Origin of the sequence: Pseudomonas sp. SBT1-2 (assembly GCF_028640875.1) — a bacterium.
Taxonomy (GTDB): Bacteria; Pseudomonadota; Gammaproteobacteria; order Pseudomonadales; family Pseudomonadaceae; genus Aquipseudomonas; species Aquipseudomonas chlororaphis_I.
Genome location: NZ_JAQZAA010000063.1, coordinates 111283 through 210257, shown reverse-complemented (window position 1 = coordinate 210257; position 98975 = coordinate 111283). Strand labels below are relative to the sequence as shown.

The following is a 98975-nucleotide window of genomic DNA, read 5'->3' as shown; positions in this document are numbered from 1 at the left end:
GCGTGCGGTTTTCTGTAGGAGCGAGGCTTGCCCGCGATGAGATCAACCCCGAATCAGTGGTTGACCGTATAGGCCAACATCATCGAGATCTGGCACAGCGGCCGGCCACTTTCGGCGTGCCACTGGTTGAAGGCGCCCTGCACAGTGGCCAGGTCCTTGAGGCTGCTGGGTACCTTGTCGATGATCTGCTGCGCATTCAGCGCCGCCACCACGTCATAGGTCGGCACGAAGGTGTCCTTGCCGACCATCCGCAGAAAGCGCGGGGCCGACAGGCCGCCCAACTGGTGACCGTGCTTGGCCAGGTACTTCCACAGGCCGACGATGTCGGTCACCGGCCAGTCGGCGATCAAGGCGCCGAAGCTGCCCTTCTCCTTTTCCACGTCGAGCACCATCTGCGCGTTGCGCGGCACGCTCTTGAGCTTGCCCAGGTGGCGAATGATCCGCGTGTCCTGCATCAGCCGCTCGAGGTGCTCGGCGCCCATCAGCACCACTTTCTCCGGGTCGAAACCAAAGAACACTTCTTCGAAAGCCGGCCACTTGGCGTCCACCAGGCTGTGCTTCAAGCCGGCGCGAAACACCCGCAGGGCCAGGGTCGAGAGATAACGGTCATCGCTGATCTTGCGCAATTGCGCCGGGGTTTTCGGCACCGGCAGATGGGCTTCCAGCTCGGCCGCCGAACCGAAACGGTTCAGACAGTATTCGTGCAGCCACTTGTAATCGCGCATGCCCTCTCCTAATGACGATAAAGAAACGGCGCTCAGAGGAGCGCCGTGATTCCACGATACAGAGCCGCGAAACGACTCAGAGGTTCACCACATTGACGAAACGCGAGGCCGCGGTTTCATCGATCTTCAGGCTGGTGAAGTCGAACAGGTTACGGTCCGCCAGCTGCGACGGCACCACGTTCTGCAGGCCGCGGAAAATGCTTTCGGTACGGCCCGGGGTCTTGCGTTCCCATTCCTGGAGCATTTCCTTGACCACCTGGCGCTGCAGGTTTTCCTGGGAGCCGCAGAGGTTGCACGGGATGATCGGGAACTGCTTGAGGTCGGAATAGGCCTGGATGTCCTTCTCGCTGCAATAGGCCAGCGGGCGGATTACCACGTTGCGCCCGTCGTCGGCCCGCAGCTTGGGCGGCATGGCCTTGAGCGAGCCGTTGTAGAACATGTTGAGGAAGAAGGTCTCGACGATGTCGTCGCGATGGTGACCCAGGGCCATCTTGGTCGCGCCGATCTCATCGGCGAAGGTGTACAGGGTGCCGCGACGCAGGCGCGAGCACAGCGAGCAGGTGGTCTTGCCTTCCGGGATCAGTTCCTTGACCACCGAGTAGGTGTCCTTCTCGACGATGTGGTACTCCACACCCAGTGTCTCGAGGTAGGCCGGCAGCACGTGCTCGGGGAACCCGGGCTGCTTCTGGTCCATGTTCACGGCGACGATCTCGAACTTGATCGGTGCAACCTTCTGCAGGTGCATCAGCACGTCGAGCATGGTGTAGCTGTCCTTGCCGCCGGACAGGCAGACCATGACCTTGTCGCCGTCTTCGATCATGTTGAAGTCGGCGACCGCTTCCCCGGCCTGGCGGCGCAAGCGTTTCTGCAGTTTGTTCTGGTTGACCGTAAGAGTGCCCATGGCGCTTGAAATCCGCGGTGTGTGACGAAAAGCCGGTCATTTTACGCAAAAACCGCGCGCGGGCGAAGCGCCGGGCGCCAGTCGACCGATCAAATCACCGAATGCGATTACCAGCTGCGTCGACAGCGCGATTTGCTCTAACGCCTGCGCCTTTTGCAAGGCAGTCCTTTCTATACTGCGACATAAGGTCGCACACATATTCAGACCTTTACTTACTTGGCCACTGGCCCGTAGGCGCTCCGTTGGGGGGCGATGGCAATAACAAAGGAGTGACTGACTATGATTCATCATGTCGTGGGACTCTTCACCCACCCTGATCAGGAATGGCGAGAAATACGTGGCGACGAAGAGGAAAGCATCAGCCACATGTACCTCACCCACACGCTGATTCTCGCGGCGATTCCAGCGATTTCGGCCTTTATCGGCACCACCCAGGTCGGTTGGGTCATTGGTAATCGAGCGCCGGTCATGCTGACCATGGAAAGCGCGCTGTGGATGACCATCATGTCGTACCTGGCGATGCTCGGCGGGGTCGCGGTCATGGGCGCCTTCGTCCACTGGATGGCCCGCACCTACGACGCCAGCCCGAGCCTTGCACGCTGCATCGCATTTGCCACCTACACGGCGACGCCGCTGTTCATCGGCGGCCTGGCGGCGCTGTATCCGCACATGTGGCTCGGCATGATCGTCGGCACGGCCGCCATCAGTTACACCGTTTACCTGCTGTATGTCGGGTTGCCGACCTTCATGAACATTCCATCGGACGAAGGTTTCCTGTTCTCAAGCTCCGTACTGGCCGTTGGGCTGGTGGTGCTGGTCGCGATCATGGCGTTCACCGTGATCGTCTGGGGTCTTGGCGTCGGCCCCGTTTACACCAACTGACGCTGCTCAAAAAACAAACACAATCTGCCAACACAGGCCGCCGCAAGGCGGCCTTCTAATCTGCGCAACGACCATTCGGCGCCTGGACGATTCGGAATGCATCAGCTTTGCGGCATACTCACCCGCTCTGGAGAGCCGTTAAGCATGCCCGAGCAACTCAATACCCGCGTCGAAGACTGTTTCCAACTCGCTGAATCCTTTTTCAAACGACCTTTCAAACGCCCGGTGGTCAGCCTCAAATTGCGCGGCCAGAAAGCCGGTGTCGCCCACCTGCACGAGAACCTGCTGCGCTTCAACCCGCAGCTGTACCGGGAAAACACCGAAGACTTCCTCAAGCAGACCGTGGCCCATGAAGTCGCGCACCTGATCGCCCACCAACTGTTCGGCGAGCGCATCCAGCCCCACGGCGAAGAATGGCAACTGATCATGCGCGGGGTGTACGAACTGCCGCCCAATCGCTGCCACACCTACGAGATCCAGCGTCGCAGCGTGACGCGCTACATCTATCGCTGCCCCTGCGACAACGATTTCCCGTTTTCCGCCCAGCGCCACCGCCTGGTCGCCCAGGGCCGGCGTTATCTGTGCCGGCGTTGCCGGCACACCCTGGTGTTCAGCGGCGAGATGCGGGTGGAGTGAACCCGGCCCTACAGGATGACCCGGCCCTGGCGTAGCTCAGCGATGCGCTGCGTGCTGTAACCCAGCTCGGTCAGCACCTGGTCGCTATGCGCCCCCAGCACCGCCCCGATATGCCGCGGCTCCGGCAGCCCCTGGGAAAACTTCAACGGACAGGCCATCTGCGCCTGGTAACTGCCATCGCCACGCGGCACCTGGCTGACCAGCTGTCGCGCCTGCAACTGCGGATGCGCCACCGCCTCCGCCAGGCCCAGCACCGGTTCGACACAGGCATCGACCGCGGCAAACAATTCGCAGAGCTCGGCAAAATCGTGTTTCTCGAACTCGACCTGCAAGGCCTGCTTGAGCGCCTGTTGTTGCTCCGGCTGCGGTGACAGCCCCTGGGCCGCCAGTTCCGGACGCCCCAAGGCCCTGCACAATGCCTGCATGAACGGCGGCTCCAGGCTGCCCACCGACAGCCAGCGACCATCCCGACTGCGGTAATAGTCATAGAAACTGCCGCCGTTGAGCACCTGCTGCTCCGCCGCGGGCTCGATCCCGCATGCCAGGTAGCCGGCCCCGGCCATGGCATTCAGGCTGAACACACAATCGGTCATGCTCACGTCCAGGTGCTGCCCCAGGCCGCTGTGCTGGCGGGCAATCACTGCCGCCAGCAGGCCGATGACCCCATGCAGCGAACCTCCGGCGATGTCCGCCGCCTGGATGCCCAGGGGCAGCGGTCCACTGTCCTTGCGCCCGGTGTAGCTGGCCAGGCCCGCCAGGGCCAGGTAATTGATGTCGTGGCCGGCGCGCTCCCGATACGGGCCAGTCTGGCCGTAACCGGTGATCGAGACATAGATCAGCTTCGGGTTGAGCGCCTTCAACGCCTCGTAGCCCAGCCCCAGGCGCTCCATCACCCCGGGGCGGAACTGCTCCAGCACGATGTCGTACTCCAGCACCAGTTGGCGGATCACCTCCAGCGCCTCGGGCTGCTTGAGGTCCAGCGCCAGGCTGCGTTTATTGCGATTGAGGTAGGCATGGCTGGCGGAGACGCCCTGATCGTGGGGCGGCAGCACCCGCAGCAGGTCCATGCGGGTCGGCGATTCGATGCGCAGCACCTCGGCGCCCATGTCCGCCAGCAGCAAGGAGGCGAACGGCCCCGGCAGCAGCGTGGAGAAATCCAGTACCTTGAGTGACGCCAGTGGCCCTTGCATGAACACTCTCCCTTGCCGATTGATTGCCCACAGAGTAGGCAGCGCCTCAAGGCCCGGCAATCACCGCAAGCGCCACCCGGGCTGACCGTTGCGCTCAAACGCCGGGCATGAAAAAACCCGCCGGAGCGGGTTTTTCATCAACGCGGTGAAGTTACTTCACGGTCGTCGGGGTCGGGCCTTCGGCAACGCCCAGGTCGTCTTCTTCGCGGGTGTCGCTGATAGCACGGCCACCGGAAGCCAGCTCGGCCTGCAGCTGATCTTCGTCCAGCTCCTTGACCCACTTGGCGACCACTACGGTGGCTACCGCGTTACCCACCAGGTTGGTCAGCGCACGGGCTTCGGACATGAAGCGGTCGATACCCAGGATCAGCGCCAGGCCGGCCACCGGCAGGTGACCCACGGCCGACAGGGTTGCCGCCAGCACGATGAAGCCGCTACCGGTCACGCCCGCAGCACCTTTGGAGGACAGCAGCAGCACCAGCAGCAGGGTGATCTGGTGAGTGATGTCCATGTGGGTGTCGGTCGCCTGGGCGATGAACACGGCCGCCATGGTCAGGTAGATCGAGGTACCGTCGAGGTTGAAGGAGTAACCGGTCGGGATCACCAGACCCACTACCGATTTCTTCGCGCCCAGGCGTTCCATCTTGATCAACATGCGTGGCAGGGCCGATTCCGACGAGGAAGTACCCAGTACGATCAGCAGCTCTTCACGGATGTAGCGGATCAGCTTCAGCACGCTGAAACCGTGGGCGCGGCAGATGGCGCCCAGCACCACCAGCACGAACAGCACGCAGGTGATGTAGAAGCAGATCATCAGCTGGCCCAGCTGCACCAGCGAACCCACGCCGTAGGCGCCGATGGTGAAGGCCATGGCACCCAGCGCACCAATCGGCGCGAGCTTCATGATCATGTTGATGATGTTGAACATCACGTGGGCGAAGCGATCGATGAAGTCCAGCACCGGCTTGCCGTAGGCACCCAGGCGGTGCAGGGCGAAACCGAAGATCACCGAGAACATCAGCACTTGCAGGATATCGCCGTTGGCGAAGGCGCCGACGATGGTGTTCGGAATGACGTTGAGGATGAAGCCGACGATGCTCTGGTCCTTGCCGGCGGTGACGTAGGCCGCCACTTTCGAGGCATCCAGGGTGGACACATCGATGTGCATGCCGTTGCCCGGCTGCACGACGTTGACCACGACCAGGCCGATCAGCAGGGCGATGGTCGAAACGATTTCGAAGTACAGCAGCGCGTAGCCACCGGTCTTGCCCACCGATTTCATGTTCTGCATGCCAGCGATACCACTGACGACGGTACAGAAGATGATGGGCGCGATGACCATCTTGATCAGTTTGATGAACCCGTCACCCAGGGGCTTGAGGGCCACACCGGTCTGCGGGTAGAAGTGACCGAGCAGGATGCCGATGGCGATGGCAACGATCACCTGGAAATACAGGGATTTGTACAGTGGCTGACGAGTCGTCATTGCAAAGTTCCTCAAGAGCACCGTTGCACACCATCCATCGATGCACACGACGCCTAAAGTGCGAACCCTCCTGCACTGGAGGGATTTGTTGTGTAGAGCTGCGGGGAACACCTTTCGCTGCTCCCTTCTCCTCGCTCGCTATCGCAAAGCCCGTGCCAGCTTGCCCAAAAAACCTGAAGGCCTTTGGACATCAGGGTTTGCTCTCGCCCTTCGCGCTCCTCGCCCCACACGAAGTGGCGGATTTCCGCCCATCATCCGGCCCTCGTCCTACAATTTGGCGGATATCCGCCTTGTCCGGTCGCTGGCGGCTGTTAACATCCGCCACTTAATGGACGGATCAACCTTCATGCGCGAACGCACTATCGCCAGTCATTTCGCCCGCGCCGCCCTGGGCGGGGCCCGCCGACGGGGCTACGACTATTCGGAGTTGCTGCAGACCCTGGGCATCAGCCTCGAATTGCTGAACGAACCCAAGGCCCGTATCGCCCCCGAGCAGTTCGCCAGCCTGCTGCAACAGCTCTGGCAAGTCCTCGATGACGAGTACCTGGGGTTCGGCGACGGCCCGAGCAAGCGCGGCACCTTCGCCATGATGTGCCACGCCCTGATCCACTGCAGCAACCTGGAGAAGGCCCTGCAGCGCGGCCTGCTGTTTTATAGCCTGTTCCCCCAGGCGCCGCGGCTGAGCCTGACGCGCGAAGGGGAAATGACCCGCCTGAGCCTGGACGACGCTGGGCTGTGGGACCCGGACCACTTTCTCAGCGAGAGCCTGCTGGTGATCTGGCATCGCCTCGGCAGTTGGCTGATCGGCCAGCGCATCCGCCTCGAACAGGCCTGTTTCAGCTACCCGAAACCCGAGCATGGCAACGAGTACGACCTGCTGTTCCCCTGCCCCCTGGTGTTTTCCCGCGACTGCAGCAGCCTGTTGTTCCACAGCCGCTACCTGAGCATGCCGCTGCTGCAGGACGAACGAACCCTCAAGCACTTTCTCGAGCGCTCCCCCGCCGACCTGCTGGCCCGCCCGGATGACGGCGACAGCCTGAGCAGCCAGCTGCGCCGCCTGCTCAGCCGCGACAGCAACCATTGGCCAGACCTGGAAAGCATCGCCCAGCACCTGCACATCAGCCCGCAGACTCTGCGCCGGCATTTGCGCGAAGAAGGCACGAGCTTTCAGGAATTGAAGGATCAGTTGCGGCGCGATATCGCCATCTACCATCTGCGTCGGGCCGACCTGTCATTGCAACAGATCGCCGAGCAGACCGGCTTTTCCGAGCCCTCGGCCTTTCACCGCGCGTTCAAGAAGTGGACCGGGCTGACGCCGGGCGCCTACCGCGCCCAGGAAACCTGAGCGCGCCGCTCAGATCGCCGGGAAGTGAATGCGGAACGCCGCCCCGCCCAGGGCGGAATCGCCAAGGGTCAGCTGCGCGCCGTAGCTGTCGATGATGTCCTTGACCACCGCCAGGCCGATCCCCTGCCCCGGATGCTGGCGATCCAGCCGTTCACCACGCTGGAGAATCCGCGCCCGCTGGTCCGGCGGCACACCGGGCCCGTCGTCCTCGACACACAACTGCGCGCCGTGGAGGTCTTGGCGGACACTGATGCGCACTTCGCTCAGGCACAGGCGGTAGGCGTTCTCCAGCAGGTTGCCCAGCAGCTCGAGCAAGGCCCCATGCTCGATCGGCACATAGCAACGCTCCGGCAGATCAAACGATACCCGCACCTGTTTGTCGCGATAGACCTTGTCCAGGGTGTCGCACAGGCTTTTCAGCACCGGACGCAGACGCACCTGATGACGCACCAGGCCGCTCTTGCGCAGGCTGGCCCGCTGCAACTGGTAGCTGATCTGCTGGCTCATGCGTTCGATCTGAGTCTGCAGCACCCAGGCCTGTTCGCGATCCTGGGGGCGCAGGGCCATGTCCTCGCTGACCCCTTGCAACACCGTCAGCGGGGTTTTCAGGCTGTGGGCCAGGTCGTCCAGGGAATCGCGATAACGGCTGCGCTGCTCGCGCTCGCTGTGCAACAGGCGGTTCAACGAGCCGGTCAGGCGCAACAGCTCGCGCGGATGTTCTTCGCTGAGGCTTTCCCGGGTGCCGCTTTCGATTTCGTCCAGTTCCTGGCTCAGCCGGCGCAAGGCCTGCAGGCCCCAGGTCAGGCCAAGCCAGAGCAGCGCCAGGAGCACCAGCAACGCGGCGCCGAAACCGAGGTAGAGGTTTTCCCGCACGCCCTCCAGGGTCAACTGGTACTCACGTACCGGCTGCAGGGCGACGATGCTGAACGCCGCGCTTTTACCACCGAGCAGCTTGACCTCGACGTCGTAGACGAAAAACTCCTGGCCGTTGACTTCGCGGATGCGCGCGAACTCATTACCGCGGCCGTCATAACGCGGCTTGTAGTTGATGTTCTCTTCCTGGGTCGCCTTGGAGCGCCAGACCAGCCGCCCCTCCCGGTCATAGATGTAGCCCAGGAGACGGCTGTCGGTCAGGTTGAAGCGCTCGTCCGGCAGTTGCGCCGGCATTTGCAGGTGATTGTTCTCGACCCGGGCCGCCGAGATCAGCGTGGTCACGTCGGAGGCCAGGCGCTGCTCGATGGAATCCTGCAGCGCCAGGCTGAACGCGCCTTGCATGGCCGGCAACAACGCCAGCATGAACAGCACCGCCAGCGTCGTGGCCGCCAGCATCAGGCGCAGGCGTAACGATCGAATCATCGGCAGCGCTCGTTGAACAGATAACCCAGGCCACGCACGGTATCGATGGGCTTGAAGCCCGAAGGGCCTTCCAGCTTGCGCCGCAGGCGGCCGACCAGCACCTCGATCACGTTCGGATCGCGCTCGTCATCGTCCGGGTACAGCTGCTCCATCAAGCGGTCCTTGGCCACCACCTGCTGATGGTGGCGCATGAGGTACTCGAGAATCCGGTATTCGTAGGCGGTCAGCGCCAGCGGCTGTTCGTCGAGCGAGGCCTGCTTGCGATTCAGGTCGAGCAGCAGCGGGCCGGCGATGATGGTCGACTGGGTGAACCCGCTGGAGCGGCGCAGCAGGGCATTCAGGCGCGCGTCCAGCTCCTCGAACTGGAAGGGCTTGACCACATAGTCGTCGGCACCGGCGGCCAGCCCTTCGACCTTGTCCTGCCAGTTGCCACGAGCCGTCAGGATCAGGATCGGAAATGCCTTGCCCCGCGAGCGCAGCTGGCGGATCAGGTCCAGCCCTCCCATGCCCGGCAGGCCCAGGTCGATCACCGCCAGATCATGGTTGAACTGCTCGGTCTGATACAGCGCCTCCTCGGCATTGGCCACGGACTCGACCACATGGCCGCTGTCCGTGAGGCGGGTTTGCAAGTGATGGCGCAGCAGCGCCTCATCTTCAACGACGAGCAGTTTCATGCAGCTCTCCCAGGCAAAATTCGACATCTCCAAGGGCGCTCAGGCGCCCTGATCGTATATATGGCAACGCCGGATCCTACCTTGGCAGATCCGGCGCGGTCAGAACCAGGACGGTATTTTAGAAAGCGTAGTTGGCCGACAGGTACGTCTGGGCGCTGCTGGTCAGGCTCAGCGAACCCTGCTTGCTGCCACTGCGCTCGCTCATCTCGGTGCTGGCATTGCTGCGCAGGTAACGGTAACCCAGTTCGACCGAAGTGTTCTGTGAAACCTGCTGCAGGACACCGGCCTGCACGCCGACGGCGTAACCGATATCGCTGTCGCGGCTGAAGCCTGGGGAATCCTGGGTCAGCTTGGTCAGGCCCGCGGTGCCGCCGCCGAACAGCTTGGTGCTGCTGGTCACTGGCAGGAACACATCGTAGCTGCCGAGCAGGTTTTCCTGGCGCAGTTTAATGCCATTGTGGGAACCGGAGACATTGTCGTAGGTGGCGTAGTAGCGGTGCTGGTCATTCTGCTGACCCAGGCGCACGCCCCAGGTGTTGTCCTTGCCGATCACACCGTCGGCGTTCGGGTTGTTCAGGTTGCTGTTGAGCAGGCTGGACTTCTTCACCTTGTCGCTGGTCTGGCCGTAGGTAAGGCTGGCGAAGTTGCTGTCGGCGGCCTGGACGACAGCGCTGGCGCCGAGAACAGTGAAGGCCAGGATCATCTTCTTGAAAGTAGTCATGGGGGTATTTCCTCATTCGCTATGTGTTTTTGGGTACGGGGCCAGACTACCGACCCCGCCCTGAACTCCCCCTGAACACACTCTGAACCTCGGCTGAATCAAATCGACTAGGCTGTCTGGCAGTCTTTTAAAGGAGAACGGACTATGCGCGCGCTTTTTGCTTGCTTGTTGTTGACCTTCTGCGCAATGAGCCAGGCGGCCATCAAGACCCAGGAAATCCCCTACCAGAGCCCCGACGGTACCCGGCTCATCGGCTACTACGCCTATGACGACGCGCTGAAAGGGCCACGCCCAGGGGTAGTGGTGGTGCATGAATGGTGGGGCCTGAACGACTACGCCAAACGCCGGGCCCGGGACCTTGCAGCCCTGGGCTACAGCGCCCTGTCCATCGATATGTACGGCGACGGCAAGCACACCGAGCACCCGAAAGACGCCATGGCCTTCATGCAGGCCGCCTCCAAAGACAGTGCCGCCGCCAGCGCACGCTTCAAGGCCGGGCTCGACCTGCTGAAGAAACAACCGCAGACCGACCCGGACAAGCTGGCCGCGATCGGCTACTGCTTCGGCGGCAAGGTGGTGCTGGACGCGGCGCGCCAGGGCCTGCCCCTGCTCGGGGTGGTGAGCTTCCATGGCGCCCTGGTCACCAACACCCCAGCCACCCCCGGCAGCGTCAAGGCGAAGATTCTCGTTGAACACGGCGCCCTCGACAGCATGGTCACCGCCGATAACGTCAGCGCCTTCAAGGCAGAAATGGACAAGGCCGGCGCCGACTACCAGTTCGTCAACCTCGAGGGCGCCAAGCACAGCTTCAGCAATCCGGATGCCGACCGCATGAGCCACGGCGAACATGGCGGGCTGGACATCGGCTACAACAAGGCCGCCGATGAACGCTCGTGGGCGGACATGCAGGCGCTCTTCAAGAAACTGTTCAACTGATCCCGCACCGACCGCCCCGGGGGCCTCAACTCCCGGGACAGCGGCCTCAAGGCCGACGGTTGCCAGGCTACCCTCCGGCCTTACAACCCGGCAAAATGCCTGGCATGAATCTCATCCCTACCCTCCCCGCCTGCTGCACCCCACTCGACGACCAGTGGCCGCTGCCCGACGCCCTGCCGGACACCGTCCTGCTCGGCACCCATTTCGATGCCTCGCGCCTGGCCAGCGACGACTTCCAGCTCAGCGCCATCGAGCCGCCCGCGAGCATTCAACGTTCGGTGGCGAAACGGCAGGCCGAGTTTCTCGCCGGTCGCTTCTGCGCCCGCGCCGCCCTGCAACGCCTGGACGGCCTGGACTGCATTCCGCCGATCGGCGAGGACCGGGCTCCGGTCTGGCCGGCGCACATCAGTGGCTCGATCACCCACAGCACCGGGCGTGCCGCGGCGATCGTCGCGCGCAAGGAGCATTGGCGCGGGCTGGGCATGGACCTGGAGAACCTGCTCAACATTGAACGGGCGGAACGCCTGGCGGGGGAAATCCTTATCCCGGCCGAAATGCAGCGCATGGCGGCCGCCCCGCGCGAGCAACTGGCGCTCTGGGTCACCCTGACCTTTTCGGTGAAGGAAAGCCTGTTCAAGGCGCTGTACCCGATCGTCCAGCAACGCTTCTATTTCGAACACGCCGAAGTGCTGGAGTGGACAGCCAGCGGCCAGATCCGTCTGCGCCTGCTGACCGACCTGTCCAGCGAATGGCGCAGTGGCAGTGAACTGGACGCGCAATTCGCCCTGCAGGACGGGCAACTGCTGAGCCTGGTCAGCATCCGGGCTTGATGCCCGGACGAACCTGAGCGCAGGCCCTCAACCTTTATCCTGGTGCCGTGGCCAGCTCAGGCTGAAGCAGGCGCCGCCGAGGGTCTTGCTCCTGCTGATCAACGCGCGGCCGTCATGCCAGTGAATGATCCGCCGCACGATCGACAAGCCCAGGCCGTGACCGCCCGAAGCGCGGGTGCGGCTGTCATCCAGGCGCAGGAACGGGGTGAATATCCGCTCCCAGGCGCTTTCCGGAACCCCCGGGCCATCGTCCTCGACGTCGACCCGACAGCGCATCTGCCCCACCTGGTAACTGACCAGCACCTGCGACTCGGCGTGACGCATGGCGTTGCTCACCAGGTTCTGCAACGCCCGATGCAGGTAGCGCGGCTCGGCCTCGACCCAGGCGCCATCGCAATCCGCCGCGGACAGGCATGAGCCGCGCTGCACCTTGACCTGCGCACGCAACGGCGCCAGCTCGCTGATCACCTGGTTGATCAGGGCATCCAGGTCGATGCGCTGGAAGTTCAGCGCCGGCGAACCCTGCTCCAGCCGCGCATAGGTGAGCATTTCGTCCACCAGCCGGTCGAGGTCCTGGATATCGTTGTCCATGCCCTCCATGTATTTGTCCCGGGCCTGGGGCGTCGTCGCCGAGCCGATCATTTCCAGGCCGAAGCGCAGGCGCGCCACCGGTGTGCGCAACTCGTGGGAGACCGCGCGCACCAGCTCGCGCTGGATCGCCAGCAAGCGCTGCAAGTGCTCGGCCATGCCGTTGAAGGCCGCCGCCAGCCGCCCCACCGAGTCGGCGCCACCGGCCGGCACCCGGGCCTCCAGGCTGCCCTTGGCAATGCGCGTGGCCGCCGATTCCAGGCCACGCAAACGTCGCTCCAGCTGGCGCACCAATAAATAGACGATCAGGCCGATCAGGCTCAGGCCCAGCACCGCGATCAACACCAGCCACTGCGGCGGGTAGGGATTCATCTGGTACAGCGGGCCGATTTCCAGGACCCAGGGCGTGCCTACCATGCCCGCGAACACGCGGATCGAATCGCCGCCCTTGCCCAGGGCCATCACCGTATCGCCCTCGGCAACCCGGCGACGCTGGTCCTCGTCCATGTCCGCGTCGTCCTGGGTGACCAGGTGCATGTCGAAGCCAAAGCCCTTGTCCTTTTTCAACGCCGCCAGGCGCTCCGGCTGCTCGGCCACCGGAAAGCGCACCAACTCGTCGGCCAGCAGATAGATAGTCGCCCGTGCCAGTTGCTCACTGATCTGCTGCACCTCACCGGTCAGCAGCAGTTGTTCCCGCTCGCTGACCAGGCGATAGACCCGCGCCGCGTAAGGCCCGGTCTGCTCCACCAGGGCCTGGCCGCGCAGCACGCGGTTGCGCTGCCCGAGGTCGAGGCCGGTCTGGGTGAAGGTTTGCAGGGTCAGCGGAATGCCCAACAAGCGCTCCCATACCGCCAGGGCGCGGCGGCGCTCGATTTCGCTCATCGGTTGCAGATTGTCGGCCATCAGCGAAAACGTGCCGTGGGCCAGGCGCTCGCGGTATTGCTCGCTGCGCACCTGATTGAGCAGATGCAGCGCCAGCACGCCCAACAGCGCCACCAGAATCAGCGCGGCGCACATGCCGCCGTAGATGCGCAGAAATATGGAGTTCACGACGACAGGTCGGCAGCGGCTTCGGGGACGAACAGATAACCCTTGCTGCGGATGGTCTTGATCAGCCGCGGGTGTTCCGGGTCGTCGCCGATTTTCGGGCGGATCCGGGAGATGCGCACATCGATGGAACGGTCCTGGCCGTCATAGCCGATGCCGCGCAGGGCGGTGAAGATTTCCTCGCGGGACAGAATGCGCCCGGCGTTGGCCACCAGCAGCCAGAGCAGGTCGAACTCGGCGCTGGTCAACTCGATACCGGCATCGTGCAACCAGGCTTCGCGCAAGGCGCTGTCCACCACCAGCGGGCCGAATTGCAGGCGCCGGGATTTCTCCGGCGCGGCGCCGTCCACGGGTTCGCTGCGCCGCAACAGGGCCTGGATCCTGGCCAGCAACAGACGCGGACGGACCGGCTTGCACACGTAATCGTCGGCGCCGGTGTCCAGCCCCAGCACCTGGTCCATGTCGTCGGTGCGCGCGGTCAGCATCAGGATCGGCCCGTCGTAACGATCGCGGACCTTGCGGCAGATGCTCAGGCCATCCTCGCCGGGCAGCATCAGGTCGAGGATCACCAGGTCGGGTTGTTCGGCAATGATCCGCGCCGCAGCCAGGGCGCCATTGCCCTCGATGGCGACGCGCAGTCCGTTGCTCTGCAGATATTCACAGGTCAACTCGGCCAGTCGCTGATCGTCCTCGACGATCAATATCTGCCACGCTTCTTGCTCCACGGTGACCTCTGCTTGCCAGGTACGGGCTCAGGAAGAATCCGCCCGTCTTTTTGTAATGTGAAATGGATAAAACGATGCATCGAAGGCCCGATTGTAGCAACGGCAAAGGCCGTGAACACAAGGCGCTGAATGCGCTCGGTAAAGGCGTTTTTTTGTGATAGGGTTCGCGCCCGCAAAAATCCGCCCCGGGCAGTTTTGCAGGGTAAAAAACAGTGACAAACGGTAGGATCCAGCCCTGCTGCGGCCTGCGTGAGGTTTACTCGCTTCATACACAATTTACGCACAACCTTATCCACAGGCTGTACGTTGCAATCACCCCCAAAAACGCATTATCTTGTAGCTCGGCCGCAAAAAAACCCTATATCTAGGGTTTCAGGCCAAAAACCAAACACAAATCAGACAAGAAACTCAAGCGCTTTTCTTGCACTTCTTTGGTTGAACCAATCGGATTTTCAGAAGCCAAACCGCGCGTGCGGATGGCTGCGGTTTTCCAGCCCACGGCAAGGAAAACGGTACGGGTGTTGCAGTACATGACTGTCACCCACCAGGAATACGGTCACGAGCCCCAGGCTCGCGACCTATGACTTCGGCATGGAAGCGGCGCCAACAGCCCCCCTTCCTGAACTGTCCCGAAGTCGTTATGCCCGGCGTGCGCCGGTTGTAGTGCTTCAGGACGGAACGGTGGGCACCCAAAGGGTGCCCAAACAAACATAGAGAACGTGGAGACACCCATGCAAACCGACACAACTCGCGAGAACCCGCAGGCCAAAGCGCCGCAGGCTGCCGATTCCAACCTGGATCTGTCTGCCACCGCGCCTGGCCAACTGCGAGTGATCAAGCGTAACGGCACTGTCGTTCCTTACACCGATGACAAAATCACCGTCGCCATCACCAAAGCGTTTCTCGCAGTTGAAGGCGGCACCGCTGCCGCTTCGTCGCGAATCCACGACACCGTCGCTCGCCTGACCGAGCAGGTCACCGCCACCTTCAAGCGTCGCATGCCTTCGGGCGGCACCATCCACATCGAAGAGATCCAGGACCAGGTCGAACTGGCCCTGATGCGTGCCGGCGAGCAGAAAGTTGCCCGCGACTACGTGATCTACCGTGACTCGCGCGCCAAGGAGCGCGCCACCCGCACGCCAAGCGAAGAGCCGGTGCAGGCTCACCCGTCGATCCGCATCACCCGCACCGACGGCAGCTTCGCGCCTCTGGACATGGGCCGCCTGAACACCATCGTCACCGAAGCCTGCGAAGGCCTGGAAGAAGTCGACGGCGACCTGATCCAGCGCGAAACCCTGAAGAACCTTTACGACGGCGTAGCGCTCAAGGACGTCAACACCGCCCTGGTGATGACCGCGCGCACCCTGGTAGAGCGCGAGCCGAACTACTCGTTCGTGACCGCCCGCCTGCTGATGGACACCCTGCGCGCCGAAGGCCTGAGCTTCCTGGAAGTGGCCGAGAGCGCCACTCACCACGAGATGGCCGACCTGTACGCCAAGGCACTGCCGGCCTACGTCGCCAAAGGTATCGAGTTCGAACTGCTGAACCCTGTGCTGGCCGACTTCGACCTGGAAAAACTCGGCAAGGCGATCAACCACGAGCGCGACCAGCAGTTCACCTACCTGGGCCTGCAGACCCTGTACGACCGCTACTTCATCCACAAGGACGGCGTGCGTTTCGAACTGCCGCAGATCTTCTTCATGCGCGTGGCCATGGGCCTGGCGATCGAAGAGAAGCAGAGAGAAGACCGTGCCATCGAGTTCTACAACCTGCTGTCGTCCTTCGACTACATGGCTTCGACTCCGACCCTGTTCAACGCCGGTACCCTGCGTCCACAGCTGTCGAGCTGCTACCTGACCACCGTGCCGGACGACCTGTCGGGCATCTACGGCGCCATCCACGACAACGCCATGCTGTCGAAATTCGCCGGCGGCCTGGGCAACGACTGGACTCCGGTGCGTGCGCTGGGCTCCTACATCAAGGGCACCAACGGTAAATCCCAGGGCGTCGTGCCGTTCCTGAAAGTGGTCAACGACACCGCCGTAGCCGTGAACCAGGGTGGTAAGCGCAAAGGCGCTGTATGTGCCTACCTGGAAACCTGGCACATGGACATCGAAGAGTTCATCGAGCTGCGCAAGAACACCGGTGACGATCGTCGTCGTACCCACGACATGAACACCGCCAACTGGATCCCTGACCTGTTCATGAAGCGCGTCTTCGATGACGGCAAGTGGACCCTGTTCTCGCCATCGGAAGTGCCGGACCTGCACGACCTGACCGGCAAGGCCTTCGAAGAGCGCTACGAGTACTACGAAGCCCTGTGCGAATACGGCAAGATCAAGCTGTTCAAGACCATCCAGGCCAAAGACCTGTGGCGCAAGATGCTGTCCATGCTGTTCGAAACCGGCCACCCTTGGCTGACCTTCAAGGACCCGTGCAACCTGCGCAGCCCGCAGCAGCACGTGGGCGTGGTCCACAGCTCGAACCTGTGCACCGAGATCACCTTGAACACCAACAAGGACGAGATCGCCGTTTGCAACCTGGGCTCGATCAACCTGCCGAACCACATCGTCGACGGCAAGCTGGACACCGCCAAGCTGCAACGCACCGTGAACACCGCCGTGCGCATGCTCGATAACGTGATCGACATCAACTACTACTCGGTACCGCAGGCGAAGAACTCCAACTTCAAGCACCGTCCGGTCGGACTGGGCATCATGGGCTTCCAGGACGCGCTGTACCTGCAGCACATCCCTTACGGTTCCGATGCTGCCGTCGACTTCGCCGACAAGTCCATGGAAGCGGTGAGCTTCTACGCGATCCAGGCTTCCTGCGACCTGGCCGACGAGCGTGGCGCCTACGAGACGTTCCAGGGTTCGCTGTGGTCCAAAGGCATCCTGCCGCTGGATTCGCAACAGATCCTGATCGAAGCCCGTGGCCAGAAGTACATCGATGTCGACCTGAACGAAACCCTGGACTGGGCACCAGTGCGCGCCCGTGTACAGAAAGGCATTCGTAACTCCAACATCATGGCCATCGCTCCGACCGCGACCATCGCCAACATCACCGGCGTGTCGCAGTCGATCGAACCGACCTACCAGAACCTGTATGTGAAATCGAACCTGTCGGGCGAATTCACCGTGATCAACCCGTACCTGGTTCGCGACCTCAAGGCTCGCGGCCTGTGGGACTCGGTCATGATCAACGACCTGAAGTACTACGACGGTTCCGTGCAGCAGATCGAGCGCATCCCGCAAGAACTCAAGGAGCTCTACGCGACTGCCTTCGAAGTGGAAACCAAGTGGATCGTCGACGCCGCCAGCCGTCGCCAGAAGTGGATCGACCAGGCTCAGTCGCTAAACCTCTACATCGCCGGCGCTTCGGGCAAAAAGCTCGACGTGACCTACCGCATGGCCTGGTACCGTGGCCTGAAAACCACTTACTACCTCCGTGCCCTGGCCGCGACCAGCACCGAGAAGTCGACCATCAACACCGGCAAGCTGAACGCTGTTTCCAGCGGCGGCAACCACGGTGACGACTCGGTCCTGGCCGCTCCAGCCGGTCCTGCTCCAGTGCCGAAGGCTTGCGCCATCGACGAGCCGGATTGCGAAGCTTGCCAATAAGCTGAGCCGATAGGCGCCTCCCCGGCGCTTATCCGAACCCCCGACAGGCCCTGCCTGCCGGGGGTTTTCTTTTGCCTGGGAAAGCCACAGCACCACCGAATCCAAAGGACGGCACTTCGAGGACCAAGCCCTCCCACAACCTGTTGCAGACGACTTGCCAGAAGCCCCCAACGTCAGCTTCGCGGGAATGAACCAGCCGAATACAGCCCTGTGAGCCAGGCAGCCGTGGCAGGACCGATCCACCTCCTCTGCCATATCCCTCATCGCGAGCAAGCTTCGCTCCTACGGAAGCCGGTCGTGGTCGATGAAGCTTGCGGGCACAAAAAAGCCCCTGCGATGAGGGGCTTTTTTTCAAGCGCTGTCAGCCAGCCATTATCAGGTCATCTGAATAATGGTCTGCATGATGGTGCTCTGGGTGGAGATGGTCTTGGCGTTCGCCTGGTAGTTGCTCTGGGCCTTGATCAGGTCCACCAGCTCGTTGGTCAGGTTGACGTTCGACTCTTCCAGGGAGTTGGACACGATCGAACCCAGGGTGCCGGTCTGAGGAGCATCGTAGCCCGGTACGCCCGAAGCGTAGGTTTCTCTCCAGCTGGTGCCGCCTACCGGCTGCAGGCCTTGTTCGTTGGTGAAGCTGGCCAGGGAGATCTGGCCGATGGCCTTGTTCTGGCTGTTGCTAAAGTTGGCGAACAGGGTACCGGTGCCGTCGATGGTCAGGTTAGTGATCTGGCCAGTGGCGTAGCCGTCCTGCACCGGCAGCGAACGCGCGGTATCGGCGTTGAACTGAGTGGTGCTGGTCATGGAGATGGTCACGCCACCGGGATTGGCGCTGGCACCGTTGGCCTTCCACGTACCGTTGGTCACAGTGCCAGGCACCCAGCCCGCCAGGGTCAGGTTGTTGCCCGGATTAGGCGTAGTGGCAGGCGGCGTGATGACCGAAACCAGTTTGCCGGCGGAGTCGAAATTCATGGTCGATGCGACTGGAGCGGTAGCACCGGTGGTGGTCGGAGCGGAGCCATCGAGGTTACGACCATCGACCAGGGTATAGGTCTTCCAGGTGTTGGCACCGGTTTTCACCATGTACTGGTCCAGCTTGTGCTCGTTGCCCTGGCTGTCATAGATCGGTGTGCTGAACTGCTTGGTGTAGGTTTCCACCTTGGTCGGATCAAAGGCAAAACCTGTCACGCTCTGGTCGATGACCGGCGCGGTGGAGTTCAGGTTGATGGTCGAGGACACCGAGCTGGTGGCCTTCGGCGACAGGTTCGAGGTGTCGATGCGCAGGTCGGTCAGCACGCCGTTGACGATCTTGCCATTGGCATCGACCGCATAACCTTGCAGGCGGGCAGTGCCATCGGTGTTGGTGATGTAGCCGTCCTTGTCGGTCTTGAAGGTACCGGCGCGGGTGTAGGTCAGCGAGCCGTTATCGCTCAGCACGAAGAAACCCGAACCCTGGATACCCATGTCCAGTACGTTGCCGGTGTTGTTCACGTCGCCCTGGCCGAACTGCTGGGAAACGTTGGCCAGGCGCACGCCATTGCCTATGGTCTTGCTGCCGGTGCCCAGCTTGGTGGCCGAGTAGACGTCGGCGAATTCGGCACGGGACGATTTGAAGCCGGTGGTCGCCACGTTGGCGATGTTGTTGCCGGTCACGTCCAGTTGCTTGTTGGCAGCATAGAGACCGCTAAGGCCAATATTAAAAGACATATTCCACTCCTTGTGCCGCGTTAGTCGGCTCTAGATACCAATGGTTTGAACTTTGGAGAGCGCCACGGGGCTGCTCAGTCCTGCGAGGTTCAACATCAGCTCACCGCCGGTCTGGCTGATGGTGACGCTGTTGACCGTCGCAGGCAGGTAAGTGACCAGGTCGGTCGCCTTGCCATCGATCTTTGTGCTGGCCTTGAAGGTGTAGTTGCCCGGATCGGCCTTGGTACCGTCGGTCTTGGTGCCGTCCCAGACGAAGCTGGTGCTGCCGGCCTTCTGACTCCCCAGGTCGATGGTCTTGACCGCCTTGCCATCCTTGTCGGTGATGGTCACGGTGACACCGCTGACGCCGGTAGGCACAGTCACCGAACCGGTCATGCTCTTGGTGGTGTCGACCTGGGTGGTACCGGTCTGGACGATCACCGAACGCCCCACCAGGGACGAAGCCTGCAGGGCCTGGGACGACTTGTAGTTGCCAGTGATGGAGTTCACCGAGGTATTGAGGGTGGTGATCCCTTCCAGGGTGGAGAACTGCGCCAACTGGGCAACGAACGCACTGTTGTCCTGAGGGTCCAGCGGGTTCTGGTTTTTCAGCTGGGTCACCAGCAGCTTCAGGAACGCGTCCTTGCCCAGCTCATTTTTGCCCTTGACGCTATTGGTGGCCGCCGCCAGGCCATCATTGCTGGTGGTCGGGGTCTTCTTCGCGGAGTTCGCAAGGATCTCCTTGAGCGTCAGGCCACTGGTGGTATCGGTAACACTCATCGGAGTCGCCCCTTATCACTGACCGAGGGTCAGGACCTTCTGCATCATGGTTTTGGCGGTGTTCATCATTTCTGCGTTGGTCTGGAACGAGCGGCTGGCGGAAATCATGTCGGCCATTTCTTCCACCACGTTGACGTTGGGGTAGTAGACATACCCCTTGGCGTCGGCGGCCGGATGGTTAGGCTCGTAACGCGCCTCGAGGTTGCTCTGGTCCTCGACCACACCCAGCACCTGAACGCCCTGACCGGCCGCGTCCTGGTTCTGGAACAGCGACTCGCTGCCACCGCTTTGCGCACCCTGGAACATGGTGGCGAACACCGGGTGGCGCGCACGGTAGGTCTGATCGATGCTCGAAGAGACCGTCTCGGCGTTGGCGATGTTACTGGCGACGGTGTTCAAGCGAGTGGTCTGGGCACTCATGCCGCTACCGGCAATATTGAAAACACTGGCGAGGGACATGGATTACTCTCCGCGCAGGGCTGACACCAGCCCTTTGAATTTGCTGTTGAGCAACGTGAAGCTGGCCTGGAAGTTCACCGAGTTCTCGGCGTAGTTCGACTGTTCCAATTGGGCATCCACGGTGTTCTGGTCGATCGACGGCTGCATCGGCGTGCGATACAGCAACGACTCGTTGCCGCTGCTCAGGCCTTCGGCTTCGATGTGCCGGCTGTTGGTCATGTTCAGGGCAAAGGTGCCGTTCTTGGCTTTCTCGTTCTGCTCGGCGAGCACGGCGGAGAAGTCCAGATCCCGAGCCTTGTAGTTCGGGGTGTCGGCGTTGGCGATGTTGTTGGCCAGCACCTCGGCACGCTTGGCGCGAAAGCCAAGAGCCTGTTCATGAATGCCGAGCGCTTTATCGAAGCTGATGCTCATGTCGGGAAACCTTCGACCAGATTTTTCGTAAGCTGGACATAGCAAGCCGCGTGCCAAGTGCTCGAACCCCGTAAATCAAGGCTTTGCGGGCAGCGGCAAAGCGGCAATGCCAGAAAAGCGGCAAGGCATTTCCGCGAAACGTCAGCAAAGCGGCAATGCAACGGTTGCCGCCCTGCGCCACAGAAGGAATCGCAGGCACAAAAAAAGAGGCCCGAAGGCCTCTCTTTTCAACAGCGACAATCCTACTTCGCCTGGTAAATGATCCCAGGGCTGCACTGGACCATCTGATAGTGGTCGGGCAATCCATTGAGCGCTTCGGACGCCCCGAGAAACAGGTAACCACCCGGTTTCAGGGTGCTGTGAATGCGCATCAGGATGTCCTTCTTCACCTCGGCGGAGAAGTAGATCAGCACATTGCGGCAGAACACGACGTCGAACTTGCCCAGGCTGGCATAGCTGTCCAGCAGGTTGAACGAGCGGAACTCGACCCGGCTCTTGATCGGCGCCTTGACCACCCAGCGCCCCGGCCCCTTGGGGTCGAAATAGCGCTGCAGGCGGTCGGCCGACAAACCGCGACCGATCGCCAGGCTGTCGTACTCGCCGGTCTTGCAGTTGTTCAACATGGTCCCGGACAGGTCAGTGGCAACGATCTGCACCCCCATCTTCAGTTGCCCCATGTTGGCCTTCTCGAACTCGTCGATCGACATGGACAACGAATAGGGCTCCTGGCCCGAGGAACAGGCCGCTGACCAGATGCGCAAGCGCTGGTTGGGACTGGCCTTGATCGCCTCCGGCAGGACCTTGTTCTTCAACACCTCGAATGGATAGGTATCGCGAAACCACAGGGTCTCGTTGGTGGTCATGGCGTCGACCACCATCTCTCGCAAACCGCTGCGCGGCTGGCTCTGGATGCGCTGAACCAGCTCCCCGAGGGATTTGATGCCTTGCTGTTCCATCAGCTTGTTGAGACGGCTCGACACCAGATATTGCTTGTTCTCGCCCAGCAAGATCCCACAGGCTTTTTCCAGGAACACCCGGAACTGTTCGAAATCCAAATTACCCGTAGACAATGATGCCGCCTCTTAAATCGTATGACCGCCGGGGATGGATATCCCTAGCTGTTATCTGCTGCTTTGATCCGGTCGACAACCCGGGATGCCAGGTCATCAGGACGAAACTTGGCAAGGAAGTCATCGGCACCGACCTTCTTTACCATCGCCTGATTGAATACACCTGACAACGAAGTATGCAGGATGATGTGCAGCTTTTGCATGCGTGGATCGTTGCGTATTTCGGCCGTGAGGGTGTAGCCGTCCATCTCCGGCATCTCGATGTCGGAGATCATCATCAGAAACTCTTCTTCAGGTTTCTTGCCCTCGTCGACCAGCTTGCGCAGGTAATCCAGCGCCTGTCGGCCGTCGTTCAGGGCCACCACTTCGACCCCCACGGTCTGCAGGCAACGCGTGACCTGCTTGCGCGCCACCGACGAGTCATCGACCGTCAGCACCCGCAGCGAAACCGCCTTGTGCTGAGTCTCGACATCCACCACGCCCACCGAAATGGTCTCGGGTGTCGGCGCGACCTCGGCCAGCACCTTCTCGACGTCGATGATTTCCACCAACTGATTGTCGACCCGCGTCACCGCCGTCAGGTAGTGATCGCGCCCCGTCCCCTTGGGTGGCGGATGGATCTCTTCCCAGTTCATGTTGACGATGCGCTCGACCGACCGCACCAGAAACCCCTGGGTCTTGGTGTTGTACTCAGTGATGATGACAAAGGGGTTGCTCAGATCCTGCAACCCGCCTGAACCGGTGGCCATCGCCAGGTCCAGGATCGGAATGGTCGCCCCTCGAATATTCGCGACACCGCACACCACAGGACTGGATTTGGGCATCAACGTCAGTTTGGGGCATTGCAGTACCTCCCGAACCTTGAACACGTTGATCCCATAGAGTTGCTGCCCATCGAGACGGAACAACAGCAGCTCAAGGCGATTCTGCCCTACCAGTTGTGTGCGCTGGTTCACCGAATCCATTACACCAGCCATGCCCAGACTCCCCAAAGCTTAAGTTCCGACGCGCGCTCATCGCTAAACGGCACGGCGCTTGCTTTTTAACTGTTATGAACGCCAAAACGACATTTTCCCGACGCCTGACATCAAACTACCGCAGATTGCTGTACGGGCTGTCGGCTTTGTTTTTTTTAAACCCTGGCCATCCTGCCGTTGCTGACTCGGTAACCCTGCCTGATCTACTTATCGGCGTCACTCAGGGGTTTCTTGAATTCACCGTAGAAGACTATTTAGCCACCAGTCAAACCCCGGGGCGCTACGAGATCCAGGTCAATCAGCTCGACCCGCGGCTGCGCATGCCGCACTGCGACAAGGAATTGACAGCGACCCTGGAAAGCCCGGCGCAACCGCTGGGACGCGTGACCGTTCGTGTGCGTTGCGACGGCGCCTCGCCCTGGACCGTATTCGTGCCCGCCCAGGTCAAGCTGTTCCGCGAAGTGGTGACCACCACCCGGCCACTCAAGCGCGCCGGCATCATCGGCCCCGAAGACGTGATGCTGCGCGAGCGCGATATCGGCCAGATCAATCAGGGTTATCTGACCTCGGTGGACCAGGCCATCGGGCAGAAGCTTGTCCGACCAATGGTCGCCGACCAGCTCGTCACCCTGGTTCACCTGGAACAGGCGGAAGTGGTGCGCAAGGGCGATCAGGTGGTGATCTCCGCCCGCAGCGGCACGCTGAACGTGAAAATGCCGGGTGAAGCCTTGTCCAATGGCGGCATGAGCGAGCAGATACGGGTCAAGAACCTCAATTCACAACGGGTCATCAAAGCGCGGATCACCGCGCCGGGACAGGTGGAAGTCGCGATGTAGACGACTGGCGCTGCGCACTCTTGCCCCCTAAACTGTGGCCCATGCAGGGCAATAGCGGCGCGTGCGGGCTTATCGATATTTGAAGCCTAAAGTTTTCCGGGGTATTGCCGAAAACAAGTCAAGCGTCCAAATACCCAGAGGTTTTTTACCATGGTCATCGATTTCAGCCGTTTAAACAGCTCTCCTTCACTCACCGGTAGCACGCGCACCAGCGCCAGCAAGGAAACCGGCGACGCCGACAAATCCGCGCCGCTGAACGCTCCGGCCGAACAGGCCAGCACCAGCGGGGAGTCGGTACACCTCAGCAATGAGGCTCAACAGTTGCAGAAGATCACTGACAAGCTGCGCGACCAGCCTGCCGTCGACAACGCCCGCGTGGCCGAGTTGAAGCAAGCGATTGCCGATGGCAGCTATAAAGTCGACAGCAACCGTGTAGCCAGCAAACTGCTCAATTTCGAAGCCCAGCGCTAGCCAATAAGGCCTGCGCCAGTTTTTTGGACGCTTAAAACCCAAGGCCATACATGCACGACACTAATTTGCTGCAACTGATCACTGACGACTTTGCTCCAGCTCAACAATTGCTGGAATTGCTGCGCACCGAATCCCTCGCCCTGCACGGTCGCGACATGCCGCTGCTGGAAGAGATTCTTGCGCAGAAGCAAGCCCTGATCATTTTGCTCGAGCAGCATGGCCGCAAACGCAGCGAAATCCTTGCCAGCCTGAATCTTCCCGCCAGCCGTGCCGGCCTGGAACAACTGGCCAGCCATTCTTCGGTTGGCGAGCAGTTGTTGACCCAGAGCGATGTGCTGACCCAGATGCTTGCCGATTGCCAGGCGGCGAACGAACTCAACGGTCGCTCGATCCAGGTTCAACAGGCCACCACCGCCAATCAATTGAAGATCCTCACCGGTGGCGAGCCTCCAGCCCTCTATGATGCCCGCGGCTCAACCGCCAAGCTGGCCAAGCCTCGCCCGCTTAGCCAGGCCTGACCCCAGAGATGAGCGCGCCCTATCAAGTCGTGGAGCATGCTGGCAAAATGCCGGCTCTTGCGTGTAGTCGTATTTTGTCTGGAGATTGATGAACCGTGTTCAATGCCGTAAACGCAGAAGATGCGCCGCAGCCACCCAAGGTGCTCACCACCCCTTTGGAAATCAACTCCACGCTGCGCTTGCTGCAAGACAGCCATGACCCGCTGATCATCACTTTCCACGAACGCAGCCAGCGCTTTCAAAGCTATCTGGTCGAGGTCGATCGTGACAGCAATATGATGGCCCTGGACGAAATGATCCCCCGCGATGGCGAACGCTTCATGCTCGCCGGCGAACCCTTTCGCGTCGAAGGCTTTCACGAAGGCGTGCGCATCGCCTGGGAAAGCAACGGCATCCCGACCATCGACGAATCCAATGGCGGACGCTGCTACCGCGGCACCCTGCCGGACGAGGTGGTCTATCACCAGCGCCGCAATGCCTTTCGCGCAGCCCTGAAGCTGGCGCAACTGGTCAACATCGAGCTGGGTGGCGAAAAACTCAAGGCGCCGATCGCCGGCAAACTGCTGGATATCTCCGCCACCGGCTGCAAGCTGCGCTTCGACGGTGACATCTCCAGCCGCCTGCAACTGGGCCAGGTCTACGAGCGTTTTATCGCCGCCCTGCCCTTCGGCAGCATGACCGCGCCGGTGGAACTGCGTTATCTGCACTACGAAGAGAAGATCGACACGACTTTCGCCGGCGTGCGCTTCCACAACATGAGCGGCCTGGTTCAACGCCAGGTCGAGCGCTTTGTCTATCAGTTGCAACGCGAAGCCCGGCGCTTCGACAAAGACGACCTCTGAGTTTCGCAGGTCGATAAAAAAACGGGCAGCCCCTTGCGGTGACTGCCCGTTTTTTTGTTTCTAGGGCCTGGCCCCACTGAACTGGTCCGGCCCCGGCTCTTCCGGTTTCACCACTGGATCCTCAACCTCATCCATGGCTTCTTCGCTCGCGACCGGGGGCTCGGCTTCCGGCGTGCTGCTCTGCTGCATCTGATCCTGCACCACCTGCTCGTCGACCCGCGGATCGAGCGCGGCCACCAATGGCGAACTGGACATACTGTCCGGCATCGCCACGTGATGCAGCGGCGCATCATCGACCTGATGCAGGTTGGTCACGGCTTTCGGCCGGATGCGCCAGACCAGTACCAGGGCAAAAAAACTGAAGAACGCATAAAGCATCTGACTGCCGAACAACTTCATCAGCACCCCTGCCACCAATGGCCCGACACTGGCCCCGACGCCATAGGTCACCAGCAACATCGCGGTCAACGAGACCCGCCGATCGCCTTCGACATGGTCGTTGGAAAACGCCACCGCCAACGGGTACAGGCAGAACTGCACCAGCGAACAGAGGAACCCCAGGGCGAACAGCACCTCCAGCGGCACCTGGGGCAGGATCGCCAACGGCAAGGCCACGACCGCCAGGAAGCAGGCAAAGCAGCGAATCAGCAGGGCCCGGTCATAACGGTCGGACAGCCACCCCAGCGGCCACTGCACCACCAGCCCGGCAAAAATGCAGCTGCCCATGAACAGGCCGACCTGCTCGGTACTCAAGCCCTGCTGGGAGGCATACAACGGCGCCAGACCATAGAACGAACCGACAATCAGCCCCGACCCGAGCACCGTGCTCAGCGACTGCGGAACGCGCTTGATAAAGAAGCGCGGTTCCATGGGCGCCGGATGCAAAGGCGCCGGGTGAATGCGTCGGGTCATGGCCACCGGCACCAGGCACAGGGCAAAACACAGGGCCACCAGCATCAGCAATTCAAGCCCGAGGGCCGGGTGCATGACCAGAATCAACTGCCCCAAAACCAACCCCAGATACGAGGCGATCATGTAGCCGCTGAACACCAGCCCGCGTTGCTTGGCGTCGGCCTGCTCGTTGAGCCAGCTTTCGATGACCATGTACTGGCACATCATGCCCAGGCCGACGATCATCCGCAGCACCAGCCAGGCCGGCAACCAGTCCACCAGGCCGTGCCCCAGCACCGCCGCGCCGACGATCCCGGCACAGGTGGCGTAGGCCCGGATATGGCCGACCCGGGCAATCAGGCGGTGGCCGATTTTGCCACCCAGCACCAGGCCGAAGTAGTTGGCCGCCATCAAGGCCCCCACCCATAACCCGTCGACATGATCGGCGGCCAGGCGCAACGCCAGGTAGGTACTGAGTAGGCCCGAGCCGATCAACATCATCAGCGAGGCGAAATAAAGCGCTCGAAAGGATTTCCAGATTTGGCGCATCGGCGTTCCGAGCGGCTCCTTGAATTGAGTGCCGGGCCATCCGAACGATGGCCCGACTGCGACGGTTCGGTTAAGCCTGGGCCGCCAAGACGCGCCGCTCCCAGGGAGTTATTTCATCAAAGAAACTGGTCAACTCCATGGTCTTCGAAGCGACATAACCTTCGACGAACTCATTGCCGAACAATTCCTTGGCCAACTGGCTACGTTTCAGACGCTCGAGAGCGGCATGCAAGGTACAAGGCAAAGATAAACTGTCCGGCACGGCAAACTCACCCTGAATCGCCGGCGTCGGCTCCAGCTCGTTTTCGATGCCGTGCAAACCGGCCGCCAGGCTCGCGGCGATCGCCAGATACGGATTGGCATCGGCGCCCGGCAAACGGTTCTCGACCCGCCGCGCCACCGGCGAGCTGGCCGGAATACGCAGACCCGCCGCCCGATTGTCATGGGACCAGCAGGCATTGTTCGGCGAGGCGTAAGGATGACACAGGCGCTGGTAGGAGTTGACGTTCGGTGCGAACAGCGCAGTGAAATCCGCCATGCCCGCCTGCAGCCCGCCAATGAAGTGGCGGAACATCGCGGTCGGCTCTCCGGCCTCGTCGCTGAACACGTTACGCCCGCTGGCCGACTCGACCAGGCTCTGGTGAATATGCATCGAACTGCCCGGCGTATGCGCCAGTGGCTTGGCCATGCACACCACGGTCAGGCCATGCTTGAGCGCCACTTCCTTGAGCAGGTGCTTGAACAGGAAGGTCTGGTCGGCCAGCAACAGCGGATCGCCGTGCAGCAGGTTGATCTCGAACTGGCTGACGCCCATTTCATGCATGAAGGTATCGCGCGGCAGGCCCAAGGCCGCCATGCAGGCGTAGACCTCACTGAAGAACGGCCGCAAGCCGTTGTTGGAGCTGACACTGAACGCCGAATGCCCGTCTTCGCGACGACCGTCCAGGCCAATAGGTGGCTGGAAAGGCTGGGTCGGATCGGTATTGGGCGCAAACACGAAGAATTCCAGCTCGGTCGCCACCACTGGCGCCAGGCCGCGAGCGGCGTACCGCGCGATGACCTCCTTGAGCTGGCCGCGGGTGGAAAGGCGCGAGCTTTCGCCGCTCAACTCGTCCGCGTCGCAAATCGCCAGCGCACGCGGCTGCGAGCTCCAGGGCAGGCGATGAATCTGTTGCGGGTCGGCATTGAGCGCCAGGTCGCCGTCGTCACTGCCGTAGAAACGCGCGGGTGGATACCCACCCATGATGCATTGCAGCAGCACCCCGCGGGCCATCTGCAAACGCCGCCCTTCGAGGAAACCCTCGGCAGTCATCACCTTGCCCCGTGGCACGCCGTTCAGATCCGGAGTGACACATTCAATCTCGTCAATGCCCGTCAATCGCTGTGCGAGTGAACTGCGGCCATCGGTTGTCATGACTCAATCCTTGTTGTTGTACGAGCCGAGAACGGCGACCCGTACAAAATAGGCTCCGGCTGTTCGGAATATCAAGCAGCCTCGAACAAAAAGCCCTCGGGATCGGACACACCACCGAAATGCGGCGAAGCCCCTACAAGCTCGGCAACCGCTTCAAGGCCGGTTTCAAGGCAGATAGAGACTGAACACACCACCACCCAGAGGCCCGCCATTACGGATCTCGGTACGCCCGCAGACACCATTGCGCTGATGCAGCGCGGCAATGCGCCCGGCGAAGTACAGCCCCAGGCCGGTGCTGCCGCTGCTGTGATTGATACCTTGCACGTAGTCGGCCTGGTTATCGATCATCTGCTGCGGATAACCCTCGCCATCGTCATTGATGGTCAGCACCGTCTGCCCGCCTTCATCGTGCACGCTGACCAGCAGCGCATGGCGCGCATAACGAATGGCGTTGTTGATGCAGTTGGCCAGCACCGAGGCGATCAGTTCCCGATCGAAAAAACCCAGGGGGGTCAAAGGATCGACTTCATAGGTCGCGGCAATGCCGCGACTGGCGAACACATCCTGATGGCTGACCAACTGCGCTTCGATGAAGTCATCCAGTTCGTGGTAGCCCGGCTGCACCGGCAACTGGTTGACTCCCAGCTTGTAGAGCCCCAGCAGTTGCACCAGCATGCCGTTGAGGTGGGCGAATTCGAACTCCATCACGCCCTGTTCCGGCGTGCCCTGCTGCGCCTGCGGCAATCTTGCCAGCCACTGGGCATGGGCCTGCATGAGCAGGGTCAGGGAATTCTTCATGTCGTGCACGGTAGAGGCGATCACCGTGGAAAAGTCGAGAGCCTGTTCGTGGGTATTCATTCGCCAAACGCCTTGCTTCGCAGCTTCTGATAACGCGGATAACGCGCGTCGGTATCGGGCATCAGGCCGACCATCTTCAGGCAGGTCCGGCACTCTTCCAGCAGCGCCGTATCCTGGGTGATGTCGGTGCCGTGCAATAACGACTGCGCCATGTTCAGGGCAATACTGATGTTCTTCGGTTGCATGGCCAAGGCCCGGCGGAACAGGTCCCGGGCCTCGCCCAGGGCGCCGGCCTTGTAACTGCGCACACCCTGGCGGTTCATGTCCGCCGCGGCGTTGGCGGAATTGAGGATCGCCGGGTCATCGGTGAGCTTGGCGATGCCTTCCATCACCTTCGGGTCGTCGCCGTAGATTTCCGCACAGTTTTTCAGCATCGACGCGCCGGCATCGGCCTGTCCCAGCATCTGCAGTTGCTTGGCCACCAGCAGCGCCGCTTCCGGGCTCATGAACTGTTCCATCCCGTCCAGGCGCAACATCGCCTGCTCGGTGAGCTTTTCCGCCGTCTCAGCATCGTTGAGCAACAGGCTGGTGGCCTTCATCAAGCGGGCGCGAATCTGCAACCCCGGATCGCTGGGGTTTTCCTTGGCCACCGCACTCAGGGTGCTGTTGATTTCCAGGCGCGTGCGGGTATCCAGCCCCCTTTCACTGCCCTTGCTGATCAGCGCATGCGCCAGGCCAAGGTTGCTTTCCGGGTCCTTGAAACGCGATTGCGCACCTTGCGATACCGCCTGGCGATAGGCCCTGGAGGCGGTCTCGAAGTCTTCGTTGGTCATCGCCAGCTTGCCCAGCAGCGCTTGCCGGCGCACGGCCAGAGGCGACAGGCGCACGGCCTCCTCCAGCACACTCTGGGCACGCTTGGAGTCTCCTTCGGCAAGCAGCACTTCGGCCATGCCATCGTAGAGCGCCGGCATCATCGGAAAGGCTTTCAAGGCCTTTTCGTAGATGGCCTTGGCCTGGGTCACCTGGCCACGCTTGAACAGCAGACGCCCCAGGCCGACATAGGCCCATGGCAACGGGCGATCCGCCAGAATGCTCTCGTACAGCCGCTCCAATGCTTCGTTCTGGTTCATATCACGCAGGGCATCGGCCCGGTAGCGCAGGCACAGCGGCGAATAGCGCGGATCCTGCTTGCACAGGGCGATGCAGGCATTGAGCACTTCGAGCGGCTTGCCGCGATCGAGCGCCTGCAGGATCGGTTTGAGCAACGACTTGCGCTGCTGCAGCCGCTCCAGCCGCTGAGCCAGGCTGGAGCGGTTGAAAGGCTTGGTCAGATAGGCATCCGGCTCGTGCTCGAGGGCGCTGAGCACCATCGATTGGCTGGTCTCGGCGGTGACCATCAGGAATACGCTTTCATGACTGATCAGCTTGTCGGTCATCAGGTCTTCGAGCACCTGCTGGCCGTTCTTCTTGCCGTCGCCCAGGTGGTAATCCTGCAGGATGAAGTCATAGCGCTTTTGCGCACACATGCGCAGCGCCTGCTCGCCTGTATCGGCAGTGTCCACGTCCTTGACGCCCAGCTCACGCAGCATGGACCGGACAGAACTGCGGAAATCCGAGAAATCATCGACGATCAAAAAGCTTTTTTGGTGGTACGCCAGCATCGAAGATTCCAGACCCGTAAAAAAGATGAAGCCCGCGGCAACAGCAGGACACGCTCAAGGTCGTCACCTTTGTTGCACCCGGACAACGATAATGGCCACAGGCCATCAATGCATTCTACATCAACCCGCAAAAGCGCCCGTCTGCTCTCGCCGGGCACTCGGTCCATGGCCCCGCCATTTGACCTGCAACAACATCCATGATGGTTATCGGCCGATTCTGGCGTTCCCTTATAGATAGTTGCCAAAAGCCTTCGATATCCTTGCTCGCGCCGCCCGCCAGCCCCGGTTGCGGCAAATTCCATCGGGAATATCAGCCGGGCGGCATCAACTTCAGGCCAGCCACGCCGATACCTTGCAGACAGACAGCAACAGTCAAAACGAGCGCAACATGCAAACCTGTATCCAAAACCTCATCGACCAGGGCGCCCACATCTTTGGCGAGATCCTGGACGCTGACCGCACGCAGGCGCTGTACCGCGAGATGGTCGCCGCACGGGCCTTCGGGGCCGGGCTGTTCATGGACGAGGCTGAATACCTGGCCCAGGAAAACCACCTCAACGCCAACCCGAACAAGACCTTCAACTTCCTCAATGCCTTCGAGCCGCAGTTGCAGTTCATCGAGCAGGATCCGCGCCTCAGCGCGGTGCTCGATGAAGTGCTCGGCGCCGACTATGAAGTGGTGATCAAGAAAGCGGTGTGCGGCGTACCGGACTCATGGCTACCGGACTGGGTGCGGGAAAAGATCCGCGATGTGAATGTGGCGAATCTGGGGCCGTACATCAAAAGGCCCTTTCGCGACATCACCTACTTCCGCGGGATCGACTTTCATCAGGACATCATCGACTGGCCCCAGGGCCGGGTGGAACTCGACCCTTCGACCTTCCTGACCCTCTATGTGTACCTGCACGAAGTCACCGAAAACGACTCACCGCTGCACCTGATGCCCGGTACTCACCGTTTTGGCGCCACGTTGTTCCCTCATCAGTTGGAACATCAGGAACACGACCAATGGACCTACGCCGACGATCAGGGGCAGCAGATGGCCTGCCAGGATTACCGGCTGACGGGCGGACCGGGTTACGTCGGGCTCTGGCACAACTGCACCTTGCACGGTACGCGGCCGGTGGCCAATGAATCGGAACAGTTCCGCCTGTCGCTGCGCTACCTGCTGGGCAAGTCCCGGAGTAACACCGGCAAGACCGCGATTGATACCATCAACGCCGCAATCCAGGGCGAGCTGCAACCGATAAGGACCCGACGCGACCTGAACGCCAAGGGTATCGCCCAGATCAAGGGCAACATCATCAATAACAATGGCTAGCGTCACCGCCTTTACCGAGCGGGCGAACCGCTCGGGTGACGATCTACCACCGGCTGCACCAGCAAGACGAGGTCAATGTGTCGACAGGGTTTGGACAAAAAGCGCGGGTGCTGATATTCGGTACCGGCGCCGGCGGGGTCAACTTCTACAAGTACAACCGCCGCCGCTACCGGGTGATCGGCTTCGTCGATAACAACCAGCAGAAGCAGGGCCAGCGCCTGTTCGGCAAACTGATCCACGCGCCTCAGCAATTGAGTTCGCTGGCTTTCGACAAGATCATCATCGCCAGCGATTACTACCGCGAGATCCATCCGCAGCTCACTGAGAAGCTGGCCATCAATGAGCAAAAGGTCGAAGTGTTCCATGGCGCGCAGATCAACTCGCAGCTCCCATGGTTCCAGCGTATTGGCAAACACCTCGAGCAACTGGGTTATGAACGGCTATGCAAAAAACCGGGGCTGATCAGCGACCTGCTGTATCGACTGTTTTTTCGACGCCAGGATACCCGGCGCCTGGCCTTGCGCTGGCTGGATGAAAGCGACGAGCACAAGGTCCATGTCTTTCGCCCGAGCCAACCGGGCACCAGCCAGCCGCCACGATTCATCCATCAATCGACACCGGCGATCACCCTGGAATTACCCGAGATAGCTCTCTACCACTTCCGCCAGGGGCAAGTCTGTTCAGTGTCCCGCTCGGTGATACTGCCGGACGGGCAATTGGTGCTGGAGCGAGTGCCCACGGCGAAATCCCTGCAGGCCGACTATAGTGCTGCGCACCTGCTCTACCATGGGCAGCGCCTGGCCCTGGTCAGGAGCGGCAAGCCTGTGGAGCTGGAAAAAGGCCTGCTGATCAGCGGCTGCAACGAGCAGAACTATTACCACTGGACGGTAGAAGTGTTGTCGCAACTGCAATTCGTGGCCGAACTGCCGCCGCACTATGCGGACTATCCACTGCTGATCTCCAAGAGCAGCCAGAACATTCCCTCGATCAAGGCCCTGATCGAGGCAATCGGTGTTGACCGCCCGCTGGTGCTCCTGGAAAACATCACCAGTTACCAGGTGGCCGACCTGCTGCTGATCAGTGCCCCGAACAATATGATCCCGAACTTCAAAGGCGCGGCACAGAACAGTGCCAGCAGCGGCTTCGTCCGCCCGGAGTCGATCCATTTCCTGCGGGAAAAGGCGCTGCATCTGGCCCATGACATTCCCATCAGTGAACTCCCCAAACGAGTATTCCTGGCCCGCAAAGGCTTTCTTCGGCACTACAACCAGGCCGAGATCCTCAAGCTGCTGGAACCCTATGGGTTTACCTGCGTGTACATGGAAGAACAGGACATCAACCATCAGGTGGCGATCATGGCCAATGCCGAAGTCATAGTCGGCCCCACCGGGGCGGCCTGGACCAATCTGATTTTCGCCTCGAAAAACGCTCGCGCCCTGTGCTGGATGGCCGAGGAATACGCAGAGCTGTCGTGCTTTTCCAACCTGGCGGCGGTCGTCGGCGTCGAAATGGACTACATCGCTTACCGGGTAGGCTCGACCGACTCCAGGGAACTGTATTACCGAAATTATCGGGTCGACGCCAAGAGCGTTGAAAACTGGCTGCAACAGCATTTGTCGAAACGGCTCGAAGGGGAGACGCGATGAAGATTCACATTCTGCCGCTGCAGACCCACGGCGATGACCGTGGCTCGCTGATCGCCCTGGAAGAAGGGAAAAACATCCCCTTCCCAGTCAAGCGGGTGTACTACATGTTCAATACCGGTGAAGGGGTTCGCCGCGGCTACCATGCCCATAAGACCCTCAAGCAGGTGGCAATCGCCGTACGCGGCTCGTGCCGTTTTCTGCTGGACGACGGCCGGGAAAAGATCGACATCACCCTGGACAATCCTTGCCAGGGCCTGCTGATCGAATCCTTTATCTGGCGTGAGATGTATGACTTCTCTCCAGACTGTGTACTGATGGTTCTGGCCGATCAACTCTACGAAGAAGGCGACTATGTCCGAGATTATGCCCAGTTCATGGACATGGTCGGGCAATGACTCACATGATGAATATCCCGTTTCTGGATTTGAAAGGCATCAATCACGAATATGCCGATCAGCTCAAAGCCGCCTGCAGCCGCGTGATCGACTCCGGCTGGTACCTGATGGGGCGAGAGCTTGAGCAATTCGAGGCCGCCTTCGCCGAATACTGTGGCAGCCGCCATGCCATCGGCGTCGCCAATGGCCTGGATGCCCTGACCCTGATCCTGCGTGCCTGGAAAGAGCAAGGCAAGCTTCAGGCCGGCGATGAAGTGATAGTGCAGAGCAATACCTTTATCGCCACTATCTCGGCCATTCTGGCAAACGATCTGGCGCCGATCCTGGTGGATGTCGACCCTGCCACCCACAACCTGGAGATCGAGGCCGTCGAACGGGCCATCTCGGACAAAACCCGAGTGATACTGCCGGTGCATCTTTATGGCCAGCTGTCGCCGATGCCACAGATCATGGCGCTGGCCCACAAACATGGCCTGCTGGTGCTTGAAGATGCCGCCCAGGCCCATGGCGCTGAACTGGCCGGGCGCAAGGCCGGCAACTGGGGCGATGCCGCGGCATTCAGCTTCTACCCCGGGAAGAACCTCGGAGCCCTGGGCGACGGCGGTGCCATCACCACCAACGACGCCGAGCTGGCAGCCCTGGTCCGGGCGCTGGGCAACTACGGCTCACGCATCAAGTACCAGCACGATTATCAAGGGGTGAACAGCCGCCTCGATGAAATCCAGGCCGCGATGCTGGGGGTGAAGCTGGCACACCTGGACAGCGATACTGCCCGTCGACGCAGCGTCGCCCGCTACTACAGCGAACACATCCGGCACCCGGGCATCACCCTGCCCTCGGTCACGACAGCAAGCGCCCATGTCTGGCACCTGTATGTCATTACCTGCCCATGGCGCGATCAACTGAAGGCGTATCTGGCCGAACGTAGCATCCAATGCCTGGTTCACTATCCGCTGGCGATTACCGAGCAGCGGGCCTACAGCGATCTGGCCAGGACCTCCAAGGTGTCCCGGCCCCCGCTGCATGACTCGATCCTGTCATTGCCGATCTATCCGACATTGAGCCAGGAACAACAGCAATACATTGTCACTGCCATCAACCAGTTCACAGCCCGCTGATGCGCCTGTTGCGAGGTGTCTAGATAGCGCCTCGCAACTGAGCGAACTGCTCGTTCGTCACATAGTCGGCGAGTGCCCGACCGGAATGATCGACAGCCTCAAGCCTAGCGCCCCTGCGCAGCAATAACGGAAAGGTTCTACGACAACGCCCGGCCAGGTAGGCGTCCTTGGCATACATCAAGGGCGTCGTGCCTTTGTTGTTGCTCCGCTCCGGGTCGGCCCCTTGCTGCAACAGCCAGTCAACCACCTCATAGGCGCCCACATAACTGGCGATGATCAGCGGCGTCCAGCCTTGCGGGTTGGCATCGTTGTAACCGGCAATATTGGCCTGCAGCGCCATTACCGCCTCCAGATCGCCCTGTTCACAAGCCTTGAGCATCTCCGGCAATCGATCAAAATTCAGCCGGACGTCGTAATCGATGGTGCAGAGCTCGACATAATCCTCGGTTGCGTTGATCAGGGTCCCGGCCTTGAATTGTGAACGCCCAGGCAGAATCGTCGCCGAGACCACCGGCTTTCCTTCCCAGCGCAAGAACTGATATTCACGAAAGGCGAACGCCCTGATCTGATTGCGTAGTGCCCAGGCCGTCGACAGCGGATCGATTCTCAACGCCCCATAATCGATGGCGTCCTTTGAGAAGTAGCTGGACCCCACCGCACTCTGTGGCTGTGCTCCGAGGTCCCCATCGACCAACGTGGCAAACCACTGCTCCAACAACTGGCCGGCATGCTGATTAAAGGCGAAATACAGATCGCGACAGGTCCACCAGGACAGGATCGGGAATACCTGTTGCGCGACGATGTCCCCGGTGTCGATACCCCGGTCGATGAAATGCAGGGTCACACCCGCTTCTGCCCTGGACTCCAGCAACGGCCAGACCGAGGTAAACATTCCCTTGTATTCCGGCAGCTTCGAGAAATGAATGTTGAACACGCGACTGATGGAGAAGCGCTCAGGCACGACGATCCGGTCGAACTCCAGGGAAATGAACGCAACGGATGCTAGTTCGTAAGCCGTCTCCAGGCTGATCTCACGTACGCCATATTTCAGCGCCGCCGCCCGCAACGAACGTTGCCAACCGTCGACACCCGTGTCGTTACGGTTGCAGACCACCGCAATTTCGTCAGGCGAAAATTGTTGCAGAGCCTGTTCCAGGCCAAATACCGAAATATTGTTTTTTCCAGCAATGACAATCATGGATGACTCCACAGCATCGAGAACTGTGTGCACAAACGTAGCCGCTGCTGCGAAATAAGGGAGAGAACCACGTTTGGCCTGAAAGCCCGGAAGTAGATGGTGTCCCAGGGCAGGTTCGAACTGCCAACCTTCCCCTTAGGAGGGGGATGCTCTATCCAATTGAGCTACTGGGACAAATTGACCACCGCGGGTACTGCTGCGGCGCAAAGGACGGCGTGCATGTTAACGGCCAGCCCTGATTTTGTCATGTTGTGAGTAGGGCTTTTTAACCGGTGGCTACCTCTAGCCATCAGGCAACTTGCCAGAGCCGTCGTGCAAATTGCATCACTGCAAAAAGCCATCATTGCAGAATGCAATCTCCTGCCTTCTAAAAACCCTATTAATTCATTGTTTTTAAAGGGTTTATTAGAGGTTAGACTCTTGGCATGAGCGCTGCTTCATCTCTATGAAAGAACAGTGGAGATCAAGCCCATGAACAGCGCCCTTCTTCTATCGAATGCCATTGCCATCGCCGTACTGGTGGTCTTCCACTTTCAGCCTGATGGCAGCGCTGATCAGAGTACCCAGTACAGGGCCCACTACGTGCAACACCAGGCCCCGCAATGGGCTGTGATGAGCAGCACATCGGAGAATCCTGGCATGGCGCAGGTCGCCGATGCCCCAGAAGCCGTTGTTCTACCTGCCAAGCCAAGACCCGAAAGCTGGGTATTTTGAATATGACCCTATCAGGAGCCTATTAATGTCCCGACTTGCCAAAGGCCTTCTCATCCTGGCAGTGCTCAGTGCCACACTGGGTTGCTTCACCGCTGAAAATACCCTGGGTGATGTGCCCTTGATTGCTTGTGGCGTTTTTTCCGGCTTATTCCTGCTGGCGCTGGCATTGGGACGCAAAATCAAGTTCGACCCTGTACTGCGCTGATCCCCTGATCTCTCAAGAGCTTCATAAAACGCTCAAGCGTCACGGACAGCTCGCTCGAGTTGTCCAGAAAAAACACGGACTCTCCCAGCACAGGTCCGTCGTCTGCGGAAAAAAGAGCGCTTCTCTTGAGCCTCGCCTCGATCTGCTCCGCACTTTCGCGACCGCGATTCATCAGTCTTTGCCGCAGCACGTCAATATCCACCGTCAACAGAATCGCCAAAAGCTGCGGATAACGCTGGCGAGCCTGATCCAGGTAAGCCCTGGAGCCATTGATCAGGACATGGCGCCCGCTGGCCAGCCATTCGTCGATCTGCACGGGAATTCCGTAGGCCAGGCCATTGGCCCGCCAGCACAAGGCAAAGGCCCCCTGCCGCTCCAGGCGCTCGAACTCGTCAGCACTTACTCCGTGGGCCTCTTCTCCCACGGATTCCGCGGAACGGGTGATCACCCGCCGCACCACATCGCAGCCGAGCTGCGCCAGAGGCCGGCGCGCAGCCTCGATCAGGCTGTCCTTTCCTGACCCGGAAGGCCCCATCAAATAAATCAGTCTGCCTGGCATTCAAAGACTCCATGGCACTCGTAGCCTAGTAAATCGGCAATTTGCCACTATCCTGTACAAGGTAGGAAACAATGATCGGATCCGCATGCAGGCCCGTCTGGCGACGCACAAGCGCGCCAGCTATCGGACACCAGGACGCGGGCAGATAGGCGGACAGGCAATCTTTTCAAACCAGTCCGCATTTCTGATAATTGGTGCTGGCATAACGCCTTTATCCAGTTCAATATTTGTCACAGAATTGACGCCAAGGATCTGGCTATTTTGAGGCATGATGCGGGCCTCTTAACAATTCAGGTTGAACATTTGGCAGCAACGCTTGTCCTAACTGACATCCCGCGGCCAATTCCGAGAACCGCTCCCCTGAACTAACCGGTTAAATATATGCGCCCATTGAAACAGGCAATTTATTCCAGCCGTACGGCTGACAAGTTCGTCGTACGTCTACCCGACGGGATGCGTGAACGCATTGCCGAGGTGGCACGCAATCATCACCGCAGCATGAACTCCGAAATCATCGCGCGCCTGGAACAGAGTCTTATTCAGGAAGGTGCCTTAGGTGAAGAGTTGAGCATGCGCCTGGACAGCCCAGAGCTCTCCTTGCATGAACGCGAACTGCTTCAACGTTTCCGTCAACTTTCCCATCGCCAGCAGAACGCCCTCGTTTCGCTGATCGCCCATGACGCCGAAATGGCCGCAGACGCCTCCTGATTCGACCTCGAAAGCTAGAGCCAGCCTTGTGCTGGCTTTTTTTTACCCGAAATTTACCGTTCGATCGCTACAAAAGCACAGGAGCCTGGATCGCAAAGGGATGGAGAAAACGATACAGCCCCATTAGAGGGGCTGTATGTGGGATCAAAGCAGGAAGATGGTGGCCAACCCGAGGAAGATAAAGAAGCCGCCACTGTCGGTCATGGCCGTGATCATGACACTGGCCCCCATTGCCGGGTCGCGCCCCAGACGCGCCAGCGTCATCGGAATCAGAACCCCCATCAACGCCGCCAGCAACAGGTTGAGTGTCATGGCCGCCGTCATCACCACACCCAACGACCAGCTGCCATAGAGCAGGTAAGCCACCACGCCGATCACTCCGCCCCAGACCAGGCCGTTGATCAAGGCCACCGCCAGCTCCTTGCGCATCAGTCGCGAAGTATTGCCGGTGCTGACCTGGTCCAGCGCCATGGCGCGAACAATCATGGTGATGGTCTGGTTACCCGAGTTGCCGCCAATACCCGCCACGATCGGCATCAGGGCCGCCAGGGCCACCAGCTTTTCGATGGAGCCTTCAAACAAGCCGATCACTCGCGAAGCGACGAATGCAGTGATCAGGTTGATTGCCAGCCAGGCCCAGCGGTTGCGCAGGGAACGCCAGACCGAGGCAAAAATATCTTCCTCTTCGCGCAGACCGGCCATGTTGAGGACTTCGGTCTCACTCTCCTCACGAATCAGGTCGACCATTTCGTCGATGGTCAGACGGCCGATCAATTTGCCGTTCTTGTCGACCACCGGCGCCGAGATCAAGTCGTAACGCTCGAATGCTTGCGCAGCGTCGTAAGCATCTTCATCCGGATGGAAACTTACCGGGTCGCTGGCCATGACCTCAGAAACCTGTTTCTCCGGGTCATTCACCAGCAACCGCTTGATGGGCAGCACGCCCTTGAGCACACCGTCATAGTCAACGACGAACAGCTTGTCGGTATGGCCAGGCAATTCTTTGAGACGACGCAGATAACGCAGGACCACTTCAAGGCTAACATCCTCACGGATAGTCACCATCTCGAAGTCCATCAACGCACCGACCTGCTCCTCGTCATATGACAAGGCGGAGCGAACGCGCTCACGCTGCTGGCCGTCCAACGCCTCCATCAGCTCATGGACAACGTCTCGCGGCAGCTCGGGAGCCAGGTCAGCAAGTTCGTCGGCGTCCATCTCCTTGGCAGCAGCCAGGAGCTCATGATCGTCCATGTCGGCGATCAGGGTTTCACGTACGGAATCGGATACTTCGAGCAGGATGTCGCCGTCGCGCTCGGCCTTGACCAACTGCCAGACGGTCAGACGCTCGTCGAGCGGCAAGGCTTCAAGGATGTAGGCAACGTCGGCGGAGTGCAGATCATCGAGTTTGCGTTGCAGCTCGACGAGGTTCTGCCGGTGGACCAGGTTCTCGACCCGATCCTGATGATGACCTTCCTGACGATGAGTCAGGTCTTCGACCACCCGCTGGCGCTGCAGCAGCTCAACGACTTGAGCGAGGCGATCCTGCAGGCTGTCTTGTGTTTTCTTTACTTCTACTTCGGTCATAGGCGAACTCCACTCCCAGCAGAGGAGCACGCCGGAAGGATCAATCAGTCAATTCATGATTGTAAAAACGGGATACTGAGTAACTACTGGGTAAGTCCATGGAGGTATTCCACAAGCCCCGGCGGGGCTGACGGGCGCAATCATACACCGCTTGACGGCTTTAAACGTTAAAAAATCATGGCAAGAACAAGCGCTTGCGACGCAAAGCTGAAGAAGCGCTGAATCTATAAAGCTGCGACGCACCATCCGAAAAAGAAAACACACCCCAGACGAAAAAACTGCGCCCGGAACTCTCCCCCGCTATCAATTCACAATTGCCGGGAGCTTTCGAAGGGCCACATCAAAAAAGACAGGCACACGCTGAATACGACGCCAGAATGATCGCGGCGTTCAAAGAGAGGAATCAATAAAGAAGGGAGAAAAGCCAAACGACAGAAAGCAAAAAGCCCGCAATGAATGCGGGCTTCTTGGTATATGGTGCACTCGACAGGATTCGAACCTGTGACCGCTCGGTTCGTAGCCGAGTACTCTATCCAGCTGAGCTACGAGTGCATTTTGTGTTTTTAGACCAGACCACGACTGGTTGGAGCCAAGTTATTCACATCACTGCAAACAACTCTTAAATGGTGCACTCGACAGGATTCGAACCTGTGACCGCTCGGTTCGTAGCCGAGTACTCTATCCAGCTGAGCTACGAGTGCATTTGTTGCCGCGCATTATAGGCCGTTAAATCTTTTTGTAAAGCACTTTTTCTAGTAATTTCAACAACTTACAGAAGAAGCCAGATTACAACGAACTAAGTAAATAATGGCGGAGAACGGGGGATTCGAACCCCCGACACCCTTGTGAGGTGTACTCCCTTAGCAGGGGAGCGCCTTCGGCCACTCGGCCAGCTCTCCGCAACACGGGGCGTATATTAACCAGCTTTCTCCCCGTTTGCAAACAAAAAAAACGATAAAAATTAATGGCTTGGTTCTTCGTCCTTCTCTTTCTTTATCCGCAGGTAAATTTCTTCACGGTGCACCGCTACCTCTTTAGGGGCGTTGACACCGATACGCACTTGATTTCCTTTGACGCCAAGCACGGTCACGGTGATTTCGCCATCACCAATAATCAGGCTTTCTGCGCACCGACGAGTCAGAATCAGCATACCTTTCTCCTCACGCATTTCATTTCAGGGACAACAGTCTGCAAAAAAAAGGGTATCGACCTACAACCAGGACGGCCGTAGCCCTACACGCCTAAGTATTGACTAGCGCGAGCAAAAGAACAGTTTTCTGTCACGCCGATCAAAAAAACGAAGGGCGCGGTAAACCGCGCCCTTCGGGCAACGCATCACTCGCCCTGTCGGGCCGGAGCGTCCAGTTCGAAAGCCGTGTGCAGAGCGCGCACAGCCAGTTCCAGGTACTTCTCCTCAATCACCACGGAAACCTTGATTTCCGAGGTCGAGATCATCTGGATGTTGATGCTTTCCTTGGCCAGCGCTTCGAACATGCGGCTGGCAACGCCCGCGTGGGAGCGCATGCCGACGCCAACGATCGAGACCTTGGCGATCTTGGTGTCGCCTACCACTTCCCGGGCGCCGATTTCACGGGCAGTGTTTTCCAGTACTTGCTGGGCCGCCAGGTAATCGTTGCGGTGCACGGTGAAGGTGAAGTCGGTGGTGTTATCGTGCGAAACGTTCTGCACGATCATGTCGACTTCAATGTTCGCGGCGCTGATCGGGCCGAGAATCTTGAAGGCCACGCCGGGAGTGTCTGGCACGCCACGGATGGTCAGCTTGGCTTCATCGCGGTTAAAAGCGATGCCGGAAATGATCGGCTGTTCCATGGATTCCTCTTCATCAATAGTAATGAGGGTACCCGGACCCTCCTTGAAGCTGTGCAGTACGCGCAGCGGAACGTTGTACTTGCCGGCGAACTCGACCGCGCGGATCTGCAACACCTTGGAGCCCAGGCTGGCCATTTCCAGCATTTCTTCGAAGGTGATCTTGTCCAGGCGCTGGGCCACGGACACCACACGCGGGTCGGTGGTGTAGACGCCGTCGACATCGGTGTAGATCTGGCATTCGTCAGCCTTCAGGGCCGCCGCCAGTGCCACGCCGGTGGTGTCGGAACCGCCACGACCGAGGGTGGTGATGTTGCCGTGCTCGTCGACCCCCTGGAAACCTGCGACCACAACCACGCGGCCGGCCTTCAGGTCACCGCGAATTTTCTGATCGTCGATCTGCAATATGCGCGCTTTATTGTGCGCGCTATCGGTCAGAATCCGCACCTGGTTGCCGGTATACGACACTGCCGGAACGCCGCGCTTGATCAGCGCCATGGCCAGCAGTGCGATCGTCACCTGCTCGCCGGTGGAAACGATCACGTCCAGCTCGCGAGGAACCGGCTGACCGTCGCCGCTGATTTGCTTGGCAAGGTCGATCAGACGGTTGGTTTCGCCGCTCATGGCCGACAGTACAACCACTAGGTCGTCACCGGCTTCGCGGAATTTTTTCACCTTGTCGGCGACCTGCTCGATTCTTTCGACGGAACCGACCGAGGTGCCTCCAAATTTCTGTACGATCAAAGCCATTTCTAAGCCGCCTCAGCCCGTAAAGGGGCGCCCATTAATCAATCAAACTGCGCAGCTCCAAAGCCCGCCACTAGACGACGGGCTCGGCTTGGAACCTTAAATCCCCTGCTCGACAAACGGAACGGTCAGGGCCAGCGCGGCATCCAGCGCAGCGGCATCGACACCACCGCCCTGCGCCATGTCCGGACGACCACCGCCCTTCCCGCCCACTGCCGCAGCAGCTTGCTTCATCAAATCACCGGCTTTGAGTTGGCCAGTCAGGTCCTTGGTTACGCCCGCAACCAGTACGACCTTTTCCTCATGGACACTGCCGAGCAGGATCACTGCGCGACCGAGTTTGTTTTTCAACTGATCGACCAGCGCCAACAGCGCCTTGCCGTCCTGACCGTCCAGGCGCGCCGCCAGCACTTTCGCGCCTTTGACATCCAGCGCCTGCGCCGACAGGTCGTCGCCAGCGGCACTGGCCGCCTTGGCCTGCAGCTGCTCGAGTTGTTTCTCCAGCAGGCGATTGCGCTCCAGCACGGCCGACAGCTTGTCGATCAGGTTGTCACGGCTGCCCTTGACCAGGGTCGCCGCTTCCTTGAGTTGCTCTTCCGCAGCGTTCAGGTACGCCAGTGCCGCAGCACCGGTGACTGCTTCGATACGACGTACGCCCGAGGCCACGCCGCCTTCGCTGATGATTTTCAGCAGGCCGATATCGCCGGTACGGTTGGCGTGGATACCGCCACACAGTTCAACGGAGAAGTCGCCGCCCATGCTCAGTACACGCACGCTGTCGCCGTACTTCTCGCCGAACAGCGCCATGGCGCCCTTCTGCTTGGCGGTGTCGATATCGGTTTCTTCGGTTTCCACCGCGGTGTTCTTGCGAATCTCGGCGTTGACGATGTCTTCCAGGGCCTTGATCTGCTCAGGCTTGATCGCTTCGAAATGGCTGAAGTCGAAACGCAGGCGCTGACTGTCGACCAGCGAGCCCTTCTGCTGCACATGCTCGCCCAATACCTGGCGCAGAGCGGCGTGCAGCAGGTGGGTAGCCGAGTGATTCAGCGAAGTGGCGTGACGCACTTCGGCATCGACCTGGGTTTGCACCGGAGCACCAACGGTCAGGCTGCCGCTGGCCAATACGCCGTGATGCAGGAAAGCACCGCCGGTCTTGGTGGTATCGCGCACGTCGAAACGCGCGCTGCCCGCTTGCAGGTAACCGCAGTCGCCGATCTGGCCGCCCGATTCAGCGTAGAAAGGCGTCTGGTCGAGAACAACGACGCCCTCTTCACCTTCGCTCAGCACGTCGACCGATTGTCCTTCCTTATAAAGAGCCACCACCTTGGCCGCACCGCTGGTGGCGTGATAACCGGTGAACTCGGTAGCCACATCGACCTTGACCAGGCTGTTGTAGTCCATGCCAAAGGAGCTTGCGGAACGAGCACGCACACGCTGGGCTTCCATCTCGCGCTCGAAACCTTCCTCGTCGAGAGTCAGCTCGCGCTCACGGGCGATGTCGCCGGTCAGATCCATCGGGAAACCGTAGGTATCGTAGAGTTTGAACACCACGTCGCCCGGCACCACAGAGCCTTTGAGTTCGGCCAGGTCCTGCTCGAGGATTTTCAGGCCCTGCTCCAGGGTCTTGGCGAACTGCTCTTCTTCGGCTTTCAGCACGCGCTCGATATGCGCCTGCTGGGATTTCAGTTCCGGGAAGGCTTCGCCCATTTCGGCGACCAACGCGGCCACGATTTGATAGAAGAAGCTGCCCTTGGCGCCCAGCTTGTTGCCGTGACGGCAAGCGCGGCGAATGATGCGACGCAGGACATAACCGCGACCTTCGTTGGAAGGCAGCACGCCGTCGGCGATCAGGAAGCCGCAGGAACGGATGTGATCGGCCACGACTTTCAGCGACGCCTGGGCGTCGTTGGTGCAACCGATGGCCTTGGCCGCCGCGTTCAGCAGGCTCTGGAACAGATCGATTTCATAGTTCGAGTGAACGTGCTGCAGGACCGCACTGATCCGCTCCAGGCCCATGCCGGTGTCCACCGACGGCGCTGGCAACGGATGCAACACGCCATCGGCGGTGCGGTTGAACTGCATGAAGACGTTGTTCCAGATCTCGATGTAACGGTCACCGTCCTCTTCCGGCGAGCCCGGTGGGCCGCCCCAGATATCGGCGCCGTGATCGTAGAAAATCTCGGTGCAAGGACCGCACGGGCCGGTATCGCCCATGGTCCAGAAGTTGTCGGAAGCGTATGGCGCGCCCTTGTTGTCGCCGATACGGACCATGCGCTCGGCCGGAACCCCGACTTCCTTGGTCCAGATGTCATAGGCCTCGTCATCGGTGGCGTAGACAGTGACCCAGAGCTTTTCTTTCGGCAGGTTCAGCCACTTGTCGGACGTCAGGAAAGTCCAGGCGAAGGTGATGGCGTCACGCTTGAAGTAATCGCCGAAGCTGAAGTTGCCCAGCATTTCGAAGAACGTGTGGTGGCGGGCGGTGTAACCGACGTTTTCCAGGTCGTTGTGCTTGCCGCCGGCGCGTACGCATTTCTGGCTGCTTACGGCGCGGGTATAGGCGCGCTTTTCCTGGCCCAGGAAGCAGTCCTTGAACTGGTTCATCCCCGCGTTGGTGAACAGCAGGGTTGGGTCGTTGCCCGGAATCAAAGAGCTGGAGGCTACACGGGTGTGGCCTTGCTCTTCGAAGAAGCGAAGGAAGGCTTCACGGATTTCTGCGCTTTTCATTAGGTTCTTCCACGGAGACTGCGGCCAAAGGCCTGTGCGAAACGTCATCAGACGAAACGACGGCAAAGGGCCGCATTATATCGGCCCTGAGCTTGGGGTACAGCGTGTTTATACGATAGAGACGGTCAATTGGACGGCTAACACTGTCAGTTGCGGGAAAAATCGATAAAAGTCCCGACGACTTGCTCGATTTGTGCACGACTGACGTCCATATGGGTGACCATCCGCAGCCGTGACGCGGCGCTCAGCCTGATCCCGCGCTCGCCGGCGAAGGCCTTGAGGGCCTCTGCCCTGTCACCCATCGCCACATAGACCATGTTGGTCTGCACCGGCTCGACCTCATAGCCCGCCTCACGCAGCCCCTCGGCCAGCAACCGGGCATTGGCATGGTCGTCGGCCAGGCGCGCTACATGCTGATCGAGCGCATACAGGCCCGCCGCGGCCAGGATCCCGGCCTGGCGCATGCCGCCCCCGACCATCTTGCGCAGGCGTCGGGCCTTGCCGATCAGCTCCGCCGAACCGCACAGCACCGAGCCCACCGGGGCGCCCAGGCCCTTGGACAGGCACACCGAGACCGAGTCGAAGTGTTGGGTAATCTCCCGCGCATCGACGCCCAGCTTAACCGCCGCGTTGTACAAGCGCGCGCCGTCCAGGTGCAGGGCCAGGCCATGCTCACGGGTAAAGGCCCGGGCCTGCGCCAGATAGCTCAACGGCAGCACCTTGCCCTGCATGGTGTTTTCCAGCGCCAGCAGGCGGGTACGGGCAAAGTGGAAATCGTCCGGCTTGATCGCCGCGGCGACCTGGGCCAGGTCCAGCGAGCCGTCGGCCTGGACTTCCAACGGCTGGGGCTGGATCGAGCCCAGCACCGCCGCCCCACCGCCCTCGTACTTATAGGTATGCGCCTGCTGGCCGACGATGTATTCGTCGCCACGCCCACAATGGGCCATCAAGCCCAGCAGGTTGCTCATGGTACCGGTCGGCACGAACAACGCCTCGGCGAACCCGAGGCGCTGCGCCAGTTCGGCCTCCAGGCGGTTGACCGTCGGATCTTCGCCGTAGACATCATCGCCCGTGGCCGCCGTGGCCATTGCCTCCAGCATGCCCGCCGTGGGTTGGGTAACGGTGTCACTGCGAAGATCGATAACGCTCATGAATCAGGCCTCGGCAAGGGGACGCGGACGTCGCTGCGGATAAGGAAATTCTTTCGAACTGAATTACTACGGGCACAACCGCGATTTATCAAGGCCCGCCCAGGAAAAGCCCATCGTTGGAGATGAAAAACCGATGTTTATCATCCAAAAGCTGCAATGCACTGCCGAAAAATATGTGTTACAAACTCACCGCCGCCGCAAAGCCCGGTGGCAACGTTCTCAGGGCGGGGTGTAATTCCCCACCGGCGGTAATTGCGCGCAATGCGCATAGCCCGCGAGCGCTTGGCGACAGGTACCGCTTCGGCGGCGAATGACGGCAAGGTCAGCAGACCCGGTGTGATCCCGGGGCCGACGGTCATAGTCCGGATGAAGAGAGAACGGGATTGGTGCCAAAGGGCCGTCCACAGACCTGCGCGCGACTGCTTGTGCGCCTGGCCGGTACGTACCCTTAAATCCCTTTCGATTCATAACGCCCTGTTTTTCACACAAACAGGAGTCAGAACAGATGCAACCCACCGCAATCGATAGCAAAAGCAAACAGCATCACGGTGAACGCGTGGCGTTTATCCAGGCCTGCTGGCACAAGGAAATCGTCGACCAGAGCCGCAAAGGTTTCGTCAGCGAAATGCTCGCCCAGGGTTATCAGGAAAGCGATATCGACTTCTTCGAAGTCGGCGGCGCCTTTGAAATTCCACTGCACGCCAAGCTGCTGGCCAAGTCCGGCCGGTATGCCGGCATCGTCGCCGCGGGCCTGGTGGTGGACGGCGGTATCTACCGCCATGAGTTCGTCGCCCAGTCGGTGATCAGCGGCCTGATGCAGGTCCAGCTGGAAACCGAAGTGCCGGTATTCTCGGTGGTCTTGACCCCGCACCACTTCCACGCCGGCGAAGAACATCAGAAATTCTTCTTCGAGCATTTCGTGCACAAGGGCCAGGAAGCGGCGAAGACCTGCGCCGACACCCTGCACAAGACTCGCGCCCTGCGTCGTCCTGAGCAGCGGGTAGCGGTGTAAGCGTCAGACGCTGAAAGCAAAAATCGCGAGCCAGTTCGTTCCTACAGGGATCGAGCTGGCTCGCGATGTTTTTTGTGGCCGCTGCCGCAGGCTGCGATAAGGCCCGCAGGGCCTTCTAATTAACCTCAAAGGCGGCGCCCGCTACGCGGTCGATCGCAGCCTTCGGCAGCAGCTACAGCTCAGGCCAGGCCGTCAGCCGTGGTCGGCACGATCAGGATTCCGGCACGCAGACCGTTCTTCACCTTGGGGTTGGGGAAAATGATCCGCGCGCCCTCCTCCTCGACTATCCAGCGGGTCTGGGCGATATCGTCGGCCAACAGGTAACCCACTTCCAGTTCGGAGAAGTTCTCGATATCCGCCGGCAGGTGCAGGTGGAAGGTATCGCTGTGCTTGATGATTTCCCGAGCGACGCTGAACAGCTGCAAGCCATCCAGCTTCTCCTCCGCCATGGGCGGTTCGCGGCCTTCGATGATCTGCTTCAGGCGGGTTTCCAGACGCTCGACATTCACCCCCTGGTTCTGCCCGAACGGCCGGGCCTTGCCCAGTTCCAGGGTGAAAGACTCGGCGTCCAGCTTGTCGTAGGTATAGGAGCTGAACACGATGGACGGCTTGTTCTGCAGCAGCACCGCCTCCATGCCCGCGGCCCGCAGGCGCGCCAGTTCCCGGCGCGAGTGCTGGCGACCTTCCTTCCACGGGTACAGGGCGAACTGCTCGATCTTCGAACCGCGGATCGCCGTGTGCAGGTCGTAGTGCAGGCGGGTACGGTCCGGCAGGCTGAAGAAACTCGCCGCCAGGCGCTCCAGCTCACAGGCGCGCAAAGCCTCGTTACCACTGCTTTGTTCGTGACGGCCGTTGAACAGCCGGTTGATGTCCTGCTCGATGAAGCGTTCGCCGTGGCGCATGGCTTCGGGGTTGCCGAACAGGAACAGAATGCGTGCGCACGGCTTGAGGTCGCCGCGAGCGATGTCATGCAACAGACGGTCGAGCAACTCGATCGGTGCCGTCTCGTTGCCGTGGATGCCGGCGGACAGCAGCAGGTCCATGCCATTGTCCCGCGCCTGGGGTGGCCGGACTTCCAGCGCACCTTCGCTCAGCCAGCGCATCCGCACGCCGTCGACAGTCAGTTGAGTCTTCTCCGCCGGTTCACGACCGGCGAGGGTCAGTTCAAGCAGTTTGCCGAGGGCGAGCATAGAACGTTATTCCTTAATGGTCGTGCTGGCAGTCAGGGCCATGCACGTGATCGTCGTCACCAGCGTCGGCCGGCTCCATTTCCAGTTGCAGACTTACCAGATTAGTCGCCAATGGACGCAGCAGCAGGTTGGCATACTCTTCGTCGCCTTCCTCGACGTCCACGCCGATCAGCAGCTGGCCGCGGCCGTCCTGCTGGATCCACAGTTCCTTGCCTTGCCACATCACGGCAACGCGGGTGCAGGAAGTTTCCAGTTGAGTGCCGTCGGTGTCTTCAAGGATCAGCTGCAGGGTATCGCTCATTTATTACGCTCTCATCTGGAGGTAAAGCGGCGCGCCTGGATCAGCGGAAACAGGCGCGGGCTTTTTAATTGATCTGGAATGGATAAACCGCGCCCAGTTTAAGGATTTGCGTCAGTTCATCCAGTGCCGTCCGGCACTCAAGCAGCAATTGCGGGTCCGCCAGATCGTTTTCGCTCAGGCGGTCGCGGTAGTGCTTGTCGACCCACTGGGTCAGCGTGCCGTACAACGGCGCGGTCATGATAACCCCTGGGTTGACCGCCGCCAGCTCGGTTTGATTGAGCGCGACCCGAAGCCGCAGGCACGCCGGGCCACCGCCGTTCTGCATGCTCTGCTTGAGGTCGAAGACTTTCACCTCACGGACCAGGCCGCCGGAGCTGGTCAGGCCTTGCAGGTACTGCCAGACGCGCTCGTTGCCGCGGCACTCTTCCGGCACGATCAGCAGCATCGAGCCATCGGCGCGGGACAGCAGCTGGCTGTTGAACAGGTAGGAGCGCACCGCGTCTTCCACCGTGACCTGCGAGCGCGGCACGCAGATCGACTGGAAGTTGCCGCCGCGCTTGCCCAGCTTGGCCTGCAGCTCGGCAAGCATCTTGTCGGTCCCGAGGAACGCGTCCTCGTGGTAGAACAGCACTTCGCCGTTACCCACCGCGATCACATCGTTATGGAATACGCCCTGGTCGATCACCGACGGGTTCTGCTGGGCATACACCACCCCGTCGTCGCTCAGGCCGTGCAGCCGGGCGACGGCCTGCGAGGCTTCCAGGGTCTGGCGCGCCGGGTACTTCTGCGGTGCCGGGTAGCGGGTATCGAAGGCACTGCGACCGAAGACGAAGAACTCGACACCGGCCTGGCCATAGTCGCGGCAGAAACGGGTGTGGTTGGCCGCGCCTTCATCGCCGAACTGCGCCACCGCCGGCAACGCCGCGTGATGGGCGAAGTGCTGCGGGTCGGCGAACATCGCCCCCAATACACGACTGGTGGTCGGATGCTCGATGCTGCGGTGATATTTGCAGTTCAGGTTGGCGGTGGTGAAATGCACCCGGCCGTCAGCGGTGTCGGCGCTCGGGCTGACCGTGGCGGCGTTGGCCACCCACATGCTCGACGCCGAGCAACTGGCGACCAGCAGCGGCATCGCATCCTTGGCGGCGCGTTCGATGACCTGCGCATCGCTGCCGGAAAACCCCAGGCGACGCAGGGCGGCCACGTCCGGGCGTTCCTGTGGTGCCAGCACGCCTTGCTGGAAACCCATTTCCATCAGCGCTTTCATTTTCGCCAGGCCCTGCAGCGCAGCTTCCTTGGGGTTGGAAGACTGCTGGCTGTTGCTCTGGGACGCGACGTTGCCGTAGGACAGGCCGCCGTAGTTATGGGTAGGCCCCACTAGACCGTCGAAATTGACTTCATAGGATTTCATCAGCGAGGCTCCACGAGAATCTGTTGTTATAGGCATCGGTATCAGTACATGTCTTGAGGCCGTCGGCGCCCGCTTCGCAGGCGATCGCAGCCTGCGGCAGCGGCTACAGGGTTACCACAACCACCGACGCCCCGCCGCTCTCTGTAGCCGCTTTGCAGGCTGCGAAGGTCGCAGGACCTTCCAGCAATCTGCAGCGCAACCCATCACACCAGGCGTACACCCGGCGTCAGCGCGCTCGGCAAGGTCAGGCTTGCGGTTTCCAGCGACGCCACCGGATACGCGCAGTAATCCGCGGCGTAATAGGCACTGGCGCGATGGTTGCCCGAGGCGCCCACGCCGCCGAACGGCGCGCTGCTCGCGGCACCGGTCAGTTGCTTGTTCCAGTTGACGATGCCGGCCCGGCTTTCCAGCCAGAACTGCTGGTAACGCGCCTCGGAATCCGACAGCAGGCCTGCTGCCAGACCGTATTGGGTGTCGTTGGCCTCGGCGATCGCCGCTTCGAAATCGGCGTAGCGAATCACTTGCAGCAAGGGGCCGAACAACTCTTCGTCCGGGCGTTCAGCCACGGCGGTCACGTCGAGAATGCCCGGGGTCAGCAGTGCGGCCTGATCCTGCGGCTGGGTCATTTCCAGCAACGCCACAGCGCCATTGGCCAACAGGTTTTCCTGGGCCTGCATCAACGCGCGGGCAGCGCCGAGGGAAATCACCGAGCCCATGAACGGCGCCGGCTGCTGGTCGAAGGCACCGACCTCGATGGTCGAGCTGACCGCTACCAGGCGCTCCAGCAACTGGTCGCCCCAGGCGCCTTGCGGCACCAGCAGACGGCGCGCGCAGGTGCAACGCTGGCCGGCGGAAATGAAGGCCGACTGGATGATGGTGTAGACCGCCGCGTCCAGGTCCGCGACCTGATCCACCACCAGCGGGTTGTTACCACCCATCTCCAGCGCGAGGATCTTGTCCGGACGGCCGGCGAACTGTTGGTGCAGGTGATTGCCGGTGCGGCTGGAGCCGGTGAAGAACAGACCATCGATACCCGGGTTGGCGGCCAGGGCGATGCCGGTTTCCCGCGCGCCTTGCAGCAGGTTCAACACACCCGCCGGCAGGCCGGCTTCGATCCAGCATTTGACCGTCAGCTCGGCGACTTTCGGGGTCAGCTCGCTGGGCTTGAACAGCACGCTGTTACCCGCCAGCAGGGCAGGAACGATATGACCGTTAGGCAGATGGCCGGGGAAGTTGTAGGGGCCGAACACCGCCACCACACCGTGGGGCTTGTGCCGCAGTACCGCGGTGGCGTCGCCCAGTGGGCCACTCTTCTCGCCGGTACGCTCACGGTAGCTCTGCACCGAGATCGCGATTTTGTTGACCATGCTGGTCACTTCGGTGGCGGCTTCCCACAGCGGCTTGCCGGTTTCCTCACCGATGCAGCGGGCCAGTTCGTCGGCATGGCTTTTCAGGCTGGCGGCAAAGGCTTCCAGCACGGCGATCCGCTCGTCCAGCGAACGCCTGGCCCAGGCCGGGAATGCCTGGCGCGCGGCCTGCACCGCACTTTCAACCTGGGCGACAGTGGCACCGTTGCCCGACCACAGCACTTGCTGGGTCACCGGATTCAACGATTCAAAGGCTTCGCCCTGGCCTGGCAGCCACTGGCCTGCAATGTACAGCGTGTTCATTATTTCGACTCCCGGGAAGCAGACAGCGCAACGGCACGAACCTGATCGCCCGCGTTGAGTTGCAGGCGTTTGGCGGTCAGCGCATCAACCACCAGGGTGCCCGACGCAAAGCGCGCAGGTGCGGCGGTGATCCGGCAGTCCTCGCGCTTGCGGTTGTGAATCAGGAAAGGCGTGGCGTCGTCGCCCGGCGTGCCGATGGCCAGCACCAGCGCCTGGCTGTCGCGCACCGCGCGGATCTTGGCGGTTTCGCACTCCACTGCCGGGCCGGCGTCGAAGATGTCGACGTAACCCTGGTAGCTGAAGCCCTCGCTCTTGAGCATCGCCAGCGCCGGCTCGGTATCGGTGTGCACCTTGCCGATCACGTTGCGCGCGCCCTCGGAGAGGAAGCAGGTGTACAGCGGGAACTTCGGCATCAGCTCGGCGATGAACGCCTTGTTGCCCACGCCGGTCAGGTAGTCGGCCTGGCTGAATTCCATCTTGAAAAAGTGCCGGCCCAGGCTTTCCCAGAATGGCGAGCGCCCGGCTTCATCGGACATGCCGCGCATCTCGGCGATGATCTTGTTGCCGAACAGCTGCGGGAATTCGGCGATGAACAGCATGCGCGCCTTGGCCAGCATGCGGCCGTTGAGGCCGGTGCGGTAATCGGCGTGCAGGAACAGCGAACACAACTCGGAATTGCCGGTCAGGTCGTTGGCCAGGAACAGCGTCGGAATCTCGCGGTAGATGTTCAGCTCCTGGGAGGCGCTGACGGTCAGGCCGACCCGGAAGTTGTACCAGGGCTCGCGCAGGCCGACCGCGCCGGCAATCGCGGAAATCCCCACCACGCGGCCGTTGTCGTCCTCGAGCACGAACAGGTAATCCGCATCGCCCCGCTCGGCTTCGCCACGGAAGGTCTTTTCCGCCCAGCCCACGCGGTGTTTCAGACGCTCTTCGTTGGCCGGCAAGGTGGTAAGGCCGGTGCCGGTGCTGCGGGCCAGGTCGATCAGAGCGGGTAAGTCGCTGCTGCGTACGGGACGAACGATCATGCTATCTCCTCAGACGGGCGCCGCTGACGGCCCCCGCGAAACTCGCTTAAGGCGTTAAACCGCCACCAGGCGCACGCTGGCACCTTCGCCGACGCCCAGGGCTTCGGCCGCTTGCAGATCCAGGGTCACCGGTTTGCCCGGCGCGTAATCCAGCTCCAGCATCACCGCGCGGTAATCCTGCAACTGCGCATTGGCGACCAGGTACTGGCGTCCGCCGCCCTTGGCGACCTCACCGATCTTCACCGGCACCACGCGGCTCTGGGCGATCGAACGAATCCCCGAGACCCGGGCGTGCAGGGTCGGGCCACCGTCGAAGATGTCGATGTAATGATCGGTCTCGAAGCCTTCGCGCATCAGGATGTCGAAGGTGATCTGCGCCCGCGGATGCACCTGGCCCATGGCTTCCTGCGCGGCATCCGGCAGCAGCGGCACATAGATCGGGTAATGCGGCATCAGCTCGGCGAGGAAGGTACGGCTTTTCAGCCCGCACAGACGCTCGGCGGCGGCGTAGTTGAGGTCGAAGAAGTTACGGCCGATGGCGTCCCAGAACGGCGAGTCGCCGTTCTCGTCGCTGTAGCCGACGATCTCGGTCACCACCGAATCGGCGAACCGCTCCGGGTGGCTGGCGACGAACAGCAGGCGACCGCGGGAATTGAGTTCCGACCATGGCGACCCCACCAGTTCCGGGACCACATAGAAGCTGGTCAGCAGGCTGTTGCCGGTCAGGTCATGGCACTGGGAAAGCACGTGGATCTTGTTGTGGATCTTCAGCTCGCGGGAGGCATGCACGAAGGTCTCGTTACGGAAGCTGTAGAACGGCTCGGAGTAACCGGCCGAAGCAACGATGGCCGAGCAACCGACCAGCTTGCCGGTTTCGGTGTCCTCGAGGACGAAGAAGTAGCTCTCCTCGCCATTGAAGCTCACCTCGGCGGCGAACGAAGCCTCGCTTGCCGCGATCTTGTCGCTCAGGCGTTCCACGTCATCCGGCAAGGAAGTGACACCAATCGGGCTGTCCGCAGCCAGACGCTGTACCTCGCCCAGATCAGCCATTTGCGCGGGGCGCATCACCAGCATGGTGTCACTCCTTACTCGAAACAGGCCGGCCAGGAGGCCGACTCAGGGAAAAAAATGCCGGGACAGCCCGGCACCGAAAATGGGGCTCGACGCTGGCCCTGAAGACAAGCGCCGAGGAGTACCGCGGCCCGAATCAGGCCTGGGTCAGCTTGGCTACCGCGCGCTCGAAGCGCTGCAGGCCTTCTTCGATGTCCGCCTCTTCGACCACCAGGCTCGGGGCGAAACGCACCACGTCCGGACCGGCCTGGAGGATCATCAGGTTTTCTTTTTCAGCGGCGTTGAACACGTCCTTGGCCTTGCCTTTCCAGGCATCGCTGAGCACGCAACCGAGCAGCAGGCCCAGGCCACGCACTTCGGTGAACAGGCCGTACTTCTCGCCGATCTGCTGCAGACGGGTCTTGAAGCGATCGTGCTTGGCCTTCACACCGTTCAACACTTCGGGCGTATTGATCACGTCGATCACCGCGCCGGCCACCGCGCATGCCAGCGGGTTGCCACCGTAGGTGGTGCCGTGGGTACCGACCACCAGGTGCTTGGCCAGCGCTTCGGTGGTCAGCATCGCGGCGATCGGGAAACCGCCGCCCAGGCTCTTGGCGCTGGTCAGGATGTCCGGGGTCACGCCGTAGTGCATATAGGCGAACAGCTCGCCGCTGCGGCCCATGCCGGTCTGCACTTCGTCGAACACCAGCAGCGCGTTGTGCGCGTCGCACAGCTCGCGGGCGCCTTGCAGGTAAGCCTTCTCGGCTGGCAACACACCGCCTTCGCCCTGGATCGGCTCCAGTACCACCGCGCAGGTCTTGTCCGAAATCGCCGCTTTCAATGCCGCCAGATCGTTGTAGGGAACGTGGGTGATACCGGTGATTTTAGGACCGAAGCCGTCGGAGTACTTCGACTGGCCACCCACGTTCACGGTGAACAGGGTGCGACCGTGGAAGCTGTTGAGGGCCGCGATGATTTCGTATTTTTCCGCGCCAAAACGGTCGAAAGCGACACGACGGGCCAGCTTGAAGGCGGCCTCGTTGGCTTCGGCGCCGGAGTTGCAGAAGAACGCGCGCTCGGCAAAGGTGGCGTCGACCAGCTTGTGGGCCAGGCGCAGGGCCGGCTCGTTGGTGAAGACGTTGGATACATGCCACAACTTGTTGGCTTGCTCGGTCAGAGCAGCGACCAGCGCCGGATGGGCGTGGCCCAGTACGTTGACCGCGATCCCGCCGGCAAAGTCGATCAGCTCTCGGCCCGACTGATCCCAGACTCGGGAACCCGCGCCACGCACAGGAATGAAAGCTGCAGGTGCATAGTTGGGAACCATGACCTGATCGAAATCGGCGCGTTGCACCGGAGCTTGCTCAACGGACATCGGAGTCTCCTGAAGAGGAACGCCTGCCTGAAACTGGCGAGCGATGGGGGGATTGTAAGGACAGTTTTCTGCCCGGCCTTGTCGCCAAGCGACAACTTCTTATAGCGCCAACCCCGGTTTTACGCGGGTTTACGGCAATGCGACAAATAGCGTCGCAAAGGCGCAGTTTAAACTGCTGGAGGCTTTAACGGCAGGATTGTCCAACGATTTGCGCCTGGCGTGACGACGCCATCGCGAGCAAGCTTCGCTCCAACACGGAACGCATTCTTGTGTAGGAGCGAAGCTTGCTCGCGATAAAAATCTGACAGGCAAAACGAAGAGGCGGATCAACCGCGCTCGGAAGGCACCGAAGACAGCTCGAACGGACTACTGCTGCGACGCTGGTTGCGGTCTTCCCGCGGTGTGGCGCCGAAGAAGTTGCGGTAGGCGCTGGAGAAGTGTGGCCCCGAGGAGAAACCGCAGGACAGGCCGATCTGGATGATCGACTTGCTGGTCTGCATCAGCATCTGCCGCGCCTTGTTCAGGCGCAGCTCCAGGTAATACTGGCTCGGCACGCGATTGAGGTATTGCTTGAAGATCCGCTCCAGCTGCCGACGCGAGACGCACACATGCTGGGCGATCTCGTCGGTGGTCAGCGGCTCCTCGATATTGGCTTCCATCAGCAGTACCGCCTGGGTCAGCTTCGGGTGGCTGGAACCCAGGCGGTTCTGCAACGGAATGCGCTGGCGCTCGCCACCTTCGCGGATACGCTCGACCACCAGCTCTTCCGAGACCGCGCCGGCCAATTCCGCGCCGTGGTCACGGGCCAGCACCGCCAGCAACAGATCCAGCACCGACATTCCGCCACAGGCTGTCAGGCGATCGCGATCCCAATCGAACAGATGACTGGTGGCGATGACCTTGGGGAAGCGCTCGGCAAAATCGTCCTGCCAGCGCCAGTGCACCGCAGCCCGATAACCGTCGAGCAACCCCAGCTGCGCCAAGGGATACACACCGGCAGACAAACCACCAATCACACAGCCGGCGCGCACCAGTTGCTTGAGCGCACTGCTCAGGGCCGGCGCCAGAGTGGCAGGTGGCTCATCGGCCAGCAGGAACAGTTTCTGGCAGCCTTCGAGCTTGCCCGACCAAGGTTCGCCCGGCAGTTGCCAGGCGCCGTCGGCCGGCGCCTCAGCCTGCAGGAAGGCCAGTTCGTAGACCACTTCCGGATGCACGCGCTGAGCGACACGCAAGGCCTCCTCGGCCAGCGCCAGCGTCAAGGCTTTAGTGCTGGGCCAAATCAGGAAACCAATTCGATGGGCAGTCATGGCGGGCAATCCGAAACGAAAACAGTGTTAGAGGCCAAAGGCGGCTGCAACCAAATTAGACCATCTGGCGCGCGGTGCGCAGCATGACCTAATTTGGTGCGTTACGGGAGTGATTTACTTCAGGCTGCCCGAGAGGAATTGTTGCAAACGTTCCGATTGCGGATTGACCAGCACTTCGCGCGGGTTGCCGCTTTCTTCCACCAGGCCCTTGTGCAGGAATATCAGCTGGTTCGAGACTTCACGGGCAAAGCCCATTTCGTGGGTCACCACCACCATGGTCCGGCCTTCCTGGGCCAGGGCCTGCATCACTTTCAGCACGTCGCCCACCAGCTCGGGGTCGAGCGCCGAAGTCGGTTCGTCGAACAGCATGACCTCTGGCTCCATCGCCAGCGCACGGGCGATCGCCACGCGCTGCTGCTCGCCACCGGACATATGGCCCGGGTAGGCATCCTTGCGATGCGCCACGCCGACCTTGGCCAGGTAGTGCTCGGCCTTTGCACGGGCTTCGGCCTTGGGTACGCCGAGCACATGCACCGGCGCTTCCATGATGTTTTCGATGGCGGTCATGTGCGACCACAGGTTGAAGTGCTGGAACACCATCGACAGGCGCGAACGCATGCGTTGCAGCTGTTTTGGATCCGCCGCCTTCAGCGCGCCATCCTTGTTCGCCACCAGCTTCAACTCTTCGTTGTTCAGCAGGATCTTGCCGGCGTGCGGCTGCTCCAGCAGGTTGATGCAACGCAGGAAGGTGGATTTGCCGGAGCCACTGGAGCCGATGATGCTGATCACATCGCCAGCCGCCGCTTTCAGGGACACGCCCTTGAGCACTTCGTGACTGCCATAGCGTTTATGCAGGTCTTGGACTTCAAGTTTGTACATGCTGTCGGTTCTCACAAAAGCAGTCAGTCGTTGAGCAAGCGCCCGTGCCGCAGCGCTTCGCGCCCCGCCACCTTGGCCAGCCAGAAACCGGGTTGGGCGTAACGCAGCCGCTCAACGGCGAACAACACGCCGCTGGTGCCAGCACACAGGGTGCTGACCCGATCGGATAAGGGATCAATCACTTCAAAAATCGGCTCGCCCTTCTCCACCCAGCTACCGGCCGGACGCAGAAAACTCACCACGCCGGGATGCGGCGCAAACAACAATTCGGTGCCTTCGAAAGGCATGGCTTCGCACGCTTCATGCTGCGCCGCCGGCCACTCGCCCGCAATCAGTCCCTGCTCGGCGAGGAACGCCAGGATGCCTTCGGCATGCGCCTCGGCTTGCGGGCGACCGGTGTCGGCCTGACCGCCCAGCTCAAGGGTGGTCGCCAGGCAGGCCAGCGGAATCTGTGCCTGCGGGAACTGGCGCGCCAGGCGCAGCCAGGGCAGCGAACAGGCTTCGTCGAACGAGCTGCCGCCGGAGTCTTCCGCCAGCAGGCCGACCCGCACATTCAGATGGGCCGCCAGGGAGCGCCACTGCGGCCAATGCTGCGGCAAGGCGTACATATGCAGCGCCGCTTCCGTATCGCAGTGCAGGTCCAGCACTACGTCCGCGGTGCAGGCGTGGCTCAGGAGGGTGCGCTGCATGCCTTGCAGCTGGCTCGATGGCGCCGGCAGTTCGGCCAGCACATCGCTCATGGCCTGGCGAATCATCTGGATATTGGCGTGCGGGTCATCCCCCAGGCATCCATCCAGACGGGCCGCGACCGGCGCACTCAGCTCGACGAAATCGCGGTTGAAGTTCTTGCCGCTGCCAGCCTCGAACCGCCCCTGATGATTGCCCTGCAACAGTTGCCCCAGCCCCATCGGGTTGGCCACCGGCACCAGTTCGATCACGCCATTCAGCGCGCCCTGGGCTTCCAGTTCGGCCAGGCGCTTTTTCAGCTCCCAGGCGGTGCGCATCCCAGGCAGTTCGTCCGCATGCAGGCTGGCCTGGATATAGGCCTTGCGCTCGCCGCGACCGAAACGGAACACCGAGACCTGCCGCTCGCTGCCCAGGTGGCTCCACGGCAATGCGTGGTCAATGCGTTCCATATCAGTGCTTCCGCGGCGCCAGGTAGCGCAGCCAGCGGCCTTCGGCCAGCTTGAACAGGCGCACCAGGATAAAGGTCAGGCACAGGTAGAACACGCCGGCGGTGATGTAGGCCTCGAACGGCAGGTAGTACTGCGCGTTGACCGTACGAGCCGCACCGGTGATGTCGATCAGGGTCACGATGGAGGCCAGACTGGTGGTCTGCAACATCATGATCACTTCGTTGCTGTACTGCGGCAGCGCCCGGCGCAAGGCCGACGGCAGCAGGATGCGGGCATACATCTTGTAGCGCGACATACCCATGGCCTTGGCCGCCTCGATCTCACCGTTCGGCGTGGCCTTGAGGCTGCCGGCGATGATTTCCGCGGTGTAGGCGCTGGTGTTGATGGCGAACGCCAGGCAGGCACAGAAGGTCGCGCTGGACAGCCACGGCCAGAGGAAGCTTTTGCGCACCACATCGAACTGCGCCAGGCCGTAGTAGATCAGGAACAGCTGCACCAGCATCGGCGTGCCGCGGATCACATAGGTGTAGAGCCAGGCGCTGAGGTTGACGATCGGCTGCTTGGACACCCGCATCAGCCCCAGGGGCAACGCCACCAGCAGACCGAAGAACAGCGACAGGGCCAAGAGTTTCAGGGTGGTCAGCAAGCCACTGAAATACAGCGGCAAGGCCTCATAGATGACGTTGTAGTCGAAGATCATAGATCAGCCGCCCTTACGCCTACCGAGTAGCGCTTCTCAAGGTGACGCAATGCCAGCAACGAGACACTGGTGATCACCAGGTACATCGCCGCCACCGCGAGGAAGAAGGTGAAAGGCTCGCGGGTGGCGTCAGCCGCCTGCTTGGCCTTGAACATCATGTCTTGCAGGCCCACCACCGAAATCAGCGCGGTGGCCTTGGTCAGTACCAGCCAGTTGTTGGTGAAGCCTGGAATCGCCAGACGGATCATCTGCGGCACCAGCACCCGGAAGAACACCTGGAAGCTGTTCATGCCGTAGGCCATGCCTGCTTCCGCCTGCCCCTTGGGGATCGCCATGAAGGCACCGCGGAAGGTTTCCGACAGGTAGGCACCGAAGATGAAGCCCAGGGTGCCGATACCGGCGGCCAGCGGGTTCAGGTCGATGTAGTCGTCGTAACCCAGCATGGGCGCGACCCGGTTGAGCAGGTCCTGGCCGCCGTAGAAGATCAGCAGGATCAGCACCAGGTCGGGAATCCCGCGGATCACCGTGGAATACAGATCGCCCAGCCACGCCAGCCAGCGCACCGGCGAGAGGCGCAGCGCGACCCCGATCAGACCCAGAACGATGGCCAGGGCCATGGACGACAAGGCAAGCTGAAGCGTCAGCCAAGCGCCATCGAGGATGACAGCCCCGTAGCCTTTCAACATGATTCAGGTCCTCGAAAATTGGGATGAAAAAATGGCGCAAACTTCAGAGATTCTGCTGCTTGCGCCATCTCGGACTTGCTGACTCGACGATTTACTGGCCGTAAATGTCGAAATCGAAGTACTTGTCCTGGATTTGCTTGTACTTGCCGTTCTCGCGAATGGCAGCGATCGCACCGGTGATCTTGTCTTTCAGCGCATCGCCCTTGCGTACAGCGATACCCACGCCGTCGCCGAAGTATTTGGTGTCGGTGAACGCCGGGCCGACGAACGCGAAGCCTTTGCCGGCGTCGGTTTTCAGGAAGCCGTCATTCAACAGGGTAGCGTCCGCCACGGTGCCATCGAGGCGACCGGCCGCGACGTCCAGGTAGATCTCGTTCTGCGAGCCGTATGGCTTGATCTCGGCACCCAGCGGAGCCAGCACTTCACGGGCGAAACGCTCGTGGATCGAACCGCGCTGCACGCCAATGTTCTTGCCCTTGAGCTCGGCCAGGCCGTCGCTGACCTGGGTACCGGCCTTCATGACCAGGCGCGCAGGGGTGTTGTAGTACTTGCCGGTGAAGTCCACGGACTTCTTGCGGTCGTCGGTGATCGACATTGACGACAGGATCGCATCGATCTTGCGCACCTTGAGTGCAGGGATCAGGCCGTCGAACTCCTGCTCGACCCACACGCACTTGACCTTCATTTCTTCGCACAAGGCGTTGCCGATGTCGTAGTCGAAACCAACGATGCTGCCGTCCGGAGCCTTGGAGGCGAATGGAGGGTAAGCCGCTTCGATACCAATTTTCAGAGGCTTTTCATCGGCGAATGTCGGCAGGGAAAGTACGGAGGACAGTGCCAGGGCGCCAAGAAGCACGAGTTTCTTCATCTTAGGACTCCATCGGTAAAGGGCGAAAACGGCAGAGTGAGCGACAGCCCAATATGCGAATGGGTGGAACCTGATAGCGGTGCTGCGTCCTTGAGGACCTGGCCATGAACCCCATGCGGGTTTCCGGCAGGCTACGACGAGCGAGTGATCGGCATTCTAACGACAGGCCCGAAGCCGATATTTCCTCAATGCGACAACAAATTACAGAAGCACTGAGAAACCAGGTCGAGCACATTGACAGCTCTTCAAGTTTATGCAAGAGCAAAAGACGATAAACCTATCTACGTTGCAAATTGCGGGCCTATTATTCGCAAAGCCTTCTATTCCGGCAAGCGCAGCGTTATGACTTATTTTTTGCCGGCCCCGAAAGGCCCTGAAACGGGGCCTGGCGTTTCTCATTGCCCCGAATCCGGGCAGCGGGTTACACATTCCCCGCTGCCGGTAACATTCAGATACGCCTGATGGACATACCGATATTTATTCGATCGAAAAGCGGCTACAAGAGGCGGCAGTAGCGCTCACAAAAAAGCCCCGCCCGGCACAAGGCCGGGCGGGGCTTTCACTGAGACCGATTCGCCTTAGGCGACGTTCATGGTCTTGTGGGTATCGACCAGATGCTGCACCACGCCCGGGTCGGCCAGCGTGGAGATATCCCCCAGGCTGTCATATTCCGCGGTGGCGATCTTGCGCAGGATACGGCGCATGATCTTCCCGGAACGGGTCTTCGGCAGCCCCGGCGCCCACTGGATGACATCCGGCGAGGCGATCGGACCGATCTCCTTGCGCACCCAGTTCTTCAGTTCCAGGCGCAGGGCTTCGCTCGGCTCTTCGCCACCATTGAGGGTGACATAGACATAGATGCCCTGCCCCTTGATGTCATGGGGCACACCGACCACCGCCGCTTCGGCGACTTTCGGGTGCGCGACCATGGCGCTTTCGATTTCGGCAGTCCCCATGCGGTGGCCGGAGACGTTGAGCACGTCATCCACCCGCCCGGTGATCCACCAGTAGCCGTCTTCATCGCGACGGGCACCGTCACCGGTGAAGTACATGCCACGGAAGGTCTTGAAGTAGGTATCGACGAAACGATCGTGGTCGCCATACAGGGTGCGCGCCTGGCCTGGCCACGAATCGAGGATCACCAGGTTGCCTTCGGCGGCGCCCTCGATGATATTGCCCAGGTTGTCCACCAGCGCCGGCACCACACCAAAGAACGGACGAGCCGCCGAACCCGGCTTGAGGGCATGGGCGCCCGGCAGCGGGCTCATCAGGGTCGCGCCGGTCTCGGTCTGCCACCAGGTATCGACGATCGGGCAACGGGATTGACCGACGTTCTTGTAGTACCAGTCCCAGGCTTCCGGGTTGATCGGCTCACCCACCGAACCCAGCAGGCGCAGGCTGCTGCCATCGGCGCCTTCGCAGGCGGCGCTACCCGAGGCCATCATGGCGCGGATCGCGGTCGGCGCGGTGTAGAGGATATTGACCTTGTGCTTGTCGACGATCTTCGCCACGCGGGTCACGTCCGGGTAGTTCGGCACGCCCTCGAACAGCACGGTGGTCGCGCCATTGGCCAGCGGGCCATAGACGATATAGGTGTGGCCGGTGACCCAACCGACGTCGGCGGTGCACCAGTAGATTTCCCCCGGACGGTAATCGAACACGCGCTCGTGGGTCAGGGCCGCATACAGCAGGTAGCCGCCAGTGGTGTGCTGCACGCCTTTGGGCTTACCGGTGGAGCCGGAGGTATAAAGGATGAACAGTGCTTCCTCGGCGCCCATTTCTTTTGGCGCGCAGACAGTACCGGCCACCTTCATCAAGTCTTCGTACCAGATGTCGCGATGCTGGTTCCACTTGATCTGGCCATTGGTGCGCTTGCACACGATGACCTTCTGGATGCTGCTGGTTTCCGGGTTGGTCAACGCGTCGTCGACATTGGCCTTGAGCGGAATCTTCTTGCCCGCGCGAATGCCTTCGTCGGCGGTGATCACCACCTTGGACTTGCAGTCGATGATGCGGCCAGCCAGCGCTTCCGGCGAGAAGCCGCCGAACACCACCGAGTGAATCGCACCGATCCGGGTACAGGCCAGCATGGCGACCACGGCCTCGGGGATCATCGGCATATAGATAGTCACCACGTCGCCGCGGTGCACGTCCTGGCCACGCAGGGCGTTGGCGAACTTGCAGACCTGCTCGTGCAGTTCGCGGTAGGTGATGTTGCGGCTTTCGGAAGGATCGTCGCCCTCCCAGATGATCGCGATCTGATCGCCGCGCTCGGCCAAGTGGCGATCCAGGCAGTTGTAGGAAACGTTGAGGGTGCCGTCGGCAAACCACTTGATATCGACATGGTGATCGTCGAAGGAGGTCTGCTTCACCGTGGTGAAAGGCTTGATCCAGTCGAGGCGCTTGGCTTGTTCGCGCCAGAAGCCGTCCGGGTTGACGACCGACTGCTGGTACATGGCCTTGTAGGTCGCCTCGTCAGTCAGCGTGTTGGCCGCAACCTCGGGACGAACGGGATACAGAGAAGCCGCACTCATCTTTCTTACCTCGGTGACATAGTTGTTGTTGTATGACCCCGTTGTAGCCGGGGCGGGCCTATAGAACCATTCGACGATGGTAGTAACAACCCCCGGCCAATCCCCCTGAAAAGTGCTTTAGCCCTTCTATTACGGTACTTGCGGCAGCTTCTGCGGCAAGTAGCGGACCGCTGCCAGGCCACTGGGGGTCGTTTTTGCCGGGATTGTTACAAAAACCGTCAATAGTGTTTATCAAAAGCACGCCTGTATAGCGCCTACTCAGGCGCCTAAAATCAACCTCGCCAACAAGGCAATGTGATTAACCAAGTTACAGCCCCCACGAAGGCAGTTAATCCAGACTTCCACTCAAGTTCCACACGCAGCCCCACAAAGGCTGCGTGCCCCCACACGACCTTAGAAAGGTGAAATCAAAATGAAAGCTTTATTAGTTCTGGCCCTCAGCAGTCTTTGCGCTACAGCAATGGCCGACGAGATCCCGACTGATGTCGCCAGCCAGCAACCGCCCGTAGAGGAATACTCTTACTCGTCCGACCTGGACATCGCCAAAGTTATCTCCATGAGCGAAGTTCCAGATGTATGCGAAGTTGTACCCGCGCGTATGGAATATGAAGACTCGAAAGGCCTGCGGCATATTCTGCAATACCGCGTCATGGGTAACGGCTGCTCTAACGGCTGATATTCAAGTTGCTCTTCAAGTTCCAATAAGTGCCGGCCGCAAGAGCTCTTTCTTGCGGCAAAGATGGCCAGATGCACAACTGAAACCAGACGTGTTGCAAGCCATCGCCCAACGCAGTGCGACCACGGCCTTCGCACTCCCTTTTCTCATCTGTCGAGCCAGCTTGCGGGGAGCGTTTTTGTATCGCTCCGAGGGGCTTGATGGAGGTCCGCAAATGCTTTCTCGAGCGTCAGAAGCGACCTCGGATGGTAAGCCGGGACAGTAGTGTTTCAAAGGTCAAAAATTGACCATCCAACACAAGATGTAGTGGCAAAAGAGTTTTTTTGCTTATTTTTTGAGCAGAAAACTCACTCGACAATTTTCAGCAGAAATTGAACACAATCCTGTCTACCAAAGCCCCCACCCTTCCCTGTAAGTCACGTCCTACGGGGCTTGCAGAGCATCGCGCAAAATCTTCAACGCCTGCGATCAACTCGAGGCGGCAAAAACACGCCAAACGGGGTGAAAAAAAATCTTCGCCGGCCAAAGCCTTGTAAACCCTCGCTCCGCCGCGATAACGCCCCTCGCCGGCCGAATCGTGAGCCACTTCGTCGCACCACAGCGGCAAAAAAGTCCTTATAATGCGGCCTTAAAACGGGCCTGCAATATTCCCTTACAGGGATAAACAGCCAATCCGAAGCCAGCGCAGAAATCGACCCGGTCCTCTGTGCCCATAACCGCCTCGGAACTCCCGTACATATTTTTGTTTATTGCCTGCGTTAGCTGCTGCAACAAACGATTCCTTAAGATCCAACGCGGCCAGTTCGGCCGTGTGAAAAGCCAACCATCAGTTTTCACACGGGCATCTGGCCCTCACGCAGGAGACGACACGTCATGCTGAGCTGGGACGAATTCGACAAAGAAGAAGGCGAAGTCGCCGTTAAAGGCGCCAACGCCGGCCACGCTGCCGAAGCTGCCATGGACAAACTCGACAGCGCCGGTGGTGCCGCCGCTCTCGAAGCCCGCGCCGTAACCGCCAACGATTCTGCTGCCGTTGCCCGTGCCAAGGCCTCTCTGGACCAACTCGACATCGCCGAAGGCCTGGCCGAGTTGGAAGGTGCTTCCGCCCGTGTCGCCGTCGATGAAAAGCGCATGATCAACTGCCGCGCCGACCTCAACCAGCTCGTGCCATTCAAATATGACTGGGCCTGGCAGAAGTACCTGGACGGTTGCGCAAACCACTGGATGCCGCAAGAAGTCAACATGACCGCCGACATCGCCCTCTGGAAAAACCCGGAAGGCCTGACCGACGACGAGCGCCGCATTGTGATGCGCAACCTGGGCTTCTTCTCCACCGCCGACTCCCTGGTTGCCAACAACCTGGTGCTGGCCGTGTACCGCCTGATCACCAACCCGGAATGCCGCCAGTACATCCTGCGCCAGGCGTTCGAAGAGGCGATCCACACCCACGCCTACCAGTACTGCATCGAATCGCTGGCCATGGATGAAGGCGAGATCTTCAACATGTACCACGAGATTCCATCGGTCGCGAAGAAAGCGGCTTGGGGCCTGAAGTACACCCGTTCGATCTCCGATCCGAAGTTCGAAACCGGCACCGTCGACACCGACAAAGAGCTGCTGCGCAACCTGATCGCCTACTACTGCGTTCTGGAAGGCATCTTCTTCTACTGCGGCTTCACCCAGATCCTGTCCATGGGCCGCCGCAACAAAATGACCGGCGTCGCCGAGCAGTTCCAGTACATCCTGCGCGACGAATCCATGCACCTGAACTTCGGTATCGACGTGATCAACCAGATCAAGATCGAAAACCCGCACCTGTGGGATGCCGAGATGAAGGAAGAAGCCACCCAGATGATCCTCCAGGGCACCCAACTGGAAATCGAATACGCTCGCGACACCATGCCGCGCGGCGTACTGGGCATGAACGCAGCGATGATGGAGGACTACCTCAAGTTCATCGCCAACCGTCGCCTGTCGCAGATCGGCCTGAAAGAAGAATACCCAGGCACCACCAACCCGTTCCCATGGATGAGCGAAATCATGGACTTGAAGAAAGAGAAGAACTTCTTCGAGACTCGGGTGATCGAGTATCAGACTGGCGGCGCGCTGAGCTGGGATTGATTCCGAGCTCCTGCCCTGTGCCGATCTCGATCTGAATCGGCACAACGAAAGATAAAAAAGCCCTGACTTGCTCAGGGCTTTTTTATTGAGGGTCCGACTCCCCCGCTTCCAGGCCAATCATCCGGCCCGGATCGATATCTGCTCAATCGGCAGAAGCCAGGACTCCACGAATCTCCTGTTTCACCGCCTCGAAATCCGCCGCCGCGCGGGGATCGTCCAGCAGCCGGGCCGCCAATACCGCGGCGCTTATCTTTCCGCCCTCCAGGTCACTGGGGAAATGCACGCCGGCGATAACCCGGCTGTCGGCATTGATCTGTGCGCGGCTGAACAGCTCGCTGCGTTTCTCCGGCAGCGCCATGCTCAGCAAGGTGGCATTGAGATACCCATTCATCGAATGACCGCTGGGGTAGGAATCGCCCTCGGGTGGCGGCAGTACCGGCTTCACCAGTGCCGAGGCTTCGTATGGGCGCGGCCGACCATAGCTGTGCTTGGCCGGCATCAGGAACTGCACCAGGTCTTCCTGGGCCCGCCGGAAGAAGGCACGGGTCAGGGGCAGGCGCTCGATGCTGAAACCGGCGCCGAGGGATTCCCTGGCGAAGTGGAACACGCTGTCCTCCCATTCATCATCCTGCTGGACCTGGCTCACCTGCGCCCTGCTGCGCGCCGCCTGGGCCGCCAGCACCGCTTTCAAATCACTGTGCTGCAGCGACGAATCGACGGCAGGTGGCGGTGGCAGGTAGTCGGCCAGCAGGAACTGATTCGCCGGCAGATAAGGCAAGGCCGCCTGCTCCGCCAGGACGATCCCCGCGCCGGACAGGGCCAGAAAAAACAGCAATGAACGCGTCAGAACAGGCATATCAAGGTCCTCGTTATTGTGAGGAGAAAAGCCGTTTGGCTTGTTCCCACCGGACCTTCACTCATGAGGCCGGCGCCTTCTTATCGACCATTTCCCTGGGGCTTACTTGTCCCTCCTTGCCAAGGGTATGACAGTCGCTGCCAGGACCAGGCCTGAAAGCTAAGCTTTTGTTTTTACAAGCTTTAGCGCGTAAGACTCATCTCTGGATAGTGAGAGTTTTGTTAATTAAAACTGTAGGAAATTTCGCAGACCCACCCCCGCCAAAAACAATGAAATGCTCCCGCGATGACACGGAAGATTCAGGGAGGCTGTCTGCTTGACTGGCTCTGACGCGGGATCTTTTCTCGAGCACGCTCGCCCCTAAAAAGGGAGCGGCTGGAACCGGATCACGGCTTGTTCTGCTCAAGCGGGCGCCAATCGAAATGCTGCCGTTCGCCGACACCATTGAAGTCGACGCGATAGGTGTGTTGCTTGCCGCCGATATCGCAGACGCCGATCAGGTCGTGGTTATGCTGCTCGCGAGGCGGTGGCATCTGGATACGCACGGTGCCGTGGCAGTTTTCGTAGTTGCAGGGTGCGGTATTGCGATACAGCAGGTAGTCGCCGCTTTCATCACGCTCGACCCAACGCCCATCGATGAACCGTGCCTGGTCGGGTGGAATGCTGGCAGTGGCCATCTTGCGTTTGCCGTTGCACAGCATCACCCCGCCCATGGCGAGGGCCATGATGAGGTAGGCCAGGATCCGCGACTCCACATTGAAGTAGGAAAGGATGCCCAACGCGTCGGCCAGGATCGACATGACCGAAAGCGCCAGCGCCGGCAGCGACAGGAAAAATGCCACCGCGCCTTTGATGACGCTGCCCCGGCTCACCCGTTCGACGCTCCTGGGGTCGATGACGAACTGAATGCTGGTGCGCTCGGGCGCCTGATTCTGGGCAATGTTGATGTGGTTGGCATCGCCAATGGAGCCGATATTGATGCGGTTACCGTCAGACATGAACCTGAGCCCTTTCCGGTTATGGGTGGATCGCGCTACCTACAAGATTATGCCGAGATAGGCACCCATGCTTGAAAAGATCAGTGCACTCCCCTTCACCACCCGCTATTAATAGCCTTCTTCACTCAAGGACCCGAGCCCCATGAAATTCGACACCGCCTACTGCATCAGCCTCGACGACAAGCTGTCGATCTATGACGTGCGCGATCTGAATTTCGACGAGACCATGGCCTTCGACTCGGCCAAGGAACAGTTCCAGTGCCCCAATGACGCCTGTCGCGCAGCCTTTGCCGCGGACAACCAGTTGGGCACCTTCAATGCCAAGAACGTCAATTACATCCGCACCCCGCACTTCAAGAACCTGCCCGGCACCCGGCATATCGAGGGCTGTCCGTATGGCACCAGCAGGACCCTGGCAGCCGGCTTGGAAGGCGCGCAGGACGAGGATGATCGGGAAGAGCACTTCCCGTCGGAATTGCTCCTGACCCGCCGCGAATATGCGCGCAAGCCCGCCACCCCGCCAGCGGATGTCGACACGCCAAGCACTGCAGCGCCCGCCCCCTCCTCCATCCCGCGCACGCCTCATCCAGCCCAGGCCAGCACGCCGGACAAGACCAGCGTCTTCGCCCATCCGGTGGAGTGTTTTGTGTCGAATATCGACGACAAGGAGTTGCTCAAGCGCATGCCGCTGAAGATCGGCGAGCACACGGCGCCCTATGCCTCATTCTTCAAGAAGATCGAATACCTGCTGGACAACAAGGGGTTGATCTACTGGGGCAAGATCAAGGAGATCAAGGACTACACCCAGAGCTTTCGCATCGACTTCGAACAGAAGGTCTGGTTCAAGCAGGCCGACGAGGGGAAAAAGAAGCCCTACTCGGTCAACGTCTACCTGAGCAAAAAACTGATCGAGAACTACCGCAAGCGCAAAGCCTTCCTCGAAGAGATCAAGCACGCCATCGACAGCGAACAAGAGCTGTATTGTTTCTTTTATGGGGTGACCCCGGAGCTGAAACAGGTGCCGAGCAAGAAACACCCCGAACAGACGTTCGGGGTATTCAGCGCCAATATCGAGAACCTCGACCACTTCATCATTCGTGAAGCACCGGGGTTGGCGACGGGTTAGCCCTTAGCTGGCCAGCATGCCGAGCATCACCAGCACCAGCAGGCCGATATACACCCGAGCATGCAACCGATCGGGAATGCGCCCGATCCACGGCGTGGCCAGGCGGATGCCCAGCAATGAGCCGAGGGTCAGCACGGCAAAGGCCAGCAGGTCGACATAGCCGATAAACCAGGGCCCCAGATCGAAACGGCTGAAGCCGGCCAGGGCCATATAGGTGAGAGTCCCGGCCAGGGCCACCGGAACGCTCAGCGGGTTGGCCATGGACGTGGCCTGGGTCATGCTCAGGCCACAGCGACGCAGCAGGGGCACGGTCATCACGCTGCCGCCGACACCCAGGAAGGTAGCAATGGCCCCGATGCCCAGGCCGCCGGTGTATTCGAGTCGCCCCAGGCGGCGCGGCGCGCGGGTGTCGGCCTGTTCAAGAAAGCCACGACGCAGCAGGCAATCGGCAATGGTCAGCGCCAGGTAGGCGATAAAGGCGTAACGCATCACCTCACCACTGACCGCCATCGCCAGGACCGCTCCCGCTATCGCGCCCAGCCCGATATAACCACCCAGCGGCCACAGGTAATGCCGAATCAGGTTGCCGGCGCGGCGGTGTTTGCCGGTGGCCATCAACGCATTGACGATCATCACGCAGGTCGAGGTGGCGACCGCTATATGCATGGCCGACTGGGCAATGGCATCGTCAGCATCGTGGCTGCCCAGCAGCAGGCGATACAGCAGCGGCACCACCACAAAACCACCGCCGAAACCGAACAGCACCGCGCTGATCCCGGTCATGCAGCCGAACAGCCCCAGCCATAGATAAAACATCGAAGATCCTCCGTTGATAGAAGACCTCGACGATAGCGCGCCAGGGCTTGGCCGGCTTTAGCAAGTCAGCCAATACTGTTCGCATTTACGCCAACCCGCGGACGCCTGACGCCATGCGTGATACTTCGATCGACCGGCTGGATCACACCCCACGCGCCGTGGTGGCGATCGGTACCGATTACCCCCACGGCCACCTGTTGCCGAGCCATAGCCATCGTCGTGCGCAGCTGTTGTATGGCGCCACCGGGGTGATGCAGGTCAGCACCACGAACGGCCGCTGGGTGGTGCCGCCACAGCGCGCGGTATGGATTCCACCCCAGGTGGCTCATGAGGTGCTGATGCTCGGGGTCAGTACCCGCAGCCTGTACATCGAACCGGAGGCGATGCCGGCCTTGGGCGGCGAGTGTCAGGTGATCAGCGTGTCGCCGCTGATGCGCCAGTTGCTGATGGAGGCGGTGGATCTGCCGCTGGTGTATGACGAGAACGGACGCGACGGTGTGCTGATCAGCCTGCTGCTGCATGAACTGAGCCGCACCACCCGCCTGCCCCTGCATATTCCCCTGCCCGAAACGCCGCGCCTGCTCACCCTGTGCCAGGCCTTCCTGCAACAGCCCAATGCCCACCAGTCCCCCGAGCAATGGGCGCAGCAGCTGCATATCAGCCTGCGCACCTTCAACCGCCTGTTCCGCGAGCAGACCGGCATGAGTTTCGTCCAGTGGCGCCAGCGCGCCTGCGTGGTCAGGGCCTTGACCCGACTGGCCGCGGGCGAGGCGGTGACGCGAATCGCCCTCGATTTCGGCTATGACAGCCCCGCCGCCTTTTCCACTATGTTCCGCCGGGTAGCGGGGCAACCACCCAGTGCCTACCTGGAAACCGGGGCATAGCGCCGGGACAAGCCTTGTCACGAAGACGTTGGGGCGATCGGCAAAATGAGTTTGATCCGGGCGCAAAACAACTGTACAAATAAACAGTGCTTTATCAACTCATCTTCACCCGCTTCCGGAGAAAACCCATGGCCTCACTCGCGATGAAAGTCACCCTGGAACGTATCGCCCTTTTCCAGTTCACCCCAGAACACTGCATTCAAGCCCGCGCCATGCTGGGTTGGAACCAGGAACATCTGTCACGGGAGTCCGGCGTCTCGGTCGCCGCCATTCGCCGCTTCGAGGCCGGCGGCGATTTGCTCGACGTGACCCGGCTGGCACTGGCTTTTCGCCTGGAAGCAGAAGGCCTGGTGTTCTTCCCCGGCTTCGCCCCGGGACGTGGCATGAACATCAAGGGCGCCACACCCAACCCGATGGAACGGCCCGACTACGCCATGATCGAGTGATCCAGGGCGCTCAGTACCTCTTCCTGTAATGCCTGCACCGAACGGTGAGTGGCATCGAGGCGGATGACCGGGCAGCTCAGCCCGGTGATCCAGCTCTCATGTCGGCGCAGGCTGCGCGTACCTTGGCCCCCCGTGTCGTAGCCGGCGGCCCAGGCAAGAAAGGTCTGAGTAGCGAGATGGCGTGCACCGCCCTCATCGATCTGCTCGCCATAACGCTGAAACTCGCGCACGCGCAAACGCTGCAGGCGGATCTCGGGGTCCAGGCGGAGGAAAATGGCATGGGTAAAGGCCGGAATCAGCGGGTCGCCCCAGCCGCACAGGGAGCCGGACAGCACCCAGCTGTCCAACCCGGCCACCTGCTGCTGTAACAGCTGGATGCGCTCGTCCCGGGGACGACGCAGGCTGAAAGGCTGTTCGCTGGGGCGCCAGAAGAAGTTATCGGAGTCGAAGTGCGCGATAGCCAAACGCTGGGCCAGCGCCTGGCCCAAGGTCGTGGTGCCGGAACCGGACGCGCCAAACAGATGAAGCCGATAAGCCATCACCAGGTCCGTCGAGGGTATTGGGGGAGTTCTCTAGATACTCCCCAGGCCCGGACACGGCAACCTGGCGATGGCCGGGCCCAGGGAGTAGCCGATGAAGGGTCTACAGGTCGCTCGCCATTACCTGCTCGGCCACAGGGTCGACCTCCATCCACCAGGCGTGCCCCCGCTGCGGGTGCGCCAGGTTGAAGGCCTCGCCCATCTGCGGCGTGGCAATGGCGATGCTGCGTTCCCAGGCCAGCGAGAGGATGCGGTCGAACGGTTCGTACCAGGCATGCATCGACAGGTCGAACGTGCCGTTGTGGATGGGTAACAACCAGCGGCCCTTGAGGTCGATGTGCGCCTGCAAGGTCTGCTCAGGTTGCATGTGCACGCCCGGCCATTCGACGTTGTAGGCGCCGGTTTCCATCAGGGTCAGGTCGAAAGGGCCGTAACGTTCGCCGATCCGCTTGAAGCCGTCGAAGTAACCGCTGTCACCGCTGAAGAAGATCCGGGTGTCGCCATCGATCATCACCCAGGACGCCCACAGCGTGTTGTTGCCGTCGAACAGGCCACGGCCGGAGAAATGTTGCGAAGGCGTGGCGATAAAACGAATGCCATCGACTTCCGTGCCTTCCCACCAATCCAGCTGGCGTACCTTGTCGGCCGGTACGCCCCACTTCACCAGGGTGTCGCCCACGCCCAGGGGCGTGAGGAAATAGCGGGTCTTGTCCGCCAGCTTGAGCACAGTCTGATGGTCCAGGTGATCGTAGTGGTCATGGGACAGGATCACCGCTTCGATTGGCGGCAATTCGGCCAGGCTGATAGGCGGCTGGTGGAAACGCTTGGGGCCGGCCCATTGCACCGGCGATGCGCGTTCGGCGAACACCGGATCGGTGATCCAGAACTTGTCGTGCAGCTTCAATAACACCGTCGAATGCCCCAGGCGGTAGACACTCTGGTTCGGCGCCGCCAGCAGCTGTTCGTGGGTCAATGGCTGCACCGGGATGGCCCCGACCGGACGGGTATTACGCGGTTTGTGGAACAACATGCGCCAGAAAATACCCAGCGTCTTGCCCAGCCCGGCACGCCGGACCGGCGCATGATTACGGAACGCACCTTGTTCCTGCAGGGACGTTTCGGGGCGTGAGGCGCTGTCTGCACGGGAAGAGAGAGTGGCCATGAATCAGTGACTCCAAGGAACCCGACAAGGCTCCGGTGATTCTCTGCGGAACGACAAAGGCCAATGCACGCAAGCGTCAGCCGACCATCATTTTTTCTGTCACGAACTACACTGCACAGTGTAGTTTTTCTAGATTGCAACAAACCCGGGACTAAGTAAACTGCCCCGGATAACTGCCAACGACCGCCATCGAACCCAACTTATGACAGCTCCAAAGCGCCTGACCGACCTCAAACGCGAAGCCATCATCCAGGCGGCGATTACCGAATTCCACGCCAGCGGGTTCGATATCACCAGCATGGACAAGATCGCGGCAACGGCCGGAGTGTCCAAGCGCACGGTGTACAACCACTTCCCCAGCAAGGAGGAGTTGTTCACCGAGATCATGCATAAGTTATGGGCGAGCATCAGGGCGCAAGCGGACATTCTTTACCACCCCGGATTAACCCTGCGTGAACAGTTGCGGGAATTGCTGATGGCCAAGCTGCAACTGCTGGCCGATGACAACTTCCTCAACCTGGCGCGGGTTGCGATTGCCGCTACCCTGCATTCCCCCGAGCGCGCCCAGTACATGGTGGCGCGCATGGGCGAGCGTGAAGAAAGCCTGATGGTGTGGATTCGCTCGGCCCGGGCGGATGGCCGGCTCAAGCCCCTGGACCCGGACTTCGCCGCCCAGCAGCTCCACGGCATGCTCAAGGCGTTTGCCTTCTGGCCGCAGATCACCATGAACCAGCCCCCCCTCAAGAAAGACGAACAGCGGCGCGTCGTCGAGTCCACGCTGGACATGTTCCTGGCCTGCTATCAAGCCTGACGCCCTTCCCGCCGGTTGCTCCAACCCGCGGCTCTGCCGGCTGCCTCGACTTGCACCAAGCGCTCTGCAATGGGCGTTTGCGTACGCTCGTTCCACTAAATGGCCTGCAAGGACACTGATTATTCTTCTTGGAATAAATGACAATGTTCGCCGCCTTGCCCAATGAAGGGTGACGGCCAATAAAAACACCACAAGGTGTTTCAAACCCGGGCTGACGCGGAAATTTATGGATAACCAACAAGGCAAAGGGCTGTCATTTGCCAAACGTATTTACCTGCCAAGGATCGTCGGGCTGGGGATTGGCAGCCTCAGCGTATTCGCCGGCTTGTACCCGGTGCCGCAACCGACCTGGGTTTGGCTGTTCCTGTTGTTCAACGGTTTTATCTGGCCACACCTGGCGTACTTGATCTCAAGCCGCGCGACCTTTCCCTACCAGGCCGAACGCCGCAACGTGTTGTGCGACTCGCTCTTCGGTGGTTTCTGGGCGGCGGCGATGCAGTTCAATCCGCTGCCCACGGTGACCATTCTGGCCATGATGGCGATGAACAACGTCGCAGCCGGTGGCCTGCGCCTGTTCATCCATGGCTCCGTGGCCCAACTGAGCGGTGTCGTGCTTTCGTGGTGGTTGCTCGGTCCTGCCTTCACCGGACATGCCACCCAGTTGCAGATATACGCCTGCCTGCCGATGCTGACTCTCTATCCGATGGCAGTAGGCATGGTCTGCTACCGACTGGCGATCAAGCTCTCCGAGCACAAACGCACCCTCAGCGCGCTGAGCCGCACCGACAGCCTGACCGGCCTGCTCAACCACGGCGCCTGGAAAGACCTGCTGCACCTCAAGTTCACCAAGTGCCAGCAACAACGCTGCCACGGCACCATTGCCTTGATCGACATCGATCATTTCAAACACATCAATGACAGCTACGGCCATATCCTCGGCGACGCCGTGCTGCATCAGTTGAGCCGGGACCTCAAGCTCAACCTGCGCCAGGACGACCTGGCCGGACGCTATGGCGGCGATGAGTTCTGCGTGATCCTGCCGCAGACCTCGATCCAGCAGGCCCGCGAAGTGTTGGAGCGGCTGCGGGAAGTCTTCGGCAACTATCGCCATCCGGGCGTGCCACAACTCAGGGTCAGCCTGAGTATCGGCCTGGCCGCCTGGCACCCGGGGTTGCGCGATGCCGCAATGTGGCTCATGGAGGCCGACAAAGCCCTGTATGCCGCGAAAAACACCGGGCGCAACAAAGTCGCCGCCGCCAGTCCGGTAACCGACCCCCTTCTTGCCGTGCCGACCGGCCCCTGAAAAGTTATACAAAAATGTAAAAAACCAAAATTTTGTACAATTTTCACGAACACCACTCCGAGCCAAGCCGGCATAATGCCGCCATGCAGTTATCCCAAAAAAGCCGAGCCAGCCATTCTCGGCCGTGCAACATAACTTCCCTAAATTAACTCGCAGGCCCAGCGTCTCTCCTCAGACGTTGGGCAAGGGTACGCTCCGGACAGGGTCGTGCCCTTCCAAGGGTTATCTGCCAGTCATGGAATGCTGGCATTGAGCAGACAAGGCCGAGGCCCCGGGGCTATCGGCATGCAGGCGCAGACAACAGGGACTGACTCCAGGTTTTTCCCACTGAGCACCAGCCATCATGCTATTCAACCGCCATAACAAAACCATCGACGCCTTGCACCACACCATCGCCCAGCAAGCCAGCCTGCTCGAGGCCATCGACCGCTCGATGGCGGTGATCGAGTTCGACCTGGAAGGCACGGTCCTGCGGGCCAACGACAACTTCCTCAAGACCATGGGCTATCGCGCAGAGCAGGTCATCGGCCAGCCCCATCGCCAGTTCTGCAACGCCGAATTCACCCGCGGCAATCAATACCGCGAACTCTGGACCCGCCTGAAAAACGGCCAGTTCGAATCGGGGACCTTCGAGCGCGTCAATGCCAAAGGCCAGCCGGTCTGGCTGGAAGCCAGCTACAACCCGATCAGGGATACCGACGGCAAGGTCTTCAAGGTGGTCAAGTACGCCCTCGACGTCACCGAGAAAATCCAGCAGGAAAGCGAGTCCAGGGGCAAGCTGCACGCCATCGACCGCGCCATGGCGGTGATCGAGTTCAACCTCGACGGCAGCGTCATCACGGCCAACCAGAACTTCCTCGATCGCCTCGGCTACAGCCTTGCCGAACTCAAGGGCAAGCATCACCGGATCTTCTGCAAACCCGAGCTGGCCAACAGCAACGCCTACCAGGACTTCTGGCGGCGCCTCAACCAGGGCGAGTTCTTCAGCGGGCAGTTCGAGCGCGTCGACAAACGTGGCCAATCGGTATGGCTGGAGGCCAACTACAACCCGGTGTACGACGCCGCCGGGCGCCTGTGCAAGGTGGTGAAGTTCGCCTCCGACGTGACGGCGATGGTGGAGAAACACGCCCAGGACGCCCAGAGCGCGACCCAGGCCTACCACATCTCGGTGGAAACCCGGCAAGTCGCCGAACAGGGCACCGCGGTGATCCAGCAGGCGGCCAGCGAAATGCGTCAGATCGCCGCCAACATCGAAGACTCCTCGACCCTGATCGCCAAGCTCGGCGAGCGTTCCGAGCAGATCACCGCCATCGTCAACACCATCCGCGCGATCGCCGAGCAGACCAACCTGCTGGCGCTCAATGCCGCAATCGAAGCCGCGCGCGCCGGCGACCAGGGCCGCGGCTTTGCCGTGGTCGCCGACGAAGTCCGGCAACTGGCCGCCCGCACCAGCGGCTCGACCGCGGAAATCTCGGGGATGATCGACATGATCCAGCACGAAACCCAGCAGGCCATCAAAAGCATGGACGGCACCCGGGACCGGGCGGCCAAGGGCGTGGGCCTGGCGGATCAGGCCGGCACGGTGATCCTGCAGATTCGTGACGGAGCCAGCGAGGCGGTGCAGGCCGTGAGCATGTTCGCCAACGAGCGCGCCACGCTCTGAACCGGCGCTTATCAATCAACGGTGTCGACGCCAGGGAAGGCGTCGGGCAACGGGCTATAGTGACCGCCAGTCCCATCGCCCCGAGCCCGCCATGAACCCGACCCCATCCGAAACAGCCTCAGCCGCCCCTGTCGACCATCTGCGCTTTCACCGCCCGCATGCTCATCTGGCCCCGACCTTCGGCACCGACAGCTTTGCCCTGAAGGCCGAAGCCTTCGCCCGCTTTTTCGGCACCCCGACCTTCCTCGGCGCGCAAACCCTGATCGTGCTGATCTGGGTCGGGCTCAACCTGAGCGGCGTGACGCACTTCGACGTCTACCCGTTCATCCTCCTCAACCTGGCCTTCAGCCTGCAATCGGCCTATGCCGCACCGCTGATCCTGCTGGCCCAAACCCGCCAGGCCGCGCGCGACAAAGCCCAGACCGATGCCGATGCCCAGCACCGCGAAGCCATCGCTATCGCCAACAGCGAACGCCAGGCGCAAGCCGCGCAACACACCGCGCAACTGCTCGAACTGCTGGAGCAGAACACCCGCCTGACCGAGATGACCAAACAGCTGACCGAACGCATCGAAAGCCTGACCTCGGAAATGCACCAGCACGTCCTGCACAAGGCCCCGCCCCAGGCATGACTCACTGCGGCGCGCGCAGGCGCTGACTCAATTCGTCGAACAGCGTCACCACCGCACGCAGCGCCCGGCAGTCGGCCCGGGTCAGCAGCCAGAGCGCGGTGTTGCAGCCCGGCAGTGGATCGCTCAAGGGTTGCAGGACGCAGGTGTCATCGAGCAGGAAATCCGGCAGCACCGCCACGCCCAGTCCGGCCTTCACCAGTTCGCTGACCGCCAGCATGCTGTTGCAGCGATAGCCCGGCACCACGCCGGGCAACGCCTGCCGACGCCAGGCCACCGTGGCGTGGTCCGGGAGGAAATCGTCCGGGGCGATCCAGGTCAGCCCGGCCAGATCCTCCGTCGCCCCGACCGACTGCCGATAGCTCGGACTGGCACAGACCCGATAAGACACCGCCCGCAGCTGCCGGCCTACCAAGTGCTCGGGAGGTGTGCGCGTCAGGCGCAGGGCCAGGTCGGCGTCGCGCCGACTGAGGTTGGCAAAATCATTCGAGGTGCTGAGCTCCAGGGCCAGTGCCGGGTAACGCGGCATGAATTGCGCCAGCGCCGGCAACAGCAAGCCCTGCAACACCGAATCGGTACAGGTCAGGCGCACCGTGCCGCTGACCACCGCGCCGCCCTGCTCCACCCCGACCTGTGCCGCGTCCAGCGCCTGTTCGGCGCATTCGGCCTGCTCGGCCAGGGTGCGGGCCAGGCCGGTAGGCAGGTAGCCGGCGCGGCTCTTATCGAACAGCTGCTGGCCCAGCGCGGCTTCGAGACGACGCACCGCACGGAACACCGTGGACACATCGACCTTCAGCAACGCCGCCGCGCGGGCCAGGGAGCCGCCGCGCACCAGGGCGAGGATCAGCGACAGGTCGGGGTAGTCGAGCCGATAGTGCGTAGCTGCATTGATCACTTGGATAAACGCCAATATTGAATGCGTGAACGCCAATCTATAGTGACGGCCAGCCACCCACAAGCGTTGGCCATACCGGGAGAAGTCCATGCCGCATATCGCACGTCCGCCCACCCTGCACATCGCCCTGGTAGGCGACTACGACCCTCAGGTCATCGCGCACCAGGCCATTCCCCGGGCCCTGGAAATGGCCGCCGAGGAAACCGGCCTCAAGGTGCACTATCGCTGGATGGCCACCGACAGCCTGACCTGCGACGAGCCGTTGCAAGCGTTCGACGGCATCTGGTGTGTGCCCGCCAGCCCCTACCGCTCGATGGACGGTGCCTTGCGGGCGATCCGTTTTGCCCGCGAACAGCAGCGGCCCTTCCTCGGCACCTGCGGCGGTTTTCAGCATGCGGTGCTGGAGTACGCGCGTAACGTGCTGGGTTGGGCCGATGCCGAGCACGGCGAAACCCATCCCGAGGCCGAGCGCGCCGTGCTCACGCCATTGACCTGCGCCTTGGTGGAAGCCACCGACAGCATTCATCTGTGTGAAGGCAGTCGCATCGCCGAAGCCTATGGCGAGCGCCAGATCAGCGAGGGTTATCGCTGTCGCTACGGGGTCAACCCGCAGTTCGCGGCGCAATTGCTCGAGCACAACCTGCGCCCCAGCGGCTACGACTCGGCCGGCGACCTGCGGGCGGTGGAACTGCGCGACCATCGGTTTTTCATCGCCACCCTGTTCCAGCCGGAACGGGCGGCGCTCAAAGGCGTCGTGCCGCCCCTGGCCAGCGCCCTGCTCGCCGCTTGCCTGGAGCGCCACCCATGATCGCCCGCACACCCGAGGCGCCCTATTACGCGGTGATTTTCAGCGCCCAACGCCGCGAGCCGGACCCGGCCTACGAACAGGCCGCCGAACGCATGGTCGAGCTGGCGCAACAGCAGCCGGGATTTCTCGGCATGGAGTTCGCGCGTAACGAGGATGGCTTCGGCATCACCGTCTCCTATTGGCAGGACCAGGCTTCTATCCTTGCCTGGAAGCAGCACGCCGAACATTGCATCGCCCGTGAACGCGGGCGCAGCGACTGGTACGCGGCCTGTCATACCCGGGTGTGCAAGGTCGAACGCGCCTATCTGTTCGAACGCTGAGACCTCTCCCCCGCCAAGCGTGACGCCTGGACTATTGCGCCGCCGGCAGCCGATTGCGCACCGCCGAAATCTCCGGCAGGTCGGTGCGGCGCATGTACACGCGCAAGGGTTCGCTGATGTTGATGCGCTCGTCGATGTTCTGCTCCAGCAGCAACTGGATCAGCTCGCGCTTGAGCACCATGACCTGGCCCTCGGCGGTGGCCCAGACGAATTCGCTGGCGGGGGTGATGGCGTCGTCGGCGACGTCCATGCCGAAGGAGTCTTCGCTGAAGCGCACGATGTGCTGGCCGCTCTTGCGGTTGAACCCGACAAAACCCTTGAGCTGGTCGGCGGCCTGGCAGATGAGTTCGGATGTGATGCGCATGGTAAACCTCACTGAGTGTCCCGCAGGACAGGTGATCGATGGTTTACACGCAGGGCAAGAGTGGACTTGTTCCAGGGCTTCCCTCTGACGGGGAAACTTCAGGGCGCAAGCGTACTGCAAAGCACTACACAAAAGCGTCGGGAAATTTGCCGCAGGTGCAGATTTATGTCGGTTTCGCGATAGCACAACGGCCATTCAATTGTTAAAAGGTAGTCCTTTGAAAACCGCCCTCCACGAAAGGACCTCGACCATGCCTGCCACCTTCACCAAAAGCGCCCTGATGCTGAGCCTGATGCTTGGCCTGGGCCAGGCACAGGCCGCCAGCCCAAGCCCCACCGCACTGGCTGTCAGCCAAGGCATTCCACACCCGGCAGTGATCGCTCACCGGGGCGCGTCCTTCGATGCACCGGAGTCCACCGCCGCGGCCTACAAGCTGGCCCGCGACCTGGGTGCCGACTACCTGGAAATGGACCTGCAACGCAGCAAGGACGGCGTGCTGTTCGCCCTGCATGACAACAACCTGCAACGCACCACCGACGTCGCCAGCAAGTTTCCCGAGCGCAAGGACAGCCCGGCCAACGCCTTCACCATGGCCGAACTGAAAACCCTCGACGCCGGCAGCTGGTTCAACCAGGCCTATCCCGACCGCGCCCGTGCGAGCTACGTCGGCCTGAAGATCCTGACCCTCGACGAAATCATCGACATCGCCCAGAGCAACCCGCAGCACAAGCCCGGCCTGTACATCGAGACCAAGGAGCCCCAGCAGTTCCCCGGCATCGAGCACGACCTCAAGGAAAAACTCCAGGACCGCGGCTGGCTCAGCCCGGCTGGCTCCAAGCTGGCGAAAAGCGACCTGGCGGTAGGCCAGGGCAAAGGCAAGGTGGTGCTGCAGACCTTCGAGAAGAGCAGCCTGGAACTGCTGCAGAAAGAAATGCCCAAGGTGCCGAAGATCCTCCTGCTGTGGATCGGTGAAGGCGGCATGCAGCCCAAGTCCGACGTGACCTTCGCCAACAGCGGCGAGAAGGACAAGGCAGCCTACTACGCCAAGCAGGAACCCAAGGACAAGGCCGAGTTCGAGCAGTGGGTCAGCTACGCCAAGGCCCAGGGCGCCATCGGCACCGGCCCGTCGGCAGCACTGACCAATGGCGGCGACCAGAGTTACTTCGACCTGGTGCAACCCTGGATGAACCAGTTCACCCACGACCAGGGCCTGCTGGTGCACGTCTACACCATCGATGAGCCGGTGGACTTCAAGAAGGTCCTGGACTCCGGTGTCGACGGCATCTTCACCAACCGCGCCTCGGAGCTGCTCAAGTACGTCAAGCGTCCGGCCAGCGGCAGCGTGAGCCAGCTGCTCGAGGCCAACGGCTACTGAGCCGGTCGCCGTGCGCACGCCCGAGTGGACAGGCCAGCTGTGGCTCGGGCGTGACTACGGACTGATCCAGGGCGAGCTGGGGCGCACCGCGCCCCACGCCCACTACGCCCATCAACTGATCCTCGCCCCCGCTGCGCCGGTCACCGTCAGCCTCGACGGCCAGCCCTGCACCGCCCGCCACGTGTTCATCCCGGCCATGCAACGGCATGCCATCCTCGACGCGCCCGGGACCCTGTTCACCCTCTACGCCGAACCGCTGACGATTGACGCCCAGGCCCTGCAACACAGCCTGCTGGGTGTCGAGCTGACGCTGCCGGCGCTAGCCGAGGCGCTACAGCGTTGCCCGCGCCGAGTCTTGCAGGACCGGCGGATCGAAAAGGCCCTGGCCGCCCTCGACCGACAATTAGCCGGCAAGGTCTCGGCCAGCGCTCTGGCGGCCCATGCGCACCTGTCCCTGAGCCAGCTCGAACGGCTGTTCAGCGGCCAGCTCGGCTTGCCGGTGCGGCGCCTGGTGCTGTGGCGGCGCCTGCGCCTGGCGATGGGCCTGGTGCTGGCGGGCCAGGCCATCACCGAGGCGGCCCATGGCGCCGGCTTTGCCGATTCCGCGCACTTTTCCCGCACCCTGAAAACCCTGTTCGGCGTCACCGCACGCCAGGCCCTGCAACACATCGAGCTGCGCCTGCTGGACTGACTCAACGCCGCAGCGGCAAGGGCACCGGCGGTTCCTCATGGACGGCTTGCCTGCTGAAGGGGGCGAGCAATTGTTGCCAATACGCCTGCGGATAATCCGGCTGGCTACCGATGCCCAGGTCGCCTTGGCGCATCGGGTAGGTCGAGGAGTAAAACGCCGTGCCCAGCAGCCAGTCCCAGACATTCAAGAACAGGCCGAAATTCACATTGCCGGCGGTGCCGTACTTCATGTGGTGAAAGCGGTGCATCGGCGCCCAGGCGAACACCCAGCCCAGGGGACCGGGGCGCATGTCGACATTGGAGTGCTGCAACAGCAGCTGGATGGCGATGGCAAATGCGAGCAACTGCGCCACCGGCAAGGGGACTCCCAAAAACAGCAGTGGCAACAGCCCGGCGCTGGCTTCCAGCAGTTGATGCAGCGGGTGTTTCATCAAGCCATTGAAGCCATACAAGCGCTGCACGCTGTGATGCACCGCGTGCAGGCGCCACAGCCAGGACAGCCGGTGGCTGAAATAATGCGCCAGGGTCAGGCCGCAGTCGGCGATGACAATCGCCAGCGCCAGCTGCGCCCACAGCGACCAGCCGCGCGGCCACAGCCCATCGAACGCCAGCAGGCTCACCAACCCCGGCAACAGCAGCAACCCCAGGGCGTTCAGGCTTTCATTGACCAGCGCGTGCAACACGTCGCGCAGGCGATCCTGCTGTGGGCGATTCCAGTCCACCTCATAGGGCACCCACCACTCCGCCAGGAAGGACACCCCGAGCGCCCCGGCAAACACCAGCAGCAACCAGCCCGGAGCGAGCCCCGGCGTGCCGATCACCCACACGCCAGCGCCGATGAAGCCGGCAAAGAACGCCGGACCGTACAAGCCTTTGATCATTGTTTTCATCACTGCCTCTCCTGTTCGAGAGCACAGCTTGAAATACCCGAGGGGCACTGGAATTGAACAAACGGCGCAAAGCTTGCGCTGAATTAAGGGTGAATTAAGTTGTGCCGGCTAATCTGAACCCACTCAAAACGAATCACCCCAAGGAAAGACACTATGAAAACGTTGACTGCCCTGTTCGCCGCGACCGCCCTGACCCTGACCGCTGGCCTGGCCCAGGCCGACGTGCGCCCGGACCTGATCCCGGGCCTGCTCAAGGCCGGCACCATCATGGACCTGGAAAAACTCAACCAGGCGGCACTGGCCGAACACCCTGGCACCACCGCCGCCAGCATCACCGACACCGAACTGGAACAGACCGCGGCCGGTGCCTACGTCTACCAGGTGGAACTGCGTGACGCCAAGGGCGTCGAGTGGGACGTCGATCTGGATGCCAAGACCGGCAAGGTCCTGAGCAACAAGCAAGACAAGTAATGCTTCAATACAAAAAAGCCGCGTGCCCGAAAGGCCACGCGGCTTTTTTATTCACCGACGCATCAGGCACTCAGGCGTGCCGTCACCTCGTTCAACTGCCCCGACAGCTCGTGCAGGTTCTGGCTGGCGCGTTCGGTGCGTTGCACGTTATCCAGGTTGGTGCTGGCGATCGAGGTGATCTCGGTCAGGTTGCGCGAGATGTCCTCGGCCACCGAAGTCTGCTCCTCCGCCGCCGTGGCGATCTGCCGGTTCATGTCGCGGATCGCCTCGACCGCCTCGGTAATCCGCTCCAGCATGGCGCCGGCCTGGGTCACCTGCTCGACGCTGGCATCGCTGCGCGCCTGGCCACTCTCGATCGCATGGGCGGCGTCCAGCGCGCCGGTCTGCACGCTCTGGATAATCTGGTTGATCTCGATGATCGATGCCGCGGTGCGCTGCGCCAGGCTGCGTACCTCGTCGGCGACCACGGCGAAACCACGTCCGGCCTCGCCGGCCCGCGCCGCCTCGATGGCGGCGTTGAGTGCCAGCAGGTTGGTCTGTTCGGCAATGCCGCGGATCACTTCCAGGACCTTGCCGATACGCCCGCTGTCGGCTTCCAGGCGGCGGATCACCTCGGCGGTGTTGGCGATTTCACCGCGCATCAGTGTGATGGTGTGGATGGTGCCCTGCATCACCTGCTCGCCCTGCTGGGCCGACAGGTCGGCGTCATCGGCGGCCCGCGCCGCATCCGCCGCATGGCGTGCCACTTCCTGGGCGGTGGCGGACATTTCGTTCATCGCCGTGGCAACCTGGTCGGTGCGGTTGAACTGATCGTTGGTGCCCTGGGACATCAGGGTGGCAATGGCATTCAGCTCGCCGCTGGCGCTGTCCAGGTCGGACCCGCTGCGCTGCAGGCGGCTGAAGGTTTCGGCGAGGAAATCACGCAAGGTGTTGGCGGCCACTGCCAGCTTGCCCAACTCGTCCTGGCGGCTGCTGGCCACGCGCTCGGCAATCCGCCCACGGCTGAGTTGCGCCACGTAGTCGATCAACTGGCGGATCGGTTCCACCAGGCTGCGGTTGACCAGCCACAGGCTCAGCAGGCCGATCAGCAAGCCCGAGACCAGCATCACCAGCAGGCCGATCCACACCGTGCGCTGGGCGCCGGCGCTGATGTCCCGCGACTGTTCGCTGCCCTGCTTGCGCAGCTCGCTCACCAGTTCGCTCATCTGCTCGCTGGCGGCGCGGTCCACGCCCTTGACCGCGGCGTCGCCGGCGGCCGGATCGGCACCGGCGGCGACAAAGGCATCGCGACCTTTCTGGTACGCCGTGCCCAACACCCGGTGCTCTTCACGCAAGCGCTCGATCCGGCCCTTGAGCGCCGCATCGATGCCCGGCTCCGCCGCCAACTGGCCAAGAATGCCCTGCACATCGCGCTGGCGATCCTCGAACTGCTGCCAGTATTTGCTCAGCTCGGCGCTCTGCTTGCCACGCAGCAACACGTTTTTCCATTCCTGCACCTGGACCTTGAATTGCAGGTTGGCTTCATCGAGCAACTGCGAGGTGCGCAGCGGCCCCTCGATCAGCTCGCGATAACCTTGCACGCCATTGGACAGGAAGTGAAAACACGCCAGCGCGATCAACAGCATCGCCAGCAGGCTGCCGCTCAACAAAGCCAGGACTTGCGCTCTCAGGGATTTTTGCAAGGACATCGAATGAGATCTCTCAACAGGGATAGAGCACGCCCGAGGCGGGCATGGGTAGCGTGCGAACATCCCTGTCAGGCGAACCGGGGCCAGCCGGTCGCGCGGTCGTCGTATGCGTGATCGGCCTGAAAGAGGCATTCTTGAGGGCCTCCGACAGCCGGTTATAGGTGCTGAATGTTGCACTTCAAACCGTCACAAAATGGTCATGCGGCCTTGCGATGATCGGGCTCAAGTGAACCTGTAAACCGCCTACAGGTGCCTTCCCTCCTGCGAGCCTCCATGAACCACAGCATCGACCATGCCCATCGCGATTCGGATCTGTTCGGCCTGCTCTACGGCTTCGCGTTTCGACCCGGCGAGCGGGGTCGCGAACTGGATTCGGCCAAGGCCCTGCAAGCCTTGCAACAGCCGGACGATGGCGAGGAATTTGTCTGGCTGCACCTGAACCTGGCGCATGCCGCCTGCGAACGCTGGATGCAGACCCACCTGGCGCTGCCGGAAGAATTCTTCGAGGCCTTGCACGAAGGTTCGCGCTCGACCCGCATCGAGCATGTGGATTCGGCCCTGCTGGCGGTGGTCAACGATGTGGTGTTCAACTTCGGCAGCATGGTCTCCTCGGATATCTCCACCCTGTGGGTCTGCGTGCGCAGCCGGTTGATCGTCAGCGCGCGCCTGCAACCCCTGCATTCGGTGGACAAGCTGCGCTCCTCGGTCAAGGCCGGCGAACGTTTCCGCTCGCCCCTGGAACTGCTGGTGCACCTGCTGCGCGACCAGGGTGAAGTGCTGACCCAGATCGTGCGCAAGACCAGCCTCAACGTCGACCAGATCGAAGACCAGTTGCTGGCCGCGCGGATCTCCACCAACCGCGCGGAACTGGGGGCCATGCGCCGGGTGCTGGTGCGCCTGCAACGCCTGCTGGCGCTGGAGCCGGGCTCGCTGCTGCGGCTGCTCAACCGGCCGCCGCCATGGTTGCAGAAGGAGGACGTCAAGGAGCTGCGCAAATCCACCGAGGAGTTCGCCCTGATCATCAACGACCTCACCGCCCTCGGCGAGCGGATCAAGCTGTTGCAGGAAGAGATCGCCGCCAATATCAACGAACAGACCAACCGCACCCTGTTCACCCTGACCGTGGTCACGGTGCTGGCGCTGCCGATCAACATCATTGCCGGCTTCTTCGGCATGAACGTCGGCGGCATCCCCTTCTCCGGGGATCCGGAAGGTTTCTGGATCCTCGTCGCGCTGGTCGCCACCTTCACCGTCATCGCCGGCCGCTGGGCGTTTCGCAAGCGCCAGGATATGTAGGCCCCATTCCCTGTAGCCACTGCCGCAGGCTGCGCAAGGTCCGCAGGACCTCTGGCGATTTCGAGGCCGCCACGGCCGGCCCAGACCGATCGCAGCCTGCGGCAGCGGCTACCGACGCCATCGCGGGCAAGTCGGATCGCCGCCCGCTCGCTCCTACAGAAAAGGGCGCGGCTTCTTGACCAGTGGTTAAAGGATTCACCCAAACACTGACCTGAGGCAGTCTCTCTGTAATATTTGGCAACGATCATGGGCGACACTCCTTTCTCCCACAGGATTGTCCGGCAATGGCCACCCCTTCACTGACCGCCGCCTCCCCTTCCCCCGTCCTCGAAGCCAGACCGCAGCTGGATAAAAAAGCCAGTCCCTTCACCCTCGTGGTGTTCTTCGCGATCCTCGCCATGGGCCTGTTGTTCACCGCCTACAGCCTGATGCACGACATGCACGAGCTGGGCACCACGGTCACCACCTGGACCCCGTTCCTGCTGCTTGGCGTGGCGCTGCTGATCGCCCTGGGTTTCGAATTCGTCAACGGTTTCCACGACACCGCCAACGCCGTGGCCACGGTGATCTACACCCACTCGCTGCCGCCGCATTTCGCGGTGGTCTGGTCGGGTTTCTTCAACTTCCTCGGTGTGCTGCTGTCCAGCGGCGCGGTGGCCTTCGGCATCATCGCCCTGCTGCCGGTGGAGCTGATCCTGCAGGTCGGCTCGTCGGCCGGCTTCGCGATGATCTTCGCCCTGCTGATCGCCGCCATCCTGTGGAACCTCGGCACCTGGTGGCTGGGCCTGCCGGCCTCGTCGTCCCACACCCTGATCGGCTCGATCATCGGCGTCGGCGTGGCCAACGCCCTGATGCACGGCCGCGACGGCACCAGCGGCGTGGACTGGAGCCAGGCCACCAAGGTTGGCTATGCCCTGTTGTTCTCGCCGCTGATCGGCTTCGCCTTCGCCGCCCTGCTGCTCCTGGCCCTGCGCCTGTTCGTGAAGAACCGCGCGCTGTACAAGGCGCCCAAGGGCAACACCCCGCCGCCGTGGTGGATTCGCGGCATGCTGATCGTCACCTGCACCGGCGTGTCCTTCGCCCACGGCTCCAACGACGGCCAGAAAGGCATGGGCCTGATCATGCTGATCCTGGTCGGCACCCTGCCCATGGCCTACGCGCTGAACCGCACCATGCCGGCCGACCAGGCCCTGCAATTCGCCGCCGTGGCGCAAGTCACCCAGCAAGCCCTGGTGAAAAGCGCCCCGCAACCGGCCCCCACCGACCCGCGCGCGGTGCTTTCCGACTATGTGCGCAGCAAGGAAGCCACGCCGCAGCTGGTCCCGGCCCTGGCCGCCCTGACCGGCCATATCGGTGACGAAGTGAAGGGCTACGGCTCCCTGGCCAAGGTGCCGGCCGAAGCCATGGGCAACGTGCGCAACGACATGTACCTGAGCAGCGAAACCATTCGCCTGATGGACAAGAACCAGGTCGGCGATTTCGACGCCGACACCCAGGGCAAGCTGCAACTGTTCAAGCAGCAGATCGACAACGCCACGCGCTTCATTCCGCTGTGGGTGAAGATCGCCGTGGCCATCGCCCTCGGCCTGGGCACCATGGTCGGCTGGAAACGCATCGTGGTCACCGTCGGCGAGAAGATCGGCAAGACCCACCTGACCTACGCCCAGGGCGCTTCGGCGGAAACCGTGGCAATGCTGACCATCGGCGCCGCCGACATGTTCGGCCTGCCGGTGTCCACCACCCACGTGCTGTCTTCAGGTGTGGCCGGGACCATGGTCGCCAACGGCGGCGGCCTGCAGATGCAGACCATCCGCAACCTGCTGATGGCCTGGGTGCTGACCCTGCCGGCGGCGATCCTGCTGTCCGGCAGCCTGTACTGGCTGTTCACCCAATTGTTCTGAACACTACCTCTCCTGGTAGGAGCGGCCGGTCGACGCTCGATTGCCCGCGATAGCGTCAGTGGTCACTACACCGTTCAAGGATTCGAAGCGGGTGGTGTCTGTCGCAGCCTTATCGCGGGCAAGCCTCGCTCCTACAGATCGGATCTCAGCTGATGGCAGGCAATCTGCCGCGGCTGCGGCTGGACAGGCCCGCCTGCAAGACAAACGCCAGCACCCCGGTCAGCGGCGCAGAAAAACTCGCCAGCCCGCCGCCGGCCCACATCAGCAACAGGCCCAGGGCGGTCCCGCCGAACCAGGCGCCCAGCCCCGCGCCGTTGAACGCCGCGACGCGCTCGATGGCCGCCACCTCGGTGCGCCCGGACAGGATCTGCGCCAGCGCCACGCCAACCCAGGCGACAACGAAGATGCCCTGGTAGGCCAGTGCCTTGAGCAGATAGGCGAACACGTCCGCCAGCATCAGGACATAGACGATCACTCCCACCGCCAGAGCCCACACCAGGTATGAACCGCGCACGCCGAAGCGGCCGAAGAACGCCTGCATGTTCAGGGTCGCCAGGTAGTAATTGGCGGTGTTGATCCGGGTTTGCGTGGCCCAGACGAACAGCAGCCCCCACAGCCCCATGAGTTGCAGGATCGCCATCACCACCGAGACTTCGTTGAGCGCGCCTTCGTGGGGAATGCTGCTGACCAGGTAGATGCCCGCCGCGCCGTTGAGCAGGAAAGTCACCGCGTAGAACGGCATGCCGAAGTTCCAGCGCCCGTGGTAGCCGGCGTCTTCAGGCTTGCCGAAGCGCGCGTAGTCGAAGGTGAACAGCATCAGGATCCACACCCCCATGTACGCCACGAAACAGTCCCACCAGGCAAAGGCGCCGGGGCTGGCCGGGCCGAAATCCAGCCACTGCGGTTGGTAGCCATAACGCGCGATCGACAGCCCCACCGCCACCAGCAGCCCGCCCAGGTACACCGGCAGCAGCACCCCGTTGAGCTTGTCCAGCCAGTGCTGCACGCTGCCCAGAATGAGCGGCACGCTGTACAGCACCACCAGCAGGGCCGCCAGCGGATACACCAACTGCGGGTACAGATGATTGAGCGCCACGGCGATCACCGAGCCTTCGAACACTGCGTAGTAGATCGCCGTGGAGAAGAAGATCAGCGTCGCCAGGCAGGCCCCGCTGCTGCCGAACAGCAGCCGGGAAAACAGCGCCACCGACAACCCGCTGCGCATGGCGAAACGGCTGAGTACGCTGTTGACCAGGCCATAACAGAGCACCGACAGCAGCATGCCGATCAGCGCATTGCGGGTGCCGTGGGCCAACGCCAGGGACGCACCGACCACGATGTAGAACATGGCGCTGCACACGGCCCACCAGGCCATGGTCAGCGACAGCTTGCCCATGCGCACATCCGCGGCGACAGGGAGATTGGCCGGGTCCTGCCCGGTTTGATTCGCTTGCGATAAAGCAGCCATATGCGTGAACTCCAGGACCAGTCAAAGGTTGAAGCGCGGGCAGCCGCCACCGCACCGAAGCGCGGTGGCGACCAACCTTTTGGCATTTACCCGCGCCAGGCGGCGGGCAGAATCAGGAAGGGAACAGCTTGCTCAGACAGGCGAGCTTTTTCTTGTAGGAGCGCCGGGCCTCCAGCGCTTCTTCCAGGGGCACCGCGACGAAACGGGCCTTCTGGTTGGGTTGCATCTGCCCGATCAGGTCGAGGTCGGCGCTGATCACCGTGCCGATCATGGCGTAGCCGCCACCGGACACAGCATCGCGGTGCAGCACTATGGGTTCGAGCCCGGCGGGCACCTGGATCGAACCTATGGGGTAACAGCTGTCGACGATGTTCGACGGATCGGAACCGGCGCCGAACGGCTGCTCCCGTGGCTGGAAGCCCAAGGCGCTGCCGCCCTTGAAGCGATAGCCGATGCGGTCGGCTTCCGAACCTACGGTCCAGGGCTCGGCAAAGAAGCTGGCCTTGGCCGCGTCGGTCAGGCGCTCGTAGTACAGACCGGGCACCACCCGCAGGCTGATCTCGCCGCCCAGCGCCTGGCGCAGGGCCATGGGCAGGCTGGCTCCCGGCCGGCTCTTCGCGCTGTCGATACCCACCGGCAACTCGTCCCCCGCCACCAGCCGCCGCCCCTGGAAACCACCGAGGCCGCCCAGGGCATAGGTCGAGCGACTGCCCAACACCAGCGGCACATCGATGCCACCGGCGACCGCCAGGTAGGCCCGGGCGCCAGCCTTGGGAAAATCGAAGCGCAGCACTTGCCCGGCCTTGACCGCAAAGGCGGTGTCCAGGTGCATGTCCACGCCATCGACCCTGGGTGTCATGTGGGCGCCACAGACCGCCACCAACGCATCGCGGGTGAATACCAGTTCCGGGCCGAGCAATGTGCACTCCAGCCCCGCCGCGCCAGCCGGGTTGCCCACCAGCTGGTTGGCCGCGCTCAGGGCGTACTGGTCCAGGGCCCCGGACGGCGGAATGCCCAGGTGGTAGTAACCTTCGCGGCCCAGGTCCTGCACCGAGGTAGCCAGGCCGGGTTTGATGACCTTGATCATGCCAGCACCTCCTGCAACGACTTGGGATAACCGACCGGGTCGGCGAGGAACGCATCCAGGGAGAACTCCACCGGACGGATGCGCAGGTCGAACCGCCCGGCCTCGACCTCGGCCACCGCCCGGTCATAGGCCTCGCGGTCCATGGGCTTGAACTGCACGATGTCGCCCGGACGGAAGAACACCATGTGTTCCTTGAAGTACGCCAGGTTCTGCTGCGGGTCGTAGATCGGCGCCGGGGTGACGCCGAACATCTGGTAGCCGCCGGCGCCGCGCACCGAGTAGATGCAGCCGAAACAGCCACCGTGGCCGAGGGTCAGCTTTGGCGTGTCGGTGCGCGGCCGCAGGTACTTGGGCACCTGCAACTGGCGCTCGCGCTCGACCATCTGGAACATGAACGGCAGGCCGGCGACGAAACCCACCATCGACACGAACCAGGGCGCGCCACTGTGGGCGGCGATAAACGCCTCGACGTCCGCCAGGCCATTGATCCGCGCCGCGTACTCCAGGTCGGTAGCGCTCGGGTCCTGGTGCCGGTCGCGAAAACGCATCAGGGTTTCATGGGTCCAGGGATCGTTGTACAGCACCGGGATCTCGATGATCCGGGTGTGCAGGGTGCGTTCGGCCACCGCCTCGGCCTCGGCCCCTTGCACGGCTTCGAGCAGTGCGTGGGGGGCAATGCGGTCGGGGTCGAAACGGATCTGGAACGAGGCGTTGGCCAGGCACACATCGAGTACGCCATCGAGCTCCAGCCGCTCCACGGCGCGGGTCACCGCCATGCCCTTGAAGAAGGCTTCCAGGGACATGCTGTCGCTGACCTCGGCGAACAGGTGCTCGTCAGCGCCGAAGCTGTAGCGGATCGCGGTGTTCATGCGGCACCTCCCATACGGCGTGCGGCCAGCCAGGTTTCCAGGGTGCCGGTATGGAAGTCGGCGTGGTGCAGCCAGGGCTCGGCGAGCAGTTCCCGGTGCAGGCCCAGGGTGCTGGCCATGCCAGTCAATGTGCAGTGTTCCAGGGCGATCCGCGCCCGGGCCAGGGCCTCGCCACGGTCGCGACCATGGACGATCAGCTTGGCCAGCAGCGAGTCATAGTACGGCGGCACGCGGTATCCCGGGTACAGATGGCTGTCGACCCGCACCCCCGCCTCCTGCGGCCAGATCAACTCTTGCACCACGCCGGGGCTGGGGAAGAAGTCCCGGGCCGGGTCTTCGGCGTTGATGCGCATCTGCAAGGCCGCGCCATTGAGGCGGATATCGCTTTGCCGTAACCCCAGCGGCTCGCCGCCGGCAATGCGCAACTGGGCCTGGACCAGGTCGATGCCGGTCACCAGCTCGCTGACCGGATGCTCGACCTGGATCCGCGTGTTCATCTCGATGAAAAAGAACTCGCCGCTGCTCTCGTCATACAGGTATTCCAGGGTGCCCGCGCCCCTGTAGCCAAGGGCTTCGCTGAGGCGCACGGCGCTGGCGCACAGGGTTTCCCGCTGCAGGTTGTTGAGGGCCGGCGATGGCGCTTCCTCGAAGATTTTCTGCCGCCGCCGTTGCAGCGAACACTCACGCTCGAACAGGTGCACCGCGTGCTTGCCATCGCCCAGCACCTGCACTTCGATATGCCGGGCCTTGCCGATAAAACGCTCCAGGTACAGCGCGCCATTGCCGAAGGCGGTCTGCGCCTCGCGCTGGGCACGGGGGAATTCTTGCGCCAGTTGGCTGGCGTTTTCCGCCAGGCGAATACCCCGTCCGCCGCCACCGGCCGAGGCCTTGATCAGCAGCGGAAAACCCACGGCCTCGGCGGCTTGCAGGGCCATGTCGAGTTCGAACAGTTCCCCGGGCGAACCCGGCACCACCGGCACCCCGGCGGCCTGGGCAGTGCGCCGGGCTTCGGCCTTGTCGCCCATGCGGCGAATGGTGTCCGGGCTCGGCCCGACGAAGATCGCCCCCGCCGCTTCCACGGCTTCGGCAAACTCGGCGTTCTCCGAGAGAAACCCGTAGCCGGGGTGCACCGCATTGGCGCCGCTGGCCTGCAAGGCGCCCAGCAACGCCTGCACGTTCAGGTAGCTCTGGTCGGCGCGAGCGGGGCCCAGCACCTGCACCTCATCGGCCAGGCGCGCGGCCATGGAGTCGACGTCCGCTTCGCTGCACGCGGCCACGGTGGGGATACCCAGGGCCTTGGCCGCGCGAATGATGCGCACGGCGATTTCGCCACGGTTGGCCACCAGCAGTTTGCTGATGGCTTGAGTACTGATGGTTCGAGTCATGGGCCTGCCCTCACTGGTCATCAAGCGTGGCAACGACCTGACCCGGTTCCACCGGATCGCCGTCCTGTACCGCGAAGGCCGTGAGGCGACCAGCCGTCCCGGCGGTCAGTTCGGAAAACTGCTTCATGACTTCGATCAGGCCAATCACGGTGTCGGCGTCGACGCGCTCGCCAACCTCGACGAAGGGCGCCGACTCGGGCGTGGCCTTGCGATAGAAGGTGCCCGGCAAGGGGGTGATAACGGAATGTTCGGCCATGTCTGTTCCTCTTGGAATAGTTGTAGAAAGGCAGGCAAAAAATCTTCGGCGAACCCCGGCGTCTTCGCGCCTGGTGTTATGGATGAGGATCGCGGATGGACTCAACGCGGCGCACGCACCTCGATCCCGGCCTGGTCCAGGGCGGCGCGGGTGGCCTCCACCAGGCACAGGGCGCCAGGGGTGTCGCTGTGCAGGCAGATGGAGTCGAACTCGATCTCCAGGTCCTCGCCCTCCACGGTGCGCACCAGGCCTTGCTGGCAAGCGCGCACCACACGGGCGGCGACTGTGGCCGGATCGAGGGCGCGCACGTTGCGGGTGAAGACGATGGAGCCGCTGAGGTCGTATTCGCGGTCGGCGTAGAACTCGCGGATCACTGGCTGGCCCAGCTCCCTGGCGACCCGCCAGATCACCGAACCGGGCATGCAATACAGCAGCAGCCCGGGTTCCAGGACTTGCAGGTGTTCAACCAACAAGCGGGCGGCTTCTTCATCCCGCGCCAGGTGCATGTAGAGCGCGCCATGGGGCTTGATGTGTTGCAGCGCCACGCCCTGGACCCGCGCCAGTTCGCGCAGGGCGCCGAGCTGATAGAGCATGTCGTCCACCAGTTCCTGGGCCGGGGCATTGATGTGCCGGCGGCCGAACCCCACCAGGTCGCGGAACCCCGGATGGGCACCGATGGCCACACCCAGACGCTTGGCCTGCTCGACGGTACGCCGCATGGTGCCGGGGTCGCCGGCATGAAAGCCGGTGGCGATATTGGCCGAGCTGATGAAGCCCATCAGCTCGTTGTCGACGCCATCGCCGATGGTCCAGGGGCCAAAGCTCTCGCCCATGTCCGAATTGAAATCCACTGCCTGCATCGCTGTTGCTCCAACTGCTCGTGACTTCGTGCAGTGGAAATTACGGCCGCCCTTGACCCCTTGGGAAGATCTATTATCAGATACGGCATCTTCTGAAAAACAGATACCGACACTCATGTAGGAGCGAGGCTTGCCCGCGATGGCGTCAGTGATCCCACCACCGGTTCAGGAGTCTGGTCCGGTGGCGTTTGTCATGATCTCATCGCGGGCAAGCCTCGCTCCTACAGAAGCCTTGAGGAATTCGTGATGTCCCTCACCCTGCGCCAGGTCCGCTACTTCGTCGCCACCGCCGAGATTGGGCAGATTTCCCAGGCGGCGATCCACCTGAACATCTCCCAGTCGGCGGTGACCACGGCAATCAAGGAACTGGAAGCCATGCTCGGCGTGCAGCTGTTCCTGCGTTCGGCCCAGGGCATGAACCTGACCGACGCCGGACGGCATTTTCTCAACCGCGCCTATGTGATCCTGCGCAGTGTCGACGATGCGCTGAACAGCCCGCTGCCAGACTACCGCGCCAGCGGCGTGCTGCACCTGGCGGCCAGCTACACGGTGATCGGCTACTTCCTGCCGCACCACCTGCAACGCCTGGAACACTGGCATCCGGACGTGACCATCGAGGTCCACGAACAGGAACGCCAGGCCATCGAACAGGGCCTGCTGGAAGGCCGCTTCGACATGGCCGTGGTGCTGACCGCCAACCTCACCCACCCGGACATCGTCTCCGAAACCCTGTTCAACTCCGAACGCCGCCTGTGGCTGCCCAGCCATCACCCACTGTGCGAGCGCGCCACCGTCAGCCTCGCCGACGTGGCGCAGGAACCCTACATCCTGCTGACCGTCGACGAAGCCGAACAGAGCGCCATGCGCTATTGGGAAAACGCCCGGCAGAAACCCCGGGTGCGGGTGCGCACCAGTTCGGTGGAGGCGGTGCGCAGCATGGTGGCCAACGGCAGCGGCGTGGCGATCCTCTCGGACCTGGTGCACCGCCCCTGGTCGCTGGAAGGCAAACGCATCGAAACCCTGAGCGTGAGCGACCCGGTGACACCCATGAGCGTCGGCCTGGCCTGGCATCGCGAACGGGCGTTCACCCCGGCGATGCAGGCGTTTCGCGACTACTTCCACGACGCCTTCCTTGCGCCGCAGCAGCTGTCGGCACGGCGTTAAGCCGCGCCAAAACGCCAGGAGCGAGCGGGATCGCGATGAGGTACGCGGTACATTCGATCGACCGCGCTACGTGCATCGCGAGCCCGCTCGCTCCTACAGGGGATGGGTGTCAGGAACAGCGCGTGGCCGGGTTCTGCGCCCAGCGTTTGGCGGTGCCGGCAATGCGCTTGGCCAGTTCGTCGATGGCCCGCTGATGGGCCTGGACCAGACTCGACAGCTCGACGCTGGCCGGCTGGCTGATGCGGCTGCTGCAGGTCAGGCTGCGGCGCTCGACGCCGTCACCGCGCAGGCGCAGGTTCCACACCACGTCGATCAGCGCATAACGCCCCGGCACCGATTCGAAGCGGCGCACATCGGTCTGCAACGACAGGATCGGCTGCCCCGCCGACTTGGGCAGGCCTTCCAGGTTGCGCGTGCCCAGTTGCTGCTCCATCTGGCTGGCCAGGGCATCGTGGAACTCATCCACCAGCGGCGCGCTCCAGCGCGCGGTTTCCAGGATCGCCAGGGTGCCGCCGTCCTGGCGTACCACGACTTGCGGCTGGTCGACCTGCATCGGGATGCGCACCCCGGCCATCTCGAATTGCAGGGCCGGCGCCGCGACGCCAGCGGGCGCCGGCTCGGGCGCCGGCGGCATCAGGGTGTAGTAATGGGTCGGCGCCGAGCTGCAGGCCGCCAGGCCCAGGGACGCGATCAGCAACGCGAGAGTTTTTTTCATGGCTGGACTTCCGATTCAGGCTCACGAGAAGACGAGGTCGAGGATTTGTAGGCGTCCGGCTGATTGTCCTTGAGCCGCCCGCGGATCAGTGCTTCGGGATGCCGGCTGAGGAAATCGGTGAGCACCCGTACCGAACGGGCGGTGCGCTGCACTTCGTCCATCGCCTGGCCCAGTTGCAGTCGCTGCGGCGAGTCCTCGGCGAAGCTGTCGTTGGCCGTGGTCAGGGTTTTCTTGGTCTGTTCCAGGGTGTTGCGCATTTCTGGCAGCACCTTGCCGTTGACGTTCTCCAGGGTCTTCTGCATCTCGGTCAGGCTGCCATTGAGGTTGTTGGCGATGGCATCGATCGGCAATTTGCTGATCTTCTCCACCACTCGCTGCAACTGCTCCTGCAGCTTGTCGAGCCCGCCCGGTACGGTAGGGATCTCCAACGGCCGCGCGGTCGCATCGAAAGCCACCGGCTTGGCGTTGGGGATGAAGTCCATGGAAATGAGCAGTTGCCCGGTCAGCAGGTTGCCGCTGCGCGCCTGGGCCCGCAGGCCATGCTGGACGAAGGTACTGATCAGGTAGCCGGCGCGGCTTTCGTCGGCACCGCTGAGCTTCTCCAGTTGCTGATGGACCTTGCCCAGCCGCGCCGGGTAGATCACCACGCCGACCAGGGTCGAGAAACTCTTTTTCTGCTCGTCGTAATCCAGGTCCATCGACACCACCCGACCGATGTTCACCCCGAGGAACTCCACCGGCGCATTGAGCGCCAGCCCGCGCAGGGTCTGGTCGAAACGCATGCGCATGTAATACGGGTCGCCATCGGGCGGCGCCAGTGCGGTGTCCGGGTCGGCGAACAGCTGGTAGCTGGCGTTTTCCTCGGCCGGCTTGGCGTTGGGGCTGTACTTGGGTTCGACGAAGGCAATGCCGCCGGCGAGGATCGACGAGATGGATTCGGTGTTGACCTTCAGGCCGTTGGCGCCCAGGGTCACGTCCACGCCGCTGGCGTTCCAGAAGCGTGAGTCGGTGGTGACGAACTGGTCGTTGGGCGCGTTGACGAAGATCCGCACGTCCACGCCCTTGCCGTTTTCCGACAGTTTGTAGGAAATCACCTGGCCCACTTCGATGCGCCGGTAATAGACCGGCGAACCGACGTCCAGCGAGCCCAGGTCATCGGTGCGCAGGGTAAAGCGCTTGCCCTTTTGCCCGTAGGTCACCGGTGGTGGCGTTTCCAGGCCGACGAAGCTTTTCTTGCGCTTCTCTTCCCGGCCGGCGTCGGCGCCGATAAAGGCCCCCGACAGCAGGGTGTCGACCCCGGATACACCGCCGGCGCCAATACGCGGACGCACCACCCAGAACATCGAATCAGCGGCGGTGAAGGACTCCGCCGACTGGTCCAGCTCGACCTTGGCGATCACCTTGCTGCGGTTCTTGCTCAGGGCGATGGAGGTGACCTTGCCGATCACCACGTTCTTGTATTTGACCTGGGTCTTGTTGGCTTCCAGGCCTTCGGCGGTCTGGAAGCTGATGGAGATCTCGGGCCCGGCCGACAGCGACTTGTGCACCAGCATCGACAGGCCGACCAGGGCCGCGACTATGGGCACGATCCACACCAGCGAAACATTGAACCGGCGCGTCCTGACCGCGGGGGTGCCCGGCCTCGCTGGCGCGCTTGAAGCGTTGGAACCTGGATGATCAGACATCTTCAACCTCTACATCCCAGATGAGCCGGGGATCGAAACTCATGGCCGCGAACATCGTCAGGACCACGACCAAACCAAAGAACAGGATGCCCATGCGTGGCTCGATCGAGCTCAGGGCGTGGAATTGCACCAGCGCCGCCACCAGGGCGACCACCAGCACATCGAGCATCGACCAGTAGCCGATCACCTCGATAAAACGGTACAGCTTGGCGCGCTCGCGCATCGCCCAATGGCTGCGGCGCTGACAGGTGATCAGCAGCATCCCCAGGACGAAGAACTTGATGCACGGCACCACCACGCTGGCGATAAAGATCAGCAGGGCAATGTCCCAGGAGCCGTGCTGCCAGAACTCCAGCACGCCACTGAGAATAGTGTTTTCGCTGCCGCTGCCGAAGATCTGGGTATACATCACCGGCAGCACATTGGCCGGGATGTAGAAAATCAGGCTGGCCACCAGGAAGGCCCAGGTGCGGCTCAGGCTGTTGGGTTTGCGCGCATGCACCACGGCCTCGCAGCGCGGGCAGTAGTGAACGTCCTGCGGGCAGGTCTGGCCGCAGGTGTGGCACAGCATCAGGCCCAGGTCGCGGGCGTAGGGAGGCTGGCTCATCAGTAGCGGCCCTCCAGGTCGTTCCACAGGCGGCGGATGCCCTTGCCGGAAATCAGGATGATCAGCACCGTCAGCATCGCCAG

The 98975-nt window shown here is 61.7% G+C and carries 95 protein-coding genes, 4 tRNA genes, 2 pseudogenes and 1 riboswitch (1 of these 102 running past the window's edge); of the genes and pseudogenes, 36 read left to right on the top strand and 65 right to left on the bottom strand.

Annotated features, from left to right (window positions below):
• Positions 1-53: 53 nt before the first annotated feature.
• Together PVZ78_RS09745 and ttcA are read right to left on the bottom strand one after the other, a co-directional pair.
• Entirely contained in the window at positions 54-725 is a 672-nt protein-coding gene (locus PVZ78_RS09745; protein WP_009050287.1) for a DNA-3-methyladenine glycosylase I, read from the bottom strand.
• A 76-nt stretch (positions 726-801) separates the two neighbouring features.
• A complete protein-coding gene (gene ttcA, locus PVZ78_RS09740; RefSeq protein ID WP_009050288.1) occupies positions 802-1626 on the bottom strand; it encodes a tRNA 2-thiocytidine(32) synthetase TtcA in 825 nt (274 codons plus the stop codon).
• Between the two features lie 279 nt (positions 1627-1905).
• Between ttcA and PVZ78_RS09735 the strand changes: the two genes are divergently transcribed.
• Both PVZ78_RS09735 and PVZ78_RS09730 read left to right on the top strand, forming a co-directional pair.
• Complete coding sequence (locus tag PVZ78_RS09735) at positions 1906-2508, top strand: Yip1 family protein (protein ID WP_009050289.1); 603 nt, start codon at positions 1906-1908, stop codon at positions 2506-2508.
• Between the two features lie 144 nt (positions 2509-2652).
• Positions 2653-3144, top strand: a complete 492-nt coding sequence (locus PVZ78_RS09730; protein ID WP_007931787.1) for a SprT family zinc-dependent metalloprotease — start codon at positions 2653-2655, stop codon at positions 3142-3144.
• 8 nt (positions 3145-3152) lie between these two features.
• On the opposite strand, the gene PVZ78_RS09725 is transcribed toward PVZ78_RS09730, so the two are convergent.
• Entirely contained in the window at positions 3153-4334 is a 1182-nt protein-coding gene (locus tag PVZ78_RS09725) for a CaiB/BaiF CoA transferase family protein (protein ID WP_273828610.1), read from the bottom strand.
• A 151-nt stretch (positions 4335-4485) separates the two neighbouring features.
• Complete coding sequence (locus PVZ78_RS09720; protein WP_009050291.1) at positions 4486-5820, bottom strand: dicarboxylate/amino acid:cation symporter; 1335 nt, start codon at positions 5818-5820, stop codon at positions 4486-4488.
• A gap of 346 nt (positions 5821-6166) precedes the next feature.
• Between PVZ78_RS09720 and PVZ78_RS09715 the strand changes: the two genes are divergently transcribed.
• Entirely contained in the window at positions 6167-7165 is a 999-nt protein-coding gene (locus PVZ78_RS09715) for an AraC family transcriptional regulator (RefSeq protein ID WP_009050292.1), read from the top strand.
• A 9-nt stretch (positions 7166-7174) separates the two neighbouring features.
• Here PVZ78_RS09715 and PVZ78_RS09710 read toward each other — a convergent pair whose 3' ends face one another.
• The 3 genes from PVZ78_RS09710 to PVZ78_RS09700 form a co-directional block, all read right to left on the bottom strand.
• Entirely contained in the window at positions 7175-8521 is a 1347-nt protein-coding gene (locus tag PVZ78_RS09710) for an ATP-binding protein (protein ID WP_016702515.1), read from the bottom strand.
• Positions 8518-9195: a response regulator gene (locus PVZ78_RS09705; protein WP_007931776.1), complete on the bottom strand. Its 678-nt coding sequence runs from the start codon at positions 9193-9195 to the stop codon at positions 8518-8520. The genes PVZ78_RS09710 and PVZ78_RS09705 overlap by 4 nt, the downstream gene beginning before the upstream one ends.
• Positions 9196-9313: 118 nt before the next feature.
• On the bottom strand, positions 9314-9916 hold the full coding sequence (locus PVZ78_RS09700; RefSeq protein WP_007931772.1) for a hypothetical protein: 603 nt from the start codon (positions 9914-9916) through the stop codon (positions 9314-9316).
• A gap of 144 nt (positions 9917-10060) precedes the next feature.
• On the opposite strand from PVZ78_RS09700, the gene PVZ78_RS09695 reads away from it, so the two are divergent.
• Positions 10061-10852 carry a dienelactone hydrolase family protein gene (locus PVZ78_RS09695; protein ID WP_053269718.1) on the top strand — a complete coding sequence of 264 codons (792 nt, stop codon included), beginning with the start codon at positions 10061-10063 and terminating at the stop codon, positions 10850-10852.
• A 104-nt stretch (positions 10853-10956) separates the two neighbouring features.
• Positions 10957-11682, top strand: coding sequence for a 4'-phosphopantetheinyl transferase family protein (locus PVZ78_RS09690; protein WP_038634305.1), 726 nt, complete (start codon positions 10957-10959; stop codon positions 11680-11682).
• Positions 11683-11709: 27 nt separating this feature from the next.
• On the opposite strand, the gene PVZ78_RS09685 is transcribed toward PVZ78_RS09690, so the two are convergent.
• The 3 genes from PVZ78_RS09685 to PVZ78_RS09675 form a co-directional block, all read right to left on the bottom strand.
• Positions 11710-13320: an ATP-binding protein gene (locus PVZ78_RS09685; RefSeq protein WP_009050296.1), complete on the bottom strand. Its 1611-nt coding sequence runs from the start codon at positions 13318-13320 to the stop codon at positions 11710-11712.
• Positions 13317-14042 carry a winged helix-turn-helix domain-containing protein gene (locus PVZ78_RS09680; RefSeq protein ID WP_016702519.1) on the bottom strand — a complete coding sequence of 242 codons (726 nt, stop codon included), beginning with the start codon at positions 14040-14042 and terminating at the stop codon, positions 13317-13319. Before PVZ78_RS09680 ends, PVZ78_RS09685 begins: the two co-directional genes overlap by 4 nt.
• Before the next feature lie 364 nt (positions 14043-14406).
• The gene (locus PVZ78_RS09675; RefSeq protein WP_155290718.1) at positions 14407-14574 is read right to left on the bottom strand and encodes a hypothetical protein; all 168 of its coding nucleotides are present in this window, start codon (positions 14572-14574) and stop codon (positions 14407-14409) included.
• Positions 14575-14773: 199 nt separating this feature from the next.
• Here PVZ78_RS09675 and PVZ78_RS09670 point away from each other — a divergent pair, with 199 nt between their 5' ends.
• Positions 14774-17665, top strand: coding sequence for a ribonucleoside-diphosphate reductase subunit alpha (locus PVZ78_RS09670; RefSeq protein WP_273828609.1), 2892 nt, complete (start codon positions 14774-14776; stop codon positions 17663-17665).
• 375 nt (positions 17666-18040) lie between these two features.
• Here PVZ78_RS09670 and flgE read toward each other — a convergent pair whose 3' ends face one another.
• The 6 genes from flgE to PVZ78_RS09640 all read right to left on the bottom strand — a co-directional run bounded on the left by flgE (position 18041) and on the right by PVZ78_RS09640 (position 23042).
• Entirely contained in the window at positions 18041-19366 is a 1326-nt protein-coding gene (gene flgE / locus PVZ78_RS09665; protein WP_041989058.1) for a flagellar hook protein FlgE, read from the bottom strand.
• 30 nt (positions 19367-19396) lie between these two features.
• The gene (gene flgD, locus PVZ78_RS09660) at positions 19397-20125 is read right to left on the bottom strand and encodes a flagellar hook assembly protein FlgD (protein WP_053280463.1); all 729 of its coding nucleotides are present in this window, start codon (positions 20123-20125) and stop codon (positions 19397-19399) included.
• Between the two features lie 15 nt (positions 20126-20140).
• A complete protein-coding gene (gene flgC / locus PVZ78_RS09655; RefSeq protein ID WP_007921629.1) occupies positions 20141-20584 on the bottom strand; it encodes a flagellar basal body rod protein FlgC in 444 nt (147 codons plus the stop codon).
• Positions 20585-20587: 3 nt separating this feature from the next.
• Positions 20588-20995 carry a flagellar basal body rod protein FlgB gene (gene flgB / locus PVZ78_RS09650; protein WP_273828608.1) on the bottom strand — a complete coding sequence of 136 codons (408 nt, stop codon included), beginning with the start codon at positions 20993-20995 and terminating at the stop codon, positions 20588-20590.
• A 242-nt stretch (positions 20996-21237) separates the two neighbouring features.
• On the bottom strand, positions 21238-22065 hold the full coding sequence (cheR, locus tag PVZ78_RS09645; protein WP_009050303.1) for a protein-glutamate O-methyltransferase CheR: 828 nt from the start codon (positions 22063-22065) through the stop codon (positions 21238-21240).
• Between the two features lie 44 nt (positions 22066-22109).
• Positions 22110-23042 (bottom strand): chemotaxis protein CheV, encoded by a 933-nt coding sequence (locus PVZ78_RS09640; protein WP_007921626.1) that lies wholly within the window; start codon positions 23040-23042, stop codon positions 22110-22112.
• 74 nt (positions 23043-23116) lie between these two features.
• On the opposite strand from PVZ78_RS09640, the gene flgA reads away from it, so the two are divergent.
• The 4 genes from flgA (at position 23117) to PVZ78_RS09620 (ending at position 25709) form a co-directional block, all read left to right on the top strand.
• Complete coding sequence (gene flgA / locus PVZ78_RS09635) at positions 23117-23878, top strand: flagellar basal body P-ring formation chaperone FlgA (RefSeq protein WP_124340630.1); 762 nt, start codon at positions 23117-23119, stop codon at positions 23876-23878.
• Positions 23879-24028: 150 nt separating this feature from the next.
• Positions 24029-24349, top strand: coding sequence for a flagellar biosynthesis anti-sigma factor FlgM (gene flgM / locus PVZ78_RS09630; RefSeq protein ID WP_009045139.1), 321 nt, complete (start codon positions 24029-24031; stop codon positions 24347-24349).
• Between the two features lie 50 nt (positions 24350-24399).
• The gene (locus PVZ78_RS09625) at positions 24400-24867 is read left to right on the top strand and encodes a flagella synthesis protein FlgN (protein WP_009050305.1); all 468 of its coding nucleotides are present in this window, start codon (positions 24400-24402) and stop codon (positions 24865-24867) included.
• Positions 24868-24962: 95 nt separating this feature from the next.
• Complete coding sequence (locus PVZ78_RS09620) at positions 24963-25709, top strand: flagellar brake protein (RefSeq protein WP_009050306.1); 747 nt, start codon at positions 24963-24965, stop codon at positions 25707-25709.
• 60 nt (positions 25710-25769) lie between these two features.
• Here the strand turns inward: PVZ78_RS09620 and PVZ78_RS09615 are convergent, their stop codons facing one another.
• From PVZ78_RS09615 to PVZ78_RS09600, 4 genes are all read right to left on the bottom strand, one after another.
• A complete protein-coding gene (locus PVZ78_RS09615) occupies positions 25770-27149 on the bottom strand; it encodes an MFS transporter (RefSeq protein ID WP_009050307.1) in 1380 nt (459 codons plus the stop codon).
• A gap of 70 nt (positions 27150-27219) precedes the next feature.
• On the bottom strand, positions 27220-28461 hold the full coding sequence (locus tag PVZ78_RS09610) for a glutamine synthetase family protein (protein ID WP_172833391.1): 1242 nt from the start codon (positions 28459-28461) through the stop codon (positions 27220-27222).
• Between the two features lie 267 nt (positions 28462-28728).
• Positions 28729-29421 carry a sensor histidine kinase gene (locus PVZ78_RS09605; protein ID WP_009050309.1) on the bottom strand — a complete coding sequence of 231 codons (693 nt, stop codon included), beginning with the start codon at positions 29419-29421 and terminating at the stop codon, positions 28729-28731.
• Positions 29418-31022, bottom strand: coding sequence for a tetratricopeptide repeat-containing response regulator (locus tag PVZ78_RS09600; protein WP_009050310.1), 1605 nt, complete (start codon positions 31020-31022; stop codon positions 29418-29420). Before PVZ78_RS09600 ends, PVZ78_RS09605 begins: the two co-directional genes overlap by 4 nt.
• Positions 31023-31410: 388 nt before the next feature.
• Between PVZ78_RS09600 and PVZ78_RS09595 the strand changes: the two genes are divergently transcribed.
• From PVZ78_RS09595 to PVZ78_RS09580, 4 genes are all read left to right on the top strand, one after another.
• Complete coding sequence (locus PVZ78_RS09595) at positions 31411-32343, top strand: phytanoyl-CoA dioxygenase family protein (RefSeq protein ID WP_101283193.1); 933 nt, start codon at positions 31411-31413, stop codon at positions 32341-32343.
• A gap of 77 nt (positions 32344-32420) precedes the next feature.
• Complete coding sequence (locus tag PVZ78_RS09590; RefSeq protein ID WP_038636808.1) at positions 32421-33989, top strand: glycosyltransferase family 61 protein; 1569 nt, start codon at positions 32421-32423, stop codon at positions 33987-33989.
• Positions 33986-34384, top strand: coding sequence for a sugar 3,4-ketoisomerase (locus PVZ78_RS09585; RefSeq protein WP_009045148.1), 399 nt, complete (start codon positions 33986-33988; stop codon positions 34382-34384). Before PVZ78_RS09590 ends, PVZ78_RS09585 begins: the two co-directional genes overlap by 4 nt.
• Positions 34381-35502, top strand: coding sequence for a DegT/DnrJ/EryC1/StrS family aminotransferase (locus PVZ78_RS09580; RefSeq protein ID WP_273828607.1), 1122 nt, complete (start codon positions 34381-34383; stop codon positions 35500-35502). The genes PVZ78_RS09585 and PVZ78_RS09580 overlap by 4 nt, the downstream gene beginning before the upstream one ends.
• Before the next feature lie 19 nt (positions 35503-35521).
• On the opposite strand, the gene PVZ78_RS09575 is transcribed toward PVZ78_RS09580, so the two are convergent.
• Positions 35522-36700: an ankyrin repeat domain-containing protein gene (locus PVZ78_RS09575; RefSeq protein WP_273828606.1), complete on the bottom strand. Its 1179-nt coding sequence runs from the start codon at positions 36698-36700 to the stop codon at positions 35522-35524.
• Between the two features lie 97 nt (positions 36701-36797).
• Positions 36798-36874: transfer RNA gene (locus PVZ78_RS09570), tRNA-Arg, on the bottom strand.
• A gap of 297 nt (positions 36875-37171) precedes the next feature.
• Between PVZ78_RS09570 and PVZ78_RS09565 the strand changes: the two genes are divergently transcribed.
• Complete coding sequence (locus PVZ78_RS09565) at positions 37172-37414, top strand: hypothetical protein (protein ID WP_198919251.1); 243 nt, start codon at positions 37172-37174, stop codon at positions 37412-37414.
• Positions 37415-37439: 25 nt separating this feature from the next.
• Positions 37440-37619, top strand: coding sequence for a PA3371 family protein (locus tag PVZ78_RS09560; protein WP_038576734.1), 180 nt, complete (start codon positions 37440-37442; stop codon positions 37617-37619).
• On the opposite strand, the gene phnN is transcribed toward PVZ78_RS09560, so the two are convergent.
• Entirely contained in the window at positions 37594-38178 is a 585-nt protein-coding gene (gene phnN / locus PVZ78_RS09555; RefSeq protein WP_124300241.1) for a phosphonate metabolism protein/1,5-bisphosphokinase (PRPP-forming) PhnN, read from the bottom strand. The two genes, PVZ78_RS09560 and phnN, sit on opposite strands and share 26 nt — an antisense overlap.
• Positions 38179-38559: 381 nt before the next feature.
• Between phnN and PVZ78_RS09550 the strand changes: the two genes are divergently transcribed.
• Positions 38560-38886: an Arc family DNA-binding protein gene (locus PVZ78_RS09550; protein WP_003178899.1), complete on the top strand. Its 327-nt coding sequence runs from the start codon at positions 38560-38562 to the stop codon at positions 38884-38886.
• Positions 38887-39030: 144 nt separating this feature from the next.
• On the opposite strand, the gene mgtE is transcribed toward PVZ78_RS09550, so the two are convergent.
• From mgtE to ltaE, 8 genes are all read right to left on the bottom strand, one after another.
• Positions 39031-40473: a magnesium transporter gene (gene mgtE, locus PVZ78_RS09545; RefSeq protein ID WP_007921578.1), complete on the bottom strand. Its 1443-nt coding sequence runs from the start codon at positions 40471-40473 to the stop codon at positions 39031-39033.
• 475 nt (positions 40474-40948) lie between these two features.
• Positions 40949-41025 (bottom strand) — tRNA-Arg (locus PVZ78_RS09540).
• Positions 41026-41097: 72 nt separating this feature from the next.
• Positions 41098-41174: transfer RNA gene (locus PVZ78_RS09535), tRNA-Arg, on the bottom strand.
• Positions 41175-41281: 107 nt separating this feature from the next.
• A tRNA-Ser gene (locus PVZ78_RS09530) sits at positions 41282-41372 on the bottom strand.
• Between the two features lie 62 nt (positions 41373-41434).
• Complete coding sequence (csrA, locus tag PVZ78_RS09525; RefSeq protein ID WP_002554426.1) at positions 41435-41623, bottom strand: carbon storage regulator CsrA; 189 nt, start codon at positions 41621-41623, stop codon at positions 41435-41437.
• Positions 41624-41808: 185 nt separating this feature from the next.
• Positions 41809-43050, bottom strand: coding sequence for an aspartate kinase (locus tag PVZ78_RS09520; protein ID WP_007921569.1), 1242 nt, complete (start codon positions 43048-43050; stop codon positions 41809-41811).
• A 96-nt stretch (positions 43051-43146) separates the two neighbouring features.
• Positions 43147-45771: an alanine--tRNA ligase gene (gene alaS / locus PVZ78_RS09515; protein WP_273828605.1), complete on the bottom strand. Its 2625-nt coding sequence runs from the start codon at positions 45769-45771 to the stop codon at positions 43147-43149.
• Between the two features lie 146 nt (positions 45772-45917).
• On the bottom strand, positions 45918-46922 hold the full coding sequence (ltaE, locus tag PVZ78_RS09510) for a low-specificity L-threonine aldolase (protein WP_038576718.1): 1005 nt from the start codon (positions 46920-46922) through the stop codon (positions 45918-45920).
• A gap of 211 nt (positions 46923-47133) precedes the next feature.
• A riboswitch (FMN riboswitch) is annotated at positions 47134-47305 on the top strand.
• Between the two features lie 122 nt (positions 47306-47427).
• On the opposite strand from ltaE, the gene PVZ78_RS09505 reads away from it, so the two are divergent.
• Positions 47428-47934, top strand: a complete 507-nt coding sequence (locus PVZ78_RS09505) for a 6,7-dimethyl-8-ribityllumazine synthase (protein WP_007921563.1) — start codon at positions 47428-47430, stop codon at positions 47932-47934.
• A gap of 179 nt (positions 47935-48113) precedes the next feature.
• On the opposite strand, the gene astE is transcribed toward PVZ78_RS09505, so the two are convergent.
• The 14 genes from astE to acs all read right to left on the bottom strand — a co-directional run bounded on the left by astE (position 48114) and on the right by acs (position 64069).
• On the bottom strand, positions 48114-49124 hold the full coding sequence (gene astE / locus PVZ78_RS09500) for a succinylglutamate desuccinylase (protein WP_009050321.1): 1011 nt from the start codon (positions 49122-49124) through the stop codon (positions 48114-48116).
• Positions 49125-49137: 13 nt separating this feature from the next.
• The gene (locus tag PVZ78_RS09495) at positions 49138-49425 is read right to left on the bottom strand and encodes a hypothetical protein (protein ID WP_007921560.1); all 288 of its coding nucleotides are present in this window, start codon (positions 49423-49425) and stop codon (positions 49138-49140) included.
• 64 nt (positions 49426-49489) lie between these two features.
• Complete coding sequence (astB, locus tag PVZ78_RS09490) at positions 49490-50836, bottom strand: N-succinylarginine dihydrolase (protein ID WP_273828604.1); 1347 nt, start codon at positions 50834-50836, stop codon at positions 49490-49492.
• A gap of 203 nt (positions 50837-51039) precedes the next feature.
• Positions 51040-52509, bottom strand: a complete 1470-nt coding sequence (gene astD, locus PVZ78_RS09485; protein ID WP_164485535.1) for a succinylglutamate-semialdehyde dehydrogenase — start codon at positions 52507-52509, stop codon at positions 51040-51042.
• Positions 52506-53531, bottom strand: a complete 1026-nt coding sequence (gene astA, locus PVZ78_RS09480; protein WP_007921553.1) for an arginine N-succinyltransferase — start codon at positions 53529-53531, stop codon at positions 52506-52508. Before astA ends, astD begins: the two co-directional genes overlap by 4 nt.
• 54 nt (positions 53532-53585) lie before the next feature.
• Positions 53586-54605 (bottom strand): arginine/ornithine succinyltransferase subunit alpha, encoded by a 1020-nt coding sequence (aruF, locus tag PVZ78_RS09475; protein ID WP_007921551.1) that lies wholly within the window; start codon positions 54603-54605, stop codon positions 53586-53588.
• A 133-nt stretch (positions 54606-54738) separates the two neighbouring features.
• Complete coding sequence (locus PVZ78_RS09470) at positions 54739-55959, bottom strand: aspartate aminotransferase family protein (protein ID WP_009050325.1); 1221 nt, start codon at positions 55957-55959, stop codon at positions 54739-54741.
• A gap of 326 nt (positions 55960-56285) precedes the next feature.
• Positions 56286-57266: a transcriptional regulator ArgR gene (argR, locus tag PVZ78_RS09465; protein WP_009045160.1), complete on the bottom strand. Its 981-nt coding sequence runs from the start codon at positions 57264-57266 to the stop codon at positions 56286-56288.
• Between the two features lie 114 nt (positions 57267-57380).
• Positions 57381-58145, bottom strand: coding sequence for an ABC transporter ATP-binding protein (locus tag PVZ78_RS09460; protein ID WP_009045161.1), 765 nt, complete (start codon positions 58143-58145; stop codon positions 57381-57383).
• A 23-nt stretch (positions 58146-58168) separates the two neighbouring features.
• Positions 58169-59281 (bottom strand): succinylglutamate desuccinylase/aspartoacylase family protein, encoded by a 1113-nt coding sequence (locus PVZ78_RS09455; RefSeq protein ID WP_041984608.1) that lies wholly within the window; start codon positions 59279-59281, stop codon positions 58169-58171.
• A gap of 1 nt (position 59282) precedes the next feature.
• Positions 59283-59981, bottom strand: coding sequence for an ABC transporter permease (locus PVZ78_RS09450; RefSeq protein ID WP_009050328.1), 699 nt, complete (start codon positions 59979-59981; stop codon positions 59283-59285).
• A complete protein-coding gene (locus tag PVZ78_RS09445) occupies positions 59978-60667 on the bottom strand; it encodes an ABC transporter permease (RefSeq protein ID WP_007921541.1) in 690 nt (229 codons plus the stop codon). Before PVZ78_RS09445 ends, PVZ78_RS09450 begins: the two co-directional genes overlap by 4 nt.
• Before the next feature lie 91 nt (positions 60668-60758).
• The gene (locus PVZ78_RS09440; protein ID WP_009050329.1) at positions 60759-61535 is read right to left on the bottom strand and encodes an ABC transporter substrate-binding protein; all 777 of its coding nucleotides are present in this window, start codon (positions 61533-61535) and stop codon (positions 60759-60761) included.
• A 578-nt stretch (positions 61536-62113) separates the two neighbouring features.
• Entirely contained in the window at positions 62114-64069 is a 1956-nt protein-coding gene (acs, locus tag PVZ78_RS09435; RefSeq protein ID WP_009050330.1) for an acetate--CoA ligase, read from the bottom strand.
• A gap of 412 nt (positions 64070-64481) precedes the next feature.
• On the opposite strand from acs, the gene PVZ78_RS09430 reads away from it, so the two are divergent.
• Together PVZ78_RS09430 and PVZ78_RS09425 are read left to right on the top strand one after the other, a co-directional pair.
• Positions 64482-64745: a DUF2790 domain-containing protein gene (locus PVZ78_RS09430; protein ID WP_038634332.1), complete on the top strand. Its 264-nt coding sequence runs from the start codon at positions 64482-64484 to the stop codon at positions 64743-64745.
• Positions 64746-65618: 873 nt separating this feature from the next.
• A complete protein-coding gene (locus PVZ78_RS09425) occupies positions 65619-66866 on the top strand; it encodes a ribonucleotide-diphosphate reductase subunit beta (RefSeq protein ID WP_009050332.1) in 1248 nt (415 codons plus the stop codon).
• A 142-nt stretch (positions 66867-67008) separates the two neighbouring features.
• On the opposite strand, the gene PVZ78_RS09420 is transcribed toward PVZ78_RS09425, so the two are convergent.
• Both PVZ78_RS09420 and PVZ78_RS09415 read right to left on the bottom strand, forming a co-directional pair.
• Positions 67009-67722: an acid phosphatase gene (locus PVZ78_RS09420; protein ID WP_273828603.1), complete on the bottom strand. Its 714-nt coding sequence runs from the start codon at positions 67720-67722 to the stop codon at positions 67009-67011.
• A gap of 386 nt (positions 67723-68108) precedes the next feature.
• Positions 68109-68720: a phage holin family protein gene (locus tag PVZ78_RS09415; protein ID WP_258255034.1), complete on the bottom strand. Its 612-nt coding sequence runs from the start codon at positions 68718-68720 to the stop codon at positions 68109-68111.
• 142 nt (positions 68721-68862) lie between these two features.
• On the opposite strand from PVZ78_RS09415, the gene PVZ78_RS09410 reads away from it, so the two are divergent.
• A complete protein-coding gene (locus tag PVZ78_RS09410) occupies positions 68863-69846 on the top strand; it encodes a hypothetical protein (protein WP_273828602.1) in 984 nt (327 codons plus the stop codon).
• 3 nt (positions 69847-69849) lie between these two features.
• Here PVZ78_RS09410 and PVZ78_RS09405 read toward each other — a convergent pair whose 3' ends face one another.
• Positions 69850-70662, bottom strand: coding sequence for a sulfite exporter TauE/SafE family protein (locus PVZ78_RS09405; protein ID WP_273828601.1), 813 nt, complete (start codon positions 70660-70662; stop codon positions 69850-69852).
• Positions 70663-70775: 113 nt separating this feature from the next.
• On the opposite strand from PVZ78_RS09405, the gene PVZ78_RS09400 reads away from it, so the two are divergent.
• Positions 70776-71546, top strand: coding sequence for an AraC family transcriptional regulator (locus PVZ78_RS09400; RefSeq protein ID WP_273828600.1), 771 nt, complete (start codon positions 70776-70778; stop codon positions 71544-71546).
• 128 nt (positions 71547-71674) lie between these two features.
• The gene (locus PVZ78_RS09395; protein WP_009050338.1) at positions 71675-71992 is read left to right on the top strand and encodes a helix-turn-helix domain-containing protein; all 318 of its coding nucleotides are present in this window, start codon (positions 71675-71677) and stop codon (positions 71990-71992) included.
• On the opposite strand, the gene PVZ78_RS09390 is transcribed toward PVZ78_RS09395, so the two are convergent.
• Positions 71974-72531 (bottom strand): AAA family ATPase, encoded by a 558-nt coding sequence (locus PVZ78_RS09390; protein WP_273828599.1) that lies wholly within the window; start codon positions 72529-72531, stop codon positions 71974-71976. The genes PVZ78_RS09395 and PVZ78_RS09390 overlap by 19 nt on opposite strands.
• 103 nt (positions 72532-72634) lie before the next feature.
• On the bottom strand, positions 72635-73693 hold the full coding sequence (locus PVZ78_RS09385; protein WP_016704127.1) for an MBL fold metallo-hydrolase: 1059 nt from the start codon (positions 73691-73693) through the stop codon (positions 72635-72637).
• 202 nt (positions 73694-73895) lie between these two features.
• On the opposite strand from PVZ78_RS09385, the gene PVZ78_RS09380 reads away from it, so the two are divergent.
• From PVZ78_RS09380 to PVZ78_RS09365, 5 genes and pseudogenes are all read left to right on the top strand, one after another.
• Positions 73896-74504, top strand: coding sequence for a TetR/AcrR family transcriptional regulator (locus PVZ78_RS09380; protein ID WP_009050341.1), 609 nt, complete (start codon positions 73896-73898; stop codon positions 74502-74504).
• Between the two features lie 226 nt (positions 74505-74730).
• Positions 74731-75807 (top strand): diguanylate cyclase, encoded by a 1077-nt coding sequence (locus PVZ78_RS09375; RefSeq protein WP_273828598.1) that lies wholly within the window; start codon positions 74731-74733, stop codon positions 75805-75807.
• Positions 75808-76150: 343 nt separating this feature from the next.
• Positions 76151-76915, top strand: a pseudogene (locus PVZ78_RS31785) (PAS domain-containing protein); the annotation flags it as partial.
• A 3-nt stretch (positions 76916-76918) separates the two neighbouring features.
• The gene (locus PVZ78_RS31780) at positions 76919-77470 is read left to right on the top strand and encodes a methyl-accepting chemotaxis protein (RefSeq protein WP_371356887.1); all 552 of its coding nucleotides are present in this window, start codon (positions 76919-76921) and stop codon (positions 77468-77470) included.
• 91 nt (positions 77471-77561) lie between these two features.
• A complete protein-coding gene (locus PVZ78_RS09365) occupies positions 77562-78101 on the top strand; it encodes a DUF1003 domain-containing protein (protein WP_009050344.1) in 540 nt (179 codons plus the stop codon).
• Position 78102: 1 nt separating this feature from the next.
• Here the strand turns inward: PVZ78_RS09365 and PVZ78_RS09360 are convergent, their stop codons facing one another.
• Positions 78103-79083 (bottom strand): LysR family transcriptional regulator, encoded by a 981-nt coding sequence (locus PVZ78_RS09360; protein WP_443218354.1) that lies wholly within the window; start codon positions 79081-79083, stop codon positions 78103-78105.
• Here PVZ78_RS09360 and PVZ78_RS09355 point away from each other — a divergent pair.
• Together PVZ78_RS09355 and PVZ78_RS09350 are read left to right on the top strand one after the other, a co-directional pair.
• Positions 79082-79801 carry a CTP synthase C-terminal region-related (seleno)protein gene (locus PVZ78_RS09355; protein WP_016704121.1) on the top strand — a complete coding sequence of 240 codons (720 nt, stop codon included), beginning with the start codon at positions 79082-79084 and terminating at the stop codon, positions 79799-79801. The genes PVZ78_RS09360 and PVZ78_RS09355 overlap by 2 nt on opposite strands.
• Positions 79798-80121, top strand: coding sequence for an antibiotic biosynthesis monooxygenase family protein (locus tag PVZ78_RS09350; protein ID WP_009050347.1), 324 nt, complete (start codon positions 79798-79800; stop codon positions 80119-80121). The genes PVZ78_RS09355 and PVZ78_RS09350 overlap by 4 nt, the downstream gene beginning before the upstream one ends.
• A gap of 31 nt (positions 80122-80152) precedes the next feature.
• On the opposite strand, the gene PVZ78_RS09345 is transcribed toward PVZ78_RS09350, so the two are convergent.
• The gene (locus PVZ78_RS09345) at positions 80153-80485 is read right to left on the bottom strand and encodes a DUF2025 family protein (protein WP_009050348.1); all 333 of its coding nucleotides are present in this window, start codon (positions 80483-80485) and stop codon (positions 80153-80155) included.
• Positions 80486-80735: 250 nt separating this feature from the next.
• Here PVZ78_RS09345 and PVZ78_RS09340 point away from each other — a divergent pair, with 250 nt between their 5' ends.
• Together PVZ78_RS09340 and PVZ78_RS09335 are read left to right on the top strand one after the other, a co-directional pair.
• Entirely contained in the window at positions 80736-81860 is a 1125-nt protein-coding gene (locus PVZ78_RS09340; protein ID WP_041984587.1) for a glycerophosphodiester phosphodiesterase, read from the top strand.
• 10 nt (positions 81861-81870) lie between these two features.
• Positions 81871-82551 carry a helix-turn-helix domain-containing protein gene (locus tag PVZ78_RS09335; RefSeq protein WP_041984585.1) on the top strand — a complete coding sequence of 227 codons (681 nt, stop codon included), beginning with the start codon at positions 81871-81873 and terminating at the stop codon, positions 82549-82551.
• 1 nt (position 82552) lies between these two features.
• Here PVZ78_RS09335 and PVZ78_RS09330 read toward each other — a convergent pair whose 3' ends face one another.
• Positions 82553-83440, bottom strand: a complete 888-nt coding sequence (locus PVZ78_RS09330) for a sterol desaturase family protein (RefSeq protein ID WP_053269735.1) — start codon at positions 83438-83440, stop codon at positions 82553-82555.
• A 153-nt stretch (positions 83441-83593) separates the two neighbouring features.
• On the opposite strand from PVZ78_RS09330, the gene PVZ78_RS09325 reads away from it, so the two are divergent.
• A complete protein-coding gene (locus PVZ78_RS09325) occupies positions 83594-83911 on the top strand; it encodes a PepSY domain-containing protein (protein WP_009050352.1) in 318 nt (105 codons plus the stop codon).
• Between the two features lie 62 nt (positions 83912-83973).
• Here PVZ78_RS09325 and PVZ78_RS31775 read toward each other — a convergent pair whose 3' ends face one another.
• Both PVZ78_RS31775 and PVZ78_RS31770 read right to left on the bottom strand, forming a co-directional pair.
• Positions 83974-84678, bottom strand: coding sequence for a methyl-accepting chemotaxis protein (locus PVZ78_RS31775; protein WP_436253750.1), 705 nt, complete (start codon positions 84676-84678; stop codon positions 83974-83976).
• Between the two features lie 228 nt (positions 84679-84906).
• Positions 84907-85017: pseudogene (locus PVZ78_RS31770) on the bottom strand (hypothetical protein); the annotation flags it as partial.
• An 855-nt stretch (positions 85018-85872) separates the two neighbouring features.
• Between PVZ78_RS31770 and PVZ78_RS09315 the strand changes: the two are divergent.
• Both PVZ78_RS09315 and PVZ78_RS09310 read left to right on the top strand, forming a co-directional pair.
• Complete coding sequence (locus PVZ78_RS09315; protein WP_009050354.1) at positions 85873-86895, top strand: transporter; 1023 nt, start codon at positions 85873-85875, stop codon at positions 86893-86895.
• A gap of 284 nt (positions 86896-87179) precedes the next feature.
• Positions 87180-88796 (top strand): inorganic phosphate transporter, encoded by a 1617-nt coding sequence (locus tag PVZ78_RS09310; protein WP_124304063.1) that lies wholly within the window; start codon positions 87180-87182, stop codon positions 88794-88796.
• Between the two features lie 145 nt (positions 88797-88941).
• Here the strand turns inward: PVZ78_RS09310 and PVZ78_RS09305 are convergent, their stop codons facing one another.
• The 6 genes from PVZ78_RS09305 to PVZ78_RS09280 all read right to left on the bottom strand — a co-directional run bounded on the left by PVZ78_RS09305 (position 88942) and on the right by PVZ78_RS09280 (position 94721).
• A complete protein-coding gene (locus PVZ78_RS09305; RefSeq protein WP_273828596.1) occupies positions 88942-90264 on the bottom strand; it encodes a purine-cytosine permease family protein in 1323 nt (440 codons plus the stop codon).
• A gap of 112 nt (positions 90265-90376) precedes the next feature.
• Positions 90377-91351: a biotin-dependent carboxyltransferase family protein gene (locus PVZ78_RS09300; RefSeq protein ID WP_273828595.1), complete on the bottom strand. Its 975-nt coding sequence runs from the start codon at positions 91349-91351 to the stop codon at positions 90377-90379.
• Entirely contained in the window at positions 91348-92220 is an 873-nt protein-coding gene (locus PVZ78_RS09295) for a 5-oxoprolinase subunit B family protein (RefSeq protein ID WP_103330931.1), read from the bottom strand. Before PVZ78_RS09295 ends, PVZ78_RS09300 begins: the two co-directional genes overlap by 4 nt.
• Positions 92217-93605 carry an acetyl-CoA carboxylase biotin carboxylase subunit gene (locus PVZ78_RS09290; RefSeq protein ID WP_028683193.1) on the bottom strand — a complete coding sequence of 463 codons (1389 nt, stop codon included), beginning with the start codon at positions 93603-93605 and terminating at the stop codon, positions 92217-92219. Before PVZ78_RS09290 ends, PVZ78_RS09295 begins: the two co-directional genes overlap by 4 nt.
• Positions 93606-93615: 10 nt before the next feature.
• Positions 93616-93861: an acetyl-CoA carboxylase gene (locus tag PVZ78_RS09285; protein WP_016703886.1), complete on the bottom strand. Its 246-nt coding sequence runs from the start codon at positions 93859-93861 to the stop codon at positions 93616-93618.
• A 101-nt stretch (positions 93862-93962) separates the two neighbouring features.
• A complete protein-coding gene (locus PVZ78_RS09280; protein WP_124305179.1) occupies positions 93963-94721 on the bottom strand; it encodes a 5-oxoprolinase subunit PxpA in 759 nt (252 codons plus the stop codon).
• Between the two features lie 246 nt (positions 94722-94967).
• On the opposite strand from PVZ78_RS09280, the gene PVZ78_RS09275 reads away from it, so the two are divergent.
• Positions 94968-95885, top strand: a complete 918-nt coding sequence (locus PVZ78_RS09275) for a LysR family transcriptional regulator (protein WP_016703884.1) — start codon at positions 94968-94970, stop codon at positions 95883-95885.
• Positions 95886-95994: 109 nt separating this feature from the next.
• On the opposite strand, the gene PVZ78_RS09270 is transcribed toward PVZ78_RS09275, so the two are convergent.
• The 4 genes in view from PVZ78_RS09270 to PVZ78_RS09255 are tightly spaced (each overlapping or abutting the next) and all read right to left on the bottom strand, a layout consistent with a single transcriptional unit that may run on beyond the window.
• Positions 95995-96600, bottom strand: a complete 606-nt coding sequence (locus PVZ78_RS09270; protein WP_009050356.1) for a PqiC family protein — start codon at positions 96598-96600, stop codon at positions 95995-95997.
• Positions 96597-98285: a PqiB family protein gene (locus PVZ78_RS09265; RefSeq protein ID WP_016703882.1), complete on the bottom strand. Its 1689-nt coding sequence runs from the start codon at positions 98283-98285 to the stop codon at positions 96597-96599. Before PVZ78_RS09265 ends, PVZ78_RS09270 begins: the two co-directional genes overlap by 4 nt.
• Positions 98278-98892: a paraquat-inducible protein A gene (locus tag PVZ78_RS09260; RefSeq protein WP_009050358.1), complete on the bottom strand. Its 615-nt coding sequence runs from the start codon at positions 98890-98892 to the stop codon at positions 98278-98280. Before PVZ78_RS09260 ends, PVZ78_RS09265 begins: the two co-directional genes overlap by 8 nt.
• Positions 98892-98975, bottom strand: partial view of a paraquat-inducible protein A gene (locus PVZ78_RS09255; protein ID WP_023966714.1) — the 3' portion only. The gene runs 525 nt beyond the window's last position; 84 of the gene's 609 nt are visible here — the last part of the coding sequence; its start codon lies beyond the right edge, outside the window; its stop codon occupies positions 98892-98894. The genes PVZ78_RS09260 and PVZ78_RS09255 overlap by 1 nt, the downstream gene beginning before the upstream one ends.

What these genes read in the sequence shown, in the direction of transcription:
- PVZ78_RS09745 (WP_009050287.1), bottom strand. Translation starts at nt 725, where the DNA reads ATGCGCGATTACAAGTGGCTGCACGAATACTGTCTGAACCGTTTCGGT.
- ttcA (WP_009050288.1), bottom strand. Translation starts at nt 1,626, where the DNA reads ATGGGCACTCTTACGGTCAACCAGAACAAACTGCAGAAACGCTTGCGC.
- PVZ78_RS09735 (WP_009050289.1), top strand. Translation starts at nt 1,906, where the DNA reads ATGATTCATCATGTCGTGGGACTCTTCACCCACCCTGATCAGGAATGG.
- PVZ78_RS09730 (WP_007931787.1), top strand. Translation starts at nt 2,653, where the DNA reads ATGCCCGAGCAACTCAATACCCGCGTCGAAGACTGTTTCCAACTCGCT.
- PVZ78_RS09725 (WP_273828610.1), bottom strand. Translation starts at nt 4,334, where the DNA reads ATGCAAGGGCCACTGGCGTCACTCAAGGTACTGGATTTCTCCACGCTG.
- PVZ78_RS09720 (WP_009050291.1), bottom strand. Translation starts at nt 5,820, where the DNA reads ATGACGACTCGTCAGCCACTGTACAAATCCCTGTATTTCCAGGTGATC.
- PVZ78_RS09715 (WP_009050292.1), top strand. Translation starts at nt 6,167, where the DNA reads ATGCGCGAACGCACTATCGCCAGTCATTTCGCCCGCGCCGCCCTGGGC.
- PVZ78_RS09710 (WP_016702515.1), bottom strand. Translation starts at nt 8,521, where the DNA reads ATGATTCGATCGTTACGCCTGCGCCTGATGCTGGCGGCCACGACGCTG.
- PVZ78_RS09705 (WP_007931776.1), bottom strand. Translation starts at nt 9,195, where the DNA reads ATGAAACTGCTCGTCGTTGAAGATGAGGCGCTGCTGCGCCATCACTTG.
- PVZ78_RS09700 (WP_007931772.1), bottom strand. Translation starts at nt 9,916, where the DNA reads ATGACTACTTTCAAGAAGATGATCCTGGCCTTCACTGTTCTCGGCGCC.
- PVZ78_RS09695 (WP_053269718.1), top strand. Translation starts at nt 10,061, where the DNA reads ATGCGCGCGCTTTTTGCTTGCTTGTTGTTGACCTTCTGCGCAATGAGC.
- PVZ78_RS09690 (WP_038634305.1), top strand. Translation starts at nt 10,957, where the DNA reads ATGAATCTCATCCCTACCCTCCCCGCCTGCTGCACCCCACTCGACGAC.
- PVZ78_RS09675 (WP_155290718.1), bottom strand. Translation starts at nt 14,574, where the DNA reads ATGTACTGCAACACCCGTACCGTTTTCCTTGCCGTGGGCTGGAAAACC.
- PVZ78_RS09670 (WP_273828609.1), top strand. Translation starts at nt 14,774, where the DNA reads ATGCAAACCGACACAACTCGCGAGAACCCGCAGGCCAAAGCGCCGCAG.
- flgE (WP_041989058.1), bottom strand. Translation starts at nt 19,366, where the DNA reads ATGTCTTTTAATATTGGCCTTAGCGGTCTCTATGCTGCCAACAAGCAA.
- flgD (WP_053280463.1), bottom strand. Translation starts at nt 20,125, where the DNA reads ATGAGTGTTACCGATACCACCAGTGGCCTGACGCTCAAGGAGATCCTT.
- flgC (WP_007921629.1), bottom strand. Translation starts at nt 20,584, where the DNA reads ATGTCCCTCGCCAGTGTTTTCAATATTGCCGGTAGCGGCATGAGTGCC.
- flgB (WP_273828608.1), bottom strand. Translation starts at nt 20,995, where the DNA reads ATGAGCATCAGCTTCGATAAAGCGCTCGGCATTCATGAACAGGCTCTT.
- PVZ78_RS09640 (WP_007921626.1), bottom strand. Translation starts at nt 23,042, where the DNA reads ATGGCTGGTGTAATGGATTCGGTGAACCAGCGCACACAACTGGTAGGG.
- flgA (WP_124340630.1), top strand. Translation starts at nt 23,117, where the DNA reads ATGAACGCCAAAACGACATTTTCCCGACGCCTGACATCAAACTACCGC.
- flgM (WP_009045139.1), top strand. Translation starts at nt 24,029, where the DNA reads ATGGTCATCGATTTCAGCCGTTTAAACAGCTCTCCTTCACTCACCGGT.
- PVZ78_RS09625 (WP_009050305.1), top strand. Translation starts at nt 24,400, where the DNA reads ATGCACGACACTAATTTGCTGCAACTGATCACTGACGACTTTGCTCCA.
- PVZ78_RS09615 (WP_009050307.1), bottom strand. Translation starts at nt 27,149, where the DNA reads ATGCGCCAAATCTGGAAATCCTTTCGAGCGCTTTATTTCGCCTCGCTG.
- PVZ78_RS09610 (WP_172833391.1), bottom strand. Translation starts at nt 28,461, where the DNA reads ATGACTGCCGAGGGTTTCCTCGAAGGGCGGCGTTTGCAGATGGCCCGC.
- PVZ78_RS09605 (WP_009050309.1), bottom strand. Translation starts at nt 29,421, where the DNA reads ATGAATACCCACGAACAGGCTCTCGACTTTTCCACGGTGATCGCCTCT.
- PVZ78_RS09600 (WP_009050310.1), bottom strand. Translation starts at nt 31,022, where the DNA reads ATGCTGGCGTACCACCAAAAAAGCTTTTTGATCGTCGATGATTTCTCG.
- PVZ78_RS09595 (WP_101283193.1), top strand. Translation starts at nt 31,411, where the DNA reads ATGCAAACCTGTATCCAAAACCTCATCGACCAGGGCGCCCACATCTTT.
- PVZ78_RS09585 (WP_009045148.1), top strand. Translation starts at nt 33,986, where the DNA reads ATGAAGATTCACATTCTGCCGCTGCAGACCCACGGCGATGACCGTGGC.
- PVZ78_RS09580 (WP_273828607.1), top strand. Translation starts at nt 34,381, where the DNA reads ATGACTCACATGATGAATATCCCGTTTCTGGATTTGAAAGGCATCAAT.
- PVZ78_RS09575 (WP_273828606.1), bottom strand. Translation starts at nt 36,700, where the DNA reads ATGATTGTCATTGCTGGAAAAAACAATATTTCGGTATTTGGCCTGGAA.
- PVZ78_RS09565 (WP_198919251.1), top strand. Translation starts at nt 37,172, where the DNA reads ATGAACAGCGCCCTTCTTCTATCGAATGCCATTGCCATCGCCGTACTG.
- PVZ78_RS09560 (WP_038576734.1), top strand. Translation starts at nt 37,440, where the DNA reads ATGTCCCGACTTGCCAAAGGCCTTCTCATCCTGGCAGTGCTCAGTGCC.
- phnN (WP_124300241.1), bottom strand. Translation starts at nt 38,178, where the DNA reads ATGCCAGGCAGACTGATTTATTTGATGGGGCCTTCCGGGTCAGGAAAG.
- PVZ78_RS09550 (WP_003178899.1), top strand. Translation starts at nt 38,560, where the DNA reads ATGCGCCCATTGAAACAGGCAATTTATTCCAGCCGTACGGCTGACAAG.
- mgtE (WP_007921578.1), bottom strand. Translation starts at nt 40,473, where the DNA reads ATGACCGAAGTAGAAGTAAAGAAAACACAAGACAGCCTGCAGGATCGC.
- csrA (WP_002554426.1), bottom strand. Translation starts at nt 41,623, where the DNA reads ATGCTGATTCTGACTCGTCGGTGCGCAGAAAGCCTGATTATTGGTGAT.
- PVZ78_RS09520 (WP_007921569.1), bottom strand. Translation starts at nt 43,050, where the DNA reads ATGGCTTTGATCGTACAGAAATTTGGAGGCACCTCGGTCGGTTCCGTC.
- alaS (WP_273828605.1), bottom strand. Translation starts at nt 45,771, where the DNA reads ATGAAAAGCGCAGAAATCCGTGAAGCCTTCCTTCGCTTCTTCGAAGAG.
- ltaE (WP_038576718.1), bottom strand. Translation starts at nt 46,922, where the DNA reads ATGAGCGTTATCGATCTTCGCAGTGACACCGTTACCCAACCCACGGCG.
- PVZ78_RS09505 (WP_007921563.1), top strand. Translation starts at nt 47,428, where the DNA reads ATGCAACCCACCGCAATCGATAGCAAAAGCAAACAGCATCACGGTGAA.
- astE (WP_009050321.1), bottom strand. Translation starts at nt 49,124, where the DNA reads ATGCTCGCCCTCGGCAAACTGCTTGAACTGACCCTCGCCGGTCGTGAA.
- PVZ78_RS09495 (WP_007921560.1), bottom strand. Translation starts at nt 49,425, where the DNA reads ATGAGCGATACCCTGCAGCTGATCCTTGAAGACACCGACGGCACTCAA.
- astB (WP_273828604.1), bottom strand. Translation starts at nt 50,836, where the DNA reads ATGAAATCCTATGAAGTCAATTTCGACGGTCTAGTGGGGCCTACCCAT.
- astA (WP_007921553.1), bottom strand. Translation starts at nt 53,531, where the DNA reads ATGATCGTTCGTCCCGTACGCAGCAGCGACTTACCCGCTCTGATCGAC.
- aruF (WP_007921551.1), bottom strand. Translation starts at nt 54,605, where the DNA reads ATGCTGGTGATGCGCCCCGCGCAAATGGCTGATCTGGGCGAGGTACAG.
- PVZ78_RS09470 (WP_009050325.1), bottom strand. Translation starts at nt 55,959, where the DNA reads ATGTCCGTTGAGCAAGCTCCGGTGCAACGCGCCGATTTCGATCAGGTC.
- argR (WP_009045160.1), bottom strand. Translation starts at nt 57,266, where the DNA reads ATGACTGCCCATCGAATTGGTTTCCTGATTTGGCCCAGCACTAAAGCC.
- PVZ78_RS09460 (WP_009045161.1), bottom strand. Translation starts at nt 58,145, where the DNA reads ATGTACAAACTTGAAGTCCAAGACCTGCATAAACGCTATGGCAGTCAC.
- PVZ78_RS09455 (WP_041984608.1), bottom strand. Translation starts at nt 59,281, where the DNA reads ATGGAACGCATTGACCACGCATTGCCGTGGAGCCACCTGGGCAGCGAG.
- PVZ78_RS09450 (WP_009050328.1), bottom strand. Translation starts at nt 59,981, where the DNA reads ATGATCTTCGACTACAACGTCATCTATGAGGCCTTGCCGCTGTATTTC.
- PVZ78_RS09445 (WP_007921541.1), bottom strand. Translation starts at nt 60,667, where the DNA reads ATGTTGAAAGGCTACGGGGCTGTCATCCTCGATGGCGCTTGGCTGACG.
- PVZ78_RS09440 (WP_009050329.1), bottom strand. Translation starts at nt 61,535, where the DNA reads ATGAAGAAACTCGTGCTTCTTGGCGCCCTGGCACTGTCCTCCGTACTT.
- acs (WP_009050330.1), bottom strand. Translation starts at nt 64,069, where the DNA reads ATGAGTGCGGCTTCTCTGTATCCCGTTCGTCCCGAGGTTGCGGCCAAC.
- PVZ78_RS09430 (WP_038634332.1), top strand. Translation starts at nt 64,482, where the DNA reads ATGAAAGCTTTATTAGTTCTGGCCCTCAGCAGTCTTTGCGCTACAGCA.
- PVZ78_RS09425 (WP_009050332.1), top strand. Translation starts at nt 65,619, where the DNA reads ATGCTGAGCTGGGACGAATTCGACAAAGAAGAAGGCGAAGTCGCCGTT.
- PVZ78_RS09420 (WP_273828603.1), bottom strand. Translation starts at nt 67,722, where the DNA reads ATGCCTGTTCTGACGCGTTCATTGCTGTTTTTTCTGGCCCTGTCCGGC.
- PVZ78_RS09415 (WP_258255034.1), bottom strand. Translation starts at nt 68,720, where the DNA reads ATGTCTGACGGTAACCGCATCAATATCGGCTCCATTGGCGATGCCAAC.
- PVZ78_RS09410 (WP_273828602.1), top strand. Translation starts at nt 68,863, where the DNA reads ATGAAATTCGACACCGCCTACTGCATCAGCCTCGACGACAAGCTGTCG.
- PVZ78_RS09405 (WP_273828601.1), bottom strand. Translation starts at nt 70,662, where the DNA reads ATGTTTTATCTATGGCTGGGGCTGTTCGGCTGCATGACCGGGATCAGC.
- PVZ78_RS09400 (WP_273828600.1), top strand. Translation starts at nt 70,776, where the DNA reads ATGCGTGATACTTCGATCGACCGGCTGGATCACACCCCACGCGCCGTG.
- PVZ78_RS09395 (WP_009050338.1), top strand. Translation starts at nt 71,675, where the DNA reads ATGGCCTCACTCGCGATGAAAGTCACCCTGGAACGTATCGCCCTTTTC.
- PVZ78_RS09390 (WP_273828599.1), bottom strand. Translation starts at nt 72,531, where the DNA reads ATGGCTTATCGGCTTCATCTGTTTGGCGCGTCCGGTTCCGGCACCACG.
- PVZ78_RS09385 (WP_016704127.1), bottom strand. Translation starts at nt 73,693, where the DNA reads ATGGCCACTCTCTCTTCCCGTGCAGACAGCGCCTCACGCCCCGAAACG.
- PVZ78_RS09380 (WP_009050341.1), top strand. Translation starts at nt 73,896, where the DNA reads ATGACAGCTCCAAAGCGCCTGACCGACCTCAAACGCGAAGCCATCATC.
- PVZ78_RS09375 (WP_273828598.1), top strand. Translation starts at nt 74,731, where the DNA reads ATGGATAACCAACAAGGCAAAGGGCTGTCATTTGCCAAACGTATTTAC.
- PVZ78_RS31780 (WP_371356887.1), top strand. Translation starts at nt 76,919, where the DNA reads ATGGTGGAGAAACACGCCCAGGACGCCCAGAGCGCGACCCAGGCCTAC.
- PVZ78_RS09365 (WP_009050344.1), top strand. Translation starts at nt 77,562, where the DNA reads ATGAACCCGACCCCATCCGAAACAGCCTCAGCCGCCCCTGTCGACCAT.
- PVZ78_RS09355 (WP_016704121.1), top strand. Translation starts at nt 79,082, where the DNA reads ATGCCGCATATCGCACGTCCGCCCACCCTGCACATCGCCCTGGTAGGC.
- PVZ78_RS09360 (WP_443218354.1), bottom strand. Translation starts at nt 79,083, where the DNA reads ATGGACTTCTCCCGGTATGGCCAACGCTTGTGGGTGGCTGGCCGTCAC.
- PVZ78_RS09350 (WP_009050347.1), top strand. Translation starts at nt 79,798, where the DNA reads ATGATCGCCCGCACACCCGAGGCGCCCTATTACGCGGTGATTTTCAGC.
- PVZ78_RS09345 (WP_009050348.1), bottom strand. Translation starts at nt 80,485, where the DNA reads ATGCGCATCACATCCGAACTCATCTGCCAGGCCGCCGACCAGCTCAAG.
- PVZ78_RS09340 (WP_041984587.1), top strand. Translation starts at nt 80,736, where the DNA reads ATGCCTGCCACCTTCACCAAAAGCGCCCTGATGCTGAGCCTGATGCTT.
- PVZ78_RS09330 (WP_053269735.1), bottom strand. Translation starts at nt 83,440, where the DNA reads ATGAAAACAATGATCAAAGGCTTGTACGGTCCGGCGTTCTTTGCCGGC.
- PVZ78_RS09325 (WP_009050352.1), top strand. Translation starts at nt 83,594, where the DNA reads ATGAAAACGTTGACTGCCCTGTTCGCCGCGACCGCCCTGACCCTGACC.
- PVZ78_RS31775 (WP_436253750.1), bottom strand. Translation starts at nt 84,678, where the DNA reads ATGTCCGCCACCGCCCAGGAAGTGGCACGCCATGCGGCGGATGCGGCG.
- PVZ78_RS09315 (WP_009050354.1), top strand. Translation starts at nt 85,873, where the DNA reads ATGAACCACAGCATCGACCATGCCCATCGCGATTCGGATCTGTTCGGC.
- PVZ78_RS09310 (WP_124304063.1), top strand. Translation starts at nt 87,180, where the DNA reads ATGGCCACCCCTTCACTGACCGCCGCCTCCCCTTCCCCCGTCCTCGAA.
- PVZ78_RS09305 (WP_273828596.1), bottom strand. Translation starts at nt 90,264, where the DNA reads ATGGCTGCTTTATCGCAAGCGAATCAAACCGGGCAGGACCCGGCCAAT.
- PVZ78_RS09300 (WP_273828595.1), bottom strand. Translation starts at nt 91,351, where the DNA reads ATGATCAAGGTCATCAAACCCGGCCTGGCTACCTCGGTGCAGGACCTG.
- PVZ78_RS09295 (WP_103330931.1), bottom strand. Translation starts at nt 92,220, where the DNA reads ATGAACACCGCGATCCGCTACAGCTTCGGCGCTGACGAGCACCTGTTC.
- PVZ78_RS09290 (WP_028683193.1), bottom strand. Translation starts at nt 93,605, where the DNA reads ATGACTCGAACCATCAGTACTCAAGCCATCAGCAAACTGCTGGTGGCC.
- PVZ78_RS09285 (WP_016703886.1), bottom strand. Translation starts at nt 93,861, where the DNA reads ATGGCCGAACATTCCGTTATCACCCCCTTGCCGGGCACCTTCTATCGC.
- PVZ78_RS09280 (WP_124305179.1), bottom strand. Translation starts at nt 94,721, where the DNA reads ATGCAGGCAGTGGATTTCAATTCGGACATGGGCGAGAGCTTTGGCCCC.
- PVZ78_RS09275 (WP_016703884.1), top strand. Translation starts at nt 94,968, where the DNA reads ATGTCCCTCACCCTGCGCCAGGTCCGCTACTTCGTCGCCACCGCCGAG.
- PVZ78_RS09270 (WP_009050356.1), bottom strand. Translation starts at nt 96,600, where the DNA reads ATGAAAAAAACTCTCGCGTTGCTGATCGCGTCCCTGGGCCTGGCGGCC.
- PVZ78_RS09265 (WP_016703882.1), bottom strand. Translation starts at nt 98,285, where the DNA reads ATGTCTGATCATCCAGGTTCCAACGCTTCAAGCGCGCCAGCGAGGCCG.
- PVZ78_RS09260 (WP_009050358.1), bottom strand. Translation starts at nt 98,892, where the DNA reads ATGAGCCAGCCTCCCTACGCCCGCGACCTGGGCCTGATGCTGTGCCAC.